Source organism: Flavobacterium resistens, assembly GCF_900182645.1.
Classification (GTDB): Bacteria; Bacteroidota; Bacteroidia; order Flavobacteriales; family Flavobacteriaceae; genus Flavobacterium; species Flavobacterium resistens.
In genome coordinates this window covers 115343-230685 of sequence record NZ_FXTA01000002.1, presented here as the reverse complement: position 1 = coordinate 230685, position 115343 = coordinate 115343, and the positions used below count along the sequence as shown (strand labels likewise).

Genomic DNA, 115343 nt, shown 5'->3' with positions numbered 1-115343 from the left:
GTATATCCAACCAATGCCACACGAACCATTGCTCCGCGATTGCTTCGCTGAATACTCATTTGTTTATCTATCGTTTTGATTTTATCTTTCAAAAGCGAAATTCGGTCACGAACGATACGTCTATCTGTTTCAATCTCCGTTTCACCAGGTCCACGCATACCAATACCTCCTTTTTGACGCTCAAGGTGAGTCCATAAACCAGAAAGTCTTGGTAACAAATAGATACATTGTGCGAGCTCAACCTGAGTTCTTGCATAAGACGTTTCAGCTCTTTGCGCAAAAATATCTAAGATTAAGTTTGTTCTGTCTAAGATTTTTGCATCAATAATTCTTGAGATATTTTTTTGCTGAGATGGAGTTAACTCATCATCAAAAATAACCGTCGATATTCCGTTTTCTTTTACAAAAAGATTGATTTCGTCTATTTTTCCCGTACCCACAAAAGTCTTCGGATTCGGGCGTTCCATTTTTTGCGAAAAGCGTTTTATAACTTCACCTCCTGCGGTAAAAGTCAAAAACTCTAATTCGTCTAAATATTCGTTAAGTTTTTCCTCACTTTGATTTTGAGTAATAATACCAACAATGGCTGTTCTCTCAAAATTTATAACTTCTTTCTCTAACATATCTTAAAATAAGCTACAAATTTAATCATTTGTACACTACTTACAATTATAGAATTTCAATTTTAAATTCTAATTAAAAAAATAAACCATTTATAAATCAGGCAATAAAACCTAATTTATAAATGGTATCCAAATTTTATCTAAAACTGTTTATTCGTAAATAAACGTTTTTTCTGTTTTTACAATTCCGTTTTCTTCAATCTGAGAACATGAAATTGGAAAATTCAGTTTGTTGTATTTATACTTTCTGCTTACCGCAATTAAAGCCGTTGATGATGGACTGAAATTCATTTCATTATTGTATGAAATCGATTCAAATGCAAATTCTTCTTCATGATACGAAATCATTGGTACAATTATCCTGTAATTATCCCCGAAAAGGCTTTGAACAATTATTTGATCGACCGATTTTTTATCATCATAAGTAAATGATTTCGAGATTTTATCTCCAACCAATCCTTTGTGTTTTGATACATTATCATTTACATATACATATTCGATTTTGCCAATAATCTGTTTGTTTCTATCACGTGAAGTACGTCGTACAATAATTCCGTTTTCTACAATGTATTCAATATCTTCCACTAAATTCTGATGATTGGTACTTTTTTTAGTCGTTACTTTTACTCGTGCTCCTTCGTAAAAGAAAGTCACAACTTTTGTAATATAATCAGGTCCTTCCTGATATTTTTTTACAAATTTGATAATGTTGTTGTCTGCATCATAAGTATAATTTACGACCTCTTTCCAGTCGCTTCCAACTTTATCTTTTACAGTCATATCCAACAAGCCATTTTTATTGTAAGAGAAGTGCTGAACAACATCTGAAGTTGTGATTGTCTGAATTTTTCCGTCTTTAAAAACAACCGTTTTGTTTACAATTTCACCATCTTTTGAGTTTTGGTAATTTGTCTTTACAATGTTGATCTGCTTTAATTTAACGGCATCGGCCTGATCCTGGCTGTGCATCAAACATGGGAATACCATCATCAAGATGGCGATAAAGTAGGTTTTCATTTTGTTCTTGTATTAATTTGGGATGACCAAAATACAAAATTCTGACAAATTCTAATAGTTTAAATCTCAAAAACAACTACCATTATTTTTTTTCCTCGAAATCAAAAAAATAATTACCTACTTTTCGCCAAAAATCTTCACGTCATCAACCATAAAGGCGCCATTGAGAGTCTTGTCTTTTCCAGATCCAACATATCGAAATGCAATATTGATATTTCCTGAATAAGCTGACAAATCAATTCCGCCTGAACTTATAAATTGTCGGGCAGGTGTGGCAAGCGAAGGGATTTTTGCTTCTAATCTTGTCCATTTTGCTTTCGTGATATTAGAACCGTCAAAATTTGACGAAACATAAACTTCTAGTGTATTCAACGCCGAATCTGCCTTTAGATCATGCTGTGCGCTTCTAAAAGACAATACAGGATTTTTATAACCTGTTAAATTAATTTTTGGAGAAATCAGCCAGGCAATATTTTCAGCAGCAGTTGTACTTGTGGTGTTAAACTCGGCATATCCGTTTCCTGAATACACCATACTTTTCCATAGTTTTGTCGCTTTTTCAACGATGTTACTCCAACCCGGAAGCACGAAATTTACATTGTTTTTAACCGACTGAAAATCTTCTGCAAAAACCGGAGTATTTCTTTTTCCGTCCATTTTAATATCACTTTCAAACCGAACCATAAATTGATAATCTGATCCAAACTTGGTCAAAATTCCGCGAACTTTACCGCTTCCTTGCGGAACAAAATGATCCGCAAATTTTGCATAACCGCTGGTTCTGAAAATAATCTGATTTCCTGTATTATCTCTTAAATTCCAATTCGTTGAACCTCCTACATTATTGGTTTCTTCAAAGTAATGACGTCCTAAAGCTTCTTCTGTAAATTCAACATTGTTAAGTTCAATCAAAGTATTTAATTTCGAATCGTTCAAAGCTTCTTCAATAGAAATCGATTCTATTAATTGATTTTCATCGATCGTTGTGCATGACGCATTCAAAACATTTTTAAATTCATTTTGTGAAATTCTTCCAATCGTAGGATCGCCTGAACCACTTACATACAAGCTTCCAACTCTTAACCCGCCATAATACAAATCTGTAAACTGATTTTTAAGTTTTACGTAAACCTTATTCCCTACTCTATAATTTATGTACGAATTTGAAGCATCGAGAGGAGCACTAAATCCGATTGCCTTATTTTTTCCAATAGGTTTTGTTTGAAACGAAATAGTTTTAAAAAAATTACCTTCTTCATCACTTGAAACGACATAGGCTTCTATAATGTCATCATATGTATATTGTCTGGCCGTTGGACTCGAGAGCTCATACACTTTTTCGACTGTTTTGTTTACCGTAAAATCAGGTTGTGTACATTCTAATTTTGGAATTTCAATTTCAGTATTGCAGCTAATAAAGACCAATAATAAAGTTGAAAATAGAGCTGTTTTTTTCATAAGAAATAAATTTTCAGTTTATAATCCGATAGTTAGATTTAAGAAATAAGTTCGGCCGTAGCCGTAATAATATTTTGATCCAAATGAAGGTGTCCCGCTCGAAATATCTTGATTCAATGATCTGAAATTAGCATTTCGAGCCTGTTCAAAACCGCCTGTTTTGTACATTAAATTCAATACATTATTAACGCTGGCAAAAAGGCCGATATATTTTTTTTGAATGCGCCAAGACTTGCCCCCACTGATATTGAACAACATAAATGGATTAAATTTTTCTTGTTTTAGCAATTGTTCACCTCGTTCAGAAGTAGCTTCGGGATAAGGAAATCCGCTCACTGGATTAATATAAAATTGAGATGTCCTAGAGATTGGTGAAACATCAATATAATTGTCCGCCAAGTAATTTATATTAGCACTGAGCCACCAAAACTTAGGATCGCGATATTCTAATCCAAAGGAATATGCCTGTTGAGGCGTTCCCGCCTGTTTGTAATTTTTAAGATAAGCTGACTCAAAATCAAAAATAGTCTGCGCACCGTTTTTTTCAGCATTAGCATCATTTGTTATGACAACATTTGGGTTGCTGCTATAAATAAAATTACCGTAGGAAGCTGCAAAAATTGCTTTTAAAGTTGAAGACATTTGGTATTCAAAACTTAGTTCAGTCCCTGTATTTTTCTTGTCTAATTTTGTTAAAGTCTGGCTGACAAATCCATCTGTTGCATCATGACCTGAACCATTATCAAAAATTCCTTCCGCATAAAAAAAAGAAGTTTTTGAAGTGTTTTTTATTGCTGCATAGTAAACAGTAAAACGCATTTTAAGTTTTGGCGAACGATATACATAATTTGCTTCGGCACTGCTTATATTTTCACTTTCAATTCCATCTACAATCGAATTATTTAAGCGTGAATTTGAAAATGTATTTCTTAAAGATGGCGCTCTGGTAAGATGTTCACCATTGAAAAAAAGCCATTGTTTACCTGAAATTTTATACGTAAAACCAGCTTTAAAACCAAAATTCTCAAAATTTACTTTATCACTTTTTCCTAAAGAATTTTTAGAATAAATACCATTTTGATATAATCCTTCCCGCTGATAATTGGACACCGAATAAGATTGACCCAGATAAAATTCCTTTTTATTATAAGAAAATTTAAACTGCGTAAAAGCATCTAAACTATTGGCCAAAAGATTATAATTGTAACCATAAACATCTCCTTCTTTGACCAAGCGATCTGGATGTTGCAAATCAGATTGCGACAAATTCCCTTTATAAAAAGGATCAATATCTAAAAAGTATTCACCGCCAAGAAGATCCGATAAATATTGAAAATTATGTGATTTTAAATTTCGATAAACAAAGCCTCCGTCAAAATAAAGGTTTGAGTTTATCTGAGTATTTACGGTTGAATTTACCGCAAAAGTTTTATCATCTGTCCGGTCTTCATAAAGCACATAATGACTTTGAGCAGGTTCGTGACCATTTTCAGTTGATTTCTGATTTGCCAAGTACATTGCGTTCCAATCAATTTGAGGATTTGCCAGAAATACCATTCTGCTTTTTTCAGCATTTTCATAATCGGGAGTAAACTCTCCTGAAAATTCACCATGATCTTTCGCATAAAGCGAACTAAAATAACTTGGCATTTTTCGGTAATAAACTGGATCTGGACTATTCGCATTTTGATAATCAATATTACTGTTTCCCACTTTTCCAAACTGATACATAATACCTGAATTCAGATTCGTTTTTTCATCAATTTTAAAATAATGGTTCAACATGAACAGCGGTTCTTCGATGTTTTTTACCCTTGCATTCCGTTTTTTTCCATTTTGAAATCCCCAATACGAATTGTATTTTTCGCCCATTAAGCTTGTTGTCTCATTCGTATTTGGCGAATTTTTCCCTCGAGAATTCGGCGTATAAAATCCCGTAAAATTGAGCGAATGTTTATTATTTAACTTTTTCTCAACACTAATAAAAAAGGAATCTGCGTTAAAATTCGTTCCGTCAAAATAACCTTCTTCAGCCCATCTTTTTCCTGCCGACACTACATAAGCCCATCCAGAAATATCCATTCCTGAAGCGTAAGTTCCTATGGCGCGCCACAAATAGGTTGTATTGCTACCAGAAAAAGTGAGTTGCGTTCCTTTTCGATACAAAGAAGCTCGTGTCGCAATTTGTTGCGTTCCTAAAACGCCTCCAAAAGTATAACTTGAAACTGCGGCACCAACTGAAAATTCCTGATTTCGGAGTACATTATTCAAACCTCCCCAATTGTTCCATTGTGGTCTTCCATCGTAAATTTTATTCATTGTCATGCCGTTGAGCATCATGGTTCCGTTTTCACTGTCTAAACCGCGAACCTTGAATCGGGCCTGCCCCCAATTAAAAGCTGAAGCTTGCATAAAAGCATCTTTTGAAGACTGCAAAAGTCCAGACGTCATATCTGAAGAACTACTATCATCAGACAAATCAGTATCTAATAATGTGATTAATGCCGCTGGAGTTTCATCAGAATACAAATCTTCCAATTGAAGCGTGCCGAGATATACAATTTGTCCAAATTTTGAGTGAATTTTCAGAAGCAAATCTTTGCATCCTTGACTGCGCACCAAAAGCAATTGTTCTCCTTGTATAGTTGAATGCAATTCAAATTGGCCAGTCTTTGAAGTAAGTTTTGTAATTGCGGTATTTTGAATACTTACAACAACATTTGCAAGCGGATTTTGCGTTTTAGCATCGACAACAATTCCTCTAAAAACTGTTTCTTGCGCAAAAGCAAAATTAAAAACCAATAAAATAAATAACGCGAAGTATTTTTTAACCATTAAAATTTCAATTTATTTTTGAAAATAATTTCAGGATCGCAATCCTTATTCAAAAGATAAAATTGGTTTTTGGAAAAGAGAATTTAGTCCTGGTAGCGCAGGATTTAAAAATCAAAAGTAAAATAAAATTCTTACATTTTTTAAATAAAGAATAGAAAATCTGCAAAAAAATTCTTCACTCCTCAATTTTTTTAGAAAACTTAAGCTGAAGTTCTAATTTTAGAAACCATAAAAGCAATCAGCACACCAAAAATACCGATAAAGGCAAAAGAGAATTGAAGCCCAAAATTCTGAGCAATGTGACCAATAACAGGAGGTCCCATCAAAAAGCCAAGAAAACTTACACTTGAAACAATAGTTAAAGCTTCACCCGGAGGAACAGTCGGGTTTTTTCCTGCCATACTATAAACCGTAGGAACAATAGTCGCAACGCCCAAACCAACTGCCATAAAAGCAATTGTACAAGGAATTAAATAAGGTAAAAAAACCGCAGTAAAAAGTCCACCCGAAATCATGACACCACTAATTTGCATGACACGTTCGCGTCCAAATTTATTGATTAGGCCGTCACCTAAAAATCTTCCGCTTGCCATCATAATCATGAATGAAGTATATCCTAAAATCACCAAAGGTCCTGGAGCTTTTACAATATCTTTAAAATAAACGCCACTCCAGTCGAACATTACGCCTTCACTGGCCATACTGCAAAATCCAATGACACCAAGCCAAATTAAAGCGCTGTCTGGTTTTGTAAATAATTTTTTCTTTTCGCCTTTATGTTTGATTTTTTCTTTGGCTTTGACCAAAAATTTAAAATTAAAAACAATCATCAGCAATACAATTCCCGCTACAATTAAAAAATGATGTAATGGAGATAAATTTAAAGCCAACATCCCTAAACCAACCAAAGCTCCTGTAAAACCGGCGAAACTCCACATTCCGTGAAACGATGACATGATTGTTTTTCTGAAAAGCACTTCGGTATAAACGCCTTGAGTGTTTACGGCGATATTTGCTAAATTTCCAAATAAACCAAACAAAAATAATCCTAATGATAATTGTAGTGCTGTTGTAGCCAAACCTAAATTAACCAAACACAGCACATACATTATTAAAGAGAAAATTAAGATGCGATGACTTCCAAATTTGGTAACCATTTTTCCTGAAAAAGGCATAATGATCAATTGTCCCATTGGCAGGGCAAAAAGTATAGAACCCAAATCGCCTTCGGTTAAATGTAAAGCAGTTTTTATATCTGGAATTCGGCTTGCCCAAGTTGCAAAACTTAATCCCATTCCGAAATAAAACATTCCAACTGCAAAACGAATTCGGTTCAAATAAGAAGCTTTTGCTTCTCTAAAAACTTTCTTGATTTTTCCTTTTGTCTGAAAAAGTTCTAGTGGATTGAAATTTATCAAAATCGATGCATTTTGGGATTATACTATAAAAGTACAAAAAAGCTGCGTATTTCTTTTATGATGAAAAATGTTCCTTTATTTACAACGTTATTGTTTATAAATTGGCAAACCAAATTAATTTTAACACATAGAAACATAGATTCTTTTGATGCGTAAAAGGCGTTTCACTTTGAATAAAAACACATAGCTATGTGAATTTTAACAAGTGAAACGCCTTCTATTAAATTAGATAAGCTATGTCTCTATGTGTTTAAAAAAATTACAAATTAATTACGGTTCGCTGTGCGTTGCTCGCAATTGCAGCTTCGATAATCTGCATTACTTTTACGCCATCTTGACCTGTAACTGGTTCTGTCGTATCGTTTATAATTGAATTGTAAACGCCGTCAAAAAATGAAAAATAATTTCCTTGTAATGTTGGGACTTTTTCACGAATTATTTTCCCATCAATTTCGGTATGCAAAAGGCCTTGCAGATTTTCAGGTTCCGTTCCCCAAGATTCTAAATTTGGTTTTTTACCAATTTTCAATTCGTCTTCCTGAACGTCGCCTCTTGGTTTTAAAAACGAACCTTTTTTGCCATGAATTGTATAAGCAGGATTGGCTTCTCTCACAAAAAAACCTGCTTTCAAACGCACTCTGACATTCTCATAAATCAATAACAAATCAAACCAATCATCAACTAAAGAATTTTGTCTGGTGTAACGAATATCCGCAAAAACCGATTTTGGAGAACCAAACAAGCAAACCGCCTGATCTATTATATGTGGGCCTAAATCTTTTAAAACTCCGGCTCCATCATTAGCTGTTTCCTTATGCGCTTTTGGACTCAGCAATGGGTTATATCTGTCAAAATGGAATTCGGCTTCGACTAATTCTCCTAAAACTTGTTCGTTGATTATTTTCTGAATCGTTTTAAAATCGCTGTCCCATCTTCTGTTTTGAAAAACAGCTAATTTTAATCCTTTTTCTTTTGCTATTTGAGTCAGCTCTTCGGCTTCTGCAACAGTTGTTGTGAAAGCTTTTTCGACAACAGCATGTTTTCCAGCCAAAAGTACTTTTTTCGCATATTCGTAATGCGTTCCAACTGGCGTGTTTACGATTACCAGATCGACATCATCTGCCAATAAATCATCAATTGAGGGATAACTTTTCACCTCTGGATAATCTTCCTGAATAAGTTTTTTGCTTCGTTCCCAAGATCCTAATAATTCAAATCCGGGATGAATATCTAAAAACGGAGCGTGAAAAACTTTCCCCGACATTCCGTATGATAATAGTGCTGTTTTTATTTTTTGCATGTTGTTATGTTTTTTTTTCGCCACGAATTCACGAATTTATTTTTTTAATGAAACTTATTATTCAATGAATTATTTCACCAATTCGCTATTGCTTGGATCGTGGCTGATAAATTTAAAGTTTAGCTCTTTCGTATTGTTTTGGCCATTGAATATCATCCTTTAATGCTGTCGCAAAATCCAAAGGCAAATTCGGATTTCTTAATGATTCTCTGGCAAACAAAATTAAATCGGCTTGACCATTATTCAAAATTTCTTCTGCTTGTTTTGCTTCTGTAATTAAACCAACGGCTCCTGTCAAAATATGGGCTTCATTTTTCACTTTTTCTGCAAAAGGAACCTGATAACCTGGTCCAATGTTAATTTTTTGATGCGAAACCAATCCGCCAGATGAAACATCGATTAAATCTACTCCTTTTTCTTTTAATATTTTCGAAAGCTGTACAGATTCTTCAGGACTCCATCCGTTTTCTGCCCAATCCGTTGCTGAAATTCGAACAAACAAAGGCAAATCTGAAGGCCATTCTGTTTGAACTGCTTCAACAACTTCTAGTGTAAAACGGATTCGGTTTTCAAAACTTCCTCCATATTCATCGGTTCTGATATTTGTCAAAGGCGACAAAAACTGATGCAACAAATAGCCGTGCGCCGCATGAATTTCTACAACCTGATATCCTGCTTCAACTACTCTTTTTGTAGCCGATTTAAAATCAGAAATCACTTTCTGGATTCCGTTTTTATCTAAAGCTTCCGGAAGAAAAGGTTCGCCCTCATGATACGGAATCGCACTTGGCGCAACAGTTTGCCATCCGCCTTGAGCGAAATCTAATTTTTTATTGCCAAGCCAAGGAGCCGAAACACTTGCTTTTCGTCCGGCATGCGCTAGTTGAATTCCCGGGATCGAATTTTGAGAAACAATAAAAGCATTGATTTGCTTCAGTTTTTCGATATGTTCGTCTTTCCAAATTCCAAGATCAGCAGGAGAAATTCTGGCTTCAGGAGAAACTGCAGTTGCTTCCTGAATAATCAATCCGGCGCCTCCGCTTGCACGGCTTCCTAAGTGAACCAAATGCCAGTCGTTTGCAAATCCGTCTTCAGCCGAATATTGACACATCGGCGAAATGACAATTCTATTTTTTAAAGTGGTGTTTTTTATTGTTAAAGGAGAAAATAATTGTGAAGCCATAATTGTAACTTTTAATGGATTTAGGCTACCAATTGAAGACAATAGCCGTTTAAAAAGTAAAGTTACGGTATCCTTATAAAAGAGGAAATCTAAATGTTTATTAATTAACAAACATTTAAAGCAAATTCTGTTTATTCCACAGATTATAATATTCTGATTTTTGTTCCAATAAATTCAAATGATTTCCAGATTCAACAATATTTCCTTCTTTCATTACCAAAATTGTATCAGCATTTGCAATTGTACTTAATCGATGTGCAATAACAATTATCGTTTTTCCTTGTGATTTAAAATTATCTATTACTTGTTTTACAATTTTTTCTGAATTACTATCCAATGATGAAGTCGCTTCGTCCATTAATAAAATTTCAGGATTTTTATACAGTGCTCTTGCGATAGCAATTCTTTGCTTTTGTCCTCCAGAAAACATTGCTCCGTTTTCTCCAATTTGAGTTTCAAAACCATTTGGCAGTTTTTCTACAAATTCATTAATACCTAATTGTTTTGATAAGTCTAAAATTCTTTGAATATTTGGAAAAGAATCTCCCAAAGCAATGTTGTCTATAATATTTCCGGAAAATAAATTTAATTGTTGCGGAATAACTCCTACCATTTTCCGCAAACTTTGATAATGAATAAATTTCGTGTCATATTTACCAATTAAAATTTTTCCTTCTTTTATTGGGTACAAGTTTTGAAGAAGTGAAATTAATGTTGTTTTCCCGCTACCGCTTTCTCCAACTATTGCTGTCATTTCATTCTTTTTGAATACTGCACTAAAACTTTTAAAAACCTCTACACGAGAACCGTAACGAAAGGAAACATTCTCGAATTTTATTTCTCCTAAATTCTCTTTTTGCAATTCGACCTTATTTTCTGTTTCCTCTCTTTCCAAGTCCATTATTTCAAATAACCTGTCAGCTGCAATTAGTGCATTTTGCGCTGTTTTATTCATATTTATTAAAGAAGCGACTGGTGAAGTAAAATATCCTATTAAAGCATAAAACGAAAATAATTCTCCTGGAGTTATAGCTCTGTCAATCACATAACCAGAACCAATCCACATCAAAAGCACAGTAAATGCAGAAGCCAAACATTGTGTAGAAGTATTTGCAAAAACTCCATTTAGACCTGATTTATAAGTCGAAAATAATAGTTTTACAAATTTATTTTCGGTTTTTAAATTTGAAAATTCTTCAATTCCAAATTCTTTTACAGTTCTAACATGCGTAATGCTTTCAACTAATTGTGTTTGCAATTCGGCAGCATTTTCCATTATGTTTCTTTCAACTTTTTTATTGAATTTGTTTAGCAGAAAATAAATTAAAACATAAAAAGGAATGACTAAAACAATAACCAGAGCCAATTTCCAATAATAAGTGAACATTAATGAAAATGAAAAAATGACAATAAAAACATTTACAATCATTTCTATTGCAACTTCATTTATAAACGAACGTATTTTTACAGCATCATTAATTCGAGACGTAATTTCTCCTATTTGCATGGTATCAAAAAAGCGCTGAGGCAGATGGAGCAAATGTTTATAATAGCCTAAAATTAATTTAGCATCAATTAATTGACCCGTTTTCATAACAAAAATACTTTTCTGCGAGCCAATAAAAGCTTGCAGAAAAATTACTGCAATCATAGAAACACTCAATAAATTGAGCAGATTTCTATTTCCATCAACCAAAACATAATCAGTTATTTTTTGTATGTAGATTGACATTGCCAGTCCTAAAACTGTAAACAATATTGCCCCAACTAAAGCCTGAATTAAAATAGTTTTGTGTGGCTGAATTAAATTCCAAAATCTTTTTATGGGTGAAGTTTTCTCATTAAGAGTTTTAAAATCATTATTTGGCGCAAAAAGAATTAATACTCCTGACCATATTTTTTGAAAATCTTCAAAAGTATATGTTTGCATTTTACCAAAACCAGGATCCATGACCGTGATTTTAGATTTCTCGATTTTATAAATTACCACATAATGATGAAGCTGTTCTCGTGTAATAATATGAGCAATAGCAGGTAACGGGATTTTATCTAAAGAATCTAAACCGCCTTTTACACCTTTTGCCGTAAAGCCCATTTTATCAGCTGCTTCAATTATCCCCAAGACATTTGTGCCGCGTTTATCTGTATTTGCATATTGACGTATTCTGGCAATAGGCAAATTAACTTTGAAATGATTTCCAATAGATGCCAAACAAGCAGCACCACAATCTTTAATATCATGTTGTTTTATTTTTACTGAAGCCATTGGTTTTTTATCTGTTATTTTGTTTTGGGTTTAACCAATTATCCATTTTATCAAATAACAAATCGAATAAACTCCTACGCGTAATTATATATCTTGTCGTTAAGGTCATACCTTTTGAAACATCAGTTTTATAACCCGATTTCAGTTTTAAAGTTTTAGAATCTAGTGAACATCGAACTTTAAAAAAAGTCTGTTCAGCTTGAATTGTAATATTTCGGTCAATATCAATTACTTTTCCTTCCAAAAAACCCCATTGATTATAATTAAAAGCATCAAGCTGAAATTTTACTTTTTGATTTTTCTTGATCAAACCAATATCACTTGGTGAAACAATATTTTCTACAATAAGATTATCAGCTGAAGAAATAATTGCAATAGATTGTGAGGCATTTACATAAGATCCTTTTTGAATTCCCAAAAAGTTTTCTATAGTTCCAGAAATAGGCGCTACAACAAAATAATTATTCGCTTCAACCTTTATTTTAGCAATTGTTCCATTAAGATTTTTCAAACGCTCTTCTAAATCTCTTTTCTGATTTTCCCAAGTTGACTTTTGCTGACTTACAAAACTTTGTAGTGCTTGTTTGTTTAAGCGTAATTCGTATTCATATTTTTCAAAATCTGCTTGTGCAATTATATCTTTATCATAAAGAATTTTGTTTCGTTCATAATTTATTTGCGTTTGCGAAATTTTACTTTGTAGTTCGTTTTTTCCTGATTGAAATTTAAATAAATCTTCACGTGCTACAGAAGTGACTAAATCTGTCGTTTGATTTTGTAACAGATTTGAAATATCTTCTAATAACAAAGAAGTGGAACTCGATAACATATCCTGAGTTGTTTTATCGCTTTCAAGATTTTCTTTGGAAATTTTTAAAAGCGTATCTCCTTTTTTTACAAAAGCATTATTTTTTACCGTTATCCAATCAACCTTTCCACTTACGATAGTTGCAATAGGGACATTATCCGTTTTACTGCGAATTATGCCACGGCTCTGACTGCTAATATCGACTTTGATTATGGGCATTAAACCAAAAAAAATAATAACCCCTAAAAGAATAATTAGATAAATGGAAAAGCTTTTAACTTTATTTTTTGCGACAAGATTTTCTAATGTATTTATTGGATCTGAGGTGAAATTCATAAATATTTATTCTAATATTTTCCCTTTTAAAAAGAAACACTACAATCGCGTTTTAAACTTATTGTAACGATTAATGAATTATTCAACAACAATCTAATTAAAAACATAATGACTTATTTTGCCAATTATATATATTGCAAATGCTATATAAATAATACATTGAATTGCGTAAGTTTTTCTTTTTTCCATTGTATAATTTTACTATTTTGTTGCAGGTGACAAACCAAAAAGACCTCTTTCAAAATCATCCCAAAACTTTATCGAATTCGGATTCGAAAAAATATACCATAGACAAATGAAAAAAATAATTTTCAACATAAGACTTTGAAATTTTACTCCATCAACAGGGTTATTTTTCATCGAAATTTTTTTTATTTTTTTTATCTTATCTAAATCTAAACTTCAAATTTAAATGACTTCAAATTTTTCAATCAAGAAAAGTACATTCTCATTATAAAAACAAAGCCATTATAGATAGCATGTGTAATAAATGTATATAATAATACATTTATATTATTCTTGTCTCTGATGTACAAAATGCAAACATCAAACCTGATACAAACGCATAAAAAATAAAAGACATTGTAAAGGTGAAATAAGGCAAAACAAAAGCAGACAAAATACAACAGTATTTTATTGAAATTTTAATACTTTTAAAAATCTCAATAATGCCATATTGAAACAATGAGGTTTCAATAACAGGACTTGCAATAACAAATAAAACTTTTTTTTAGTAAAAACTATAATTTTCATTAAATCCTTTACATAAAGAAAATCTAAAAAGTCTGCAATACATAATTATTTTAAAATTTAAGAGAAGTACAAGCAATATAAGTTGATATTGTCGAATCTCTGTACAATGCTTTTTATTTTTGAAATAAAACGTCTTAACTTCAATAGACCATTTTTGATATATTGTTATTCTCAAATTCATTATACAACTTATGTATCAACAAAAGCATTATTAGTATTATAGGAAAAACAAAAATTATAAAGTCAAAAAAATAATATTTATTTAATGACAAATAATATTTGATTGCTGTCTGATTATTTTCTTTATACAAACTTACCCAATAGTTATTCAATGAAAACAAAATACTTGTTGTTACTATATAAATCGGCACACAAGAACCAAATAAAACAAGTGTTTTTTTTAAGTTAACATAAGTAAGCCAATCTTTTATTTCAGTAGTCGTTTTATTAAAAAAATACATGTTTATGTATTGCTTTAAATTGAAAGCCTTTATTGCAAATAAATTCCTGTTTTTTAAATATAACAAATAGCATCCTATTACTAAACCTGCTAAAATTATTTCCATAATAAAAAATGTTTTCATACTCATTGAAGTTATTTTTACAATTAAATTTTGTTCTTCATTATGAAAATTTTTCATAGAAAATTGTGCTGCCAACAGTGTTGTATACAAGTCAACTACTCTAGAAATAAAAATCAAAATACAAATTAATATTGTTTTCGCATTCATAATAGAATTATATAATTGAGGGATGTTTAAATCCCTCAAAATTACTAACGATCTTGTGCTGGATCAACCGTTGGTTTATAAGCAGCGCAACCACCTAAAAGTAAGCATGCTCCAACAACAAGAAGGGGCAAAAATCCACCTTCAATTTCTTCTACCTCTGAAGAATTAAGCTCCACAACATTTAAATTTTCTAAATTCATTTTATTATTTTTTACGATTATTAATTTATTTATCTGCCGGACAAGGAACACAACTTGTTAATAACAATAGTGCTCCTACCGCTAAAAGGGGTAAAAATCCACCTTCAACCTCCTGTTGTTCCTGTGAATTAAGCTCAACTAAATTCAATTCTTCTAAATTCATAATTTTAAAATTTAAATTGTTAATTAATAAATTTCAACAAAATCATTTTCTCGAGAACGTTTTCGTTATAACAAACTTATCATAGTTCCGTCTAATAAAATTGGACAGAAGTTTGAGCCTCCAAAAATTTCTTTAGATTCATCATCTTTAATCGTTTTAAACGAATAATTTAATATTAACTCAAAAGAAGTTTCATAGAAAAAGGTTTCTCTTTTTTTGCAATATTTTATAGGAGCATCCAATTCCTTAATAACTTCCAGTTCATTATAAAGTTGGCTTCGACTCAAACTTAATTTTCTTGCAAAAACACTTGGAGCTCCTGTGTTTTCAGAAACAATTAATTTATGTATTCTTTTCATCCTTTCAATTTGTTTAACAAAATTCATAGTTTCATCATAAAGGTTAATGGGATGTGATAGTTTTAAAGGATTTGCAACAACTTATATTAATTCCTAATAAAAACATCGTTTTACAACAAACATGAAATTAAAAAGAAAGCATCAAGATTGAAGAGATAAAAAAGTTTTAAAAATATCAGGATAAGACAATTGTAACGATTTATACAAATGATTTACTAATAAGTAGAACTAAGCACAATTATTAACAAACATTTAAAACCTTAAGTATTATATTGCGGGCTTAAATTAAATTTTAAAACGTTACTTTTGTGCGTTAAATACGAACTAAAATTATAAAATGGATATAGTTATCAAACTCTCTCAATTTCTATTGAGTTTATCTTTACTTATTATTCTTCACGAATTGGGGCATTTTATCCCTGCTAAATTATTCAAAACCAGAGTCGAAAAATTTTACTTATTTTTTGATGTTAAATATTCTCTATTAAAAAAGAAAATCGGCGAAACAGAATACGGAATTGGATGGCTTCCGCTGGGAGGTTATGTGAAAATCTCGGGAATGATCGACGAAAGTATGGACAAAGAACAAATGGCTTTGCCACCTCAACCATGGGAATTTCGTTCTAAACCAGCTTGGCAGCGTTTGATTATTATGCTTGGTGGTGTTACGGTAAACTTTATCCTGGCTTTTATTATATATATAGGAATGGCTTTTGTTTATGGCGATACTTATATTGCAAATTCTGATTTGAAAGATGGTGTATGGATAACCAATCCTGTAATGGAAAAAATTGGAATAAAAACAGGAGATAAAATTATCTCTATTGATGGTCAAAAAATTGAAAACTTTGATGATGACACCAACATGAAGGTCATCATGGCAAAAGAAATTTTAATTGAGAGCAACGGACAACAGAAAACCATCAAAATGCCAACTGATTTTGTTGATCAGTTATCTAAACATGAAAAAGGTTTTTTAATTGATACTCGAATGCCTTTTGTTATTGGAAGCATACAAGATGATTCGCAAAATACTTCGCTTAAACCAAAAGATCTACTTGTTACATTAAATGGACAAGAAGCAAAATATTATGATCAGGTTAAAGCAATTTTAAGCGCAAATAAAGGAAAAACAATTCAAGCTGTTGTTTTACGTGATTTAAAACAAACTCCAATTACGGTTAAGGTTTCTGCAAAAGGAACTTTAGGTGTCGTTGCTGGTGGTTTAGACATCAAATCATTAGAAAAATTAGGATACTACAAAGTTAGTACGAAAGAATATACTTTTCTGGAATCTATTCCTGTTGGACTTGCGAAAGGTAAAGATCGTTTAATAGGTTACGGAAAACAATTAAAAATGATTTTTAATCCAGAAACTAAAGCTTATAAACAAGTTGGTGGTTTTGCTGCGATTTATAACATTTTTCCGAGTTCTTGGAGCTGGGAAGCTTTCTGGAATATTACCGCTATTTTATCAATTATGCTTGGAGTTATGAATTTATTGCCAATTCCGGCTCTTGATGGAGGTCATGTGATGTTTTTATTATATGAAATTGTTAGTGGCAAAAAACCAAGCGATAAATTCCTTGAAAACGCCCAAATGGTTGGCTTCGTACTACTTATAGCGCTGCTTTTGTTCGCAAACGGAAACGATATTTATAAGGCAATTATGAAGTAGAAAAAAAAATGAATAAAAAGAGTTAAAATATTTTTGAGAAACTAAAAATTCGATTATATTTGCACTCGCTAAAAAGAGCAACACTTTCCTCCTTAGCTCAGTTGGTTAGAGCATCTGACTGTTAATCAGAGGGTCCTTGGTTCGAGCCCAAGAGGGGGAGCAACTTTTTTTAGCAAACATATTTACCTTTAAGGTGATTCCTCCTTAGCTCAGTTGGTTAGAGCATCTGACTGTTAATCAGAGGGTCCTTGGTTCGAGCCCAAGAGGGGGAGCTTAAAAAAAAAGACGATCAAATTGATCGTCTTTTTTTTGTTTTATATCAAAGTAAAGTTCACTCCTTCATTCTCTCTGCATTTTTATTGTTTCGCTACTTTATTCGCTAGATTTTTACTTTCAAATAAAACCATCATTTCATTTGCTTTTTCTGGCTTGTTAATGGCTTTTAATGATTCAGCGCAGCGATAGTAATAAATTGGATCTAGATTTTTACCTACTTCTATCAATTCACCATAATATTTAGCTGCCGATTCCATGTCGCCTTCAAAATAGGATTTGTCGGCTACTTTTTTAAGCATATCGGTGTTTTTATAACCTTTATCAACCACTTTTGTGTAGGTTTTTGAAATATCAATATCTATATATTTTGGCGCTTCAGTAGGGCGTGCTACTGCCACTTTTACTGGCTCTACCTTTTCATCAGGAATATCAATGACTACTTTTGCCATTAGAGGTACTTCAGTTTGTTTCAATTTGGGTTTTCTGTAAATTGGAGTTACAGTTCTAGTGTTATTTGGACCAAGATCATAAGTATTTACCATATCTAGTTTTGAAACTTCGTATTTTGTAACTCTTCTTCCAAAGGTCATATTTATTGTTTCTTCAACATAGTAAGCTTCTATAACAAGATCATTATCTGATTTCTTGTCTGATTGTAAATGTGTACTTCCAGCCGATGCAATAACAGGGGCTTTTGAAACTGCTTTTTGCGCAAAACAGCTAAAAGGAACAACACACACAATTGCCACAAAAATTTCTGCATAATTTTTCATGATAATTTTGATTAAGTTGTTTATTTCAAAAAACTATAGTAAAGGTAATCATACTTCTTTTTTTATGTTTATTTAACCCGTAAACAACCTTAAAAGACGTTTAAGTACGGTTTTTAAGCACTTAACGAAGCAAAACATCATAAAAAAAAGCGCCACAATTTCTTGCAGCGCTTTTTCTATTTTTAAATCGGAATAAAATTAAACCCCTAATTTCTTAGCAATCTCAGCAGGAATTCCGCCTTTGTTTACTAACAATGCAGTAGTTTTATATTTCACGAAATTTTTAGTTACAAACAAGAAACCTTTGTAGTCGTTTGTTTCTCCCCAAGAATTTTTTACGATATAATATTCTTTTCCAGTTTGATCTTTTGCAAGACCAATAATATGCATTCCGTGGTCGTCTGTTGTTGTGTAATTATCAAACGCAGCCTGACGCATTTCTGGAGTAATTTCTGGTTCTGCTTTTGGTCCGTTGAACATGTCTGCTTTTTCTTCAGCTGTCATGTCATCAAATTTCTTTGTTGGTACATACGCCACACCATTTTTCCAGCTAAAGCTTTTCTCACTTACGTCAGTTGCCCAAGCTACAGTATATCCTTTTTTCAATGCATTGTCAATAACATCCGTCATATCATTAACTTTTACATTGTAAACCTGATCTAATGACCAGTTGTCTGGCACCATCATTGTTGTTTTTTGGTAATAAGGAGAAGTTGTAAATGAAGACATTTCAATATATTCATCTGGATTAATTCCTACTACTTCTTTAGCAAAAGACTGCGGTGTATAGTTTTTCCCTTTGTAAGTAAAGTTATCCGGCGCTTTTCCTAAATAAGAATCAATAACTGCTGCGTATGCTTTTTGCCAGTTTGGAGTCAATTCTCCATTTGGATTTTTAACAACCGCTACAAGAACTCCTTCAATAAGAGCTGCCATTTCAGCAAATTTATTTTTGTCTGTTCCGTAGTTTAATCCTGTGTAAACTTCTCTCGGAACAGTTCCGTATTTTTTATACATATTAATTACATCGTGCAAAGCTCCTCCATCACCTAAAGTGATTGCTCCGTGCATACGAACATAATTTACGCCTTTGTCAACATACACATTTCTTGCAGAAAAAACCTGAGACAATTCTACTGGCTGTTTTCCTAAACGAATCATTTCTGATTCTAAAAATGAGTTAGTTGAATAACTCCAGCAAGTTCCAGAAGATCCCTGAGATTTTACTGATGTTGTTCCTAAGTTAACTACTTCAGTGAATTTAAAGTTCTCTTTACTTTTATCACTTGCATTCAACTTTAATGAGTTTACCAAAATGTCTTGCGCAAAACAGCCGCCTACAGCAACAAAAAATGCAGATGCAGCAAAAACTGATTTCATTGTATTTTTATACATAATCAAAGGATTTAAATAGTTGACTAATTAGTAGCCCGTATTATATTTTTGTTACAAAAAAATTAAATAATTGGTAAAAAAACTATTATTTAACAGTTAATGTTTATACAATATTTTTATTATGCGTTTAAATCTTACAAATTATACAATCAGATTTTTTTTTAAATTAGAAAATTTGGCAATTAGAAAATTAGAAAATTTTTGTCCAAAATAGACTTTCAAAATACTCGCTATTATTTACAAATAAATAGTATTTTAGTTCTTGAAAATGCCATATCAAAACCGGACATGTACGAACTGGAAAAAGAAACTTATTTAGGCAATACCAAAAACATCTTCAATACTCAAGAGGGAATTGCAGTTGTTGAAACGGAGTATCAAAATAAAGTTTATGAAGGCTGGCATTCGCACAATAACGCTCATATAACGCTTTTTTTAAAAGGAGGCACGACGGAGAAAAGGAAAAATTTCAGCGAAACGGTCGGTCCAGGATCGCTATTATTTTATCACAGCGACGAATTGCATTTAAACCAAAATACACTTTTTCCTTCCCGAAACATCAATATCGAAATTGAAGAAAATCTGCTCAAAGAACTTCAAATTTCTGAAGCTGTTATAGAAAAATCAATTCAAAATGAAGCTTTTACCAAGTTTTTAATTTTAAAGATTTTTAAGGAAACACTTACTGCCGATACTTTTTCTGCCGATACAATTAAGATGCTGTTTTCTCAATTAACTGTTGCTAATACTCATTTGGATCGATTTGAAAAAAGTCCGTTTTGGGTAAAAAGTTTAAATGAATTATTAAACGATTGTTGGAATGAAAATCCAAATCTGCAGGATTTAGCATTGGTTTTAAACCTCAACCCTATTACAATTTCAAAACATTTTCCTAAATATTTTGGATGCACTTTGGGCGAATATATGCGTCGTATTAAAATCAATCGTTCGCTTTCGCTGATACAATCCAATGAAATCAATTTGACTGAAATCGCTTTAGAATGCGGATTTGCAGATCAAAGCCATTTTATACGGACTTTTAAAACACAAACCGGATTTCTGCCTAAACAGTTTCAAAAATTATAAAGAGGCAAATTTCATTCTATTTTTTGGTTTTGATTCGGGATATTTTTGTCTCATCATAAATCATTAAATACAATCAAATGGAAACGCTTACTTTAAAACAAAAAACGTTTAATTCTCCAATAACAAAAATCATTCTTGCCTTACTTACTTTTATGGCAGTTGTTATTATTAGTCAACAAATTGCTGTAAAATTACTGGCCTTAACAGCACTTGAAAAAGATTACCGAAACCTTTTAAAAGGGCTTTTTGTTTCTGCTTTATGCATTTTCAGTTACATTCTTTTCTTTAAAAAATATGACAAGAGAGCAATCGAAGAATTTTCTACAAAAAGACTTGCAAAAAATCTTATTCTTGGCACTCTCATTGGTTTTACTTTGCAATCTCTCACTATCTTAGTGATATACCTAAACGGAAGCTACAATGTTGTGAGCATTAACCCAATTTCATTCATTTTGATTCCTTTTACCATTATGTTTACTGTAGCTATTATTGAAGAAATATTAGTACGTGGAATTATCTTAAGAATTGTAGAAGAAAAACTGGGAAGTTATATTTCTCTTATCATATCTTCAGTACTGTTTGGCATTTTTCATTTAGCAAATCCTCATGGGACTTTGATTTCGGCAATATGCATAACTATGGCAGGTTTTATGCTTGGAGCCGCCTTTATTTACAGCCGTAATTTATGGTTTCCAATAGCCTTGCATTTTGCTTGGAATTTTACTCAATCTGGAATTTATGGTGCGATAACATCTGGAAACGAAAAAACAAATAGTTTATTAAATGCTAAAATACAAGGCCCAGAATTCATTACCGGAGGAGAATTTGGTCCCGAAGGATCTATTCAGGCTATTTTATTCTGTGCAGTAGGAGCATTTGTACTATTAGCTTTAAGTCGAAAAGAAAACAAAATCATTAGACCTTATTGGAAGAAATAAAAAAAACAAACTCCCGACAGTTATTGTCGGGAGTTTCACTATTTACTTTTTATAATTTACTATTCACTTTTTACTATTCACTTTTTACTATTCACTTTTCACTTTTCACTTTTCACTTTTCACTTTTCACTTTTCACTTTTCACTAAAAAAACTACCTCATCCAATTGCTTCCAAAAACAATATAATAAGCCCAATCTTCATTTCCTTTTGCAACATCAATTCCCATTCGAAGTTTAAATTTTCGGGCGATTAAATATCTAAAACCTGTTCCGTAACTATAAACGACAGGTTTTTGAAATGCTTTATCCCAATTATCAAATGCACTTGCAAGGCCACCAAATCCCATCAAACTCCATCTTCGATACAGATCCCAGCGAAACTCAAGTTCGTTTACAATACTGGTGTTTCCCATATATCTGGCTGCCGGAATTCCTCTTAAATTAATTCCCGGTTTAAGATAAAAAGGCGGACTTCCCAACGCCTGCTCCCCTTCAATCCTAAGTCCGCCAATTAATTTATCCGTTATTGGATAATAGCCTATTGCAGACAAATTAATACGCCAGAAATTATAATCACTTCCTAGTCCTTTATCTGACCAGAAAAAATCTGACTGAATTCGTATTCCTTTATCTGGTGTAAATATATTGTCACGTCCGTCAAATTGAAGCGCTGCTCCTAACTGACTTACCGTACTTTTAATATCGCCCGGTTTAACAAACGGAGGCGGAAGATTTAAGTCGGGCAGATTTATTTTTGAATTTAAAAACAAATATTGCGGTCCGGCGCTCCATTTTTCATTGTTAAATTGCTTTAGCCATTGTGTATAAAAAACCGTTGATCTAAAATTCAATTTAAATTCCTGGTCATTTCCGGGAAGATTATTGGCATAAAAGGACAGATTTATATCTCCGTACGCTGCTCCAACACGATATAATATTTTTGGTTTTATTAAAGTTGCAGAACGAAATGCTCCTCCCATCCAGCTGTTATTTGCTGTGTACATTCCGAATCCTCCGGTTATATCCGGATTTATAAAACGTTTTTTACCGTCTTCATCGATTACTGGGTTGTGTTTTTTAAGAAAAATTGGAGCCAAAGCACCTCCAAATCCTCCTAAAGCCGGTTCAGATATAATGGCTGGAATTACTAGAAAACCATTTGCATAAATTAAAAAATTGCTTAAATCGATAGCTCCATCAAGAGAATCTCTATAGCGCATATTTTTAGGTTCCGATGTTGTTGTTTGTGAAGTCATTCCTGTGTAAGACAAGAGAAACAAGACAATAATTAATCTGGTCTTCCAAATACATTTTCGATCAAAAGGACGCTTTTTTTTCATTGCAGAATATGTTTCTTCCTGTAAATAGGAAATTGATTATTTAGGTTGTTCTTTTTGAAAACTGAATACATGTGCCAGTGTTAAGAAAAATGTATTTCCCTGAAACCTGTTTACAGCTCCAATTTCAGAAACCCATCGCAGTCCAGCTGTAGTTTTGCATCCAATATGAAAATAATTCACCTCAGCACCTAAAGCTCCAACTCTGTCTTTGTGTGGCTCCAGAAGCAGTGTACCAACCGGTATTTCATCATTTGATACTTTATATTGTAGATAATAGATTAATCCTGCATTCAAAATTCCAGTTGGAGCAGTTTTCTCGGCATTCATCATATAAAAAGTTTTGCCCAAACCTCCTTCGATACTTAAAATGTCACCTGTTTTTATATCGGTATCTTTCTTTCTGCCGTTGAGTTCATAAGCGGCCAAAATCGAGAAATGAGTTGTTTTTTTGTCATTAAAAAACAAAGTCGTTCCTCCCGAAAATTCATTCATAAACATTCCTAATCCGCTGTTGTTACTTCCACCCAACTCATATTTTCCTGTAGGAAGATACAATTGATAACTAAAAACAAAATCTGCTCTTTTATGATGCCACCCTAATTGAATGGGCTGTACGAGCATATCAGTAAAAGCAAAAGAACTTTTTGAATCCACATAACTTCCCTGAATGGCATTTGATGCAAAAGCAACCAAAAGAGTTGCGCCATAATTTGCGCCAAGAATTTTAAAATCGCTCACATAATTTGCGCCTACACCAGTTAAAAACATATTAATATCTGGATTTGCAATGGATTTGTCTCCATCGGCATTTCTTAGAGAACCTGCTTCGTAAAAATATCCAGGCACATATACTGTAAGCATGTTTTCTGGAGCCTGAGTTCCCGATTGTAGTCCGGAAGATCCAAGAATATGACCTCCTTTAAGCTGTGCATAACCTGAAAAATGCATCAATATTATTAAAGATAAAACAACTGATTTTTTGATTTGATTATGTCGATTTAATTCCGTTTTCATTGTTCTTGCATTTAAAATTAATGAGACTTGATAATCATGTTTATCAACGACTTGTCATCAGTTTGAATATTATTTTAGATAATATGTATGCGCTTTTCCGGATTCATTCTGACAACTTTAAAATATTCTGACGGCGATTTTCCGGTGTGTTTAAGAAAAGCTCTAAAACAGGTTGTTCTTGATTTAAAACCAGAACCCCAAGCCATTCCTTCGAGAGAAAGATCTTTCCATTCTGGGTCATTAATTTTTTCTTTGAAATATTCTATTCTTTTCAAGTTTACATAATCTTGAAAATGCAGATTAAATTCAGAATTAATTAAATTGGAAAGATGATGTACAGATATTCCTGTTTCATCAGCAATATCCCTTATTACCAAATCCTTTTTCAGAAAAAGTTCTCGTGAGGCAAAAATTTCCTCCAATTGCATCAAATATTGCTGTTTCTTTTCAACCGTAAGATCTTTAACAATTGGCAATGTGTTTTTTGATTCGTTTTCTTGTATCACGAGCAGTTTCTCTTCAACGATTTGAAAATCATCATTGACTTCATTTGTATTTATATCATAGAATATTTGTGGCTTAAAATAAAGCCAACCTACTGTAAAAACAAGTACAAATGAAATCAGTATATAACAAGACAAATCGACAGTATAAACGCTACTGACTAAAAAATAATGCACAAAAAGTGCCGAAAACATAAACAAAATCACCAAATTATAAACTCGTATCCAGCTTAAAACTTTTATTCTGTTAAAATGATTTTTTTTGAATTTTTCTAAATCATAATTCAAAACCATCATCGTTTGGCAAAATGCATAAAGCAGCCAAATAGACAAACTCAACATTGAAAATGGGCTTTGAATTTTAGGGGAAAAACTTTGTGCCAACGGGAAATTAACCAAATTACCAATCCAAACACAAAACGTTAAACTAAAATAAACCAGAAAAGGCAAGAAATGAAGCCAGTCATATTTTTGGAATATACGATCTGTAAACAATAGATTTCGGACATACAAAAAAGCACTGGGCGCTACTAAAAACATAAAAGATTTCGTGATCATAAACAGATCAGGAAAAAAATTAAGGACATTTGCCGACAAGTAAAAATTATATATACTGACAACAGCAAGGCTAAATAAGAACAGTCCTAAAAAAAAGCTCTTTGAGTAATTTCTTTTAGAAAACAGCACCATAAATGATGTTGCAAAACCGACCATTGTAGCCATAAAAAAGAAAAGAGAAAGTACTATATCCAGCATATATTAGTTTTTTATAATTAATAATTGCTCTTTCTTAAAAATGAATTTTAAAAGAAAGTTGTGTACCATAACTCATAAAGACTAACACTTATCTGTTTCCAGATAAGTATAATTGTCTTTATAAAATAAATTTAAAAGCTTATTTTTTAGCGAGACCTGGGGGAAAGCCTTCTAGTATTTTTTTAATTGCACCTGCAATAAATTCTTCCGGATTATCTGGTTTGCTGTCGATTTGGGCATTACCGATTCCTTGCCAAAGCAGTTTTTGTGTTTTTGAAGATACAATATCAATTACAAGCGAACCATCAACATAATCATATGAATTAAATGTTGTTGTACCGCCACCCATCATAGCACCACCGCCCCAATATCCGTATGGACGATACATTCCTCCATAACCATAAAAATTAGTATCGGCAGTAACCTGGGTTTTGTTTTTTAATATAGAAACCGCATTGACTTTTAAATCTGGATTATCATTTGATTCTACAAATCCTTTAGCGGTCATTTCGGCACGAATTGCTTTTGCAACACGATCTGCATTAAGCTGATTTACTTGACCTTCCTGAGCTTTTAAGTCATAAACCGTAAAAGTTTTGTATTGGCTGAAATTAGCAGAATGATCGTAATCTGTGGTAACTTTTACAGTAGGTGAACAACTGTAAAACAATCCCAATAATATTAACGGAATTAGGCGAAGATTTGTTCTTTTAATATTCATTGTTCTGATATTTAAATTAATAATTAAATTAGTTTAACTCGAATGCTTTATTAAAATCATGTAAAATCTTTGGGGCGTTAATATAATGTAAAATGGTTGTTAAATTAACTCAAACAACTATTAAACAACATCTTAACATAGCCTAAAGATATGTTATTTTCTTTAATTAACATACTTTATTGCAAAAAATCTTACTTATTATATTTGATGATTTCATCTAAAATCTAAGTTTTGATTCTTACAAATCTTTTTTAAATCTGAGCGACAACATGCGTGCGAATTACATTTCTGCTGAAATGGGCAATCTTCCTTCTTTTATGGCTTCGACCATTTTATTATAATCCAATTCATTTTGATGTGCATATGACATTGAAAACTTAGAAATAGCATTCGCAAATTCATTATTATTTCCCATATATCCAGACAAAAGCGACGGATCACCAGATCTTGCATGTGCTCTTGCAAGTGCCCATCCGCAGGCTTTGGCGTAATCTTCCATGTTTTCGGATTTCATTATTTCTATAACTGGCTTTATCTTGGCATCACGAAGCTGACGGATATAAAAATATTTGCCTTTATCATCATTTGTCCATCCTAAAAACATATCTGGCGCTGACTGCATTAATTTTTGTCCCATTACAATTCGTTCTCCCTGATGAGGATATTTCCCTTTGTTTTTTACATTTGCTTCTAATACACTTTTTCTGGCTTCTTTAAACTGCAAAAAAATTGGCTCTCCGGTAGCCGACATTAATAAACTTATGCCACAGAGTGTTCCAACACTTCCCACGCCTACTACTTTTATGGCAAAATCATGTATAGTGTATCTACTCAACAAAACTTGTTTGTCTTCCGGAAGCGATTCTATGTATCGTTTATGCACCTGCTTCGCTTCTCTGAATGTGTAACTTGCTTCAGTTCCCGAAGTATGATAAATCAATGGAGGATCATCTTTTATTCTGGCCCGAACTCCATCTAAATAGGTCATTTTTGCAAACTCTTTTTCGTGAGCAATAGATTCCGCCGCTTTTTTTATTCGTTTCTGCTGAAATTCTTTTAATTCTTCATCTTTCCCCAAATCAATAAGTTCTGCCAGATCAATATCAGCATACCAAATTTGAAGTGCCGATAATTTACTGTAATCGAGCATATGTCTTTTATAACTGTCGGCAACATGCCAGGCAAATGCTTTACAATCTTTAGCAGAAAATTTTCGCCACTTTCCCGCAATTGCAAAACTTGTTGCGAGTCTTTTTACATCCCATTCCCATGGACCGGGAAATGTTTCATCAAAATCGTTAATATCAAAAACCAATTTGCGTTCAGGAGTTGCGAAACCGCCAAAATTCATTAAATGACAATCTCCGCAAAGCTGCAACTGTATTCCTGTGTTTGGTGTATTTGCTAAATCGGCTGCCATAATTGCTGCAGCTCCTCTGTAAAAAGCAAAAGGCGATTCAATCATTCTTCGATATCGAATGGGCAATAAACTTTCAAGTCTGCCAATACTTGTTTCAATCAAAATATCCACAGGATCTTGACGATCTTCAGATGGATTCCATTCTTGATGAGAAGAACGAGGCACTTCTTTTCTGATCGCTGCGCCATTATCATAACGTTCAGCTTTTGACGCTAATCGATCAAAAAAACTTTCGCCACTATCTGTTGATTTTTCTGTCATGAGAATGATTTATCTAAACTCAATTCTGATTTTTTCTTTTGAAGTTTCAGCTTGTTGAAAGAAACTTAGAAATATTATTTACCTGGAAATATAAATGCAACAACGGCTCTTAATCCCCAATCTGGTCTTATGCTTGAATGACCGACAACTGGAATTAAAGGCATAACAGCAAATTGCATAGTCTGACCTCCTAATTTTGTAATTGCTCCAACATTTGGACTAACGGTAATAAGAGTTGTATTTCCTTGCCAGTTTTGCGTAATTTCTGAAGTGATACCCAAACTTGCACCACTTTTATAACTATGTGTCAGAAATAATTGTGTGTAAAATTGATTAAAATCTGCTCTGTCAGCGTTTCCTGCAACAGACCAAATTTGATTGGCTAAAAAACCTATAGAAAGTCCTTTTCCTTGATGCATTACTAAAACGCTTGGTCCAATTCCGAATTTTTCTGTCCCTAAAAATTTTTCTGTGGCAGTTGGCACTAAAAAAGCTGGACCAACTCCTAAAATAATTCCTTTAGTTTTAGGAGCAAAAAAGGCTGTTACTGTTGCATCACTTAAACCAAACTCATGTGTGTTTTCTCCAGTAACATCCTGCTGATCTACAACGGGAAGAATATAACGAGTAATTAAATTTAAATTTTCACTTAATTTAAAAGGAACAACGGGCTGTATATTGATCTGATATTTTGATCCATTATAAGGACCAATTCCATAAGTAAGATTATTTTGTAGCGGGACACTAATTAAACTTGCAACCGGATTTGCCATTTTATCGGCGAGTTCCTGAGCGCTTGCTCCTGCTTTTTCTTCTTGCGCGAATGCTGAAAAATTTAAAAGAATTAAAAACATACTGAACAAAAATTTTGCAGTGGCATATATTCTAAATTGGTTCATAATAATTCTTTTTAAGATTTATAACAATTTTCGACTTCTGATGGAACCCATATATTATTTATCTGCGAAAACCTTTTTCCAATCGTCTTTAATACTCACAACATGATATTTGTATTTTGCTGCGGTGTTTAGCGAAAGATTATCTTTTTCCTGATAATTGTATTCTCTAATCGAATCATTGTGGTTTACAATCAATTGAAAAGATGGATATTTACTTCCTGAAGAATACCGTAACATGGCAAGGTCTCCAGCTCCACCTTCGTTTCCACAGGCAAAAACTGGTCGTTGACCAATGTGTAATTGTATTCCAACAGGTTTTCCTTCTTTATCATTAAAATGGTCTAAAGCAGGTTGTCTTTTTACACTGTTTGCCGCATCATCGAATACATATTTAAAAGAAGTACCAACAACCTGATCTTTCGGAATTCCGTAAAACTCTTGAGAAATTCCTCTTACAACTTCAACTGTACCGCCGGTTACAATAAAAGTTTTAAATCCGTTGGCACGGAGATAATCTAATAACTCTAATTGTGGCTGATAACGAATTTGTTTTACAGGAACATTTTTTCCAGGATATTTTGCGTCTTTATAAAAATCGGCTACTGAGGCTTCGAACTCATCTTCGGTCATTCCGGTATGCGTTGCAGCAACAAGTTCTATAAGTGCTTTATCACCTCCTTTTTCAAAATAGGTTTTGTCTTTTTCGACAACTGCTTTAAATGGTTGTTTTTGAGCTAAAGCCGGATTAGCTTCTACCATTTTTTTAACTCTGTAAAAAGCAAATAATTCCTGAACATAAGGTTTTTCAGCCCATAAAGTTCCGTCATTATCAAAGGTTGCGATTCTATTTTCTAACGGAATAAAATCTGGACTTCCTTCTTTTGTTACTTTTTCAACGTAAGCAATAATATCTTTTTTTAAAGTTCCGTCATTCCAGCTTGGCAAAGGATCGCCGTTTGTAACTGCTGTAGCTGTACTGTCTTTTGAATTAACAACCGTGCTTTTTTCTGATTTTTTACAAGAAATAAATAAAAAAAGAAGCATGGTTATTAGTACTAATTTTTTCTGCATAACAAATAGTATTAAGTGAAAGAAACAGGACTTCTTACGTCCTGTTTCTTTTAATTATCTAGAATTTATTTTTTCTTTTTTGAAGTATCTTCTGTGTCTTCTTTTAACTTAGGCATTACATTTTTTTCTATATATTGTTTTGCCTTAATATCTTTCATCGCTTCTTCCATAATAGTATAAGCAGAGAAACTTGGCGGAATTGATCTTGGTGGATATTCTTTAAATGTTTGGGCAAATACACCAACATCATATATTGCACCATAGACCATCTGAACGTGGTTCATAACCCAATCCCAGTATGTATTTGAAGTAAAATCGGCTCTTTCAAAAGGATCTTGATATAAATTGAATATTTTTTGTAAACGAAGTTTGGTAAATGGTTCTGCCCAAACTCCTAATGTACCAGCCAAACGCTGTTCTGCAAAAACATATTTGTAATCCCCTTCTCTTAAACCTACTAAAAGACCATCATCATCGGTATAAAAGAATTTATCTCTGGCACTTTTTGGTGTTTTGCCTTCTAAAAACTTGCTTTGATCAAAACCATCTAAATGCACTTTGTATGTTTTTCCATTTGCGTTATAGCCTTTTAAAAGTTTATTAACGATATCTGGCTCTCCTGCAATAGAAGCAAGCGTAGGAATCCAGTCGTTATGACTCATTAATTCAGTAGTTACAGTTCCTGGTTTAATATGTCCTGGCCAGCGTACAATGCAAGGTACACGGAAAGCCCCTTCCCAGTTGGTGTTTTTTTCTGAACGGAATGGTGTCATTGCCCCATCAGGCCAAGTATTCATGTGAGGGCCATTATCTGTTGAATAGATAACAATTGTATTGTCAGCAATTCCTAAATCATCAAGTGCCTTTAAAATACTTCCAATTGTTTCGTCATGTTCGATCATCCCATCAACATACTCACTATCTCCATGTGTATATCTTCCTCGATGTTCTGCTCTCACGTGTGTACGAAGGTGCATACGTGTAGCATTAAACCAGCAGAAAAATGGCTTTCCTGCGGCATTTTGTCTTTTGATATAATCGATAGCTGCCGCAGATGTTTCATCATCTATCGTTTCCATTCTTTTTTTAGTAAGTGCTCCAGTATCTTCTATTTTTTGTTTTCCAACTCTTCCGAAGCGAGGATCGGTTGTTGCATCATCAACATTTGTTGCTGTACATTTTAGAACTCCTCTTGGTCCAAATTTTTTCAAGTATTCCGGATCTTTTGGATAATCAGGTAATTCCGGTTCTTCTTCTGCATTTAAGTGATACAGATTTCCAAAGAATTCATCAAAACCATTCACTGTTGGCAAATTTTCATTGCGGTCTCCAACGTGGTTTTTACCAAACTGACCCGTGGCATAACCAAGGCTTTTCATAATTCCTCCAATAGAAGGATCTAACTGACTCATTCCCATTGGCGCTCCTGGATAACCTACTTTTGTAAGTCCAGTTCTTAGACCATGCTGTCCAGTTAAAAAAGCGGCACGTCCTGCAGTACAGCTCTGTTCTCCATAATAATGAAGAAAGCGTAATCCTTCATTAGCCAAACGATCAATATTGGGTGTTGTATATCCCATAAGTCCATCACTATAAGCACTAATATTAGTAGTTCCAATATCATCGCCCCAAAGCACAAGGATGTTAGGCTTTTTGTTTTGGGCCGAAAGTGACAGGCTTGAACATATTAATGCAAATAGTATCATCGCATTATTAAATCTGCAGTAAAACTTAATTTGTTTCATGGTAATAAAATTTGTTAATAATTAGCGTTATAAAGAGATGTGCTTATCAAAGCAAAAATTTCAGGGCTTTTTCTTTAAATAAAATCATTCTGAAAAATTGCTGTTTCAAAATTTTATTGACAGTAAAAACTGATAAAAATGAAATCAAGAATTTTCTTAATTTTTTTTTAAAGAACTCAAAATTAGCTAATAAAAAACCTGACTACAGTATTTTTGAGCCATGACATGGTTTCATTTTATAAAATGAAACGTTAAAAAAGGAACTTTAGGACAAATTGTTAAAGCATTTTGTAAAATTTATTAAACAAAAAAGGCGATTTTGACTATCTTAAATTATTACTCTTAAAGAAGAAATTTTTGTTTCAATTCTATGACTAGAATTAAGTTTTCATAAAAGGACAAAAAAAAGCCATTCTTTCGAATGGCTTTTAGTATATCTTTAAAAAGAAAACTATTCTATTTCAGAAACTCTCATGGTATTCACCATTCCTTTATCTTTAATAGGCATAGCTGCTAGGTTAATTAAATAGTCACCTTTAGTCGCATATCCTTTTTCAACTGCAATTTTATTTACATCTGTTACAGTATCATCTGTACTTTCCTCATTATCATAGAAGAAAGATTTAACTCCCCATAATAAATTCAATTGTGTTAAAATTCTTCTGTTTGAAGTAAACACTAAAATATGAGCAGAAGATGGTCTCCAAGCTGAAATCTGGAAAGCAGTATAACCGCTGTTTGTTAACGTACAAATTGCTTTTGCACTGATTTCATTAGCTAATAAAGCCGCTTGGTGACAAACTGTTTTAGTAACAAAACGTTTTGTTTTGATTTGTGGAGTATTTTGAGGGACTTGAATAAGTGGAGAATCTTCCACAGCTTCACATATTTGTGCCATTCTTTGAATTACTTGTACAGGATAGTTTCCTGTTGCAGTTTCTCCAGATAACATTACCGCATCTGCACCATCCATTACTGAATTTGCAACGTCGTTTACTTCAGCTCTTGTTGGAGTTAAACTTGTAATCATTGTTTCCATCATTTGGGTAGCAACGATAACAGGAATTCTAGCCGTTTTAGCTCTACGGATCAAATCTTTTTGTACCAATGGAACTTCGTGAGCAGGAAGCTCAACACCTAGATCTCCACGAGCCACCATTAATCCATCACAATATGCTACAATTTTATCCATGTTCTCTAGAGCTTCTGGCATTTCAATTTTAGCAATAATTGGAATTTTAACTTCTGAATGCTTAGCGATAAGTTCTTGTAAATCTTGTAAATCGCGAGGAGTTTTCACAAATGAAAGTGCGATCCAATCTACTTTTTGCTCAATTGCAAAAATCGCATCTGCAATATCTTTTTCTGTTAAAGCTGGTAAAGATATTTTAGTGTTTGGAAGATTAACTCCTTTTTTAGATTTTAACTCTCCACCTTGAATAACTTTAGCAACAACTTCTGTCTTTTTATCTGTAGAAACAATTTCAAAAATAAGTTTACCATCATCAAGCAAAATACGCTCTCCAACATTTACATCATTTGGAAAATTTTGATATTTCATAAATGCTTTTTTTGCATTTCCGATAATATCTTCTGCTGTTGTGAAAGTAATTTCATCACCATCATGTACAACAGTTCCTTCTTCCATTACACCAACTCTAAGTTTTGGTCCTTGCAAATCTCCTAAAATTGCCGTAGTGTAACCAAACTCTTCATTTAGACCTCTAATGATATCGATTTTTTCTTTTACTCCTTCGTAATCTGCATGCGAAAAATTGATTCTAAACACATTAACCCCTGCCTCGATCATATCCTTGATAATCTCTCTTGTACTACATGCGGGACCAAGTGTAGCAACAATTTTGGTTTTCTTGTTTGTTAACATTTTTTTTAAAAAATTAGATTGTTTTTTGATTTTATTTTATTTGTATCGACGGCATAAATAGCCGCAACACTCTCTATGGTATTTAATTGTTGTTGAATTTCTGAAAAATTTAGAGCTTCCTCGCTATTCTCTATTTTCAGGAAAAAATCTACTTTTTTGAATTCAGGAAGTAAATGAATTGTTGTTGAAACCTCACTTGTTTCATTAGAAAACAAATTCTGGAAATCATTTGTACTCACTGAAATGATTTCATTTTTATTCTGAATTAAATTCCATGAAACTGCTTTTTCGGAATCATAATAATAAAATCTAGAAAAATTTGCCTCTCCTTCTTTAGTCTGAGCATGGATCTCGTTTTTGCTCTTACTTAAGTTTATCGGAAGGATCTTATTGATAAAATAGGCCAGTCTATAATCTTCTAATGAAGTATGAATTGCCATTAAATAATAATCAATTTCGTCAAATTCGTCTAAATCCAATCTATGAATAGCCATGTCATGAAAAATCAAGTTGTAAATATACTATTTCTAACGGAGCATCAATAGTTATGACGTGGTTGTTTTTGTTAATTTATAAACGAAAACGTTATAGCTTTAAGATAGTTACAGCATTTTTGTAGCTATTTCTTGTCTATTTTCTCCTGAAATGCAAAATAAGCTCTTTGTGATGCTTTTTCTTCTGCCTTCTTTTTTGAAGTTGCTCGCGCTCTTGCGATTACTTTATTGTCTATGCTCAATTTTACGCCAAATAAGCGCTGACCGTCGATACCGTTATCCTCAAAAATGTCATAATGAAAGATTCTCTTTTCTTTCTGACACCATTCGATAACCAAACTTTTATAACTGATAACTTTTCCTTCAAGTCGGGCGATATCAACATAAGGCGTAATTACTCTCTTTTGAATAAAACGCTCACAGAAAGGATAGCCTTTATCCAAATAAATTGCTCCAACTAAAGATTCAAAAATATTGCCATGTATGTTTTCGCCAAAATGCTGAATTGGCACTTTGCTCTCCACAAAGCGAACCAAATTTAAATCTTTACCTAGTTCGTTTAAATGTTCACGGCTTACAATTTTTGATCGCATTTTAGTCAAATAACCTTCGTCTCCGTTTGGTGCTTTATTAAACAAATGTGCAGCAATTACAGCACTTAACATCGCATCGCCTAAAAATTCCAACCTTTCATAATTGATTGGTTGTCCATTTTCATCTAACTTATTTGATGATCTATGTGTAAAGGCTTTCCTGTAAAATTCTACATTTACTGGCGGAAAACCAAGAATTTTCTGAATAGTGTCAAAAAAAATCCCGTCTTCTAGAGAACGGGATTTAGAAAATATTTTTTTGATAATATTCATATACGAAAATTAGTCAACCAATTTTTTAAACAATACACAAGCATTGTGTCCACCAAAACCAAAAGTATTACTCATTGCAACATTAACCTCTCTTTTTTGAGGTTTGTTTAAGGTAAGATTTAACGATGGATCAATTTTTTCATCCACAACACTATGATTAATCGTTGGAGGAACAATTCCGTGCTGCATAGCCAAAATAGAAGCAATTGCCTCAATAGCTCCAGCCGCACCAAGTAAATGCCCTGTCATTGATTTTGTTGAATTGATATTGATATTTTTAGCATGACTACCAAAAACAGCACTAATTGCTTTTAATTCAGCAACATCTCCAAGTGGTGTAGAAGTACCATGAGTATTGATATGATCAACATCTTCAGGTTTCATTCCAGCATCTCTCAAAGTGTTTTCCATTACGGCAATAACCCCAATTCCTTCCGGATGTGGTGCAGTTAAATGGTAAGCATCAGATGACATTCCACCACCGCCAATTTCGCAGTAAATTTTTGCACCTCTAGCTTTTGCATGTTCGTAATCTTCAAGAACTAAAGCTCCTGCTCCTTCTCCTAAAACGAAACCATCTCTGGTTGCATCAAAAGGTCTAGAAGCTGTCTCTGGACTTTCATTTCTTGTTGATAAAGCGTGCATTGAACTAAAACCTCCCATACCAGCAATTGTAACCGCAGCTTCAGATCCGCCTGATACAATAACGTCGCACATTCCTAAACGAATGTAATTGAAAGCATCAATTAATGCATTTGCAGAAGATGCGCATGCAGAAACTGTTGTATAGTTTGGTCCCATATAACCATTACGCATAGAAATATGTGCAGGAGCAATATCAGCGATCATTTTTGGAATAAAAAACGGATTGAACTTTGGAGTTCCATCGCCTTTCGCATAATACATTACTTCTTCTTGAAAAGTCTCTAAACCTCCAATACCTGCTCCCCAGATAACACCAACTCTTTGTTTGTTTATATTATCATTAGTAATTCCAGCATCTTTGATAGCTTCATCACTGGCAGCAATTGCGTATTGAGCAAATTTATCTAGTCTACGAGATTCCTTGCGATCCATGTAATCTTCAATATTGAAGTTTTTTACTTCGCAGGCAAATTTCGTTTTATGCTTCTCTGTATCATAGTATGTGATAGGAGCGGCTCCGCTTACTCCATTCACAAGTGCATTCCAATAATCCTGGATATTATTCCCGATAGGAGTAAGTGCACCTAATCCTGTTACAACAACTCGCCTTAATGCCATAAATATGTATTTTGTACTTTAAACAAATAAAACCCACGCTTTCTTAACAGTAATGTTACTTAAGAGCCATGGGCATTACAATATAAATATATCTTTTTGATTGAAAATCAATCGAAATTTAAATTTTAAAAAAAATAATAACACCCGATGTCTAAAAATAAATCTAGAAATCGGGTGTGGTATTATTATTTTTTAGCTTCCTCGATATAAGAAATAGCTTGACCTACAGTAGCAATGTTTTCTGCTTGATCGTCTGGAATTTGAATATCAAATTCTTTTTCGAATTCCATAATAAGCTCAACAGTGTCTAATGAGTCAGCTCCTAAATCATTAGTGAAGCTTGCTTCTGTTACAACTTCGTTTTCGTCAACACCTAATTTGTCTACGATAATCGCTTTTACTCTTGATGCAATGTCTGACATAATCTTTAATTTTAGAATTTAATTTGTTGGCAAAAATAAAAAACTTTATTTTAAAACCACGATTTAGTTAATAAATGTAACACTAATTTATAAAATTAATTTCAAGAAAGCCGTTTTAAAGCTATTTATTTTCGATTTTTATTCCGTTTTTTGCATTCTCAAAATTAATGAAATCATGAAAAAAATTATCGTTTTTGCCTCAGGATCAGGAACTAATGCAGAAAACATTATAAAATATTTTTTGAATACTGAAATTGCAAAAGTTGTTTCTGTTTTTACAAATAATGCTTCGGCAAAAGTGATTGAAAGAGCCAAAAATTATCAAATTCCAGTCGAAATTTTCTCAAAAAGCGAACTTTTAGAACGAAATGTCTTACAAAAAATACAAGAAATCGACCCGGATCTAATAATTTTGGCAGGGTTTTTACTTAAATTTCCGGAAAACATAATCGAGAAATATCCAAATAAGATAATCAACATACATCCAGCACTTTTGCCTAATTATGGAGGCAAAGGAATGTACGGAATGCACATTCACAGGGCTATAGTAAATAACAAGGAAAAAGAAACCGGAATCTCTATTCATTATGTGAATGAAAACTATGATGAAGGCGGTATCATTTTTCAGGCAAATGTAGCATTAACTGAAGAAGATACTCCTGAAACGGTTGCAGAAAAGATTCATGAATTGGAACAAAAGCATTTTCCTGAGATTATTCACAGAATATTAGAAGAATAAAATTCAAAAATCAATTGCAACTACAAAAATCATCCCGATAGCTATCGGGACTGAAATCTAAAATTAAATGAATCACGAAGTACATATATATACAGATGGCGCCGCAAAAGGAAATCCAGGAAATGGCGGATATGGCGTTGTGATGGAATTGGTAGGAACTCCGCATAAAAAAGAATTCTACGAAGGTTTTCGTTTGACAACTAATAACAGAATGGAACTTTTGGCGGTAATTGTTGGTTTAGAGAAATTAAAAAACCCAAATATGAAGGTTTTAGTTATTTCAGATTCTAAATACGTTGTCGATTCTGTTGAAAAAAAATGGGTCTTAGGCTGGGAAAAAAAGAAATTTGCAGGCAGAAAAAATCCAGATTTATGGAAACGCTTTTTAGTTTCATATCGAAAACATCAGGTAGATTTCAAGTGGATAAAAGGCCACAACAATCATCCACAAAACGAACGTTGTGATCAATTGGCTGTTATGGCATCTATGCAACCTAAACTTTCGGTTGACGAATATTACGAAACCATCGGTTCTAAAGAATAAAAAAACGCATCAACTATTTGATGCGTTTTTTGTACTAACTTAAATTCCTACTTACAATTTATTCTTTGTCTAAATCTTTTGCTCTATGAAATCCTACTAACAATCCAACTCCAGACATTGTAATAATTGTCGCCGGATAAATGACATCAGAATTCATATCTGTGTACGTTGAAAGCAGTAAGGCAATAAAAAAGCCAAGTCCTATTCCAATTAAAAGAAAAGCTGAATTCAAAATAAAGATTTTCCATGCTGGAACTCCATTTGTTTTGCCTTTTAAAAATATGCTGGCATCTGCACCTTTTTCTATAAGAGCCAAACGCTCTCTATTTCTTGTTGAGTAAAAAAGATAGACAATCCCAAAGATCATCGCAAAAAGACTAAGTGGTACTAAAACTTGTGGTCCCATAATTTTTATGTTTTTATAATTGATTGATATTCCATATGACGATGCCTTTTAAATTGAGGTTACAACTTTCGGTATTTTTTTTAAAAAAATAAATTCCAAATTCCAAAACTTGCTGATTATGAACTAATTTTGAGTTTTATTAAAAGTATTTAGCAACAAATACGAGTCGAAATAACAATACTATTATTAAGCTTTGGCAAAGTTTAATCCTTTATATATATAGAATTTCAAAATTAAAAGTTGGAATATGGAATTTTTAAAAATTAAAAATTATTTCAAATTCTTGTAACCTACAATAATAAACCGTCGTCCTATATAATATGAGTACAATTCCAGATCAACATTATATCGATAAAATTCTGCAGGGCGAGACGAATGCGTTTGCCGTGCTGGTAGATCGTTATAAAGATATGATCTTTACTTTGTCACTCAAAATGGTCAAAAACAGAGAAGAAGCTGAAGAAGCCGCACAAGATACTTTTATTAAAGTATTTAATTCTTTGAGCAAATTTAAAGGCGATTCTAAATTCTCAACATGGATTTATAAAATCTCTTATAATAATTGTTTAGACCGTTTAAAGAAAAACAAAAAAGAAGAAAATAATATTTCAATAGATGAGTTTTCTTCTCATTTAGTAAAAACAATGGACAATGCTTTGAGCGCTTTAGTTGACACAGAGCGAAAGCAGGCCATTCAGAATTGTTTAAATTTGTTACCAAGTGACGACAATTTCCTTTTGACGCTATTCTATTTTGAAGATCAAAATTTAGAAGAAATTGGAAAAATTATGAACATAAACGCTAATAATGTCAAAGTAAAATTATTTAGAAGCCGACAAAAATTAGCCACCATTTTAAAAAAGCAGTTAGAACCCGAAATAGTTGAGTATTATGAAAGAGGAAGATAAAAATTTAGAAAATCTTATTGAAAGAATGATGGCCGAAAACACTTTACAATCGCCATCTGCCGACTTTACTTCGAACTTAATGTCGCAAATTCTTGTTGCCGAAAAAGCGAAAATCAAACCTTATAAACCTTTAATTTCCATCTCAACATGGATTTTTATTGGAATTGCTTTGATCCTTTTGGTTATTTACAATATGTTTTTTGCTGGAGCAGAAAATAATTTAGAAATCGGAAAATCATACACAGATAAAATTTCAGCAATTGTTTCCGGAATTCATATTTCAAAAACTTTATTGTATTCTATTTTAATTGTTCCTTTTATGGTTTTAATCCAGGTTGGGGTTTTGAAAAATTATTTTGATAAGAAGTATCAGTTGTAATCCTGTTTAAAAGAAATGAAAAGTAGTAAAATCAAAAATAATTTATCTCTAAAGAAAATTAAAATACAGACCTATTTCTTCTCAATGTTATTGCTTTTTGTCATTAGTTATGCATCTGCTCTTCCTTCAAACTTTACTACTAAAGAAATAAAATTTACTAGCGAAGGAGTTACACTCGCCGGAACTATTTTTACGCCCAACAAGGCACAGGCAGCCGTTGTAATTATTCACGGATCTGGACAAGAAAAAAGAATGACAGACTTTGCTATAATCCTTGCCAATAATGGAATTGCAGTTTTAACGTATGATAAACGCGGAGTTGGAGAATCTGCTGGTGTGTATGCCGGACCTGAAGTAGGAACTAACAATGTTGATTTCTCAAATCTAAATCTTTTGTCTTTAGATGCAAGTGCTGCCGTAAATACTTTATCTAAATCCTTGTCAAATAACAAAATATCTATCGGTTTAATAGGCGGTAGCCAAGCCGGATGGATAATTCCATTAGCTGCGGAGAAAAATAAGAAAGTCAAATTTATAACCATCTTTAGCGGAGCTCTAATAACTGTTAAAGAACAATTGAGATTCCAATTTTATACCAATGGAGATAAAAATTTTTGGGATACGCACTCCGAAGAAGAGGCAAGAAAACATGTATTCAATGATCCAGACAGATATGAGTTTATTGACACAAATCCCAAAGATATCCTCGCAAAATTATCAATTCCAGGATTCTGGATTTATGGAAGTAAAGATATTCAAGTTCCTGCGAATCTATCAATCGAATATCTTGATACGTTAAAATCTAAAGGAAAACATTTTGAATATAAATTGTTCCCAAACTTGGGCCACAACACTGCATTTTCAGACAATGAAGAGCCTATGAACGATGCAATCAATTGGATTAAAAATATCGATAAATCAAAGAATCATAAGCAAAAAAACTAGAAACACTTTGAACAACTGAGTTTCTATTTGGGCATTGTTTTGTAAAGAAAAGAAAAGCTTCATCTTTTAGAAAACTTAAATAAAATCTTGAAGCGTTTTTTCCAAAATAAATATTGTAATTTAATTCTGAAAATGATATTTTGAGCACTCAAAAGAATCTCAGATAATTTACTCATTTACAATAGTTTTAACCCCGAAATCGATATTCTTTTTTTAAGAAAATTTTGAGAACCTAAACCGTTGCAATATTGTAACTTATAGAGTATCTTTGCACCCTAATTCGAAATTCATAAAATGAATAAACTATTGATTGTTGGAACAGTTGCTTTCGACGCGATTGAAACTCCTTTCGGAAAAACAGATAAAATTTTAGGTGGTGCTGCAACCTACATCGGATTATCAGCGTCATTTTTTAACTTGCAATCAGCTATTGTTTCTGTAGTTGGTGATGATTTTCCTCAAGAACATTTAGATTTATTGACTTCAAAAAATATTGATATCTCAGGTATCGAAATTGTAAAAGGCGGAAAAACCTTTTTTTGGAGCGGTTTATACCACAACGATCTAAATTCTAGAGACACTCTTGTTACTGAATTAAACGTTTTGGCAGATTTTCAGCCAAAAGTTCCTCAAAACTATAAAGATGCTGATGTTGTGATGTTAGGAAACTTACATCCATTAGTTCAAAGCAGTGTTTTAGATCAAATGGAGAAAAAACCAAAATTAGTTGTTTTAGACACAATGAACTTTTGGATGGACTGCGCTCTTCCAGAACTTTTAGACGTTATCAAACGTGTAGATGTTATTACAATCAATGACGAAGAAGCAAGACAACTTTCTGGTGAATATTCATTAGTAAAAGCAGCTGCGAAAATCCAGGACATGGGGCCAAAATATGTGGTGATCAAAAAAGGAGAGCACGGAGCACTTTTATTCCACAACAGAGAAGTATTCTTTGCACCAGCTTTACCATTAGAAGAAGTTTTCGATCCAACAGGAGCCGGAGACACTTTTGCAGGTGGATTCTCTGGATTTATTGCGCAAAGCGAAAACATTTCTTTTGGAAACATGAAGAATGCAATTATTTACGGTTCAAATTTAGCTTCGTTCTGCGTAGAGAAATTTGGAACTGAAAGGATGGAAACATTAAGCAAAGCAGAAGTAGCGATTCGATTACAACAATTTAAGTCGTTAACTCAGTTTGACATAGAAATATAATGCCTAAGAGCCTCGGTAAAACGGGGCTTTTTTATTACGTTAATACACACAACTTACAACACACAAAAAAACAAAAAAAATGAGCGACGCTTTAAAACACGAATGTGGTATAGCTTTAGTTAGACTTCTTAAACCGCTTGAATATTATAAAGAAAAATACGGAACTGCTTTTTACGGGATTCAGAAAATGTATTTAATGATGGAAAAACAGCACAACCGCGGACAAGACGGAGCTGGTTTTGCAAGCATTAAATTGGATGTTGATCCTGGACAACGCTACATCAGCAGAGTTCGTTCGAATCATGCACAACCAATTCAAGATGTTTTTAAACAAATCAATGAACGAATCAGCGAAGAATTAAAAGCGAATCCAGAAATTGGTGATGACATCAATAAAATAAAATCACAAATTCCGTATGTAGGCGAATTGTTTTTAGGACACGTTCGTTACGGAACTTTTGGAAAAAACAGTATTGAGAGTGTTCATCCATTTTTACGTCAAAGCAACTGGATGCACCGCAACTTGATTTTGGCAGGAAACTTTAATATGACAAATGTTAAAGAGCTTTTTGAAAATCTGGTTGAACTTGGACAGCATCCTAAAGAAATGGCAGATACTGTTACGGTAATGGAAAAAATTGGTCACTTTTTAGATAAAGAAGTAATGCAGTTGTACCAAGACTGTAAAGCTGAAGGTTATTCTAAAAGAGAAGCTTCTCCAGTAATTGCTGAGCGTTTGGATATTGCAAAAATATTAGCTCGTTCTGCTAAAAACTTAGACGGAGGTTACGCAATGGCCGGATTATTAGGTCATGGTGATGCATTTGTTTTTAGAGATCCAGCCGGAATTCGTCCAGCTTACTTCTATCAAGATGATGAAGTAGTTGTCGTAGCTTCTGAAAGACCTGTTATTCAAACTGTATTCAACGTTCCTTTTGAAAGTGTTCAGGAAATTGATCCCGGAAATGCTTTGATTATCAAGAAAAATGGAAAAGTTACCATGAATCAAATCTTGGAACCAACCGTTAAAAAAGCTTGTTCTTTTGAAAGAATTTATTTTTCAAGAGGAAGTGACGCTGAAATTTATCAAGAACGTAAAGATTTAGGTAAATTGATTTTGCCTGCAGTTCTTAAAGCTATTGACAGCGATACAGATAATACAGTTTTCTCTTATATTCCAAATACAGCAGAAACCTCATTTTATGGTTTAGTAGAAGCTGCTCAGGATTTCTTGAATCAAAGAAAAAACAATTATATTTTAGAAAACAGAAATACATTAACTGCCGAAACGCTTCAGGAACTTTTAGCAGTAAAAATACGTACTGAGAAAGTTGCTATCAAAGATGCTAAACTTAGAACCTTTATTACTGAAGACAGCAGTCGTGATGATTTAGTAGCTCACGTTTACGACGTTACTTATGGCGTAATCAAACCAGAAGATAATTTGGTTATTATTGACGACAGTATTGTTCGTGGTACAACTTTAAAAATGAGCATCATTAAAATGATGGATCGTTTAAATCCAAAACGTATTGTTATTGTTTCATCGGCACCGCAAATTCGTTACCCGGATTGCTACGGAATTGACATGGCAAAACTAGAAGGGCTTGTTGCTTTTAGAGCTGCTTTGACTTTATTAAAAGAAAGAAACTTATATCATATTGTTGACGAAGTGTATGCGAAATGTAAAGCACAGGAAAACTTCGCTGATAAAGATGTTGTAAATTATGTTACGGCAATCTACGATCAATTTACTCCAGAAGAAATTTCAGATAAAATTGCAGAAATGTTAAGTTCTCCGGAAATCAATGCTGAAGTAAAAATCATTTTCCAAAAAGTGGAAGATTTACATATTGCATGTCCTAAAAATTTAGGTGACTGGTATTTTACAGGAGACTATCCTACTCCGGGAGGAAATCGTGTTGTAAATCGTGCATTTATGAATTTTTACGAAGGAAAAGATGCTCGAGCATACTAAGAAAACGCTAACAAAAAGTTAATTTGTGCATTTCATCGGTTTTTTTTGCCGTTCATCCTGTTTGTTTGGTAAAAATGAAAAGCTATAATACTTTTGGGAAACCATAACATTAGTAGGTTAAGTTTATGGTAGATTTGGGGCAAAAAGGGTGGAAGAAATTCCACCTTTTTTATTTTATTCAGATAAGTATTTACAAAACAGACTCCTACAATCACTTCGTCGAAAATATCGACCATTCATCTAAAAAGTTTTTTTTTCAAATATAGTCGCCATACATTTACTGAACCATAACATTAGTAGGTTAAGTTTATGGTAGATTTGGGGCAAAAAAGGCGGAAGAGATTCCGCCTTTTTTATTTTCTTTATCTAGAACAAAGAAGCAAGAGCAAAGAAAAAAGATTATAGACGAAATGTATAGATAATAAAAAAGACGAGTACCATAAGCTGCTTGTCTTTTCTCTTTATTCTTTTCCCTTTATTCTTTTCTCTTTATTCTTTTCTCTTTATTCTTTTCTCTTTATTCTTTTCTCTTTATTCTTTTCTCTTTGCTCTTGCTTCTTTATTCTTTTTTCTTTTTTCAGTTTACTTAATCGGATATATTTGCCATTCGTCTAAAAAAATTTTTTTTAAAATATACTCGTTATACATTTACCGAACCATAACATTAGTAGGTTAAGTTTATGGTAGATTTGGGGCAAAAAAGGCGGAAGAGATTCCGCCTTTTTTATTTTCTTTATTTTAGAGAAAAGAAGAAAGATTATAGAAAAAAGATTATAGACGAAATATATACATAAAAAAAAGACGAGTAACCTTTCGGTACTCGTCTTTTCTCTTTATTCTTTGCTCTATTGTCTTATTTATCTAAAGCAAATCTTCTTGCAACTTCTGTCCAATTAATTACACTGAAGAAAGCTTCAATATAATCTGGTCTTCTGTTTTGGTAGTTTAAATAATAAGCGTGTTCCCAAACGTCCATTCCTAAGATTGGAGTTCCACCGTTACCAGCAACTTCTGGCATTAATGGATTATCTTGATTTGGAGTACCTACAACTTCTAATTTTCCTCCTTTTTGAACTGTTAACCAAGCCCATCCAGAACCAAACTGAGTTGCACCAGCTTTAGCAAATTTTGCTTTAAACTCTTCGAAAGTTCCAAAAGAAGCCTCGATTGCAGCTAATAAATCACCTGTTGGTAATCCGCCTCCATTTGGAGACATTACAGTCCAGAATAAGTTGTGGTTGTAGAAACCTCCACCATTGTTACGAACTGCAGCGTTAGATTTATCTAAGTTAATTAAGATGTTTTCGATTGTTTTTCCTTCTAAATCTGTTCCTGCAATTGCTGCGTTTAGATTTGTTGTATATGCATTGTGGTGCTTTGTATGGTGGATTTCCATTGTACGAGCATCAATATGTGGTTCTAATGCATCATATGCATAAGGTAATTGTGGTAATTCAAAAGCCATGATATTTCTAATTTTTATGGTTTATAATAATTTATCCCAAATTTAGACATTTAACTTTGGAATTGAAAATACTATTTCGTTATAATTCAATTAAATTAATCGATAAATCGATTTTTAAAAAGTTAAACATCTAAAAATCTTTACTTTCCATTGAAAGTTGTCATCGTATTTTCCAATCCGGCAGTTCCAAAAGATTTTATAATTTCAGCTGAAATTTCAAGACGTTCTGTCAATTTTGCGTTTTCTTCATCATTCCATTCTCCTAAAACATAATCAACTTGTTGTCCTTTTTTGAACTGATCGCTGATTCCGAATCTAAAACGAGTGTAGTTTTGTGTATTTAGGACAAGATTGATGTTTTTAAGTCCGTTGTGGCCTCCATCGCTGCCTTTTGGCTTAATGCGGATGGTTCCGAATGACAAATTCAAATCATCTGTTATCACAAAAATATTTTCTAGCGGAATATTTTCTTTGTCCATCCAGTATTTTACTGCTTTTCCGCTCAAGTTCATATAAGTGTTTGGCTTTAAAAGAAAAAAAGTTCTTCCTTTAAATTTATACTCTGCAAGTGCGCCTAATTTTACTGTTTCAAATGAAAGGCTTTCTTTTTTGACTAAAAAATCAAGCACTTTAAATCCGATATTATGTCTGGTGTTTACATATTCAGCTCCGATATTTCCTAAACCTACGATTAAGTATTTTTTCATAATGTCTTCTGCGTTCTCTTCTTTTGGTATTGATGAAAACAGTTTTGTTATCCATTTTATCATGATTGCAAAAGTAAGATTAATTAGAGAATGTAACAATTAGATAATTTGAAAATGTGAAAATTAGATAATTGCCTATTGGTCGTGATTTAACTGCAAAGATCGCAAGGGTTTTGCGCAAAGGTCGCGATGGATGGCACACGGATGGTGCTGATTAAACTGATGTACACCGATTTTGTTTTACCTGACCTGGTTGCAAGACAAAAAACTAAACACCTCAGCATCTTAGCGACTTAGAATCTTATGAAAAAGATACTTTCTCTCTAGCCCTTACATCACATCTTGTGAAAACGAAAACTTTCTGCTTCTAAAAAATAACCGCAAAAAAAGGCTTCAACTTCGATCTACCTAACAGCAATGAAAAAACTTAGCATCTCAGCACCTTAGTCCCGATAGCTATCGGGATAGCATCTAAAAAAAAAGCCCCAATCGTAAGATTGAGGCTTTTTTGTATAGTTTGAAAAAAATTATTTTTTCTTTCCTTTTGCAGGAGCTTTTGCAGCTTTTGCAGCCTCTTGAGCAGCTTTCATAGCAGCACGAGAGATTCTTACTTGACAAACAACTGTGTTGTCTGGGTGCATAATTTTGTACTCTGGTTTTCCAACTTTAGTAACGTATAATTTGTTACCCATTTCAAGTGGAGTAATGTCAGCTTCAACAAAATCAGGAAGATTTGATGGTAAAGCTTTAACTTTTAATTTACGTTGGTTTAAACGTAAAACACCTCCCGCAAGAACACCTTTAGATGTACCAACGATTTTCACAGGAACTTCCATTGTGATTTCTTTATCATCAAATAATTGGAAGAAGTCAATGTGTAAAATTTTGTCAGAAACTGGGTGAACTTGAATATCTTGCAAAATTGCATTGAATGATTTTCCTTTTCCAAGCTCAATCACAACTGTGTGTGCATTTGGAGTGTAAACCAAGTTTTTGAACGCTGCAGCGTCTGCCGAGAAGTGTACTGCTTGATTTCCTCCGTATAACACGCAAGGAACCGCTCCAGCATTACGTAAGGCTTTAGTTGACACTTTGCCCACGCTTTCTCTTTCTGATCCTTTAATTGTAATCGATTTCATTGTAAAAAAATATAGTTATTAAATAAATATTCTTATTTGCTATGGCTTTAGGCAATACGCTTTAAGCTTTAGGCTTTTAAAATGCGAAACAAAGCTTACGGCTTAAAGCCTACAGCCTACTGCTTCTACATAATGAATTTTCCGCTAATTGAATTGTTGTGGTGCACCATGTGCATAACTTCAGCAAAAAGAGGTGCACAACTCACTACTCTAATTTTATTTGATTCTCTTTTTAACGGAATCGAATCGGTTACGATTAATTCTGTTAGTTTCGAGTTTTCAATTTTTTCATACGCCCCGCCAGATAATATAGCGTGTGTACAGATTGCTCTTACACTTAGTGCTCCTTTTTCGATCATTAGGTCTGCCGCTTTCGCTAAAGTTCCTCCTGTATCGATCATATCGTCTACTAAGATTACGTTACGTCCTTTTACTTCACCAATTAGTTCCATAGTGTCAATAACGTTGGCTGCTTTTCTTTGTTTGTAACAGATTACTACATCTGATTCTAAAAACTTAGAGTAAGCATATGCTCTTTTTGAACCTCCCATATCTGGAGATGCAATTGTTAGATTTTCTAACTTTAAACTTTGCACGTAAGGCAAAAAAATTGTAGATGCAAATAAATGATCCACTGGTTTTTCAAAGAATCCCTGAATTTGATCTGCGTGCAAATCCATTGTCATGATTCTTGTTGCTCCTGCAGCTGTCAATAGGTTTGCTACTAACTTTGCTCCAATTGGAACTCTTGGTTTATCTTTTCTATCCTGTCTAGCCCAACCAAAATAAGGCATTACAGCTGTAATATGTCTTGCTGATGCACGTTTTGCTGCATCAATCATTAATAACAATTCCATCAAATTATCTGCCGATGGGAAAGTTGAACATACGATAAATACTCGTAAACCTCTTATTGATTCTTCGTAAGATGGCTGAAATTCTCCATCACTATACGTTGACATCGTTACTTTTCCTAACGGAATTCCGTACTGCTCTGCAATTTTTTCTGCAAGATAAACACTTTGTGAACAAGCAAAAATTTTAGCTTCTGGTTCTAGGTGCGACATTATAATTTGTTGTTTTTGCTCCGCTACGCTTAGTATAATTCGGCTTTATCATTTTCGATAAAGCAAAACATTCGTAAATGTCTCGGGTGTAGTTAGTTGTGTGTGCGTCGTTTTAACGAGGTGCAAATTTATAAAATTTATTGAACACTGAAAGCAAAAATTTAAGTATTTTTATTAGAATGTTTAATTTTATTTTTTACATTTGCACCGTGTTAAAGGAATGACGCCATTTATGACATCATTCTATTGCGTTAAAATGATCAATTTTTGATTGTTTTTTCGTCTGCTAAGCCCGGATGGCGGAATTGGTAGACGCGCTGGTCTCAAACACCTGTGGGAAACCGTGCCGGTTCGACTCCGGCTCCGGGTACGTAAAACCTCTTCTTAACGGAAGAGGTTTTTTCATTTATTCACTTCTTCAACAAAACACTTCTAACTTAATCTGCTGTATATCTGTTTTTTGCAAATAAATTTGGTTTGCTTATATTTTAATCGTAATATTGCAATATTAAATTAAATAAAAATGGGAGCTACAAAAACTGAACATTTTACAGATGCACAAAATCAAATAGCAACGATCGCAAAAGCATTAGGACATCCTGCAAGAATCGCGATAATTGAATATTTACTAAAAGTTAATGAATGCATTTGTGGCGATATTGTCAACGAACTCCCTCTTGCTCAACCTACAGTTTCCCAACATTTGAAAGAATTAAAAAATGCTGGCATTATCAAAGGAAACATTTCAGGAAACGCAATCTGTTATTGTCTTGACGAAAAAACAATCAATATTTTAAGTGGTTATATTTTAAATATCTCAGCCACTATTTCGAAATCTAAATGCTGTTAGGCATTTTTTTATCATTTATTATCGCAATATTGCATTAAAACAATAAACTATACAAAAATGAAATTATCAGAAATAAAAAAGATTTTACCAACATTAGATAATGTTGAATTTCAACTGGAAAACGGAGCTTTTGTACCTGAACATTTTCATGTAACTGAAGTTGGAAGCATCACAAAACACTTCATCGATTGTGGTGGTGTTATTAGAAATGAAAAAGTTGTCAATTTTCAGCTTTGGAATGCAAACGATTTTGAACATCGTTTAAAACCAACTAAATTATTGCACATCATTCAACTTTCAGAAGAGAAGCTAAATATTGAAGATCTTGAAATCGAAGTAGAATACCAAAGTGAAACCATTGGAAAATATGATTTGGCTTTCGACGGAAAAACTTTTATTCTTCAAAACAAATCAACGGCTTGTTTAGCACAAGATTCGTGCGGAATTCCTGCTGAAAAACAAAAAATCAATTTAATTGAACTAAATAATGAAGCTTCTTCATGCTGTACTCCAAATTCTGGATGTTGCTAATATGAAAGAAAAATTTATTAAATATAAAAAACCAATTATTATCACAACATCTGTTGTTATTCTGCAGCTTATTTTTGGCTTTGACCCAAAATTCTGCATCATAAACATCATTTGGCTGTTTGTTTAAAATTATGGAAAAGAAAATATTAATACTTTGTACGGGAAATAGCTGCAGAAGTCAAATTGCAGAAGGATATATGAGACATTTTGCAGGCAATAAAGCTGTCGTTTACAGTGCCGGAGTAGAAACTCATGGAGTCAATCCGAAGGCCATTTCGATCATGAAAGAAGATGGCATAGATATTTCAAATCACACATCCAACAATATTGATGAGTACACCAATATTGACTTTGATTATGTAATAACGGTGTGTGATAATGCTAAAGAACGATGTCCGTTTTTTCCAACAAAAGCACTTAAGTTTCACTATAATTTTCCTGATCCTGCAAAAGCATCCGGAACAGATTTAGAAATAACGGAGCAATTTAGGAATGTAAGACAATTGATAAAGGAATATTGTAAAAACTTTGTTGACGAAAATTTAGTTTAATTACTATATAAAAAACTTCTTCTTAAAAGGAAGAGGTTTTTTATTTTATATTATTTCACAACTCGCATTATGCAAAACTGGAAAATTACAGGAATTAGCTATAAAACACAATTGATTTGCCTTAAAATGTAAATCTAAAGCTAATTCAATTTGGTCAGGATTTGAGATTTTTACTTTCGGATTTAATATAACTTCGGTGAATCTCCCGCTCCCATCTGGATTTACTTCTAATGTTGCTTCGGCATTGTCTGAATATTCGAGAACTTCTATTCCGTTTTGAGAACATACATACAAGTATGACATCATGTGGCAGGAAACCAAACTGCTTAACAATAAATCTTCGGGATTATATAATGATGGATCGCCTTTGAAAGCTTTGGCTGCTGAAACTTCTAAAGTTGGTTTTCCCTCAATTTTAATTTGATGAGTTTTGCTGTAAAGCCTTTTTGATGATTCCTCAGTTTTTGAAATCCAATTTAATTGTGCCTTAAATAAATGTTTAATCGACATACTTGTTTTATTTTATGATAATAGTTCTTCCATTAAACAATTACAGCGTATTTACAGATTCTATTTTATCAATAAACCACTTCTCGTTTACTTTTTCCAAAGAATATTTATAAGTAATCCCACATATAGGAAGATAAAACTTAACTTCAGAATTAAATTTCCCCTTTTGATCAACAACATACTTACTTTTCTCAATATTTGGAAGATCTTCTTCAAAAGTTTCTTGGGTAAAAAAGAAACGGTCATAATCAAATCCATAGGGTGGTCCATCATTCTCTGGATTTTCTTTAAAATATTTTTCGCCTTCTATAAATATTTGTTTTTCATTTTTAAGAAAGTTCTCTGTCAAAAAACCACTTTTTTTTAACTCAACAATATATTTTTCAACCTCACTGAAATTTACAAAATAATTTTGTGGTTCTTCGTTTTCAGCCACACTCGATCCTCCTCCAATAGTATTAAACTTATATAATGTATTTAGATTTTTAATATACCATTTCATGAAATTTTTAACCAATTCTATCTGTTCTTTCGCATCGACACCAGAATTAATTTCTTCTTTATTTATCGAATCACTTTTAACAATAGAATTATTTTTTAATTGACTGTTATCCTTATTTTGACAGCTTTGACTAAAGAATGTTAAAATAGATATGCAAATAATTATTCTTTTCATGATTATATTTTTAAATCTTCTGTAGTATCATTCAAATATAAAGCAGAATGATCGAAATAAAAAAACCTCGAAAGCTTAATACTTTCGAGGTTTTTCAGAGAATTAGAACTAACTAAACAAATTCTAAAGATTATTTTTGAACAGAAAACTTAAATGTAGTTTTCGTTTTATAGTTTTCTCCCGGGTTTAAAACCGTTGATGGGAAGTTTTTCTGATTTGGTGAATCTGGATAATGTTCTGTTTCTAAGCAAAGTCCGGTTCTGTGTGCATATGTTTTTCCGTCGCGAGTTGGCAAAGTTCCGTCAAGGAAATTTCCAGAGTAAAACTGAATTCCAGGTTCGTCTGTTGTCATTTCCATAACTCTTCCGCTTGCTGCGTGGTATACTTTTGCAATGATTGTTTTTCCTTTTTCAGGATTGTTCAATACCCAACAATGATCGTAACCTTTTCCTCTTTCTAATTGCTCGTTTTTAGCATTAATGTCTTTTCCAATTAATTTTGGAGTTCTGAAATCAAAAGGAGTATTGGCAACATCTTCTAATTTTCCTGTTGGAATTAAAGTCGCGTCAACCGGAACTAATTTATCTGCATTTAAAGTCAATTCGTGATCTAAGATTGTTTTTGTAAAATCTCCAGATAAATTGAAATACGAATGCTGCGTCAAGTTAACAACTGTTTTCTTGTCTGTTGTTGCTTCGTATAAAACTTCCAACTGATTGTCATTCGTCAAAATATAAGTCACAAAAACTTTTAAAGTTCCTGGATAACCTTCTTCCATATCTTTACTTACATAAGATAATTTTAAAGAAGCTGTTTCACCAGATTTAACCTCATCGGCTTTCCAAACAACATTAAAATATCCTTGCGGACCGCCATGCAAAGCATTTGGCGCGTTGTTAATTGCTAGTTGATATTCTTTTCCATCTAAAGTAAATTTCCCTTTTGCAATTCGGTTTCCATATCTTCCGATTAAAGCGCCGAAGAACGGATTTTCTTTTTCGTATTGAGCCAAAGAACTGAATCCGATTACTACATTTTCAGAAACACCTTCTTTATTTGGCACTTTCAAATCTGTAATTCTTCCACCAAAAGTGATGATATCAACTTCCATCCCATTTTGGTTTTTCAGTTTATAACTTTCAACTTTTTCTCCTTTTGCAGTTGTCCCGTATTCTGATTTTTCAATTGAAACTAATTCTTTTTCATCAGTTGCAACTTTTTCTGTATCTGCTTTTTTATCGCTTTTACATTGAACTGAAACTGCAGCCAAACTCAAAAGGCTTAATCCGAAAACACAACGTTTTAATACATTCATAAATGGTTATTTTTTTGATTTGTAAAATGTTAAATGTTAGATGTAAAATGTTAGATGTGAAATTTAATCATTTTAAAAATGTAAAAATTACCTTTTTAAGTTTTTTCACATTTTACATCTTACAAATTACATTTTACTGCCTTACAGGCCGTGTTGAAACAAATGATAATAAGCTTCGTTAGCGTTGATTTTATCTTTGAAATCTCTTACTGTAGTTTTCTCATCGATTACCAATAACTCAATTCCAGCGATATCAGCAAAATCTTCCATGTATTCTGTTGTCAATGATTGGCTGTAAACCGTGTGATGCGCTCCTCCGGCAAGAATCCAAGCTGTTGCTGCAATATCAAGATTTGGTTTACAATCCCAAAGAACTCTTGCAACTGGAAGTTTTGGTAATTCTGCCATTGGTTTAACGGCTTCAACTTCGTTTACAATTAAACGGAAACGCGTTCCCATATCAACTAAAGAAACATTGATTGCATCTCCAGCAGGCGAATTAAATACCAAACGAGCTGGATCTTCTTTTCCGCCAATTCCTAAAGGATGCACTTCACAAGAAGGTTTTCCATCAGCAATTGATGGACAAATTTCTAACATGTGAGAACCTAAAACATAAGATTTTTGCGGTGTGAAATGATACGTGTAATCTTCCATGAAAGAAGTTCCGCCTTCCAAACCAATATTCATCACTTTTAATGCTCTTACCATTGCAGCAGTTTTCCAATCTCCTTCTCCACCAAAACCATAACCATCAGCCATTAATCTTTGTGTTGCGATTCCTGGTAATTGTTTCCAAACTCCAAGGTTTTCAAATGTATCTGTAAAAGCGCCGAAACCTCCTTCTTCAAGGAAAGCTCTTAAACCTAATTCGATTTTTGCAGCTTCCGCTAAAGAACTTCTTTGCGCGCCACCTTCTTTTAAAGAATCAGTTAATGTATAAGAAGCTTCGTAAACCGCTAATAAATCAGCTAATTGTTTGTCAGTTACTTTTTCGATATGTTTGGTAACATCCGAAGAATCGAATCCGTTTACTGAAACGCCAAAACGAATTTGAGCTTCTACTTTATCGCCTTCTGTAACGGCAACTTCACGCATATTGTCTCCAATACGAGCTACTTTTAAGTTTTGAAGTTCATCCCATCCTAAAACGACTCTTGACCAAATTCCTAATTTTTTCTGAACTCTTTCGTCTTCCCAATGTCCTACAACAACTTTACGTTTTTTGCGCATTCTTGACATGATAAAACCAAATTCACGATCTCCGTGAGCGGATTGATTCAAGTTCATGAAATCCATGTCGATAGATCCCCACGGAATTTCAGCATTGTATTGTGTATGTAAATGACATAATGGTTTTTTCAAAATACTCAAACCACCAATCCACATTTTTGCCGGAGAAAAAGTATGCATCCAGGCAATAATTCCAATACAGTTTTTCTCTGAATTCGCAGCCAAACAAACATCTAAAATCTGCGAAGGCGATTTTACCACATCTTTGTAAACCACTTTTACTGGAATTGAAGATGAAGCGTCTAATCCTTTTGCAATAATCTGCGAATGTTCTGCTACTTTTCTAAGGGTTTCTTCACCGTATAATTCCTGGCTTCCTACTACAAACCATACTTCTTTTTGAGATATATCAATCATGTCTTTTGTTTATTTTGTTTCAAGTTTCAGGTTTCAAGTTGTTAGAATCTGAAAACTCGATTTGTTATTTTATTGTTTTTGTTTTGTTTGTTCCAGATTCCAAGTTCAACGTTCCAACAACTTGAAACTTGAAACAAAGAAAACCTGAAACAAAATCATTATTGTCCGTAATACGAATCTTTTCCGTGTTTGCGGTTGTAATGTTTCTTTATTAATGAATCTTTTAATCTTGGTGCATTTGGGTTGATTTGCAAAGTCAGGTACGCCATTTCTGCTACTACTTCTAAAACTTTACTGTTGTAAACCGCTTTTGCTGCGTTTTTTCCCCAAGCAAACGGACCGTGATTTCCTATCAAAATCATTTCTACTTCTTCGTACGAAAGATTTTTTTCTTTGAAACAATCCAAAATCTGAATTCCTGTATTGTGTTCGTAGTTTCCTTCAATAAGAGAGTCAGCCATTGGCGGAGCGCATGGAATATCTGCCGTTAAATGATCTGCGTGTGTAGTTCCGAAAATTGGAATATCTCTTTGCGATTGCGCCCAAGCAACAGAATAGGTTGCGTGTGTATGCGCAACGCCTCCAATATTTGGCCAGTTTTTGTATAAATAAGCATGCGTTTTTGTGTCAGATGACGGACGCATCGTTCCTTCAATTACGTTATTATCAAAATCGACAATAACAATATCTTCAGGTTTTAAATCTTCGTACGGAACGCCGCTTGGTTTAATGGCAAAAACACCATTTTTTCTGTCCACGGCACTTACGTTTCCAAAAGTGTAGACAACCAAATTCAATGCATTTAACTGCATATTGGCTTCGTAACATTCTTGTTTTAAATCTTTATACTGAGAACTCATTTTGAGATATTTTAATGGTTGGATCTGCAAAAACACTTAATTGTTCGTAAGCAATAAGCAGTTTGTTATACGCTGCAACTTTATCTAATTGAGGGAAATATTCTCCGTCAAAATCACTTCCGATTTTTTGGCTTGCTTCGATTACATTTGGATAAATTCCAGCTGCAACAGCTGCATAAATTGCCGCTCCTAAAGCTGGTGTCTGATCTGAAGCTGCAATTTTAATTGGCTTGTTTAAAACATTCGCCAAAGTTTGCATGATAAAAGGAGATTTTCTCGCCACGCCACCAATTCCGATAACGCTGTCGATTTTTACTCCTTCTTCTTCAAAACGATCTACAATTTTCTTCGCTCCAAAACAAATTGCGTTTACTAAAGCTTTGAAAATATGAGGTGCTTTTGTTCCTAATGAAAGATTCGAAATTGCACTTTTTACTTCCTGATTCGCATCTGGAGTTCGTCGCCCGTTGATCCAGTCTAAAGCAATTGGAAGACTTTCTGAAACTGGAATTTTCTCTGCTTCTTTCGTTAATTCAACAATTAATTTATCACTGAATTCTTCTCTTAATTGTTCTTTTTGAGTGTCATTTAAAAGAGATGATGAACCTAATAAATGTTCTGTTGGCCACATCAATAATTCTTTGTACCAAGCCAATAAATCGCCAAAAGCAGATTGTCCTGCTTCTAAACCAATAAATCCTGGAATTACAGAACCATCAACTTGTCCGCAGATACCGCGCACAGTTTTTGTTCCCACTTCATCATAAGAACCAACCAGAATATCACAAGTCGAAGTTCCCATAACACGAACCAAAGTGTTTTCTTCAATTTTAGCTCCAACTGCTCCAGAGTGTGCGTCGAAAGTTCCAACAGCAATAATAGTTTCTGTCGAAAGCCCTAAACGATCTGCCCATTCTTTGCTTAAATTTCCGGCAACTAAATCTGATGTATAGGTTTCATCATATAAATTACCACGAAGCTGTGCTAAATATGGATGTAATTTTTCTAAGAATTCAACTGGCGGTAATCCGTTCCAGTCTGTGTGCCACATTGCTTTGTGTCCTGCTGCGCAACGGCTTCTTTTGAAAGTTTTTAAGTCTTTGTCTTCAATCAACAAATACGTCATTAAATCGCAGTGTTCCATCCAAGTATGTGCTGCATTTTTAACCTCTTCATCTTGTCTTGCAATGTGAAGGATTTTTGCCCAAAACCATTCTGAAGAATAAATTCCTCCAACGTATTTTGTTACGTCTTCTCCGCCCCAACTTACAGCTAGTTCGTTGATTTCGTTTGCTTCATTAATTGAAGTATGATCTTTCCATAAAACCATCATCGCATTTGGATTTTCTTCAAACCCTTTTGTCAATGCTAGTGGTGTTCCGTCTTTTGTAACTGGAACTGGAGAAGATCCCGTTGTGTCAATACAAATTCCTTTTACTAATGAAGGATCAACTTTACTTTCTTTTATAACATTTTGAATCGTGATTTCCAATCCTTCAATATGATCCAAAGGATGCTGACGAAACTGATTTATAGATGCGTCACAATATTGTTTGTTTTTCCATCTTTTGTAATGAGAAACATTCGATGCTAATTCCTGCCCATTTTCAGTATCGATAAGCACCGCTCGAACAGAATCTGTTCCGTAGTCCAATCCTATAACGTAATTTTTCATTCGAAATTCATTTTTAATAATGACAAATATAATTATAATTCATTTATAAGTGTACAATAAACACTTAATAAAAATTGAGCTTTGAATTTTTACAAATAATGCATCAAAACAAGCAATTATGACAAAAACAGAAAATAAATGTTGGTTTAACATTTATTCTATTGCGATTATTTCATCTTAATTTTTAAAACGGTTACCGAATATGCTGGAAAATCATACTGAACTTTGTTTCCGCTTACTTTAAATTCGCTTTCTTTCGGACTGATTTTCGTTGGTGCGTCAAAAGAGTTTTCATCATTTATTCCGTCTCCTTTTAAAATTACAGCAATCCCTTTTGACTCTAATTTTGCTCCTTTTAAGTCAATTGAAACATTCTGAGAAGCAGCATTTGCGTTCACAATTTTCAAAATCACTTCTTTCGAATTCACATCTTTTACTGCCGATGCAAACAAATCATTTTGACCTGTAACCGCTTTTCCATCTTTTGTAATGTTGATTAAATCGGTTCCTTTATTATTAGAGAATAATTTCTGAACATAATAATTTGGCGTTCCGTATGACTGTAAATTGTTGAACCAAATCATGTCTGGTGTCCACTGCCAACCCTCAACGTGAGCTAATAAAGGTGCATAAGAAGTCAATTGAACTACCTCAGCATTACGCTCCATTCCGGTCATGAAAGCCGCTTCAGAGAAAGCACATTCCCAGTTATTTTTGTTTTCCGGACTTGCAATTGCAACACTTTGCGCTGCATATTCTCCAGCGAAAATCTTTGGTCCTTTACGATCGTAATTGTCGTAACGCGTTACATTTTTACGGAACCAAGCTGGATCCTTATAATAATGTTCGTCAACAATTTCAGCATTCAGTTTTTTAAGTTCTTTCATGCCATAGTCGTAAAAATCGCCGTCAGGGAAAGGTCCTGTTCCAGATACGATTGTGATGTTTGGATATTTTGCTTTGATGGCTTTTTGAAACACTTTGAAACGCTCAATATAATCGGGTCCCCATTGCTCATTTCCAACTCCAATAAATTTTAAATTGAATGGTTTTGGATGTCCCATATCAGCTCTTACTTTTCCCCAAGCTGTCGTAGCATCTCCATTTGCAAATTCGATCAAATCTAAAGCATCCTGAACATAAGGATCGATTTGATCCATTGGAACTAATTGTCCTGTGTTAAATTGGCAAGCCATTCCGCAGCTTAAAATTGGAAGCGGTGAAGCGCCAATATCTTCTGAAAGTTGGAAATATTCAAAGAATCCTAAACCAAAACTCTGGAAATAATCTGGTGCCGGACGGTGTGAAAATTCCATATTCCAACGGTTAACTGCTGTTTCTCTGTCTTCAACATTTCCTACTGATTTTTTCCATTGGTAACGTTCTGCCAAAGTTCTTCCTTCAACAATACATCCGCCAGGAAAACGCAAAAATCCTGGTTTCAAATCGTATAATAATTGTACTAAATCTTTACGAAGTCCGTTTTTTCTTCCGACCCAAGTATCTTCTGGAAATAATGAAATATTGTCTAAATCAATTACACCATTTCCTTCAAAAGTGATTTTTAGTTTTGCTTTGGCTTCTGTTGCTGAAGAGGTTAATTGAGCCGAATAATTTGACCAATCATTTGATGTTGGTACAACCGAAGTTTCGCCTAAAACTTTATTGTTTTTATCAATAAACTGGAATTTGATTTTAGAAATATTTCCTGAAATTTTTGAAGCTTTTAAAGTCAGATTGTACTTTAAATCCTTCTTAATTCCCATTCCCCTGAAACCTTCGTTTATCAATTCATAACCTGAAGCATCGTTAATTGTAACTCGGCAATAATTATGGTTTGTTCCTTTTTGAGAATACTGAATTACATTTGCAATTCCTGATTTTTCGTTCAATTTATGTCGGTCGCTGTTTGGTTCTTGCCAGCCCATCATTGGAAACAAAAATTCAAACGATCTGTTTTTAATCATTTCAGCATATAATCCTCCATCAGCAGCAAAATTGATGTCTTCAAAAAACACTCCATACATTGTTGGCTGAATTTTTGTTACTGTTTTTGCAACATCAACTTGAAGATTATTTTTTTGTGCCGATGCATAAACACCGCTCAGCATTAAACCACAAAGGGTCATTTTTGTAATTAAATTGGACTTCATTTTTTTATATTTAAATGTGTTTTATGGTACGCAGATTACACTGATTCACTATCGTGAAGGCGCGGATAAAAACGGATTTTACTTTTTTTGTTCCTCACAGATTAGACAGATTTATTTTTAATCTTTTTAATCCTTTAATCTGTGGCTATATTTGTCTTGCTTCTTGCTTCTTTTATCTATTTTCTCAATTCTTATAATCTAACCAAACCTTCATTTTTCCTACGCCACGATTTGACCAAGAATAATATGGAATTGCTTTGAATTTTGAATTCTCAATTACATTAACGCCATTCAATAAATTCGCTTCTTTTTTTACTTTGAAGGTATCTCCAGAAGCCACATTTATTTGATCAAAATTGTTTTTGTTGTCAATTTCTTCAACTGCATAAACGATCGGGCCGTACTCTAAAGAAACTTTGCTTTTGTTGGTTTCTACTTTTGAATTGGTTTCAACTTCCTGAACTTCCATTGGAAAATTAAGCGCAATTTTGTCTCCTTTTTTCCAAGTTCTTGTTACATTGTAATAACCATTTTCTGGCTGTATTGCTACAGTTTCTCCATTTACAGTAATAGTAGTTTTTTGAGTTGAAGCTTTTTTATAAGTGTATAAATCCCCCGGCAGAACCTCATTTCTAGCCCAGCCCGGAACGCGAAGTTTAATCGTAAATTGGCTTTCTTTTTTTGGATTAACAGCAATTGCTACTTTTCCATTCCAAGGATAACCTGTTTGCTGTGAAATCTGTAAATCGGTTTTTCCTAATTTGAAAGAAGCGCTGTTTGAGGCATATAAATTTACAAATAATTCATTATTTGTTTTGGAATAAATCAATCCCGGAATTGAGGGAATAAAACGAATCAAATTCGTAGGACAGCAAGAACAGTCAAACCAAGCCTGACGCGTGCAAGAACCTCTGTTAGATTTATAAACGCCATCAGCTTCAAGCGCATTTGGGTAGAAAAACTCTTTTCCGGTCAATGAAATTCCCGAAATTAATCCGTTGTACATCGTTCTTTCGATGACATCAAAATATTCTGATTTTCCATATAAATTATGCAATCTATGATTCCAATATACATCGCCAATTGCGGCGCAGGTTTCGTTGTAAGCGGTTAGATTTGGCAATTCATAATTGGCTCCAAAAGCTTCGCCATCATGTCTTGAACCAATTCCGCCCGTGATGTACATTTTTTTGTTCACAATATTATTCCATAAATTATTTACAGCATTTTCATATGATTTGTCTTTTGTCATGGCGGCAATATCGGTCATTCCAGCATACATATAAACTGCTCTTACGGCATGACCAACCACTTCATTTTGCTGAATTACTGGCATATGATCCTGAGCATATTCGCCATATAATTTATGATTATTTGGATTTCCGCGATTGTCTAAAAAGTATTTGGCCAGTTTCAAATAATCTTCCTTTCCGGTAATTTGATATAATTTGATCAATCCCGTTTCTATAATTTGATGTCCCGGAACTCCTTTTACCTGACCCGGACCGTCACCAAAAGTTTTTACAAACAAATCGGCATTTTTGATCGCGATGTCCAGAAAATTTGTTTTTCCTGTTGCTTCATAATGGACTACAGCCGCTTCAATTAAATGTCCGGCATTATAACATTCGTGGCTAATTTGCAAAGATTCCCAACGTTTTCCTTCAATAACCGGAACCCAAGGCGCTGGCGGTTTTGCAGGATTAATTGTTCTCCAAGTTGTCAAATAACCATCGGCTTCCTGACCAATTTTTACAATGGCAATCAGCGAATCTAAAACTCTTTCTAATTTCGGATTTGGAGCAGAAATTAAAGTATTCGAAGCCCCTTCAATAATTTTGTAAACATCAGTATCATCAAAAGGCATTTCGCCTCTAACTGTCCCTGTTTTTTGTTTTCCTGCAATTAAGAAATTCTCAAAACGACCTTCTTCATTACATTTTTGAATGGCGTAAGCAATTGTAACTTCCTGAACTCTTTTGATAATTGGCAACCAAAAAGAATCATTCAGTTTTACATTTTGAATATTAACGGGTTCGATTTGATAACCCGCTTTTAAAACCGACGTTTTATCACTTGCCTGCACCGCATTGTTTTTAGTTTCTTTACAGGAAACAAAAACTAGAAGCGAGAGAAAAATTGTAATGATTGGAAAGGTGAATTTTTTCATTTTATTTGTTTATTCTATTTTAAAACGGGCCATAAATTGGCATCCCATTGTATTTCTTTAACGACTAATCTTGGTGTTCCGTTCGATTTTTTTTCATAAGCGTGATAGAAAATATAATCTTTGCCATCAAACGTATAAGCGCTGTTATGGCCTACGCCAAAGTAATTTTCATCGCCCTGAACTACGATGCTTCCACCACCTTCGGTTAATAATTTTCCGTCTTTATCAACATAAGGTCCTGTAACATTTTTTGATCTTCCAACGACAACTTTATACGTGCTTTTTTCTCCGCGACAGCATAAATCCCAAGAAAGAAATTGATAATAATAACCATTTTTCTTAAAGATAAAAGGAGCTTCAAGTGCCCCGTCTCCGGGATCAGAATCGGCTAATTCGAAAGTTCTTTTTCTTTTTGAAATCGTATGCCATTCTTGTGGTTGTGCAATCGATTTTAAATCTGGATTTAATTTTACCATTTTTAATCCTTCCCAAAAAGAACCAAATGAAAGCCAAGGTGTATTGTTTTCATCGAAGATTAAATTCGGGTCAATGGCATTCCACATATCACGATTTGGTTGTGACTGAATCACAATTCCCTGATCAACCCATTTGTAGTTTTTATCTTTTGGATCTAAAGTAGTATTTGTCGCAACGCCAATCGCCGAAGTATTTTTGGCGAAAGCCGAAACCGAATAATACAAATAATAAATGTTGTTATGATATGAAATATCCGGCGCCCAAATATGATTTTTAAAATCGGCCGCAACGCCATCTGCCCAAACGGGTTTTTCTGCGAAAACCTGAGGCTGTTTGTCCCATTTTTTTAAATCTTTTGAACTGAAAACACTGATTCCATTTCCGGTGCAATACAAATAATAAGTATCTTTTTGTTTGATGACAACTGGATCGTGAACTACGATTTCCTGTGCTGTCACAACTGATGCGGTTAACATCAAGAAAGCTGAAATTGTTTGTTTTATATTTTTGTAAACCATATAAGTTATGTAAGTAAATTTAAATTTGGTTACTGAAAACTGCGACTGTCTTCGACTTCGCTCAGACTGACAATCTATTGTATTCCTTCAGAAGTCATTACAACTCTTTTCATTGTTCCGTCTTTGTTATAAAATAATTTATCAACGCAAACCGATCTTCTGAAACTTCCTCCGTGCGGAATTGACGCTCCATTGTGATAAATAAAATACGACTGCCCTTTAAAATCAATTATTGATTGATGATTTGTATTGCTGTTTCCGGCCAATTCATTTAAAATTCCTTTGAATTCCCACGGGCCGTTGATTGATTTGCTCATGGCGTAGGCGATTTTCTCTGGAAATTCGTAAGCGTATGACAAATAATACCAATCTTTATGTTTGTGAATCCATGGTGCTTCTGTGTAATGTGGCAAATCGATATGATGAATTTCTCCATCTATTTCGGTCATATTTTCTTTTAATTTTGCGTAATGACACGCTGTATTTCCCCAAAACAAATACGCTTGTCCATCAGTATCGATATAAACCGTCGGATCGATGTCGTCCCAGCTTATATCGGTATATTTGGTCATGTCATTTGTAATTAAAGCTTTTCCTAAAGCATCTTTAAAAGGACCGATTGGACTATCTGAAACCGCAACTCCAATTGCTTTTCCAGGAATTGTTCCGTGTTCAACAGTTACAAACCAATAAAATTTTCCGTTTCTTTCAATTACTTGCGAAGCCCACGCATCACTTTTTGCCCATTTAAAATCGGTTACTTTTAACGGGACTGGATGCGATTCCCATTTTTTCATATCTGATGAAGAATAAACAACCCATTCGTTCATCTTATAAAAATTAAAATCATTTGGCGCTTCATCGTGGCCAGCGTATAAATACACTTTGTCTTTATAAACCAATGCTGCAGGATCACCTGTGTATTGATCCTTGATAATTGGATTATTAAATTTTACCGATTGCGCAGTTCCCTCAATCGATAAGAGCAAAATGAAAAGGCTTGCAAATAAATTCTTCATTATCGTTATATTTTTTTGCCACAGATTACAGGATTAAATTGATTTTTTTTTCAATCCTTTAAATCTGTGTAATCTGTGGCTCAATTTTTCTCACGCAGATTAGGCAGATTGAACAGATTTTTAATTTTTGGAATTTAAAAATTGGAATTTTCTAATTAATCTTTTTACCCCAAACAGGCAATCCTGCTCCTGTATATCCAGAATAACTCAAGGTTACTTTTCTGGTTGCTAATTCCCAATCCCAAGCATCAGAGACATTACATTTTACTCCGTTTACCGTTAAGATTTTTTTAGTACTGTCGTATGACCAAGTTCCTGTAGCATCTCCGCTTACTTTTTTGTCTGCAGTTAAATAAATTGTTCCTGCTTTCTGCATGGTTTTGTATTGGTAATTCATTGTGATTTGTTCCCAAGTTCCAATGAAATTTGCCTCTGTAATTGTCGTTGCTGGAACTCCTGCATAACGTTCAGCTTCGACAACCGGCCAGCCATCTTCTGTCCATTGAATGGCGCGAACGTGTCCCATCATTACCGCATTTGAAACTGCAATTCCCGGAACACCTTCAGGCAAACGCGCCTGAGAAGCATAATACCATTGTTTTGTATCTGGATTCTGAAAAACCGCACAATGCGAGAATCCGACCCAACCTGTATGATTTTTAAATTGGTACGGATGCGTTACCATTGGATAACACTCGGCTCCAGTTGTAATACTGCTTCCGCTGATAGTTAAATACGGGCCTAAAATGTTTTTTGAACGAGCTACGCGTGTATTATACGCCACAGATAATTCGTCATAAGCCAAAAACAGATAATAATATTGTGTGTCTGGATTATAGATAATTTCCGGCCCTTCAAGTGCTTGCCAGCGATTTGTGCTCACGTTTCCGCGTCCTGCAATTCGGACTCCGTAATCGTCAATTGTTTTTAATTTAGCTGGTTTTCCAGTTGCTGGATCCAGTTTTAAAGCTGCGATTCCTGAATGCCAGGAACCATAAATCAAATACTGATCTCCTTCTGGAGTCTGAATAAAACTCGGATCGATGGCATTGAATTTAAAATAGGCATCCCAATCGTTTCCTCCGTTTCGAACGTAACTTTTTACGCCATCTGGTTCAGAACAAACCACCATTCCTTTATCAACCCAATTGTTTGAAGCCAAATCATCAGTTTCAGCTAAACCAATAAAAGCACGTTCTGACCAAGATGTATTGGTATCTGTTCCTGTAATTGGATTGGTTACGACAATGCTGTAATACATTCTGAATTTGTTTCCGACTTTTCGAACACAAGGCGCCCAATATCCATAACTCGGATTTGTGATTGGAGGAAGTGCCGGATTCATTCTGGCTCTTTTATTGTTTAAAGAATCTTTTACCCAAGCCGGAGCCTGTGTCATCGAAGATCCCATGAATTCCCAATTAATTAAATCTTTTGATCTTCTGTAGAAAAAATGTCCGTTGCCTTCGTGAGCATTTCCATAAGAAGCATCAGTTTGATACATATAATAATATTCTCCAGATTTCTCTACCGATGGATCATGCACGTTGGCCAAATTCCATTGCGATCTGCTTCCCCAACTTGAAATTGAAGTATAATTATCTGCATAAGTTGGTCCGGGAAAAGCCGGCGTAACCACAGGCGGATCAACCACCACCGGCGGATCTGGAGTTACAGGTGTATCTGGACTGTCGCTTGAACAGCCAAACACCAATAACGCACCTAAAAACAATCCGATATACGGCGCTATTTTTAGAATGGAATTTGATTTTTTCATGTTTTTATGTTTTTATTTTCCTTCTAAAACAACAACTGAGAAAGGAGGAATTGTGATTTCAAGTTTTCCTTTTTTGTTTTCGAAACCTTTAAAAACTGTTGGAACAATTTTATTTGGCGTATCGAATGAATTGTAATCTTGTAATTTTGCTGATGTTAAAACTGTTCCTGTAAAAGTTTTAACACCAAGTTCATTTACATCAATTTCTATTTTGTTTTTGTTTTTTGCATCCACATTTACTAAAGAAATATGAACTGCTCCATTTTTATCTTTTGATGCTGCTGCCGATACTGCAGGAAGTGTTTCTCCATTAAATGTATAATTTGGAGAAGTAAAACTTACCGGCAATAATTTTGCATCTTGATGTACGCTGTACATTTTCATTACATGATACGTTGGCGTAGTAATCATTTTTGCTTTATCAGTTAAGATTACTGCTTGCAAAACGTTTACGCATTGCGCTAAGTTTGCCATACGAACACGATCAGCGTGGTTGTTGAAAATATTCAGTGTCGCACCAGCTAAAACTGCATCACGCATTGTATTTTGCTGATATAAGAAACCTGGATTTGTTCCTTTTTCAACTTCGTACCAACCTCCCCATTCGTCTACAATCATGGCAACTTTTTTCTGTGGATCGTATTTATCCATGATAGCGGCATGTTTGGTAACCAATTCTTCCATTTTTAAAGCTGATTTCATTGTTTTGAAATAACCTTCTTCTGTAAAATCTCTATCATCACCTTTTTTAGCCCATTCGATTACAGCATAATGATGTACTCCAAGTCCGCCTAACATATTTGTTGGAATGTTTTTCATTAAAACTTCTGTCCAATTATAATCGGCACTGTTTGAACCTGATGCGATTCGCGTCAATCCTCCGGTGTTTTCCCAATCCGACATGAATGTTGCAAATTTTCTATATTCTCCAGCATAATATTCTGCTGTCATATTTCCTCCACATCCCCAAGCTTCATTTCCAATTCCCCAAAATTTAACTTTCCAAGGTTCTTTTCTTCCATTTTTTACACGTAAATCACTCATCGGACTTTTGCCTCCAAAATTGGTATACTGAACCCAATCCGCTAATTCTTGAACGGTTCCGCTTCCAACATTTCCTGACAAATAAGGTTCAGCTCCAAGAAGTTCGCACATATTCAGGAAATCGTGAGTTCCAAAACTGTTGTCTTCTGTTACACCGCCCCACCATTTGTTTACGATTGTTGGTCTTTGTTCTTGTGGGCCAATTCCGTCTTTCCAATGGTAAGTATCGGCAAAACATCCGCCGGGCCATCTTAAATTCGGAATTTTTAAATCTTTTAAAGCAGCGATAATGTCATTTCTAACTCCTTTTGTATTTGGTATTTTTGAAGTATCTCCAACAAAAAATCCGCCGTAAATACAGCGTCCTAAATGTTCGGCAAAATGTCCGTAAATGTTTTTGTTGATTACCGGAGCATCAGCATTATTTTTTATGGTTACAACTGTGGTTTGATTTTGGGCAAAACTAACCTGATTACAAAGGGTAATAAGAAATGTGATTAAAAGTGCTTTTTTCATAATGGTTTTATAAAGTTTATAAAGAGGAAAGCTTTTGAGACTTTCCTCTAAATATTAAAATTAATAAGAAAGTGTAGGCCATCCTGATGACCATGTAAAATATACAATTTCTAGTTTTGGATTTCCGCTGTCGGCTCCGTCATAATAATGAACAGCTCCTTTTTGGGTTCCGGTAATTCTTGATAAATGTCCAGGACCAATATAGTTTCCTTGCGTTGCTAAAACAGTTGTGCCTCCGCCATTTGTTAAAGCTACTCCGTTTTTATCCAGATAAGGTCCATATACATTTGTTGAGCGTCCAACTACAATGTAATAAGTACTATTAACACCGTTACAGCAAGTTCCTCTGTTTACAAACATATAATAGTAACTGCCTTCTTTAATCAAACAAGGAGCTTCCCAAGATGCGCTGTTTCCGCCAGCAACTATTGTTCTTGTTGCACTAGGTTTTCCTGTTGAAACGTTTATTGGAACAACTCCAATTCCGGCATGCCAAGAACCATAAGCCATGTAAACATTGCTTCCATCAACTAAAATTGAAGGGTCGATTGCATTTACATCTGAAGCTGTTGAAGAAGAAACTACCACGCCTCTGTCTGTCCAAGTTGTTCCTGCGCTTTGCGAAATTGCCGGAGTAGTCACTAATCCAATTGCAGAGGTAGCTGATCCAAAAGTGGAACAAGAGTAATACATGTTCCATCGATTGTTAAACCACGCTACATCTGGCGCCCAAAATGTTTTGGTAAAACCCGGTACATATCCTGCAATCCAACTTGGCGTTGACGAGAAGACTGATGTCCCCCAAGTCCAGCTTGTTAAGTTTGTTGAATATGTCATTGGAATATTATCTCCTGTTGTGAAAACATAATAATTCACACCGCTTTTTACTATTGTGCTTGGATCATGCGAAGGAACATTTCCGCTGACCGTTTTTGCTGTTAAATTTTTTACCTGAGAATTTTGAGTTTCTACCGTTGCAGACGCCTCATCATTCGAAGGGATTATAGTATCTTCATTTTGACAACTTCCTAATAATAATGCTAATAAAACCAAACTTGCAATTGTTTTCATTTGTTATAATTTTAGTAAATGTTAATAAATTAAACTCTCTATAATCTCATGCTCTTTTAAAGATAATATCACATGGCAAACTTTATAAATCTGCCATATGATATTAGGTATTCTAACTAATTCAAATAAATATTAATAACTATCATTTTGTTTTGTTCCTGGATTGTTATCCATTTCTAACTGCGGAATTGGGAAATATTCTCTTCCTGGCGCATATGAGTTAAACTCAACATCTCTTGTTTTTAACCAAGCTAGTTTTGTAGCATCCTGCAACCATCCCCAACGACGGATATCGTCAAAACGGTGTCCTTCAAGAGGGAATTCCAAGAATCTTTCGTGTCCAATTTGATCTCTCATTTGAGCCTGATTCATTCCTGGTTTTGCTGTTGCTAAATCTGGCAAGTTCACTCTGTTTCTTACCATTTGAATATAAGTGTAAGCTCCTGGAGTATCTCCCGTTTCGTTTAACGTTTCAGCATACATTAATAAGATATCTGCATATCTTAACAAACGTTCGTTAATTCCTGATCTCCAATCGTATTCATCAGCAAATTGACCGTCAGAGTTTTGGTATTTTCTGCAGAAAATATCATTTAAATCGGCTGGACTTGTTGCATAAAAAGTAGCAAAATCTTTTCCGTACAATTGCATTCCGCCTGGTTTATTATAAAATATTGTCGCGTCTAAACGAGGATCTACAGCATTTGTTTTTGTTTTTTCCTGCTGATATTCATTAAATAATGTCCATGAAGGCTGAACGTCTGTCCATCCAAAAGCTCTTGGTGCATATGTAATTGCACGAGCAGAAGTTTTTCCCCAACCTGAAGCAGGTGCACCGCCCCAGCCTAAATCAACTCCACCTGCATCTCTGCTGAATTGCACTTCAAAAAGAGATTCAGAATTGTTTTCATTTGTAGTAGTAAAGTTGTCTCTGTAGTTTGAAACTAATGAGTAAACTCCTAAATCAATTACTTGTTTGAAAGTTGTTTTTGCGTTTGCAAAATCTTTAGTAAACAAATATGCTTTTCCTAAATATCCTAGGGCAGCTCCTTTTGTTGCGCGTCCTTTTTGACCTTTATCTATTCCTGTAATGGCATCATAAGATGTTGGAAGCAATTCTGCAGCAGCCTTAAAATCGGCAATAACCTGAGCCCAACCTTCAGCTTCTGTTTTTTGTGGAGTGTAAAGTTTTATTTCTGTCGGCAACGGAACATTTTTAAACATGTTTACTGCATGGAAGAAATATAAACCTCTTAAAAAATAAGCTTGTCCTAAAATTCTGTTTTTAAGAGCTGCATCTTCAAATTGTATTTCCGGAACATTTGTCAAAACTTGATTGGCACGGTAAATTCCTTGATAATACGTTTCAAAAGCCCATCCATAAATTGCAGGATCTGTTGGGTTTGAGTTGAAACGACCTACATTGTACATCGCTCCCCAAGGGCTATTACTGCGCGTATCATCACCTTTTAAATCTAAAAGCAATGGCGTGCTTCTCATGTAAGTTCCATCTGTAAGCAAACTTCCGTAAGCGGCATTTACTCCTTCGATTGCATCTTGATCTGTTTTCCAAAATGAACCTGCAGTTTCAACGTTAGGATCCACTTGGTTCAAGTCTTCATTATCAACGCAGCTTGTGGTTACAAGTGCCAATGAAAAGAAAACTGTTATATAATTAAATACTTTATATTTCATTTTAATTCGTTTTTAATGGTTAGGATAGATTAAAAAGTTACTTCAACACCCAAAGAAATTGTTCTTGGATTTGGGAATGATCCAGCATCATATCCTCTAGAAAATAATCCGTCATTGTAATTAAAATCTGGATCGTAACCTTTGTATTTGCTAATGATCCATAAGTTTTGACCATTTACATATACTTTCGCTCTTTGAATAAACAAATCTTTTGGCATTGGAATTGAATATCCTATTTCCAATGTCTGCAATTTGATATAATCACCACTTTCAATAAATCTGTCAGAATCTCTTGCATTTCCGTTTGGATCTCCAATAATTGGACGAGGAACATTTGTATTTGTATTTGTTGGCGTCCAGTAGTTCAATGCATCCACACTATGATTTCCATATTGCTCTGTCATTAAATTACGATACAATCCGTTGAATACTTTGTTTCCTCCTGAACCTTGCCAGAACATAGAGAAATCCCAATTTTTATAATTTGCACCAAAATTGATTCCGTAGCTGTATTTCGGAATTGTAACTCCCATAAACTTTCTATCAGCATCTGTAATCTGGCCGTCACCATTTAAATCAGCGAATTTAAGATCTCCAACACCTGCATTAGTCTGAGTTGGTGAAGAAGCTAAGTCCGCAGCATTTTGGAAAATCCCAGCAACTTGATACGTATAAAGTTCTCCGATAGATCTTCCAACCTCTGTTTTTGAAGCTGCTCCATAAATTGGATTCCCATCAAGACCAATTTGTAAAACCTCATTTTTCAAGGTTCCTAAGTTTGCCGAAATATTGTATTTAAATTCGTGGTGATTGTTGTTATACGTTGCTGTAAACTCAAAACCACTATTCTTAACTGCTCCAGCATTTGTTGTAATACTTGCTGGAAATGCTCCAGTTGAATATGGTAACGGAACTCCAATCAATAAATCTGTTGATTTTTTCTGATAATATTCAGCTGTAATCTGTAAATCGTTATCTAAGAATCCAAGCTCAACAGCAACGTTTGAAGTAGCTGTTTTTTCCCAGTGAACATTTGGGTCAATAGCACTTACAACCGTAGTTCCAGGCGCTAAAGTATTATTGAAATCATATCCTGCGAAAGCATTGATTGTTGGCGAATACGCATAAACTCCAAGTGTATTGTTTCCTAATTCCCCGTAACCTCCTCTTAATTTGATTGTGTTAAACCAATCTGGCAAATGGATGAATTTTTCGTTGCTTAATTTCCACGCTCCTGAGAAAGAGTAGAAATTTGCTGTATTATTGTCTTCACTGAAAAGTGACGTTTTATCTTGTCTGAAGTTTCCTGTAATGAAATAACGATCATCATAAGAATAATTCAAACGGCTTAAGTAAGAGATGTTTGTAAGTGTGTTTTTGTATTCACCAGCACTTGTAGCATCAGCATATTGAATTTGACTGATTTCTCCTGGAGTATATCCAACACCTCTTGACCAGTGTCTGTAGTAATCATTTCTTTCTTGAATCCATCCGCCTAAAGCATCGATTTTATGTTTGTCTAAAGTAATTTCGTAAGTCAATAAGTTGTTTACGAAAGTTCTTTGTTGGTTTCCATTATCAACATCTAAAGAAGCTTCATCATTTGTTGTGATATAATACCATCCTAAATCACTTGGCGGAATGAATTTTCTATTTTGAAAATCCAATCTGTCATAACTTAAATCTAATTTATATTTTAAGCCTTTAATGATTTCCAATTCTCCCCAAATATCTCCAATAAAACGGCTTCTTTGCCCATTATTAGTAATCAGATTATTGTAGCCAATAACGTTCATAGAAATTGCTCTCTGCGTCAAGTTATCTGTTCCACCATAACCACCAAGTCTTTTTGAATCGTAAACTGGCATTGTTGGAACCGCTCCTAATAAATCAACAATTGCAGATTCTCCTCCATTATACTCATTAAAGTTTTCTTTACCGGATTTTGTATATCCAATTTTTGAACCGTATTTGAATTTTCCTTTTTTACCATATAAATTCAAATTCATAGAATATCTCTCGTAATCCTGAGGCGAATTCAAATAACTTGTGTTTTTGAAGTAATCTGTATTCAAATTGTAGCCTAACGTTTCAGCTCCTCCGCTAAAAGTAAGCGAGTGATTTTGAACAAGACCTGTCTTAAAAGCTTCTTTTTGCCAATTTGTATCTACATTTTTAATGTACGAAGGGCTGTTTGGATCATTTCCTGGTGCAATTCCTAATCCAGCATTTTGTTCAGCCGCCGAAGTAATTTTTTGATACCCTACACGATCCGTTACATCCCATGTTTTAGCTACATTCTGAAAACCTACAAGCGATTTGTATTTAATGTCCAGTTTGCCGCTTTTCCCTTTTTTAGTCGTAATAATTACAACCCCATTTGCTCCTTGAACACCATAAATAGCCGCCGCCGACGCATCTTTTAAAACCTGCATCGATTCAATATCTCCCGGCGCAAAGTCATTTGGGTTTGATACAATCATTCCGTCAATAACAAAAAGAGGATTGTTGTTTGTGAATGAATTAATACCTCTAATTTTAACATTCACAAATCCTCCAGGTTCTCCTGATGATTGTACTGTTACACCCGCAACCTGTCCCTGAAGCATTTTTGCAGGATCATACGTTACTGTTTTCTTAGCAGCTTCCATGTCAACTACACCAATTGAACCGGTAAGATCCGCTTTCTTCTGTGTACCGTAACCTACTACTACTACTTCGTTAAGTTTATTTGTATCTTCTCCTAATGCAAGATCAATTTTTGATTGATTTCCTACTGTGATTTCTTGGTTTTGAAATCCTATAAATGAAAAAACTAAAACATCACCTTGAGATGCTTTAATCGAATACTCTCCATCAAAACCTGTTGTTGTAACGGTTTTGGTTCCTTTTATCATAATATTCACACCCGGCAATGGTAATTTGTCCTGAGCCGAGGTAACAACTCCGCTAATCGCTTTGCCTTGAGCCGACATTTGATTAGCAGAGAATAATAGCATCATTAATGCTAAAAGCCATTCTTTTTTTGGCAACAAAAAGTTGCAATAAAAAAATAATCGTTGGTTTGTTATCATAAGGTTTAATTAAGTTGGTTAGTGTATAATTATAAGTGTTAATTTTACATTTGTAAATTTAACTAAAAAAAAACCTCATAAACAAATTAATATGGCAAAAAAAACGCTGAAAAAAAATACATATCATAAATTAAGTGTGAAATACACATTAATAAATTGATGTTTTTTTCAAAAAAAAGACCTTTTTTAGGAGTTATTTGTGTAAAATCTACACTTTTTATCAAAAAGCCACTTTTTAATCAAAAAAACGAGTTCTGAAAAAAAATTATAAATAGACTGTTTTAGAATAATTTGCGGTTTAAAAAATATTTTATTTGTAAAAAAAATCTTGTTTATGAAGTTTAATTTTCTGCACGAATTACTTCGAATATTAAAAAAACGGCTTATTTTTGTTCCGAAAACGTTTGAAAATGATAAAATAAGCTTCTATTTGCTGTTTTATTATGATTTGTTTTAACTTCTTTTTTTGATAATTTTTGGTTTTAAGTGTAAAATCTACATTAATAAATTATGAAACGTATTAGGAAGTTTATATATTTACCACAAAATATAGATTTATGCTAAACAGTTATAGCTCTGCTGATAAAGCGTTATTAGCGGTAGATTGTATCATTTTTGGTTTCGACAATCAGGGTTTAAAAATACTTTTGATCAAAAGAGACTTTGAGCCAGAAAAGGGCAAATGGTCTTTGATTGGGGGGTTTTTAAAGCGTGATGAAGTACTGGATAATGCCGCGACAAGAATTTTAAATACATACACAGGTTTAAACGATATTTATATGGAGCAGCTTTATGCCTACTCCGAAATTGATCGTGATCCTGTTGAAAGAACCATTTCGGTTTCGTATTATGCTTTGATTAATATCGAAAATCATAATGCTGAACTGATTAAAAATTATCACGCGCAATGGTTTAGTATTACCGATGCGCCAAATCTGATTTTTGACCATAACGAAATGGTGGAACATGCTATTAGAAGACTTCGATACAGAACTTCAATAAAACCAATCGGATTCGAATTGCTTCCTGAAAAATTCACAATGCGTCAGTTATTAGAATTGTATGAAGCTATTTTGAGCAAAGAATTAGACAAACGAAACTTTATTAGCAAAATCAATTCTTTAGAAATCCTGAATAAACTGGATGAAAAAGATATGGGATCTTCACGTAAAGGTTCTTATCTCTATACTTTCAATAAAGAAAAATATGAAGAAAAATTACTCAACGACTTTGTTCTGAATTTATAATTTTTTCAATCTGATAAAAAAACAAAACCCTGAGAGCCACAAACTTTCAGGGTTTTTACTTCAATAAAACTACTATTAAAAAACTAAACAAATTTTCTTTTTGAAAAATAATCTCTCGCAGATCTTGGAGATTTAGGGGATTTTTTTAACCTTGGAATCAGCTAAATCTGCTAGAAAAAAAACTTTTAACTATTCCCTTTTTGGTAATCTGCTAAAAATTGTGCTAAACCAATATCTGTCAACGGATGTTTCAACAGGCCTTCAATTGCACTTAATGGTCCGGTAATAACATCAGATCCGATTTTTGCACAATTGATAATGTGCATTACGTTACGAACTGAAGCCGCAAGAATTTGAGTTTCATATCCAAAATTGTCATAAATCAGTCTGATTTCTTCAATTAAATTCATTCCGTCAGTCGAAACATCATCCAAACGACCGATAAACGGAGAAACATAAGTTGCTCCCGCTTTGGCCGCTAATAAAGCTTGACCAGATGAAAATACCAAAGTACAATTGGTTCTGATTCCTTTATTCGAAAAATATTTGATAGCTTTTACGCCATCTTTTATCATCGGAATTTTTACGACAATCTGCGGATGCAAAGCCGCTAATTTTTCGCCTTCGGCAATCATTCCTTCAAAATCAGTCGAAATTACTTCGGCACTTACATCGCCTTCTACCAATTCGCAAATTTTTATATAATGATCTAAAATATTCTGCGCTCCTGTAATTCCTTCTTTTGCCATTAATGACGGATTTGTGGTTACACCATCTAAAACCCCTAAATCATTGGCTTCTTTAATATCTTTTAAATTTGCTGTATCTATAAAAAATTTCATTTGTCTTTTTTTTGATTGGTTATCACTGTTTTTCAGACAGTTATTTTTACTAGAAAATCCGGAATTTCAAATAAAAAAATTGCCTTAAAATGTTCCTTGTTTATAAAATTTCGAAAGAAAATCATTCTGTCGAAATGAAACAAATAATAAGTGTAAAATTTACATTTACAAATGTATGCAAAATAATTCCACAAAAACAAAAAAATTGTTTCCTTATTTTTTTAATTAAAAAAATGCTGATTTTTCAAACAAAAAGAGATTTGTATGAGATATAATTCACAAGAAGAAGAAAATAATATTTTAAAAATATTACAGCGAATTACGCATAATCAAAGACGATTTGTTCTCGATTTGTTCTTTTTTTCCTTTCAAAACCATTTCTGCCAAAATTTTTCCCATCGTTTCAAAATGAGTCGAAATTGTCGTGATTCCGTTTGCCACGATTTTTTTTAATCGTGTTTCGTTATAAGAAATTATTCCGAAATCAATTCCTAGTTTCAAATTCTGATTTCTTGCATTCTCAATTACATGAACCAATTCACGATCAGTTGGAATAATATAAACATCGCCAATATTGATTTTTCGATCTGTAAATTCGTTTATAATTTCATATTCAAAATTGTATTCGGAACAAAAAGCCTCAAAACCCAATTTCATACCAAGTGGCTCTCTAAATCCGGGGAAAATTAAAATAAGTTTTTTGTAGTTTTTCAATCTTCCTTTTGCGTTATACAAACCTTCAAAAATATCTTTTTCGTGATTTTGATAAATGGCTGGATACACTTTCAAATCGGGATTGGTCTGATCCAGTATAATAACATCACCTACTGGTAGGGTTTTTATTGAAGCCGTCGTATCAAGCAAATTTGTTGGCATAATAATATATTTTGTGTAATTGCCATTGCTGTCGTTAATGAGCTTTTGAAAAACCTGAATATTGAAATGATGGAAGAAAATATCGACCTGAACATTTTTTCCGATACTTTTTAAAAACGAATTATAAATGTCCTCCTTGAAAATATTCAATTCATCAAAAAGCAAAAAAACCTTCTGTTTTATAGTGGTTTCAACGCTTTTAACATAATAACCTTTGCCCGGAATTGCATAAATAATTCCTCTTTTTTTTAAGTCATCATAAGCCAATAAAACCGTATCACGTGACAATGAAAAAGCCAAGCAAACTTTATTGACCGATGGAAGACGATCGCCTTTCACCAATTTTTCTTCGTCAATAGCCTTTTCAATTGAAAGAATTATCTGCTTATATTTTGGCAAGCCAATGTTATTCTGGATAGAAATAATATTCATGGAAATTGAAATTTTGGCGCAATATACGAAAAACTGGTAGGTACTGGTATGCAAAAGTAGAAAATGTTTCTAATTTTGAATTTCACTTTTGTTAAAAATACCATGGAAATAAAACATATATCGCATTTTCAAGATTCATCTGCTTTCAAATCGTTTGGTTTAACCCTTGATAACGAAGAAATTCTCTCTTTTGAATTATCAAATAAAAACGGAATGAAAGTACAGTTGATCAATTATGGAGCGACTGTTACTTCTCTACAAATTCCTGTTGAAGGAAAACTGGTTGATGTGGTTTTGGGTTTTGATACATTAGAATCTTATATCGCTTCATACAATTTGCCGAGCGCGCCTTATTTCGGAACGACTGTGGGGCGTTATGCAGGAAGAATCAATAAAGGTGTTTTTTCTTTAAATGGAAAAACATTTCAATTGGCAGGAAATAATAACGGAAATGCTTTGCATGGCGGAAATGTTGGTTTTGGAAAAAAAGCATGGAACGTAACTGATATAACTTCTGGTGAAAATCCGTCGATTACTTTTAGTCTTTTAAGTGAAAATTTGGACCAAAATTATCCGGGCGCTTTACACGTTGCTTTAAAATATACTTTGACAGAAGCAAACGAATTGCAACTAGAATATAAAGCGACAACAACTGAAGACACAATTATTAATTTGACCCATCACAGTTATTTTAATTTGAATGGTCACAATTCGACTGTTTTGGATCAGGAAATGACAATTGTTTCAGAGAAATTTTTAGAAACAGATTCAGAGAATATTCCAACCGGAAAATTCACAGCCGTTTCTGGTCATGATTTCGATTTTAGAACAGCAAAAAACTGTCCGGCATCAATTGATAATTCATTTGTAATTGAACCTTCAAATGAGGTTGTAGCAACATTATACAGTCCGAAAACGAAATTGAAAATGAGTGTTTACACCGATCAGCCAAGCGTACATATATATGTAGGTGGAAATTGTTTTGACACTTTGAAAGGAAAAGAAAATGCAAATTATCATCCGTCAAGCGGAATTTGTTTTGAAACACAAAATTTTCCCGATGCACCAAATCAAGAACATTTTCCAAATTCAGTTTTGAAAAAAGGAGAAGAATATCATCAAAAAACAATTTACAAATTTGAACATGTAATTTAAGATTTATGAAGAAGATCAAATTATTATTAAGCCTTTTTGCTGTTGCTGTTTTCGCTTCATGCACGACAACAAAAGACAGTAAAGAAGTAAAGACTGAAGATAAAAGTTTTGCAAAAGGAGCCGATGTTGGCTGGTTGCCTCAAATGGAAGCCACAGGTTATAAATTTTATGATATAGACGGAAAAGAAAAAGACTGTCTGCAATTATTAAAAGACAGAGGAATCAACACGATCCGTTTGCGTGTTTGGGTAAATCCGAATAACGACAAAGCAAGCGGACACTGCAGTCCGGAAGAAACGGTTGTGATGGCAGTTCGTGCCCAAAAAATGGGAATGCGCATTATGATCGATTTTCATTACAGCGATTCGTGGGCAGATCCTGGCAAACAAAATAAACCTGCCGCTTGGGCAAAACATTCATTTGCTGAACTTTTGAATGATGTTTACAATCATACATTCGATGTTTTGACTTTGTTGAAAAAAGCCGGCGTAACTCCGGAATGGGTTCAGGTTGGAAATGAAATTCCGGGTGGAATGCTTTGGCCGGAAGGAAGTTCAGACAATTTTGCTCAATTGGCACAATTACTTAATAAAGGATACGATGCGACAAAAGCAATCGATTCAAAAATAAAAGTAGTCGTGCATCTAGACGAAGGAAATAAAAGCGAAAAATTCAGATGGTTTTTTGACAAAGCAACTGCAAACAATGTAAAATACGATGTAATTGGAATGTCCTATTATCCATACTGGATTAAAACCGATTACAAAAGCACCATTTTAGATTTGGAAAATAATTTAAAAGACATGGCTTCAAGATACAATAAAGAAGTTATGGTGGTTGAAGTTGGCGGTGATTATACCGAGGTGCAAAACACAAAAGAAATGCTTGAGGCCACTATAAAAGCAGTAAAAAGTGTTCCAAACAATAAAGGCTTAGGCGTGATTTATTGGGAACCGGAAGGTGAAAAAAGTTGGAGCGGTTATCAATTAAGTGCTTGGCTTTCTGACGGAAAACCTTCGCCCGCTTTAGATGCTTTTAAAAATTAAATTTTACAAAATGAATATCTTTTCAAAAAACATATTTTTTCTTTTATCATTCCTGCTGACTTTTTCTTTCGGAAAAGCTCAGGCGCAGTCACGCACAAAAGTAAATTTTGGTGCCGACTGGGAATTTAAAAGAGAAGAAACTCCAGCTCAGGATTGGGAAAAAGTAACGATTCCGCATACTGCAAGATTAGAGAAATTAGTTGTAATTAAACAATTTCAGGGAACTTCTTGGTATCAAAAAAAATTCAAAACTGCAATTTCAAAAGATCAAAAAGCCTTTATCTATTTTGAAGGTGTGATGCAGGAAGCTGACGTTTGGATCAACGACAAAAAAGTAACCAATCACAAAGGCGGTTATTTGCCTTTTACGGTTGATGTTACGCCATATTTGAATGCCAATAACGAAAACACAATTAAAGTAAAAGTCAACAACGAAGACAATCCGGACTTTTTGCCTGGGAAACCAATTAAAGATTTGGACTTTAATTATTATGGTGGCATTTACAGAAATGTTTATTTCATTACAACTTCAAAATTACACATTACAGATGCTGTAAATGCTAATAAAGTGGCAAGTGGCGGTCTTTATGTCAATTTTAGAAACATCAATAAAACTGAAGCTTCGGGAACTGTTCAAGTGCATTTGCAAAATGATTTTGACGCAGAACAAAAAGCATCTTTGAAATTTATTTTAACGGATAATAAAGGCAAAAAAACAGAAATCAAATCGGATAATTTTTCGGTTAAGCCGAATACTGATTTTGTCTTGACTCAAAATATTTCGGTTGCAAACCCAAAATTATGGTCGATTCACAATCCGAATTTGTACAAATTAGAAGTTCAGATTATTTCAAATAATAAAGTTGTGGATTCTTATTCTGAAAAAATCGGAATCAGAAAATCAGAAATAAAAGCCGATGGTTATTATTTGAATGACGAAAAAATATACATCACAGGAACAAACGAGCATCAGGAATATCCGTATTTAGGATATGCTATTTCTGATGAAGCGCAATATCGTGATGCGGTGAAAATTAAAAATGCTGGTTTTGATTTTGTGCGTATGTCGCATTATCCGCACGCCGAAGCTTTCTTGAATGCCTGCGACGAATTGGGAATTTTGGTTATGAACAGCTTAACGGGCTGGCAGTTTTTTGGTGGAGAACAATTTCAAAAAAGTGCATATCAGGACATTCGCGATATGGCGAGAAGAGATAGAAATCATCCGAGTATTGTTTTTTGGGAAGCTTCATTAAACGAAACTAATATGTCGCCAGAATTTATGAAAGAAGCGACAAAAACCTTAAAAGAAGAATTGCCTTTTGATCATAATTACAGTGCAAGTTGGATTGACAACGACAATTACGACATCTTTATTCCGGCGCGCCAACACGCAAAAGCACCAGATTATTGGACAAAATACAATAAAGGAAATCGCAAAATTTTCATTGCAGAATATGGCGATTGGGAATATTATGCACAAAACGCAGGTTTCAACCAAACGGAATTTGCGAATCTAAAAGAAGAAGAAAGAACTTCTCGTCAATTAAGAAGCGCTGGTGAAAAACGTTTGTTACAACAAGCGTACAATTTTCAAGAAGCTTCAAATTCAAACCGAAAAGGAGCGTCAACAATTGGAGAAGCAAACTGGGTTATGTTTGATTACAACCGCGGTTACAGCCCAGATTTAGAAAGTTCTGGAATCAGCGATATTTTCAGAATTCCGAAATTCGCTTATTATTTTTATCAAAGTCAGCGCGATGCAAAAGTGGTTTTGGATAAAAAATTATTCTCTGGACCAATGGTCAATATTGCCAATTTCTGGACTCCAGAATCTCCATTAAATGTTACTGTTTACAGCAATTGCGATGAAGTTGCTTTGTATGTAAATGATATTTTAATTTCTAAGCAAAAACCAACTGTAAACAACAACAGCGACAAACTGGAACATGCGCCGTTTATTTTTAAAGTAACAGCATTTCAAGCAGGAACTTTGCGTGCTGAAGGATTTATCAAAGGAAAAAAAGTGGCATCAAATACAGTAAAAACTCCGGAAAAAGCTTCGAAAATTGAATTGAGTTATGATCTTTCTTCGGTAAAAATCAATCTGGAATTTCCTGATATGGTTTTCGTTTACGCTAAAATTACTGACGCAAACGGAACAGTAATTCCAACAGCTACAAATGAAGTAACTTTTGCTTTAAGCGAAGGAAATTCGGAAATCATTGGTCAAAATCCGGTTCAGGCCGAAGCCGGAATTGCAACGATTATTCTGAAAACAAAAGACCTGAAAAAGAAAATTGTGCTAAAAGCAACATCAAATAATTTACAAGAAAATACTATTACAATTACTAAATAATGAATGAGATTTTAATTCAAAACACCACAGCATTTTTTGAGAAAACTTTCGGGTCTGCTCCTCAAAAAATTGTACTTTCTCCAGGAAGAATCAACATCATTGGAGAACATATTGATTATAACGACGGTTACGTTTTGCCAGCCGCAATTGACAAAGTAATTTGTTTTGCTTTTGAGAAAAGCAATACCAAAAAAGCGAAAGTAATCGCCATCGATTTAAATGAAGAATTTGAAATCGATTTGACTGAAAAAGTTGAATTGAATGATGCCGTTTGGACCAATTACATTCGTGGCGTTATCAAACAACTTCAAGATAATGGTTTTGCTTTTGAAGGTTTCAACTGTGTTTTCAGCAGTAATATTCCGGTTGGTTCTGGATTGTCTTCTTCGGCAGCTTTAGAATGTGGAATGATTTTCGGAATTGCGGCACTTTTCGACTTAAAAATTGAAAAGAAAGACATAGCATTATTAGGACAAAAAGCAGAACACTGGGTTGGAATCAACTGTGGAATTATGGATCAGTTTTCAAGCGTTCACGGACTTGACAACAAAGTAATTAAATTAGATTGCAACACGCTTGATTTTGAATATCACAATGCCGATTTCAAAGATTATTCTTTGATTTTAATGGACAGTAATGTTAAACATTCTCTTTTCACATCAGAATATAATACAAGAAGAATCGAGTGTGAACAAGGTCTTGCTATTATAAAACAACATTTTCCAGAAATAAAAACTTTCAGAGACTGTAAAGAAGAACAACTTTTGAGCATTCAGGATAAATTTGATCCGACTGTTTTTAAAAGAGTTCATTTTGTTGTAAAAGAAATCAACCGAGTAATAAAAGCATGTGAGGCGCTTGACAAAGGAAATATAGAACTTTTAGGACAATTGCTTTTTGAAACACATTACGGTTTATCACAAGAATATGCTGTAAGCTGCGAGGAACTTGACATGCTTGTAGATACTGCAAAAGCTGATGATGCGATAATTGGTTCTCGTTTAATGGGTGGCGGTTTTGGTGGCTGTACGATAAATTTAATTAAAAAAGGACATGAAAATGAGGTAAAACGTAAGTTTTCAAATCTTTATTTAGATACATTTGGAATTGAATTAAAATTCTATGATGTAAAAATATCAAACGGAACACAACTACTTTAATACCACAACAACACTACATGAAAAATTTTGACATTAACGAAGATCCTCACAGACGTTTTAACCCTTTAATTAACGAGTGGGTTTTAGTTTCACCGCATCGCGCAAAACGTCCTTGGCAAGGGCAAAACGAAACCATCGCCACTGAAGCTTTGCCAAAATACGACCCAACTTGTTACTTATGCCCAGGAAATGTTCGTGCCAATGGAATGAACAATCCGAAATATGAAAGCAGTTTTGTTTTCGAAAATGATTTTGCTGCCATGAAACAAGACGAAATTATTTTTGAAGAAGATATCAAACACACTTTCTTTAAAGCAAAACCAGAACAAGGAATTTCAAGAGTAGTTTGTTTTTCGCCAAGACATGATTTGACTTTGCCAGAAATGGAAGTTGATGGAATTGAAAATATCATCAGAACATGGCAAAAAGAATATACTGATTTAGGAAATATTAAATATATCAACCACGTTCAGATTTTTGAAAATAAAGGAAGCGTTATGGGTTGCTCTAACCCGCATCCGCACGGACAAATTTGGGCGCAATCTTCTTTGCCAACGCAAGTTGAAAAAACGCAAAACAGCTTAAAATCTTATTTCGATAAAAACAACAGAACACTTCTTGAAGATTATCTTCAGGCTGAATTAAAATCAGGAGAACGTATCGTAATCGAGAACGATCATTTTGTGGCATTAGTTCCGTTTTGGGCAATCTGGCCTTATGAAACCATGATTTTAAGTAAAAGAGCTTTCGGAAAAATCACTGATTTTACTTCAGAAGAAACAACTGCTTTTGCTAAAATCTTAAAACAGCTTACAATTAAATACGATAATTTATTTAGTACTTCTTTTCCATATTCATCAGGAATTCATCAAGCACCAACAGATGGGCTAAAACATCCTGAATGGCATTTCCATATGCATTTTTATCCACCATTATTGAGATCGGCAACGGTTAAAAAATTCATGGTTGGTTATGAAATGATGGGCGAATCACAAAGAGACATAACTCCTGAAAAAAGTGCCGAAATTTTAAGACAGCAGTCTGATGTACATTATAAAAGTCTTTAAAAACAGACTTGAAAATGTGCTAAAATCAAAGCTGTTTTAAAATTTAACATAATAAATCGATTATAAATGTAAAAAACACATTTGTAAATGGTGTAGATATGGAATTTTATTATACTTTTGGCTTTCGTTCTTATTTTCATAAAAAAATAACAGAATAAAAACAGATATCTTAGTTTTAACAAGATAAAACAACAAAATAATAGGTTTCAGAAATTATATTAAAAAATGAATTCATAAAACCACTTTACAAACAATCACCTATACTAATTTTTTAAAATACTATTAACAATGAACCAGAACCTCGCTTTCGCCGATTATGCGGTTTTTATTATTTATTTCATCGTAGTTTCTGCCTACGGTTACAGTGTTTACCGCAAGCGTAAACAAGACGAACATGATGCTAAAGCTTATTTCTTGGCTGAAGGAAACCTAACTTGGTGGGCTATTGGAGCATCATTAATTGCTTCAAATATCTCGGCTGAACAATTCATCGGAATGAGCGGTGAAGGTTTCTTTTTAGGAATCGCTGTTGCTGCTTACGAATGGCTTGCTGCTGTTGCCTTAATTATAGTAGCAGTTTGGTTTATCCCTGTTTATCTTAAAAACAAGATTTACACGATGCCACAATTCTTAAAAACACGTTACAACGAATCGACTGCTTTGATTATGGCAGTTTTCTGGTTGTTTTTGTATGTTTTTGTAAACTTAACTTCTATTCTTTATTTAGGAGCTGTTGCTATTAACGGACTTGCCGGCGGAGAATATCTTCATGTTATCATGATTGGATTGGCTGTTTTTGCTTTATTCATCTCTTTAGGAGGTATGAAAGTTGTGGCATATACAGACGTTATTCAGGTTGCGGTTTTAATTATTGGAGGTTTGGTAACTTCTTATATTGCTTTGACAACTGTTGGACAATATTTTGGAGTAGGTCAAAATGCAATTGAAGGTTTCAAAGTTTTAATGAGAGAAGCTCCTGAGCATTTCAAAATGATTATCCCAAAACCAACAGCAAATTCATCTCAATTGGAGATTGACAAATACTTAACTTTCCCAGGTTTGATGTCTTACCTTGCTGGTATCTGGATCATCAACTTAAACTATTGGGGATGTAATCAATACATTACACAAAGAGCTTTAGGTGCTGATTTACAAACGGCTCGTACAGGTATTTTATTTGCTGGTATGTTAAAATTATTAATGCCTTTAATCGTAATGTTACCTGGTATCGCTGCTTATGTTTTATACCAAAACGGACATTTACCACAATTAGTTGGAGGAAAAGATGGAGCTTACTCAGCTGTATTGACTTTCTTGCCAACAGGTTTAAAAGGACTTTCTGTTGCCGCTTTGACTGCTGCAATTGTAGCTTCGTTAGCTGGAAAAGTAAACAGTATCTCGACTATTTATACATTAGACGTTCATAAAAAATACATCCAAAAAGAAGCGGGTGAAAAACAACAAGTAAACATTGGTAGAATTGCGGTTTTTGCTGCAATGCTTTTAGCTGTATTATTTACTTGGAATGACCTTTTAGGAATTGGCGGAGTTGGTGGATTTACTTACATCCAAAAATACACTGGATTCATCAGCCCTGGAGTTTTTGCAATGTTCTTCCTTGGTATGTTCTGGAAAAGAACAACTGGAACTGCAGCAATCGTGGGTGTAATTTTAGGATTTGTTTTATCTGTTTTATTCAACGAATATGCACCTGCTCTATTCGGAAACGAAACTTTACTTTATACTGCTTATCCTAACGGAAAAGGAGCTTTTGAAATTCCTTTCCACATTTGTATGGGATTATCATTCTTCTTTACAATGTTAGCGATGATCGGAATCAGTTTTGCTGGTCCAAAAGTAAATCCAAAAGCGTTTGAAATTGACTCTGAAATGTTTAAAGTAAAACCACAAACTACAGTTTTAATCGTAATTACATTATTGATTATCGTAGCACTGTACGTTAAATTCTGGTAGTATAATTTTTACTATATTATTTTTTGAAGATTAAAAGGCTGTTTGATGATTAGACAGCCTTTTTTTATTTGATAAAATTTTAAAAGAAAAAACCATAATCTGACCGATTTGGTTATTTTTGGCCAAAAAAATAAACTAACAAACCTAACAAATGAAAAAACTAATTATTGCCTGCTTCTTTATTTCAGCAACTGCCTTCTGCCAGGACATGGAAGTTTTAAATGGAAGCTTTGACTTTTTAAAAGATCAAAAAGAAATCAACGTAGAATTTGATTATAGTAATTTTACTATGATGAAAGAAAACAAACCGGAAGCACAATATGTTGAAGAACACAAAGCCGATTTAGATAAAAAAGCAAAAGGAAACGGAAATCTTTGGCACAAAAGATGGGTTGTTGCTAAAGACCAAATCTGGACTCCAAAATTTTTAGAAATCGGAAATGTTGTATTAGCCAAAGCAGGTAAAGAAGTAAATTTTCAGGAAGGATTAAACACTCCTTATACTTTAATAGTAAAAACCGTTTGGATTTACCCAGGATGGGATGCCGGAATTATGAAACAACCAGCAAAGGTTACTACTGTTTTATCTTTTGTAGAAACAGCCAACAAGTCTAATGTTTTATTAGAAATTTCAAGTATGGAAGCTCCGGGAGATCAATGGGGAAATAATTTTAATAACGAGACCAGAATTGGAGAAGGATATGCCAAAACAGCAAAATCGTTATCTAAGCTTTTATTGAAAAAAGCATTCAAATAAAACCAAAAAAAAGCCCTGATTATTCAGGGCTTTGTTCTTTTTGCATATTTAGTAAATAGGCCATGTTTGCAATAACATGATCATGTTTCTTCACAAACGGATTTTCTTCATTCCAGACATATCCTGCTAAAACCGAACATATTTTCTCTTTTACTTCAGGGTTTTCAGGTTGATGGAAAAACAATGTTTGAAGATTTCCTGTGTACCATTCCTGAACATACGTTGTGAAAACTGCTATTCCGCGTTTCATATATTGAGTAAATTCAACTTCCCAATCTACTTCAATCCCTTGTGATTCTTTCAGATATAATTTCGCTGCCAACATTCCGGATTCAGTAGCAAAAGCAACTCCTGATGAAAAAACGGGATCAAGAAATTCTGAACTATTTCCTGTCAAAGCAAAACCGTCGCCGTACATTCTTTTTACGGCTCTTGAATAATTTTCCAGTTTTACCGGTTCAAATAAAAATTCGGTTCCTTTGAATCTTTTAATATAATAATCTGATTTCTGAATCGCATTTCGCAAAGCTTCAGCATTATCTTTATTTTCAGAAAGCGAATTAATAAAATCCGTCGGACCAACAACACCCAAACTTGTATTTCCATTTGAAAACGGAATTACCCAAAGCCAAACTTCAGTTTCTAAAATATCAAAAGAAATCTGAGTTCCCTCCTCGCCTTCTTCTCTGTTTATATCTTTAACATGCGTAAATATCGAAGAATGTGGATCTAGTTTTGATGGTGTGTCTAAATCTAAAAGTCTTGGCAAAACGCGACCATATCCGCTGGAATCAACAATAAATTTGGCGTGGATTTCTTTTAAATTTCCGTCTTTATCTTTTACAATAGTTTTCGAATTTTTTCCTTCAAAAGAAACTTCTAAAACTTCAGTTTCAAATTCTAAATCAATTCCTTTTCGAACTACTTCCTGCGCCATTGTATTATCAAAATCGGCACGCGGCACTTGCCAGGTCCAATCCCAGCCTTCTCCAAATTTCTGACTGAAATCAAAAACACAAATTTCTTCGCCCCTGATAAAACGGGCTCCCAATTTTTTTTCAAAGTTCATTGCATTCAGCGCATCATACAGCTCTGCCTCTGCAAAATGGTCCATCACTCGCGGAATAAGGCTTTCGCCGACCACAAGTCTCGGGAATTTTGTTTTTTCTACAACTTTGACCTTGACATTATTTTTATGAAGATACGATGCCGAAACGCATCCTGAAGGTCCTGCACCAATCACTAAAACATCAACAAACTCCTTTGTCATAATAAAAATGTTATGAATTATTAACTTACATTTGCGTTCATCAAAATAACTACAATTATTTTGATAATTAAAATTAAATTAGCACAATCAAATACGGTTTAATGAACACAATTAATGAATATTTAAGTTTAGCAGAATTCGAGTCAATCATTTTTGGAAATAACAAAGTTGCAATCAGTGATGTAGTTTTAAATCGAGTAAATGAAAGCTTTAATTTCCTGAAAGAATTTTCGGGAAATAAAATAATATATGGTGTAAACACTGGTTTTGGACCAATGGCTCAATATAGAATTAAAGAGTCAGACCAAATTCAGCTACAATATAATTTAATCAGAAGCCACTCTTCAGGAACAGGAAAACCATTAAGTCCTGTTTGTGCAAAAGCGGCAATTCTGGCACGTTTGAACACACTTTCTTTAGGAAATTCTGGAGTTCATCCGTCGGTTATCCACTTGATGGCAGAACTTATTAATAGAGATATCACACCGTTAATTTTTGAACACGGTGGCGTTGGTGCAAGTGGCGATTTAGTTCAATTGTCACATTTGGCTTTAGTTTTAATCGGCGAAGGTGAAGTTTTTTATAAAGGTGGGAGAAGACCAACCAAAGATGTTTTTGCAATTGAAGATTTAAAACCAATTCAAGTTGAAATTAGAGAAGGTTTGGCGTTAATCAACGGAACTTCTGTTATGACAGGAATTGGCGTTGTGAATGTTCATCATGCTAAAAAATTATTAGACTGGTCATTAAAATCTTCTTGTGCGATTAACGAATTGGTTCAGGCGTATGACGATCATTTTTCGGCAGAATTAAACCAAACAAAACGCCATAAAGGACAACAGGAAATTGCAGAAAGAATGAGACAAAATCTTTCTGACAGTACTTTAATCCGTAAAAGAGAAGACCATTTATATTCTGGAGAAAACACAGAAGAAATCTTCAAAGAAAAAGTTCAGGAATATTATTCGTTAAGATGCGTTCCGCAAATTTTGGGACCTGTTTTAGAAACTATTAATAATGTAGCCTCTATTTTAGAAGACGAATTCAACTCGGCAAACGACAATCCGATTATCGATGTAAAAAACCAACACGTTTATCACGGAGGAAATTTCCACGGCGATTATATTTCGCTTGAAATGGATAAACTGAAAATCGTTATTACAAAATTAACGATGTTGGCAGAACGTCAATTGAATTATTTGCTGAATTCAAAAATCAACGAAATTTTGCCTCCATTCGTAAATTTAGGAACTTTAGGATTTAATTTCGGAATGCAGGGAGTTCAGTTTACGGCAACCTCAACAACTGCGGAAAGTCAAATGTTATCAAACCCAATGTATGTGCATTCGATTCCAAACAACAACGACAATCAGGATATTGTAAGTATGGGAACAAATGCGGCAGTAATTACCTCAAAAGTGATCGAAAATGCTTTTGAAGTTTTGGCTATCGAAATGATTACCATCGTTCAGGCAATTGATTATTTAGGTCAGAAAGATAAAATTTCATCGGTTACTAAAAAATGGTACGATGATGTTCGTCATATTATTCCGGAATTTAAGGAAGATCCGGTTATGTATCCTTTTGTTCAAAAAGTAAAAGATTATCTGATCAACAGTTAATTTAAGACCTTAATACAGCTTTAAACAACCATGAAAAAAATATTTTTTTTATTCTTAATATCTATTCAATTAATCAATGCTCAAGAACTTGCCTTAATAAAAAAAGAAGGCAAATTTGGACTTATCAAAAACGACGGAACTTTTGCTATTGCTCCAACATTTGACAGTGCAAGAGATTTTTCAGATGGTTTAGCAGCTGTTAAAGAAAATGGAAAATGGGGATTTGTAGACAATACAGGAGCCTTTGTAATTCCGCCAACTTTTGACAATGCCAAAGATTTTGACAGCGGAATATGCGTAATAGAGAAAGATGCTGTTTGGCATTACATCAATAAAAAAGGTGAAATATTAGAAGGTAATCCGAAATCTGATAAATTATTTGATTTTCATTATGGTGTCGCATTTTTTAGACAAAATGACAAAGTTGGATTAATCAATAATAAATTTGAAATTGTTCTTGCTCCAAAATATGATGTCATCAGAGCTTTTTACAAAGGCTATGCTAGAGCGGCACTAAATGACAAGTGGGGAATTATTGATACATCAGGAAAAGAAGTTGCAGAAGTTGTTTACGATGAAGTTGGTGATTATTTTAATAATACAACATGGGCTAAAAAAGGAAAAGCATATGGACTAGTACACAATGGCGTTTTTATTGAAATACCAGATGTTACAGAATTCGGACCTTTTGGCACTCAAGATTTTATAGCGGCTAAAAAAGGCGGAAAATTTGGATTTGTAGATTTCGAAGGACAATGGGTTCTTAAACCAATGTTTCAAAAAGCAAAAGGGTTTTCTCAAGATTTAGCACCAGTTTTGTTGAGAGAAAAATGGGGTTATACAAATTTAAAAGGAGAATGTATTGTTCAACCAATATATAATGATGCAGACCCTTTCAGCGAAAATGGTCTGGCAGCTGTTAAAATTCTTAGTGACTGGGGATTTATAGACAAAACAGGAAATTTAGTTATTCCGGCAGATTATGAAATTTCTGCAGCTTTTGGAAGCTATACACGTAACGAAAAAGGGTTTATCAACGGATTAGCAAGAGTTAAACGTAAAGGAAAATGGAGCTTTCTTAAACCAAATGGAGATCTTTTGATTGAATGGTCTCAGAATGCCGAGCTCTTTCAGAAATAGTAAGAATAAAATTTTACATATTAATTATTGAATCTTAAAATCATGAAAAAACCGCTTATTTTTTTGTTGCTAGTTTTCATTCAATTTGTTAATAGTCAAGAACTGGCATTAGTTAAAAAGAATTCAAAAATCGGATATATTTCCAAAGACGGATCTTTTAAAATCGAACCTCAATACAAATCTGCCAGAAGTTTTTCTGAAGGATTAGCTGCAGTAGAAAATGGTGGAAAATGGGGATTTATTGATGCAAAAGGAACCTGGGTAATTCCAGCCGATTTTAGTAATGCCAAAGATTTTAACAGCGGAATTGCAATCGTACAAAAAGATAAAGAGTGGGTTTACATTAATACAAAAGGCGAAGTTCAGAAAGCTCCGGCTTCAGAAAAATTATTTGATTTTGACAACGGCGTTGCTTTTATCAGACAAAACAACAAAGTTGGATTAATCAATAATAAAATGACTGTTGTTTTAGAGCCAAAATACGATCAAATCAAACCTTTTGAAAATGGTTTTGCCAGAGTTGAACTGAACAAAAACTGGGGAATCATAAATACAACCGGAAAAGAACTTGTTGAACCAGCTTATGCTGAAATTGGAAATTATTTCAAAAACACAACCTGGGCCAGAAAAGACAAAACTTTCGGTCTTGTAAGCGCAGGGAAATTTATTCCTGTTGATGGTGCTGAAAAAATCTGGGATTTCGAAACTCAGGATTTGACATTTGCTAAAAAGAACGGAAAAATCGGTTATATTGATTTAAAAGGAAACTGGGCAATTCTACCTATATATGATAAAGGAAAAGCATTCTCAAAAAACCTGGCTCCGGTTTTAGTTGGAAAAAAGTGGGGATTTATAAATCCTGAAGGAAAATTTGTAATTGAACCAACTTACAACGATGCCGAAGTTTTCAGTTCAAACGGATTGGCTCCAGTGAAAGAAAGCAATTGGGGATTCATAAATGAAACAGGAAAAATAGTAATTCCAACACAATACGGAATTACAACAAATGCCATTATCGCTATGTTTACGCAACAAGACAAAGGATTTATCGATGGCGTTGCGAGAGTAAAAAACGAAGGAAAATGGGGTTTTCTTAAACCAGATGGAACAGTTTTAAGCAATCAATGGTTTGAAAATGCTGAATTATTTTCAAAATCAGAAAAAAATCAAGCAATTGAAGCTGTAGCAGAAAAACCTAAAGAAGAAACCAAGCCAGCAAAAACTGCTGCAAAACCGGTTAAAAAACCAGTCAGCAAGAAAAAATAATACTATTTAGCCCCAATAAAATATAAAATCTTACATAATGAAATTGCCCATAATAAATATTGCTTTAGCAAAACCATTATAAAAGGCAATACCATTTATGACCTATTAAAAATAAAATCAACATAAATGAAATGTGTATTAGTAACAGGCGGTTCAAGAGGAATTGGAAGTGCAATTTGTAAAAAATTAGCCGTTGAATCTGATTATCATATTCTGATTAATTATCATTCCAACCAAACCGCTGCTGAAGAAACACTTCAGGAAATACAAAAATTAGGCGCAACTGGAGAAATTCTAGGTTTTGACGTTTCTAATTTTGAACAAGTACAAGATGTTTTAACAAAATGGCAGGAAACAAATCCTGAAGCATTAGTTGAAGCTATTGTAAACAATGCAGGAATTACAAAAGATGGTCTTTTTATGTGGATGACTCCCGAAGACTGGAACGGCGTTGTGAACACAAGTGTAAACGGATTTTTTAATGTAACGCAGTTTTTCATTCAAAAAATGCTGCGTAATAAATACGGTCGAATTGTAAATATGGTTTCAGTTTCGGGAGTTAAAGGAACCGCCGGACAAACCAATTATTCAGCTGCAAAAGGCGCTATTGTTGCAGCTACAAAAGCTTTGGCTCAGGAAGTGGCAAAACGAAACATTACAGTAAATGCTGTTGCACCAGGTTTTATCAGAACTGATATGACAAGCCAACTCGACGAAAAAGAATTATTAAAACTAATTCCTGTAAATCGTTTTGGAGAAGCGGAAGAAGTTGCCGATTTGGTAAGCTTTTTGATTTCTAAAAAATCAAGTTATATTACCGGCGAAATTATTAATATAAACGGAGGAATATATTCTTAAGAATACTATGTTTGCATAATATTTTAAGTTTTTTTAAACATAGAAAATTACACTTTAAGGATAAAAAATTACTTTGAAAGACAATGAATAAGAGAGTTGTAATTACTGGAATGGGAATTTATTCTTGTATCGGAACTTCTTTAAATGAAGTAAAGGAATCTTTATATGAAGGAAAATCCGGGATTAAATTTGATCCAGAAAGAAAAGAATTTGGTTTCCAGTCGGCTTTGACCGGAATGGTTCCAAAAGCTGATTTAAAAAATTTATTGACACGCAGACAGCGTATGAGCATTGGTGAAGAAACCGAGTACGCTTATATGGCTACTATCGAAGCATTGAAAAATGCCAATATAGACGATGCTTTTTTTGAAGAAAGAGAAGTTGGAATTATGTACGGAAACGACAGCGTTTCTAAAGCCATTATTGATGCTACAGATATTGTTCGCGAGAAAAAAGATACTGCTTTAATCGGTTCTGGAGCGATTTTCAAATCGATGAATTCTACGGTAACGATGAATCTTTCAACGATTTTTAAACTTCGCGGAATCAATTTAACTGTAAGCGCGGCCTGCGCAAGTGGATCTCATTCTATCGGATTGGCTTATTTTTTAATAAAAAGTGGTTTTCAGGATATTATAATTACTGGCGGAGCTCAGGAAATCAACAAATATGCGATGAGCAGTTTTGATGGTTTAGGTGTTTTTTCGAATAGAGAAAACGATCCTGAAAAAGCCTCAAGACCTTTTGACTCCGGACGCGACGGATTGATTCCGAGTGGCGGTGGCGCGACTTTAATTTTAGAAAGCTACGAATCGGCAATTGCAAGAGGTGCTACTATTATCGCCGAAGTTTCCGGTTACGGATTTTCATCAAATGGCGGGCATATTTCAACTCCAAATGTCGAAGGACCAGCCACAGCAATGCAGCGCGCACTCGAAGATGCAAAATTAAATGCATCAGATATTGAATATATAAATGCCCACGCAACTTCAACTCCGGTTGGTGATGCAAACGAGGCAAAAGCAATCTTTGAAGTTTTTGGTGAGAAAAATCCTCCTGTAAGTTCTACAAAATCAATGACAGGCCACGAATGTTGGATGGCCGGAGCAAGTGAAATCATTTATTCTATCATAATGATGCAGAACGATTTCATTGCACCAAACATCAATTTGGAGAATCCAGATGAAGATGCGATGAAATTAAATTTAGTTAAAACTACGTTAAACAAAAAATTTGACATATTTTTGTCCAATTCTTTCGGTTTCGGAGGAACCAACTCTGCGTTGGTGGTTAAAAAGTTTAAATTGGACAATGAATAAAGAAGAGATTATAGCGAGAATTAATGGTTTTTTGGTTGATGAGTTTGAAGTAGATAATGATGAAATTGAACCAGATGCTAATTTAAAAGATACACTTGGGTTAGACAGCTTAGATTATGTTGATTTAGTAGTTTCTATTGAAGCTAACTTTGGTGTAAAATTGGTTGAAGCTGATTTCGTTGGAATTGCGACTTTTCAAAACTTCTATGATTTGATCGAAGCCAAACTAAAAGCTAAAGCTGCTTAATGAGTCAATGGGATGGCAAATCAAAAGGTACTGTTTTAGGTTATAGAATATTCGTTTTTTTGATACAAAAAGCGGGTGTCAAGTCTGCTTATGTCTTACTTTATTTTGTTGCTTCCTATTACTTTTTGTTTCTAAAGAAAAGCAATCGGGCGATTTTTTACTATTTCAAAGAAAGACTTCAGTATTCTTATTTTCAGTCAAAAAAAATGGTTTTCAAAAGTTATTACACTTTTGGGCAAACTATCATTGACAAAGTTTCGATTTCGGCCGGAATGCGAAACAAATTCACTTATGAATTTGACGGAATCGAAATCCTGAAAAAGCTTTTGGCCGAGAAAAAAGGTGGTGTCTTAATAAGTGCACACGTCGGGAATTTTGAAATTGCCGAACATTTTTTTGGCGATATCGATCTTGATTTCCAAATCAATCTCGTAACGACAGATTTGGAACATTCGGCAATCAAGCATTATCTGGAAAGCGTTACGCAAAAATCTGCAGTAAAATTTATTATCATCAAAGACGATTTATCTCATATTTTTGAGATCAATGCGGCTTTGGCCAATAACGAATTGGTTTGTTTTACCGGCGACCGCTATTTTGAAGGAACCAAATCACTTTCAGAAGAAATTTTGGGCAAAGAAGCCAATTTTCCAGCTGGCCCTTTCTTAATCGCTTCCCGATTAAAAGTTCCTGTTGTTTTTGTATATGTAATGAAAGAACCAAATCTTCATTATCATTTATACGCCAGAGAAGCAACAGTAAAACACCGCGACGAAAAAGGTTTATTGAAAGAATACGTAAAAAGCGTTGAAAGTATTCTACAAAAATATCCTTTGCAGTGGTTCAATTATTTCGATTTTTGGAATCAGCTTAAATAGATGGCACACAGATTTGACGGATTAAACGGGTTTACACCGAATTAAATTCATTTCAAATTAACTCTGTGCGAATTAGTTCAATCCGTAATCCCGATAGCTATCGGGAGTCGCCAAAAAAACGAAACATTAAACAAGAAAATTCGTTTAAAATAATTTACTTATTTTTGTTTGCAACCAAAGACAGCAAACCCAAATGAAAAATGTTCTCGTTATTTTTTATTCTCAATCCGGACAACTAGAATCCATTGCACGTAATATTGCCAAACCCTTTTTAAATTCAGATGAAATAAAAGTAACTTTTCATGAAATTCAATTAGAAAAACCGTTTCCATTTCCTTGGAATAAAACCACTTTTTTTGATGCTTTTCCAGAATCATTTCTACAAATTCCAACGACTTTAAAACCAGTTCCTAGCGAAATTCTGAACACAAAATTTGATCTTGTTTTACTGCATTATCAGGTTTGGTATTTGACTCCTTCAATTCCGATGAACTCTTTTTTAAAAAGCACTGAAGCCAAAACTATTTTAAACAACACTCCCGTTATTACTATAAATGGATCCCGAAATATGTGGATAATGGCACAGGAAAAAGTAAAAGTTTTATTAAAAGAAGCCAATGCAAAATTGGTTGGGAATGTTGCGTTAGTTGATCGTGTTGGGAATTTAATCAGTGTGATTACGATTGTAAACTGGATGTTTTCGGGAGTTAAAAAACGCTACTTAGGCTTTTTTCCGTTACCAGGTGTTTCTGATAAAGACATTCAGGAATCAGATAAATTCGGCGAAATCATGCTTTCAGAATTTAAGCAAAATAAATTAGAAGATTTACAGCCAAAATTAGCCGAAATTGGAGCCGTAAAAATCAGTCCGTATTTAGTGACTGTAGACAAAACCGCTAACAAAATCTTTAATAAATGGTCTAATTTCATTCATAAGAACCAAAAAAACAGAAAACTGCTTCTTAAATTATTTTATGTTTATTTATTCCTTGCAATATGGGTAATCTCGCCAATAGTATATATATTGCATGTTATTAGCTACCCGTTTAAGATTAAAACTATAAAAAAAGAAACTCAATACTATCAAGGAGTTTAGAAGAGGAGAAAATTATATTATGTTTGACGTATATATTACCAAAGCCGCAAAATACCTGCCTAATGAAGCTGTTTCAAACGATGAAATGGAGAATTATTTAGGGCTCATAAACGATACTGCATCTAAAGCAAGACGTATTATTTTGCGCAATAATAAAATTACAAACCGATATTATGCCGTTGACAAAAATGGCAAAAGCACACACAGCAATGCTGAACTGGCAAAAAATGCGATTTCGCAGTTGTTTGATGAAAATTTCACCGATCAGGATTTAGAAGTTCTTTCCTGCGGTACTTCTTCGCCAGATGTTTTTGCACCTTCACACGCTGCAATGGTTCACGGATTATTGAAAAATAAATCGGTTGAGCTAAACTCTTCTTCTGGAATTTGCTGTTCTGGAATGAATGCGTTAAAATATGGTTTTCTTTCTGTAAAATCTGGAAATTCAAAAAACGCTATTTGCACAGGTTCTGAAAAAGTTTCAACCTGGCTTTCGGCACAACAATATAATCAGGAAATCATCAACTTAAAAAATCTGGAAGAACAGCCTATTATTGCGTTCAAAAAAGATTTTTTACGATGGATGTTATCGGACGGAGCTGGTGCTTTTTTATTGCAAAATAAACCAACCGGAGAGGTTTCATTAAAAATCGAATGGATGGAAGCCTATTCGTATGCATTCGAATTAGAAACCTGCATGTACGCCGGCGGAGATAAATTGGAAAACGGAGAAATAAAACCATGGAGTGAGTACAAACCTGAACAATTGCTAAACGAATCTATTCTGGCAGTAAAACAGGATGTAAAACTCCTTGACGAATTTATTTTACCAAAAGGTGTCGAAAGTATGAGCGATGCCATGGAAAAACACAATGTTACAGCAGACGATATTGACTATTTTTTACCACACGTTTCTTCTCACTTTTTTGTTGACGGACTTAAAAATGGACTTCTTGAAAAAGGAATTGACATTGCCGATGAAAAATGGTTTATGAATCTTTTGAGAGTTGGAAATGTTGGATCAGCTTCGATTTATATCGCTGTTGAAGAATTAATAAATTCTGGAAAATTGAAAAAAGGAGACAAAATTTTCCTTTCAGTTCCAGAAAGCGGAAGATTCTCATTTGCTTACGCGTATTTAACTGTCTGCTAAATGAATGCTTCTATACTTTTAGAAAAAGAAGCTGTAGAAAATCTGCTTCCGCAAAAGTTTCCTTTTGTAATGGTAGACCGCATGTTTTCATATTCTGAAACCGAATTGACTTCTGGATTAAACATTCAAAATGATAATATTTTTTTAGAAGAAAATACTTTTTTAGAAGCCGGATTAATCGAACATATGGCGCAGTCTGTTGCCTTGCATACAGGTTATCAGTTTTTTTTGAAAAACGAAATTGCCCCAACTGGATACATTGGTTCTATTAAAGATATTCAGATTAAAAAATTGCCTAAAACCAACGATACCATTCAGTCGAATGTTACCATTTTACAGGAATTTGGGGGAGTTACTTTAGTTGATATTGTGACTTTTTTAAATGATGAAGAAATTGCAAGCGGACAAATGAAAACCGTTTTAGCCAAATAATAAGATGATGAAAGTTGGGATCGACATACAAAATTATTTACCGCACCGCGCACCAATGCTGATGGTCGACTTGATTTTGGAAATTGATGCCACTTCTGTTGAAACCGAATTTTTAATCAAAGAAGACAATATTTTTGTTGATAAAGGCATTTTAATCGAAGCCGGTTTAATCGAAAATACAGCGCAAACTTGTTCGTCAATTGTTGGAAAAAAATATTTTTTCGAAGAAGACGGAACTGAAAATGAAAACGTAAATGTTATTGGTTTTATCAGCGCTTTAAAGAATTTAAAAATACATGCATTGCCAAAAGTTGGCGACGTTATTACGACCAAAGCAATTTTGGTTTCAAAATTTGTGGGCGACGATTATACTTTATGTACGATGAGTTGCGAGAGTTTATTTGAAGATAAAAAACTGTTAGAATGCGAAATTAATTTGTTTATTCAAAAGACGATTTCGGTCTCAGAATAATTTATTAGATAAAAATGAAAAAAACAATTTCTTTGTTACTGATTTTTATATCAGTGCTTGCATACTCTCAAGAAAATGATGATTTTTCACAACGTTTAAAGGCAATTAACACTCAAAGTGTAACTTATTATAATGTTGATGGTGTTGATTTTTCAAGCCAAACTTACAATTATGATTTTTCAGAAAAATCACTAAAAAAAATTTATAAAAAATTCAACATAAAAGATACTGATTTAAAAACTAAAGACGAATCACTACCTTTTAACAATTTACATGTCGTTAAAAAACAAAATATTACAGACAATCTAACACAAAACAATTCGTATTATTTTATTGAAGACAATAGTAAAACCATTACTATTATTTGGTTTGGTTATTATCATAAACCATCTGAAGATTTTGAAAAAGAATATATAACCCGAATTATAAATAACACTATACCAAAAAATGTTTTTGAATCGATGAAAATTGACTCAATAGATTTTGCAGGAAGAAAGATTAAGTTAGGAAATAATTGTTATTGGACAAACGTTAATACTGTTCAGTGTCCTTACAATGGCGAAATGAATTGGTCTGTTCATAAAAATATTGAAAGTGCCAAAACTGCTATTGAAAATCAATTCATTATTACAAAAAACAGAGGAGGCATTAAAGTTATTTCTGAAGAGCAAACTGCGGTTATATTTGAAGGAACCGAAACTACTGCAAAAAAAGTAGTTTTTGATTTTACAGGAATGAAATCATTATTGGCCGGAATGTCTGGCGGAAAAACTTTAACTGTTTATTATGTTGCAGAAAAAGTAAGAGATAATTATGTAAGCTGTGTGATGAGTTTTTGGAATAATGATAATATAACCAAAGACGGATTAGCACCGTTATTAGAAGAAGTAATGCAATTGAAAATTTAACCGTCATGGAAAAAGAAAATGTACCTCAGCACGATGGAAATTTAAGCAAAAAAAATCTCAAGGAATTGGTTTATGCAACCGATGAAAACGGGAATTATACTACCGCTTTGAGCACAGGTTGGGAACCAAAAGCCATTGCACTTTCCAACGCAATCGACGATATAAAAGAACGTGCCGAAGAAGCAAAACTAAAAGTTCAAAGCGGAGAATTAAGTCCGATTTGTTATTTTATGGAACTCAATAAAATGGATTTAACCATTCTTGCCGGTTATGTGGAAATGTGGAAATGGCGCGTAAAAAGACATTTTAAACCAGCCGTTTTTGCCAAACTAAACGACAAAAATTTACAAAAATATGCCGACGCTTTTGACATTTCAATTGCCGATTTAAAAAACTTTAAAACAGATTAATGCAAGTTACTTTTACACATCATCAATCTGCTCATTGTGAAAACGGAGTAGCTTCAAACCTCTTAAAAAACAGCGGACTCAATATCAGCGAACCGATGGTTTTCGGAATTGGTTCGGGACTTTTTTTTGTGTATTTGCCTTTTTTAAAAGTAAATCACGCACCAGCAATTAGCTATAGAACTTTGCCTGGACATATTTTTAATAAAGTCGCCAATCGTTTAAATCTTAAAATAAAAAGACAAAAATTTTCTTCGGTTGCCAATGCTAATAAAGCTTTGGAGGAAAATTTAAAAAATAATATTCCGACTGGATTGCAAGTTGGTGTTTATCATTTAAGTTATTTTCCTGATGAATACCGTTTTCATTTCAACGCGCACAATTTAGTTGTTTACGGCAAAACCGAAACTGATTATTTGATCAGCGATCCGGTTATGGAAACTGTTACAACTTTGACACACGATGAAATGGATAAAGTGCGTTTTGCCAAAGGTGCTTTTGCGCCACGCGGACAAATGTATTATCCAATTCAAATTCCAAATGAGGTTGATTTAAAAAGTGCGATCATAAAAGGAATCAAAAATACCTGTCGCGATATGTTGGCGCCAATGCCAATTGTTGGCGTTCGCGGGATCAAAATGGTTTCGCGTCAAATTCGAAAATGGCCTAAAAAACACGGTGTCAGAAAAGCAAATCATTATCTGGCACAAATGGTTAGAATGCAGGAGGAAATTGGAACCGGAGGCGGTGGTTTTCGTTTTATTTATGCAGCATTTTTACAGGAAGCTTCCGTTGTTTTAGGCAATGAAGAACTGAAAACACTTTCAAAAGAAATGACACAAATTGGAGATTCATGGCGCGATTTTGCCGTTGAAGCTTCCAGAATTTATAAAAACAGAAGCGCTAAAGAAGACGCTTACAACGCCATTGCCGATGAACTTCTGGACATTGCGAATCGCGAAGAAATCTTTTTCAAAAAACTAAAAAAAGCAATCAGCTAATTATTTTGAATTCCATTATAAAAATAGAATCCCTTTCGAAAAAGTACAAAGATGCCGATCAGTTTTCTTTGAACGATGTTTCGCTGGAAATAAATGAAGGACAGATTTTCGGATTATTAGGTCCGAATGGCGCTGGAAAAACCACTTTAATTTCAATGCTCTGCGGATTAATCAAACCTACTTCTGGACATTTTTCGATTGATGATTTAGATTATCACCATCATGCTGCGAAAATCAAAAAAATCATTGGCGTTGTTCCTCAGGAATATGCTTTGTATCCAACTTTAACGGCGAGAGAGAATCTACATTATTTTGGAAGCATGTACGGTTTGAAAGGTGCTGATTTGAAAGATAAAGTAATCGAAACTTTAGATCTTTTAGGTTTATTGAAATTCGCCGATAAACAAATTCATACTTTTTCGGGCGGAATGAAACGCCGTGTGAATTTGATTGCCGGAATTCTGCACAATCCGAAAGTTTTGTTTTTGGATGAACCAACCGTTGGTGTTGATGTTCAGTCAAAAAATGCCATTTTGGATTATTTAAAAGTTTTAAATCAAAACGGAACTACGATTATATATACGTCGCATCATTTGGCTGAAGCCGAAGATTTCTGCACGAATATTGCCATTTTGGATCGAGGCAAAATTTATGCAAAAGGAACACCTACAACCTTAATTGAGACAACAGAAAATGCCAGAAATCTCGAAGATGTTTTTATTTCATTAACCGGTAAAGATCTTAGAGATGCTATATAAAATTTGGATGTCGATAGTAAAAGAATTTCTTTTATTAAAAAGAGATTTAGGCGGTTTGATTATTTTATTTATCATGCCGTTGGTTTTGGTGATCACGGTAACTGTAATTCAGGACAGCAGTTTTAAAACCGTAAGCAATACTAAAATTCCGATTTTATTGGTTGATTATGATAACGGTTCTGTTTCGAAAACGGTTTTTGATAATTTAGAAAAAAACCAATTATTCACTGTAATAACTCAAATTGACAACAAACCGATTACGGAAGAAGTTGCCAGGGAAAATGTCTACAAAGGAAAATTCCAATTGGCGATTGTAATTCCAAAAAATCTAAGCGTTGATTTACAAGCTAAAGTCGATCAAAATGTTGAAAACATTGTGAGCAAAATGGGTTTTACGGACAGCGTTGCAAAACCTGAAAAGCAGAAAATAATTCAGCAAAAAGAAGTAAAATTATATTTTGATCCGGCGGTTCAGCTGAGCTTCAAAAATTCGGTCATGAATGCGATTGACAAAATGATTTCGCAAATCGAAACCAAATCGATTTACACGACTTTTCAAAATCAGTTAGGCGAGGAAAATACCAAATTCGATCAAACGAGTTTTATCACTTTCAAAGAAATAATTCCGAAAATCAACAATAAAGAAGTCTTGCCCAATTCAGTTCAGCACAACGTTCCGGCCTGGACGCTTTTTGCGATATTTTTTATCGTGATTCCGCTTTCGATTAATATTGTAAAAGAAAAATCACAAGGAACTTTTGTTCGATTGTTGACTAATCCAACTTCTAATTTAATTGTCATTATTGGTAAAACGATTACGTATTCTGTCATTTGTATGATTCAGTTTTATATGATGGTTGCTGTTGCTATTTTCCTATTTCCGCACATTGGTCTGCCTCCTTTAAATATCGAAGGACATTTATTTTTGATGAGTGTTGTCGCATTATTTTCAGGTTTCGCCGCCATCGGATTCGGAATTTTATTAGGAACTGTTGCGAATACTCAGGAACAATCCGCTCCGTTTGGCGCGACAAGTGTTATTATTTTAGCTGCAATTGGAGGCGTTTGGGTTCCTGTTTTTGTGATGCCAAAAATGATGCAGATCATTGCCAAATCTTCTCCTATGAATTGGGGATTAGAAGCATTTTATGATGTTTTATTGCGCAACGTTTCTTTCGTAGAAATCATTCCAAAAATAAGTTTGTTATTTTTGTTCTTTATAATCACAACTTCCATTGCCTTATTTTATGACAAAAAGAAAAGAACAGTATAACGAAGCCTCAGACTTAAACGTTTCACACGAAATCAGAATTCGTTTTAACGAAACTGATCCGCTTGGAATTGTTTGGCACGGCCATTATATTACCTATTTTGAAGATGGACGTGAGGCCTTTGGACGCCAACACGGACTTACCTATTTGGATATTGCAAAAACGGGTTACACTACTCCAATTGTAAAATCAAAATGCGAGCATAAATTATCTTTGCGTTACGGCGATGTTGTCACCATCGAAACCACAGTTGTCGATACTCCGGCCGCAAAAATAATTTACCGTTTTAAAATTATTGACGCTCAAGGCGAAGTGGCTTGCACGGGCGAAACTGTTCAGGTTTTTTTAGATAAAGAAGGAAATTTGATGCTAACGAATCCTCCTTTTTATGAGGAATGGAAAAGGAAAGTTGGGTTATTGAAATAAAGTTTTTTGGCCACGACCCGAGCGATAGCGAACAGGCGGAGCAATTCACGAATTAGCAAAAATTAAAATCTGCTCAATCTGCCAGATCTGCGGGCTAAAAATTTCACGAAATTAAATTGAAAATGATTAAAGAAATATACATCTCACAAACGAATTGTATCACACCTTTAGGTTTTGATGTTGAATCAAACATTGAAGCAATTCTTCGTGGTGATTCCGGAATTCAGCTTCATAGTGATGTTTCTTTGATGCCAAATTCATTTTATGCTTCGATTATTTCTGATGAAAAAATAAATAGCGCTTTTGAAAAAATCAGCGCTGAAACAAAATATTCCCGTTTAGAGAAAATGATGATTTTGGCTTTAGAGCCGATTATCAAAAATTCGAGAGTTGAATTGAATTCGAAAACTGCTTTTATACTTTCTACTACAAAAGGAAATGTGACAGCTTTAAAAGAGAATTCGGAAGAAAATTTTAATAATGCACATTTAGATGTTTTAGCAAAAAATGTTGCCAATTTCTTCGGATTTAAAACACAACCAATTGTAGTTTCGAATGCTTGTGTTTCCGGAATTTTAGCTGTTTCTGTTGCCAAAAGAATGATTCAGTCTGAACTTTATGACAATGTTTTTGTTGTTGCCGGCGACGAAGTTTCAGAATTTGTTTTGTCTGGATTTAATGCTTTTCAGGCGATGAGCGAATTGCCTTGTAAACCCTATTCTAAAAACAGAACCGGAGTAAGTTTGGGCGAAGCAACTTCTGCAGTTTTGGTTTCGGCGGAAGCCAAAAATTCAAAAATAAAAGTAATTGGAGATAGTTCAATAAACGATGCAAATCATATTTCCGGACCTTCAAGAACAGGCGAAGGTTTGTTCAGAAGTATTCAGAATGCTTTGAAAGAAGCAAAAATTGAAGCCAACAAATTAAATTATATTTCAGCACACGGAACCGCAACTCCATTCAACGACGAAATGGAAGCGATTGCTTTAAATCGATTAGGTTTACAAAATGTTCCAGTCAATAGTTTAAAAGGATTTTACGGTCATACGTTAGGCGCTTCGGGATTATTGGAAACGGTAATTGCAATTGAATCAGCGAATAAAAATATGCTTTTTGAATCGAAAGGTTTTGATGAAATCGGAGTTAGCGAAGCTGTAAATGTTATTGAGAAAAATAAAGAAGCGAACATTGAATATTTTTTGAAAACGGCTTCTGGATTTGGAGGTTGTAATACGGCGGTTATTTTTGAGAAAGTGAAATAAAAAAGAAATGATAACGACTTATCTTAAAAGAGAATTTCATTATTCTAAAGACTTATTTTTAATTAAGAATAAGCTAGAAACTTGGGAGTTAGAGCCTGTAGAAGGTAAATCTGTCGTTAGCTCTAATTCCGAGCACTATGCTCATATAGAACTCAAAATTTACAAAAATCAAGAAGATCGGAATTTTATAGATTGGAAAATAACAAATGAACAAATTCCTCATGAAATTGGATATAAAGAGGTTGTAGAAAAAGTTTTAAAATTTTTTATAGCATATTTAGAAGCATTACGAGGTGAAAATTTGGGGCTCATATTTGAAATTAATAATGGTAGTTTTAAAAAATACGAAGATACGAAACGTGATGATTTCAATAGAGCAACCTTTTTAGCACTAATAAATTGCTTTGACAAAACCAATGAAGATTTTCGTAAAGAAATTTTTCCGAAAAAATCAGGAAATGAATATACTAAAGAATATCTATCAAAATCATTTAAGGAAAAAATAGAGCAATCTTTAATGGATGAAAACGTAATTAACGAAATTCAGAAAATTCTAATTAATATCGAAAAATCTTCAATCATTGATTTATTAAATATACAAGGTCGGGATCAATTAGCAGAAATAATAACCTCAAAATTGAATCGTCCAAAAATTTATGATCTATTTGAAAAAGGAATTTTGACAAAATATGGTGACTTAACTTTAGTTGGTCTTTCTCATATTCTAAAGTATTATGGTGAATTCGATTTAAAAAAAATCATGCCTTTATAAATTCGATTTAATAGAATTCTTATTAGATAATAATGACTCAAAATAAAACCTACATACAATCCTACATCACCATCCAAAACAACGAAATTGTTTTGAATGGAACTTCTGTATTTAAAATTGAATCAACCGATTTTGCAGATTTCTCGAAACAAGCATTGCGTAATTTTGAAATCCAATATCCAAAATTTTTCAAAATGGATGCTTTGAGCAAATTGGCTTTTTTAGGATCAGAATTGCTTTTGAGTCCGATAATTTCTGCGGAAGAGGAAAATAATATTGCTTTGGTTTTGGCCAATAAATCGTCGAGTTTAGATACTGATGTAAAATATCAGGAATCGATTTCAGACAAAGAAAATTATTATCCAAGTCCTGCGGTTTTTGTTTATACGCTGCCAAATATTTGTCTGGGCGAAATAAGTATTCGTCATCAGTTAAAAAGTGAGAATTCTTTCTTTATATTTGATGCTTTCAACGCCGAATTTCTGTCTAATTATTCAGATATTCTCTTAAACACAAATAAAGCAGATTCGGTTTTATGTGGTTGGGTCGAATATTTTGACGAAAATTATAAAGCTTTTCTTTGTGTAATCAGCAAAGAAGAAAATGAAAAATATACAAACGAAAATATCAATACATTATATAATAAATAATCATGGAAGCATTAAAAGAAGAATTAAAAAATAAAATTATAACGACTCTTAACTTAGAAGATATCGCTGTTGAAGACATTGCAGACAACGATCCTTTGTTTGGAGACGGTTTAGGTTTAGACTCGATTGATGCACTTGAATTAATCGTGATTTTAGATAAAGATTACGGAATTAAACTGGTTGACCCGAAAGAAGGAAAATCAATTTTCCAGTCAATCGAAACTATGGCGGCGTACATTAGCGCTAACAGAACTAAATAGACTTGCTTAGACTTCTTAGATTTTTAGACTTGCTTAGACAAGAATAAAACTCAAAAAATCTAGGAAGTCTAATGTCTAAAAATCTAAGAAGTCTAAAATAAAGTCTAAAAAATGAAAGGTGTCGCAATAACGGGAATGGGGATTATCTCTTCGATTGGAAATTCAGTCGAAGAAAATTATATTTCTTTAATCGAAAATAAAATCGGTATTTCCAGAATTGAAAATATTCCGACTGTTCATGCTGATGTAATCAAAGTTGGTGAAATCAAAAAAACCAATGAAGAATTAATTTCCGAATTACAGCTTTCAGAAAATAATAATTTTTCGAGAACAGCTATGATTGGTGCTTTGGCAGCAAAACAGGCTGTTGAAAATGCTGGAATTACATCAATCAACGAATTCAGAACGGGACTTATTTCGGCTACAAGCGTTGGCGGAATGGACATGACGGAAAAACATTATTTTGATTATTTCGAAAAACCTGAATTGGTCAAATACATAACTTGTCACGACGGTGGCGATGTGGCTGAAAAAATTGCTTCGGAACTTGGTTTAAAAGGAATGGTTACGACAATTAGTACCGCTTGTTCATCGGCGGCAAACTCAATTATGTTGGGCGCGCGTTTGATTAAAACCGGAAAATTGGATCGCGTTATTGTGGGCGGAACTGATGCTTTGGCAAAATTCACCATCAACGGATTCAAGACTTTAATGATTTTATCTGACGATTATAATAAACCTTTTGACAATAATAGAAAAGGATTAAATCTTGGCGAAGCAGCCGCTTTTTTGGTTTTAGAATCGGATGAAATTGTTGAAAAGCAAAATAAAAAAGTCCTGGCAAGAGTTTCGGGTTATGGAAATGCAAATGATGCTTTTCACCAAACTGCTTCTTCAGAAAATGGCGACGGTGCTTATTTGGCTATGAAAAAAGCCTTTGAAGTTTCGGGTTTAAAACCTTCTGAAATTGATTATATCAACGTTCACGGAACCGCAACGCCAAACAATGATTTATCTGAAGGAAGAGCTTTACTCCGAATTTATGAAGATGAAAAAGTGCCGGATTTTAGTTCTACAAAACCGTTTACGGGCCACACTTTAGCGGCAGCGGCGGCAATTGAAGCTGTTTATTCCGTTTTGGCCATTCAAAATAGTGTGGTTTATCCGAATTTGAATTTTGAAAATCAAATGGAAGAATTTGATTTGAAACCGCAGAAAACTTTAAAAATGAAAAATATCGAACACGTTTTATCCAATTCTTTCGGTTTTGGCGGAAATTGTTCAACCCTTATATTTTCTAAAAGCTAATGACAAAAAAGACATATATAAATGGAGTAGGCTGTATTTCGACTCAAAAAACATTTGATACTGTTTTTTTAGAAGAAGCTGTTTACAATCAAAATGAAACGGTTCTTTCGATCGTTCCTCCGGTTTACAAAGATTATATTTCTCCTGCGATGATCAGAAGAATGGCAAAAGGAGTGAAAAACGGAATCGTAGCTTCGGCTTTGGCAATGAAAGATGCTAATGTCGAAAATGTTGATGCCATCATTACCGGAACGGGTTTAGGTTGTATTGAAGATTCTGAAAAATTCCTGAAAAACATTCTTGATAATAATGAAGAGTTTTTAACTCCCACTTCGTTTATTCAATCAACTCATAATACAGTTGGTGCACAAATCGCACTTTCTTTGCAATGTAAAGGTTATAATTTTACGTATGTAAATGGAGCGGTTTCTTTTGAATCGGCACTTTTGGATGCTAAAATGCAAATTGAAGAAAACGAAGCCAATTCCATTTTAGTTGGAGGTGTTGACGAAAATGGCGAATATACTTTATCACTTTTTAAATTGGCTGGAAGAATTAAAAAAGAAAATGATCTTCCTTCTGAAGTTTTAAATGCTAATTCCAGCGGTGTTATTTATGGCGAAGGCGCAAGTTTTTTTGTTTTAGAAAATGAAAGAAACGCGAATACTTATGCCGAAATTCTTGATGTTGAAATCGTAAATACTTTAGAAGAAAATGAAGTTGAATCTGCTTTAATTTCATTTCTAAAAACTAATAATTTAAAAATTTCAGATCTTGATGCTGTCGTTTTTGGTTTTGATGGAAACTCAGATTCTGATTCTTATTATCGAAATTTAAGTGAAAATGCTTTCGCAAAAACACCTCAATTGTATTACAAACATTTGAGTGGTGCTTTCGACACGGCTTCAGCTTTTGCTTTGTGGATGGCATCAAAAGTTATAAAAACGCAGGAAATTCCGGAAATTATAAAAGTGAATTCAGTTGAAAAACCTGCTTACAATACCATTTTATTGTACAACCAGGTAAATGGAAAAAATCATAGTTTTACGTTGCTTTCAAAATGATAACGCATAAAAACATATCTGTTTTTTTTATCTTTTTACTGCTTTTATTGTTTCTTCTGAATCTTTATACGGCAATAAATTTTTGGTGGTTTGTTTTTATTGTTTTGATTTGGTTGGGAATAAATGCTTTTGGATCTGCCCGAATTTCTTCGAATTATCATGTAAAAGCTTTCTGCAATAATCCATCGGAAACAGAAAAAAAAATTGCCTTAACTTTTGATGACGGGCCAAGTGAATTTACTTTGGAAGTTTTGGAACTTCTGAAAAAATATAATGCCAAAGCAACTTTCTTCTGCATTGGAAAAAACATTGAAGCACATCCGGAAATTTTAAAACAAATTATTGACGAAGGTCATTTGGTTGGAAATCACTCTTATTCGCATTCGAAGTTTTTCGATTTTTATCACGAAGACAAAATAACGGATGAACTTCGCAAAACAGATAAATTGCTAGAGAAATTCACATCAAAAAAAATAAACTTTTTCCGTCCGCCTTACGGAGTGACAACGCCATCAATTCGAAGAGCTTTAAAAGTTACCGGACACAAAGTTATTGGCTGGAATATTCGTTCGCTTGACGGAGGAACAAAAAATCAGGAATTGATTTTAAGACGAATTAAAAAACGAGTTTCTCCCGGCGGAATCGTACTTTTGCACGATACTGCTCCGCACTCTGTTTTGGTATTGGAACAGTTTTTGCAATTTTTACAGCAAAATAATTATGAAGTGGTTTCTGTAGCGGAACTTTTGAATCTTAAACCTTATGAAGACTAAATTATATATTTTCCTTTTTCTAAATGTTTTCAGCATTTCCATTTTTGCCCAAGAACAAAAAATGAACGATGCCGAAATCGCAGCTTTTAAACAAGACGTAAATGTAGTTTCGAAAAAAATCAAAACTTTAAGTACCGATTTTGTGCAGTACAAACATTTGGATTTTTTATCGAAAGACATCGAAACTTCGGGAAAAATGGTTTTTAAAGAACCTGCGTTATTATCATGGCAATACAAAAAACCATACAATTACAGCATTGTTTTCAAGAACGGAAAAATCCTAATTAATGATGAAGGAAAGAAAAGCGCGGTTGATATTGGCAACAGCAAAATCTTCGCGCGAATCAACAAATTGATTATTGGAAGCGTAAGTGGAAACATGTTTGACGACAAAGAATTTACGATTTCGTATTTTAAATTGAAAGGTCAAAACTTAGCGAAATTTGTTCCGAAAGATGCTACTTTGAAAAAATACATCAAACAAATCGAACTGACTTTCGACAAAGAAGAAGCAACAGTTGTTCAGGTAAAATTGCTGGAATCATCTGAAGATTATACCCGAATTGTACTTAAAAATAAAGTGATCAATGCAAAAATCGACGATTCAGTTTTTACTAATTAATTGTTTTCTGGCAATTGTTTTAGTTTCCTGTGGCTCGGTCACAAAAAATTATACGCCTAAAAAATTAGACAAAACGGCTATTGAAGTTCCGTATTTCGCTGACGCAAATGCTGATTATGTTTATAAAACAAACATCACAGTTTATGGTCATGAAATGTCAGGCGTTTTCATCGCCAAAAAAATAAATGATACAACACATCGAGTAGTTTTTACCACTGAGTTTGGAAACAAATTATTGGATTTCGAAATTGCCGAAAAGACTTTTAAAGTCAATTCGATAGTTTCTGAATTGGATCGAAAAATCCTGATTAATACTTTAACCGAAGATTTCAGAATTCTTCTTAAAAAAGATTTTCTGATTCAGGAACAGTTTGAAAATGTAGATTTTAACATTTATAAATCGGCAGACGATAGTCGTGACAATTATCTTTTCTTCTCAAAAAAAGACCAAAAATTAGAAAAAGTCGTACGTTCTTCTAAAACAAAAGATAAAATAACAATTACTTTTACTTTAGAAAACGATAATTTTGCTAAAAAAGTCGTCATTTTACATCAGAATATCAAATTGAAAATTGAACTGAATTATTTTAAATCAGAGTAAAAATATAAACCAAACCAACTATGAAAAAAATAACCTTATTTGCATTTCTACTATTTATTGGTCTTACTTCAATGCAAGCACAAGTGTCAGTAAATCCAGGTATTAGAGGCGGTTTAAACCTTACAAGTTTAACGAATATTGATAACAACAGTATGAAAGCTGATTATTATATTGGTGGATTAGTTGCAATAAAATTCAATAGGTATTTTACACTTCAGCCTGAAATAACTTATTCAAGACAAGGTGCTGAAGGAAGAGAATATTATAACGGATCAAATGCTTTTCAGGATGCAAAATATGAGTTAAATTATGTAACGCTTGGAGCTGTTGCAAAATTTAACTTTGGTGGAAAAGGTTTTCATGTATTGGCAGGACCATCACTTGATTTGAAGACAAGTGACAATTTTGGGCGTTACGGATATGATCCAATTGGTACAGATTTTTCATTTGTTGGCGGTATTGGCTATACGTTACCAAACGGTTTAACTTTTGAAGCAAGATTTAAACAAGGTTTAATCGATATTTACGGTTATGACGGTATTGATTATGATGACTATTATTATGACCAAATTATTTTAAATCAGGTATTGCAGTTTGGTATTAGTTATACTTTTAAAGTAAAATAAAAAATGGTTTTAAAAGATTTTTACAAAATACTTTCGGAAGAAAAAATATCAGATTCTAAATATAATATCACGATTTTGGTCAATGAAAAACATGAAGTCTTCAAAGGTCATTTTCCGGGAAACCCAATTATGCCGGGTGTTTGCATGATTCAGATTATTAAAGAATTGACTGAGAAAATTACTGAGGAAACTTTAATGATTCAAACGCTTGCCAATGTAAAATTCATGGCGCTTATTAATCCGGAAGTTAACCCTGAATTACGTTTAGAACTGGACATTACAACAACCGAAGATAATTTGGTTAAAGTAAAAAACACCACTTATTTTAATGACACTGTTGCCTTGAAATTAAGCAATGTGTACAAAAAAATGTAATTATGAAACTGCTATTGACATTGCTTTTATGGATAAATTTTGTGGGCACTCCAGATTTGGCGTCCATCAGAAAAATGTACACAACTGTTACAAAATCGGAGAGCAATGCAAAAGAATTTTCAGAAAAACTAGCTGGTATTTCTGATGATGCAAATAAAACTTTAGTCGCTTATAAAGCCGCTTCAATTTTATTGGATTCTAATTTCAAGAAAAAATTAAAAGATAAAATTGACCGTTTTAAAGAAGGTGCAAAACTCCTTGAATCGACTATAAAAAGTGAACCCGACAATATCGAAATCAGAATGATCCGATTGAGCATTCAGGAAAATGTTCCTGGAGTAACCGGTTATAAAAAAAATATTAAAGAAGATAAAAAATATCTAACCGAGCACTATGCTGATCAAAGCGGTGCTTTAAAAGAATATCTAAAAGACTTTATTTTACAATCAAAAAGTTTTTCTGAAAAGGAGAAACAATTTGTCAAGTAAGCGAAAGCATCATTTTCCATGGAACCTAATTTACATCAGCACAATTTATTAAATACCACCTCTTTTTGTGTTATTGTCCCAACATACAATAATCAGAAAACGCTAAAAAAAGTGCTGGATTCTATTTTAGATTTCACTACAAATATTATTATTGTCAACGACGGTTCTACAGATTCTACTTCTGAGATTTTAAAAGAATATACTCAGCTTACGCAAATTCATCATCCTAAAAATATAGGAAAAGGTCGTGCGCTCAGAAATGGTTTTAGAAAAGCAATCGAAATGAAGTTTGAATACGCCATCACGATTGATTCTGACGGACAGCATTTTGCTTCTGACATTCCTAGTTTCCTAGAAGAAATTCAAAAAGAACCAAATGCGCTTTTGATCGGAAGCCGAAATATGACACAAGAAAATGTTCCGAAGAAAAGCAGTTTCGGAAACAAATTTTCAAATTTTTGGTTCAAATTCGAAACCGGAATCAAACTTGATGATACACAATCTGGTTTCAGATTATATCCGCTGCAATTACTTCCGAAACAGTTTTATACCAATAAATTTGAGTTTGAAATTGAAGTGATTGTTCGTGCGGCGTGGAAAGGAATTGTAGTAAAAAACATTCCGATTCAGGTTTTGTACGATCCGGCAGAACGCGTTTCACATTTTCGTCCGTTTCGTGATTTTACCAGAATCAGTATTTTAAATACGGTTTTGGTTACGAATGCTTTGCTCTACATCAAACCAAGAGATTTTTTTAGAAGAGCAAAAAAAAAAGGTTTTAAAAAATTCTTTCTCGAAGATATTCTAGAAAGTAACGATTCTAATTTCAAAAAATCTGCCGCAATCGCGTTGGGTATTTTTATTGGGTTTTCGCCTTTTTGGGGTTTTCAAACTATTTTGCTTTTCACTTTTGCTGCCATTTTCAGGCTCAACAAAGTCATTGCTTATTTGACTTCAAATGTGAGTTTTCCTCCATTTATTCCCTTTATTATTTATGCTTCTCTTCAAGTCGGAAGCATTTTTGTGTCGAGTGATGCGCCTTTAGTTTTAGACAGTTCGATTACGCTCGACGATATTCAAAAAAATGCTACACAATATATCGTAGGAAGTCTTATTTTAGCATCCGTTTCCGCGCTAACAGTTGGTTTTATAAGTTATTTGCTTTTAACTGCTTTTAGTTCTAAGAATAAAACGAATATTTAAGTCAAGTTTGCCACAGATTAAAATGATTTTAACATCCAGTTTGTCAGGCTGAGCGAAGTCGAAGCCCACGTCCAATTGGAACGCCCTTCGACTTCGCTCAGGGTGACAAACTAAAGCTAATCTTTTAATCTGTGGCAAAAAAATTTTAAACCAAAATCATGCATCAATACTTTTACGCCATTCACTTATTTGTAAATAAAAGAAAATCGCTTTCGGTTTTTTTGGCGTTGCTGATGCTTTTTATTTTTGGATTTTTTGCTTCTCAAATCAAATTTGAAGAAGATATTACCAAATTGATTCCTGCCAATGACAAAGCCGACGTCACTGCAAAAGTCTTAAAACAATTAAATTTTGCCGATAAAATAACCGTCATTTTCAAACTCGAAAAAAACGGTTCTGCAGAAGATTTAAAAGAAATGGCAAGCACTTTTTCAGACAGTGTTTCAAAATCCTGCAAACCTTATGTTACCGGAATTCAAGGAAAAATTGACGAAGAAAATATTCAGGAAACTATTGATTTTGTTTACAATAATCTGCCGCTTTTTCTTGAAAATAAAGATTATGCAGCGATTCAGAATAAATTGCAAAAAGACAGTATTGCAGCGACCGTTCAGGGAAATTACAAATCAATTATTTCTCCTTCGGGATTTGTGACAAAAGATTTTATTCTTCAAGATCCGCTTGGGATTTCGTTTATCGCCTTAAAAAAATTACAGCAATTAAACATTGGTGACGATTTTACGCTCGACAATGGTTTTGTAATGACGAAAGACAAAAAGAAACTTTTGCTTTTTATAACTTCAAATCTTCCGTCAAGCGAAACCGAAAAAAATACCGTTTTTGCCGCAAAGCTAAAATCAATTCAGAAAAATTTAAATCAGAAATACAAAGGCAAAACTTCGATCAGTTATTTTGGTTCGGCTTTAATTGCGGTTGCCAATGCCAATCAAATCAAAAGCGATATTATCCTGACAACATCAATTGCTATGTTCACGCTAATGCTGATTCTAATTTTATTCTACCGAAAAATATTGATTCCGCTGATTATTTTTCTTCCAACGGTTTTCGGGGCTTTATTCGCCGTTGCGTTTTTATATTTTGTAAAAGAACAAATTTCAGCAATTTCACTCGGAATTGGTTCCATTTTACTCGGAATTACGATTGATTATTCCATTCATATTCTCACGCATTACAAACACAACAGCGATGTAAAAACGTTGTACAAAGACATTACAATGCCCGTAATTATGAGCAGTTCGACTACGGCGGTTGCTTTTTTATGTCTGCTTTTTGTAAAATCGGATGCACTAAATGATCTTGGAATTTTCGCAGCAGTTATTGTGATGGCGTCTGCATTTTTCTCGCTTTTGATTGTTCCGCATTTGTATAAACCAAAAGAAAATCCGGCGGAACACAAGAAAAACGTCATTGATAAAATGGCGCATTTTTCGTTTCACAACAATAAATTCCTGATGGGATTTTGCGTTTTAATTACGATTATTTGCTGTTTTACTTATAATAATGTTGGTTTCAATAACGATTTATCGCAATTAAATTTTGTTCCAAAGGAAATTAAAGCTGCCGAAAAACAACTCGAAGAAAGCACGAGCTTAACTTCAAAAACCATTTATGTGGCTTCATACGGAAAAAGCATGGACGAAGTTTTGCAAACCAACAGCAAACTTTTTACTGATTTATCAAAAGAAAAAACACAAAACAAAATATTAAATTTCAGTTCTGTCGGAGGAATAATGCTTTCGCAGAAGGAACAACTTCAGAAAATTGAAAAATGGAATTCGTTTTGGGATGCCAATAAAAAACAGCTTTTACAATCAGAGTTAATTTCCGAAGGCTCAAAACTCGGCTTTAAGCCAACGACTTATTCAGCCTTTTTTGATCATTTGAATTTTGATTTCAAACCAATTTCTTCCAATGATTATTTAAAAATTCAGGCGCTTCAATTAAAAGAATTTGTAACCGAAAAAAATGGTTTTTACACGATTTCGACTTTAGTAAAAGTTTCGCCAGAACAACGCGATGCATTTGTAAAATCGGCTTCAGTCAAAAATAATTTAATTGCCATCGACCGCCAGCAAATGAACGAAACCTTTTTCAGCACTTTGAAAACCGATTTTAATTCGCTTGTCAATTATTCATTTGTGGCTGTGATTTTAATTCTGTTTTTCTTTTTCCGAAGAATCGAATTGGTCATTGTAAGTTGTATTCCAATTGCATTGACCGGAATTGTAACAGCCGGAATTATGGGAATTTTTGGCATTCAAATGAATATTTTCAGCATGATTGTCTGCACGTTGATTTTTGGTCATGGTGTCGATTTTAGTATTTTCATGACAAGCGCGCTTCAAAAAGAATATACAACCGGAAAGAATGAAATTGCCATTTATCGAACTTCAATAATTCTGGCAGTAATCACAACCATTTTAGGAATTGGCGCTATGATTTTTGCCAAACATCCAGCACTAACTTCGATTTCATCGGTTTCTTTGATTGGGGTTTTTGCAGCGCTGATTATCACGTTTATCTTCTACCCGATTCTCTTTAAACTTTTTATATCGAATCGTTCAAAAAATGGAAATCCGCCATTTCATTTACGAACTTTTATCCACGGAATTCTTTCGTTTAGCTATTATGGTTTGGGCGGAATTGTAATGTCGATTTTCAGTTTTACGCTAATGCCAATTTTGCCATTGAGTGCAAAAACAAAAATGAAAGGTTTTCGATATGTGGTTTCAAAATTCATGAAATCGGTATTGTATTCAAATCCGTTTATTCGAAAAAGAGTCGTTAATGATTTCAATGAAAATTTCGAAAAACCAGCCATAATAATTGCCAATCATTCTTCATTTTTAGACATTTTATCGGTCGGAATGCTGAGTCCAAAGATTATTTTTCTGGTAAGCGACTGGGTTTACAACTCGCCTATTTTTGGCGGCGTGGTTAGAAAAGCCGGATTTTATCCTGTTTCAGAAGGTTTAGATAGTGGTGTTGAACATTTACGCAAAAAAGTTGAAGAAGGTTATTCTTTAATGGTTTTTCCGGAAGGAACACGCTCAGAAAGTAATGTTGTAAAACGATTCCATAAAGGTGCATTTTTTCTTGCAGAACAATTCAATCTCGATATCATTCCGGTCGTTATTCATGGCGCTTCTGAATTAATTCCGAAAGGCGATTTTGTCATTCATAATGGAAAATTAACGGTTACAATTTTAGAAAGAATCAAACCTGAAAATCTTGCATTCGGAAAAAATTATGCCGAAAGAACGAAACAAATAAGTACTTTCTTTAAAGCAGAATATCGTAAAATTCGCCAGGAATTAGAAGGCGCAGATTATTTTAAACCAATGCTGCTTCACAGTTATGATTATAAAGAAATTGAAGTTGTAAACAGCGTCAAAAAAGATTTGAAAAATCATCTTGAAACTTATTTCCTTCTTGGAAAACAACTATCAACGAAAGCCAAAATTTTACATTTAGCCAATGATTACGGGCAATTAGATGTTTTATTGACATTGCAGGAACCGCAGCGAAAAATTCATTCATATATTGTTGATGAAGAAAAACGTGATGTTGCCAAAATCAATTATATCGTAAATAAGAGAAAAATATCATATCTCGAAAATTTAGAAATTCTGCCTGAAAACAATTATGATACGCTTTTAATTTCGGATGAAAATTCAGAAAATGAAATTCAGAAATTAATAGTTCTCACTTCGTGCGTAATTTTAATAGATTGCCCGAGTTTAAAAAACTCTGTGCTTAAATGTGGTTTTGATTGTATTTTAGAAGAAAACGAACTTATTATTTTTAAGAAAAAATAAAATGAAAGAGCATTACGATGTAGTAATTGTCGGCAGCGGTTTGGGTGGCTTAGTTGCTTCCATAATTCTGGCTAAAGAAGGCTACAGCGTTTGTGTGCTCGAAAAAAACAATCAGTACGGCGGCAATCTTCAAACTTTTGTTCGCGATAAAACTATTTTTGATACCGGAATTCATTAT

General features: G+C 33.7%; 104 protein-coding genes and 3 tRNA genes (2 of these 107 running past the window's edge). 56 read left to right on the top strand and 51 right to left on the bottom strand.

What is annotated here, in order from left to right:
- The 13 genes from hflX to FN795_RS07080 form a co-directional block, all read right to left on the bottom strand.
- Positions 1-623, bottom strand: the 5' portion of a protein-coding gene (gene hflX, locus FN795_RS07140) for a GTPase HflX (RefSeq protein WP_035646341.1). The gene continues 607 nt to the left of window position 1, outside the view; the window shows 623 of its 1230 coding nt (coding positions 1-623); it begins with the start codon at positions 621-623; its stop codon lies off the left edge, out of view.
- Positions 624-773: 150 nt separating this feature from the next.
- On the bottom strand, positions 774-1640 hold the full coding sequence (locus FN795_RS07135; protein WP_142450003.1) for a hypothetical protein: 867 nt from the start codon (positions 1638-1640) through the stop codon (positions 774-776).
- Between the two features lie 117 nt (positions 1641-1757).
- Positions 1758-3098 (bottom strand): DUF5689 domain-containing protein, encoded by a 1341-nt coding sequence (locus FN795_RS07130; RefSeq protein WP_142450002.1) that lies wholly within the window; start codon positions 3096-3098, stop codon positions 1758-1760.
- An 18-nt stretch (positions 3099-3116) separates the two neighbouring features.
- On the bottom strand, positions 3117-5933 hold the full coding sequence (locus tag FN795_RS07125; protein ID WP_142450001.1) for a peptidase associated domain and porin domain-containing protein: 2817 nt from the start codon (positions 5931-5933) through the stop codon (positions 3117-3119).
- Positions 5934-6133: 200 nt separating this feature from the next.
- Positions 6134-7351: an MFS transporter gene (locus FN795_RS07120; protein ID WP_142450000.1), complete on the bottom strand. Its 1218-nt coding sequence runs from the start codon at positions 7349-7351 to the stop codon at positions 6134-6136.
- Between the two features lie 259 nt (positions 7352-7610).
- Complete coding sequence (locus tag FN795_RS07115) at positions 7611-8651, bottom strand: Gfo/Idh/MocA family oxidoreductase (protein ID WP_142449999.1); 1041 nt, start codon at positions 8649-8651, stop codon at positions 7611-7613.
- Between the two features lie 112 nt (positions 8652-8763).
- Positions 8764-9834 carry an NADH:flavin oxidoreductase/NADH oxidase gene (locus FN795_RS07110; protein ID WP_142449998.1) on the bottom strand — a complete coding sequence of 357 codons (1071 nt, stop codon included), beginning with the start codon at positions 9832-9834 and terminating at the stop codon, positions 8764-8766.
- A gap of 115 nt (positions 9835-9949) precedes the next feature.
- Positions 9950-12100 carry a peptidase domain-containing ABC transporter gene (locus tag FN795_RS07105; protein ID WP_142449997.1) on the bottom strand — a complete coding sequence of 717 codons (2151 nt, stop codon included), beginning with the start codon at positions 12098-12100 and terminating at the stop codon, positions 9950-9952.
- Between the two features lie 7 nt (positions 12101-12107).
- Positions 12108-13244 carry an HlyD family secretion protein gene (locus tag FN795_RS07100; RefSeq protein WP_142449996.1) on the bottom strand — a complete coding sequence of 379 codons (1137 nt, stop codon included), beginning with the start codon at positions 13242-13244 and terminating at the stop codon, positions 12108-12110.
- Positions 13245-14137: 893 nt separating this feature from the next.
- Complete coding sequence (locus FN795_RS07095) at positions 14138-14728, bottom strand: hypothetical protein (protein WP_142449995.1); 591 nt, start codon at positions 14726-14728, stop codon at positions 14138-14140.
- A gap of 44 nt (positions 14729-14772) precedes the next feature.
- On the bottom strand, positions 14773-14928 hold the full coding sequence (locus FN795_RS07090) for a class IIb bacteriocin, lactobin A/cerein 7B family (RefSeq protein ID WP_142449994.1): 156 nt from the start codon (positions 14926-14928) through the stop codon (positions 14773-14775).
- A gap of 25 nt (positions 14929-14953) precedes the next feature.
- Positions 14954-15091, bottom strand: a complete 138-nt coding sequence (locus FN795_RS07085) for a class IIb bacteriocin, lactobin A/cerein 7B family (protein WP_142449993.1) — start codon at positions 15089-15091, stop codon at positions 14954-14956.
- 65 nt (positions 15092-15156) lie between these two features.
- Entirely contained in the window at positions 15157-15450 is a 294-nt protein-coding gene (locus tag FN795_RS07080; RefSeq protein WP_244289953.1) for a hypothetical protein, read from the bottom strand.
- Positions 15451-15787: 337 nt separating this feature from the next.
- On the opposite strand from FN795_RS07080, the gene rseP reads away from it, so the two are divergent.
- From rseP to FN795_RS07065, 3 genes are all read left to right on the top strand, one after another.
- Positions 15788-17128, top strand: coding sequence for an RIP metalloprotease RseP (rseP, locus tag FN795_RS07075; RefSeq protein ID WP_142449992.1), 1341 nt, complete (start codon positions 15788-15790; stop codon positions 17126-17128).
- 86 nt (positions 17129-17214) lie between these two features.
- A tRNA-Asn gene (locus tag FN795_RS07070) sits at positions 17215-17288 on the top strand.
- Positions 17289-17326: 38 nt separating this feature from the next.
- Positions 17327-17400: transfer RNA gene (locus FN795_RS07065), tRNA-Asn, on the top strand.
- Positions 17401-17484: 84 nt separating this feature from the next.
- Here FN795_RS07065 and FN795_RS07060 read toward each other — a convergent pair.
- Both FN795_RS07060 and FN795_RS07055 read right to left on the bottom strand, forming a co-directional pair.
- A complete protein-coding gene (locus FN795_RS07060) occupies positions 17485-18177 on the bottom strand; it encodes a hypothetical protein (protein ID WP_142449991.1) in 693 nt (230 codons plus the stop codon).
- A 198-nt stretch (positions 18178-18375) separates the two neighbouring features.
- Positions 18376-19572, bottom strand: a complete 1197-nt coding sequence (locus tag FN795_RS07055) for a C1 family peptidase (RefSeq protein WP_142449990.1) — start codon at positions 19570-19572, stop codon at positions 18376-18378.
- Between the two features lie 201 nt (positions 19573-19773).
- On the opposite strand from FN795_RS07055, the gene FN795_RS07050 reads away from it, so the two are divergent.
- Both FN795_RS07050 and FN795_RS07045 read left to right on the top strand, forming a co-directional pair.
- Positions 19774-20658 (top strand): AraC family transcriptional regulator, encoded by an 885-nt coding sequence (locus tag FN795_RS07050; RefSeq protein WP_142449989.1) that lies wholly within the window; start codon positions 19774-19776, stop codon positions 20656-20658.
- 77 nt (positions 20659-20735) lie between these two features.
- A complete protein-coding gene (locus FN795_RS07045) occupies positions 20736-21596 on the top strand; it encodes a CPBP family intramembrane glutamic endopeptidase (protein ID WP_142449988.1) in 861 nt (286 codons plus the stop codon).
- A 152-nt stretch (positions 21597-21748) separates the two neighbouring features.
- Here the strand turns inward: FN795_RS07045 and FN795_RS07040 are convergent, their stop codons facing one another.
- From FN795_RS07040 to FN795_RS06980, 13 genes are all read right to left on the bottom strand, one after another.
- Positions 21749-22936: a BamA/TamA family outer membrane protein gene (locus FN795_RS07040; protein WP_244289952.1), complete on the bottom strand. Its 1188-nt coding sequence runs from the start codon at positions 22934-22936 to the stop codon at positions 21749-21751.
- 36 nt (positions 22937-22972) lie between these two features.
- Complete coding sequence (locus FN795_RS07035) at positions 22973-23950, bottom strand: SphA family protein (RefSeq protein WP_142449987.1); 978 nt, start codon at positions 23948-23950, stop codon at positions 22973-22975.
- Between the two features lie 74 nt (positions 23951-24024).
- Positions 24025-24795: a helix-turn-helix domain-containing protein gene (locus FN795_RS21535; RefSeq protein WP_244289951.1), complete on the bottom strand. Its 771-nt coding sequence runs from the start codon at positions 24793-24795 to the stop codon at positions 24025-24027.
- Between the two features lie 553 nt (positions 24796-25348).
- Complete coding sequence (locus FN795_RS07025; protein WP_142449986.1) at positions 25349-25930, bottom strand: DUF4136 domain-containing protein; 582 nt, start codon at positions 25928-25930, stop codon at positions 25349-25351.
- A 280-nt stretch (positions 25931-26210) separates the two neighbouring features.
- Positions 26211-27611 carry a DUF2252 domain-containing protein gene (locus FN795_RS07020; protein ID WP_142449985.1) on the bottom strand — a complete coding sequence of 467 codons (1401 nt, stop codon included), beginning with the start codon at positions 27609-27611 and terminating at the stop codon, positions 26211-26213.
- 74 nt (positions 27612-27685) lie between these two features.
- Positions 27686-28510, bottom strand: coding sequence for a hypothetical protein (locus tag FN795_RS07015; RefSeq protein WP_142449984.1), 825 nt, complete (start codon positions 28508-28510; stop codon positions 27686-27688).
- A gap of 54 nt (positions 28511-28564) precedes the next feature.
- On the bottom strand, positions 28565-29581 hold the full coding sequence (locus tag FN795_RS07010) for an HAD family hydrolase (RefSeq protein WP_142449983.1): 1017 nt from the start codon (positions 29579-29581) through the stop codon (positions 28565-28567).
- Between the two features lie 65 nt (positions 29582-29646).
- On the bottom strand, positions 29647-31326 hold the full coding sequence (locus FN795_RS07005) for an arylsulfatase (protein WP_142449982.1): 1680 nt from the start codon (positions 31324-31326) through the stop codon (positions 29647-29649).
- 451 nt (positions 31327-31777) lie between these two features.
- On the bottom strand, positions 31778-33211 hold the full coding sequence (gene pyk / locus FN795_RS07000) for a pyruvate kinase (RefSeq protein WP_035646408.1): 1434 nt from the start codon (positions 33209-33211) through the stop codon (positions 31778-31780).
- Between the two features lie 5 nt (positions 33212-33216).
- A complete protein-coding gene (locus FN795_RS06995) occupies positions 33217-33705 on the bottom strand; it encodes an IPExxxVDY family protein (RefSeq protein WP_142449981.1) in 489 nt (162 codons plus the stop codon).
- A 125-nt stretch (positions 33706-33830) separates the two neighbouring features.
- Complete coding sequence (gene rnc / locus FN795_RS06990; RefSeq protein ID WP_035646411.1) at positions 33831-34571, bottom strand: ribonuclease III; 741 nt, start codon at positions 34569-34571, stop codon at positions 33831-33833.
- Positions 34572-34580: 9 nt separating this feature from the next.
- A complete protein-coding gene (gene fabF / locus FN795_RS06985; protein ID WP_142449980.1) occupies positions 34581-35834 on the bottom strand; it encodes a beta-ketoacyl-ACP synthase II in 1254 nt (417 codons plus the stop codon).
- Positions 35835-36019: 185 nt separating this feature from the next.
- Positions 36020-36256 (bottom strand): acyl carrier protein, encoded by a 237-nt coding sequence (locus tag FN795_RS06980; RefSeq protein WP_007137004.1) that lies wholly within the window; start codon positions 36254-36256, stop codon positions 36020-36022.
- Between the two features lie 175 nt (positions 36257-36431).
- Here FN795_RS06980 and purN point away from each other — a divergent pair, with 175 nt between their 5' ends.
- Together purN and rnhA are read left to right on the top strand one after the other, a co-directional pair.
- Positions 36432-36995: a phosphoribosylglycinamide formyltransferase gene (gene purN, locus FN795_RS06975; protein ID WP_142449979.1), complete on the top strand. Its 564-nt coding sequence runs from the start codon at positions 36432-36434 to the stop codon at positions 36993-36995.
- 67 nt (positions 36996-37062) lie between these two features.
- On the top strand, positions 37063-37539 hold the full coding sequence (rnhA, locus tag FN795_RS06970; protein WP_142449978.1) for a ribonuclease HI: 477 nt from the start codon (positions 37063-37065) through the stop codon (positions 37537-37539).
- A 58-nt stretch (positions 37540-37597) separates the two neighbouring features.
- Here the strand turns inward: rnhA and FN795_RS06965 are convergent, their stop codons facing one another.
- Entirely contained in the window at positions 37598-37945 is a 348-nt protein-coding gene (locus FN795_RS06965) for a DUF6249 domain-containing protein (RefSeq protein ID WP_035646420.1), read from the bottom strand.
- A 320-nt stretch (positions 37946-38265) separates the two neighbouring features.
- Between FN795_RS06965 and FN795_RS06960 the strand changes: the two genes are divergently transcribed.
- From FN795_RS06960 to FN795_RS06940, 5 genes are all read left to right on the top strand, one after another.
- The gene (locus FN795_RS06960; RefSeq protein WP_142449977.1) at positions 38266-38853 is read left to right on the top strand and encodes an RNA polymerase sigma factor; all 588 of its coding nucleotides are present in this window, start codon (positions 38266-38268) and stop codon (positions 38851-38853) included.
- Positions 38837-39232 carry a hypothetical protein gene (locus FN795_RS06955; RefSeq protein WP_142449976.1) on the top strand — a complete coding sequence of 132 codons (396 nt, stop codon included), beginning with the start codon at positions 38837-38839 and terminating at the stop codon, positions 39230-39232. The genes FN795_RS06960 and FN795_RS06955 overlap by 17 nt, the downstream gene beginning before the upstream one ends.
- Positions 39233-39247: 15 nt before the next feature.
- Complete coding sequence (locus FN795_RS06950; protein ID WP_244289950.1) at positions 39248-40177, top strand: alpha/beta hydrolase family protein; 930 nt, start codon at positions 39248-39250, stop codon at positions 40175-40177.
- Positions 40178-40471: 294 nt separating this feature from the next.
- Entirely contained in the window at positions 40472-41395 is a 924-nt protein-coding gene (locus FN795_RS06945) for a PfkB family carbohydrate kinase (RefSeq protein ID WP_035646428.1), read from the top strand.
- 79 nt (positions 41396-41474) lie between these two features.
- Positions 41475-43373 carry an amidophosphoribosyltransferase gene (locus tag FN795_RS06940; RefSeq protein WP_142449975.1) on the top strand — a complete coding sequence of 633 codons (1899 nt, stop codon included), beginning with the start codon at positions 41475-41477 and terminating at the stop codon, positions 43371-43373.
- Positions 43374-44226: 853 nt separating this feature from the next.
- Here the strand turns inward: FN795_RS06940 and FN795_RS06930 are convergent.
- The 4 genes from FN795_RS06930 to FN795_RS06915 all read right to left on the bottom strand — a co-directional run bounded on the left by FN795_RS06930 (position 44227) and on the right by FN795_RS06915 (position 47751).
- The gene (locus tag FN795_RS06930; RefSeq protein WP_035646435.1) at positions 44227-44838 is read right to left on the bottom strand and encodes a superoxide dismutase; all 612 of its coding nucleotides are present in this window, start codon (positions 44836-44838) and stop codon (positions 44227-44229) included.
- A gap of 140 nt (positions 44839-44978) precedes the next feature.
- On the bottom strand, positions 44979-45608 hold the full coding sequence (gene pth / locus FN795_RS06925) for an aminoacyl-tRNA hydrolase (protein WP_142449974.1): 630 nt from the start codon (positions 45606-45608) through the stop codon (positions 44979-44981).
- A 464-nt stretch (positions 45609-46072) separates the two neighbouring features.
- Entirely contained in the window at positions 46073-46684 is a 612-nt protein-coding gene (locus tag FN795_RS06920) for a 50S ribosomal protein L25/general stress protein Ctc (RefSeq protein WP_142449973.1), read from the bottom strand.
- 125 nt (positions 46685-46809) lie between these two features.
- Entirely contained in the window at positions 46810-47751 is a 942-nt protein-coding gene (locus FN795_RS06915) for a ribose-phosphate pyrophosphokinase (protein WP_142449972.1), read from the bottom strand.
- Between the two features lie 290 nt (positions 47752-48041).
- Between FN795_RS06915 and FN795_RS06910 the strand changes: the two genes are divergently transcribed.
- From FN795_RS06910 to FN795_RS06895, 4 genes are all read left to right on the top strand, one after another.
- Positions 48042-48121: transfer RNA gene (locus FN795_RS06910), tRNA-Leu, on the top strand.
- Positions 48122-48274: 153 nt separating this feature from the next.
- Positions 48275-48601, top strand: coding sequence for an ArsR/SmtB family transcription factor (locus tag FN795_RS06905; RefSeq protein ID WP_142449971.1), 327 nt, complete (start codon positions 48275-48277; stop codon positions 48599-48601).
- Positions 48602-48658: 57 nt separating this feature from the next.
- Positions 48659-49132, top strand: a complete 474-nt coding sequence (locus FN795_RS06900; protein ID WP_142449970.1) for a DUF6428 family protein — start codon at positions 48659-48661, stop codon at positions 49130-49132.
- Between the two features lie 131 nt (positions 49133-49263).
- Complete coding sequence (locus FN795_RS06895) at positions 49264-49683, top strand: arsenate reductase ArsC (RefSeq protein WP_142449969.1); 420 nt, start codon at positions 49264-49266, stop codon at positions 49681-49683.
- A gap of 45 nt (positions 49684-49728) precedes the next feature.
- Here FN795_RS06895 and FN795_RS06890 read toward each other — a convergent pair whose 3' ends face one another.
- From FN795_RS06890 to FN795_RS06820, 15 genes are all read right to left on the bottom strand, one after another.
- Positions 49729-50193: an OsmC family protein gene (locus FN795_RS06890; protein ID WP_142449968.1), complete on the bottom strand. Its 465-nt coding sequence runs from the start codon at positions 50191-50193 to the stop codon at positions 49729-49731.
- Between the two features lie 40 nt (positions 50194-50233).
- A complete protein-coding gene (locus tag FN795_RS06885) occupies positions 50234-50869 on the bottom strand; it encodes a hypothetical protein (protein WP_142449967.1) in 636 nt (211 codons plus the stop codon).
- A gap of 130 nt (positions 50870-50999) precedes the next feature.
- A complete protein-coding gene (locus FN795_RS06880) occupies positions 51000-52184 on the bottom strand; it encodes an aldose epimerase family protein (protein ID WP_142449966.1) in 1185 nt (394 codons plus the stop codon).
- A 141-nt stretch (positions 52185-52325) separates the two neighbouring features.
- Positions 52326-53834 (bottom strand): L-arabinose isomerase, encoded by a 1509-nt coding sequence (gene araA, locus FN795_RS06875; RefSeq protein ID WP_142449965.1) that lies wholly within the window; start codon positions 53832-53834, stop codon positions 52326-52328.
- 158 nt (positions 53835-53992) lie between these two features.
- A complete protein-coding gene (locus FN795_RS06870; RefSeq protein ID WP_142449964.1) occupies positions 53993-54694 on the bottom strand; it encodes an L-ribulose-5-phosphate 4-epimerase in 702 nt (233 codons plus the stop codon).
- On the bottom strand, positions 54678-56369 hold the full coding sequence (locus FN795_RS06865) for a ribulokinase (RefSeq protein ID WP_142449963.1): 1692 nt from the start codon (positions 56367-56369) through the stop codon (positions 54678-54680). Before FN795_RS06865 ends, FN795_RS06870 begins: the two co-directional genes overlap by 17 nt.
- Before the next feature lie 167 nt (positions 56370-56536).
- Entirely contained in the window at positions 56537-58522 is a 1986-nt protein-coding gene (locus FN795_RS06860) for an alpha-L-arabinofuranosidase C-terminal domain-containing protein (RefSeq protein ID WP_142449962.1), read from the bottom strand.
- A 184-nt stretch (positions 58523-58706) separates the two neighbouring features.
- Positions 58707-60692, bottom strand: a complete 1986-nt coding sequence (locus FN795_RS06855; RefSeq protein WP_142449961.1) for a glycoside hydrolase family 127 protein — start codon at positions 60690-60692, stop codon at positions 58707-58709.
- A 14-nt stretch (positions 60693-60706) separates the two neighbouring features.
- On the bottom strand, positions 60707-61687 hold the full coding sequence (locus tag FN795_RS06850; protein WP_244289949.1) for an arabinan endo-1,5-alpha-L-arabinosidase: 981 nt from the start codon (positions 61685-61687) through the stop codon (positions 60707-60709).
- Between the two features lie 74 nt (positions 61688-61761).
- Entirely contained in the window at positions 61762-62706 is a 945-nt protein-coding gene (locus FN795_RS06845; RefSeq protein WP_142449960.1) for a glycoside hydrolase family 43 protein, read from the bottom strand.
- 151 nt (positions 62707-62857) lie between these two features.
- Positions 62858-64483, bottom strand: a complete 1626-nt coding sequence (locus FN795_RS06840; RefSeq protein WP_142449959.1) for an arabinan endo-1,5-alpha-L-arabinosidase — start codon at positions 64481-64483, stop codon at positions 62858-62860.
- A gap of 12 nt (positions 64484-64495) precedes the next feature.
- Positions 64496-66043 (bottom strand): alpha-N-arabinofuranosidase, encoded by a 1548-nt coding sequence (locus tag FN795_RS06835; protein WP_142449958.1) that lies wholly within the window; start codon positions 66041-66043, stop codon positions 64496-64498.
- A 60-nt stretch (positions 66044-66103) separates the two neighbouring features.
- Complete coding sequence (locus FN795_RS06830) at positions 66104-67114, bottom strand: arabinan endo-1,5-alpha-L-arabinosidase (protein ID WP_142449957.1); 1011 nt, start codon at positions 67112-67114, stop codon at positions 66104-66106.
- Positions 67115-67246: 132 nt separating this feature from the next.
- Positions 67247-68809 (bottom strand): RagB/SusD family nutrient uptake outer membrane protein, encoded by a 1563-nt coding sequence (locus tag FN795_RS06825; protein ID WP_142449956.1) that lies wholly within the window; start codon positions 68807-68809, stop codon positions 67247-67249.
- Positions 68810-68838: 29 nt separating this feature from the next.
- Positions 68839-71883 carry a SusC/RagA family TonB-linked outer membrane protein gene (locus FN795_RS06820; RefSeq protein WP_142449955.1) on the bottom strand — a complete coding sequence of 1015 codons (3045 nt, stop codon included), beginning with the start codon at positions 71881-71883 and terminating at the stop codon, positions 68839-68841.
- Between the two features lie 557 nt (positions 71884-72440).
- On the opposite strand from FN795_RS06820, the gene FN795_RS06815 reads away from it, so the two are divergent.
- Positions 72441-73130, top strand: coding sequence for an NUDIX hydrolase (locus FN795_RS06815; protein ID WP_035646480.1), 690 nt, complete (start codon positions 72441-72443; stop codon positions 73128-73130).
- A gap of 185 nt (positions 73131-73315) precedes the next feature.
- Here FN795_RS06815 and fsa read toward each other — a convergent pair whose 3' ends face one another.
- Together fsa and FN795_RS06805 are read right to left on the bottom strand one after the other, a co-directional pair.
- Positions 73316-73972 carry a fructose-6-phosphate aldolase gene (fsa, locus tag FN795_RS06810; RefSeq protein WP_142449954.1) on the bottom strand — a complete coding sequence of 219 codons (657 nt, stop codon included), beginning with the start codon at positions 73970-73972 and terminating at the stop codon, positions 73316-73318.
- A 309-nt stretch (positions 73973-74281) separates the two neighbouring features.
- Positions 74282-75280 (bottom strand): GntR family transcriptional regulator, encoded by a 999-nt coding sequence (locus FN795_RS06805; protein WP_142449953.1) that lies wholly within the window; start codon positions 75278-75280, stop codon positions 74282-74284.
- A 102-nt stretch (positions 75281-75382) separates the two neighbouring features.
- On the opposite strand from FN795_RS06805, the gene FN795_RS06800 reads away from it, so the two are divergent.
- The 7 genes from FN795_RS06800 to FN795_RS06770 all read left to right on the top strand — a co-directional run bounded on the left by FN795_RS06800 (position 75383) and on the right by FN795_RS06770 (position 84798).
- Positions 75383-76435, top strand: coding sequence for an aldose epimerase family protein (locus FN795_RS06800; protein WP_142449952.1), 1053 nt, complete (start codon positions 75383-75385; stop codon positions 76433-76435).
- Positions 76436-76440: 5 nt separating this feature from the next.
- Positions 76441-77481: a glycoside hydrolase family 53 protein gene (locus FN795_RS06795; protein ID WP_142449951.1), complete on the top strand. Its 1041-nt coding sequence runs from the start codon at positions 76441-76443 to the stop codon at positions 77479-77481.
- A gap of 10 nt (positions 77482-77491) precedes the next feature.
- Entirely contained in the window at positions 77492-79840 is a 2349-nt protein-coding gene (locus FN795_RS06790) for a glycoside hydrolase family 2 TIM barrel-domain containing protein (protein ID WP_154275382.1), read from the top strand.
- Complete coding sequence (gene galK / locus FN795_RS06785) at positions 79840-81000, top strand: galactokinase (protein WP_142449950.1); 1161 nt, start codon at positions 79840-79842, stop codon at positions 80998-81000. The genes FN795_RS06790 and galK overlap by 1 nt, the downstream gene beginning before the upstream one ends.
- Positions 81001-81017: 17 nt before the next feature.
- On the top strand, positions 81018-82067 hold the full coding sequence (locus FN795_RS06780) for a UDP-glucose--hexose-1-phosphate uridylyltransferase (RefSeq protein ID WP_035646500.1): 1050 nt from the start codon (positions 81018-81020) through the stop codon (positions 82065-82067).
- 288 nt (positions 82068-82355) lie between these two features.
- The gene (locus FN795_RS06775; RefSeq protein WP_142449949.1) at positions 82356-84041 is read left to right on the top strand and encodes a sodium/sugar symporter; all 1686 of its coding nucleotides are present in this window, start codon (positions 82356-82358) and stop codon (positions 84039-84041) included.
- A gap of 151 nt (positions 84042-84192) precedes the next feature.
- Positions 84193-84798 (top strand): hypothetical protein, encoded by a 606-nt coding sequence (locus tag FN795_RS06770; protein ID WP_142449948.1) that lies wholly within the window; start codon positions 84193-84195, stop codon positions 84796-84798.
- A 19-nt stretch (positions 84799-84817) separates the two neighbouring features.
- Here FN795_RS06770 and FN795_RS06765 read toward each other — a convergent pair whose 3' ends face one another.
- Complete coding sequence (locus tag FN795_RS06765) at positions 84818-86068, bottom strand: NAD(P)/FAD-dependent oxidoreductase (protein WP_035646507.1); 1251 nt, start codon at positions 86066-86068, stop codon at positions 84818-84820.
- Between the two features lie 101 nt (positions 86069-86169).
- Here FN795_RS06765 and FN795_RS06760 point away from each other — a divergent pair, with 101 nt between their 5' ends.
- From FN795_RS06760 to FN795_RS06605, 32 genes are all read left to right on the top strand, one after another.
- Positions 86170-87690: an HAL/PAL/TAL family ammonia-lyase gene (locus FN795_RS06760; RefSeq protein WP_142449947.1), complete on the top strand. Its 1521-nt coding sequence runs from the start codon at positions 86170-86172 to the stop codon at positions 87688-87690.
- Positions 87691-87720: 30 nt separating this feature from the next.
- Positions 87721-88830 carry a WG repeat-containing protein gene (locus FN795_RS06755; protein ID WP_142449946.1) on the top strand — a complete coding sequence of 370 codons (1110 nt, stop codon included), beginning with the start codon at positions 87721-87723 and terminating at the stop codon, positions 88828-88830.
- 42 nt (positions 88831-88872) lie between these two features.
- On the top strand, positions 88873-90096 hold the full coding sequence (locus FN795_RS06750) for a WG repeat-containing protein (RefSeq protein WP_142449945.1): 1224 nt from the start codon (positions 88873-88875) through the stop codon (positions 90094-90096).
- Positions 90097-90222: 126 nt separating this feature from the next.
- Positions 90223-90954 carry a 3-oxoacyl-ACP reductase FabG gene (fabG, locus tag FN795_RS06745; protein WP_142449944.1) on the top strand — a complete coding sequence of 244 codons (732 nt, stop codon included), beginning with the start codon at positions 90223-90225 and terminating at the stop codon, positions 90952-90954.
- Positions 90955-91037: 83 nt separating this feature from the next.
- Positions 91038-92273, top strand: coding sequence for a beta-ketoacyl-[acyl-carrier-protein] synthase family protein (locus FN795_RS06740; protein WP_142449943.1), 1236 nt, complete (start codon positions 91038-91040; stop codon positions 92271-92273).
- Complete coding sequence (locus FN795_RS06735; RefSeq protein WP_035646520.1) at positions 92266-92520, top strand: acyl carrier protein; 255 nt, start codon at positions 92266-92268, stop codon at positions 92518-92520. The genes FN795_RS06740 and FN795_RS06735 overlap by 8 nt, the downstream gene beginning before the upstream one ends.
- The gene (locus FN795_RS06730; protein ID WP_142449942.1) at positions 92520-93398 is read left to right on the top strand and encodes an LpxL/LpxP family acyltransferase; all 879 of its coding nucleotides are present in this window, start codon (positions 92520-92522) and stop codon (positions 93396-93398) included. The genes FN795_RS06735 and FN795_RS06730 overlap by 1 nt, the downstream gene beginning before the upstream one ends.
- A gap of 193 nt (positions 93399-93591) precedes the next feature.
- Positions 93592-94494 carry a dialkylrecorsinol condensing enzyme DarA gene (locus tag FN795_RS06725; protein ID WP_142449941.1) on the top strand — a complete coding sequence of 301 codons (903 nt, stop codon included), beginning with the start codon at positions 93592-93594 and terminating at the stop codon, positions 94492-94494.
- Between the two features lie 19 nt (positions 94495-94513).
- A complete protein-coding gene (locus tag FN795_RS06720) occupies positions 94514-95647 on the top strand; it encodes a beta-ketoacyl-ACP synthase III (protein WP_142449940.1) in 1134 nt (377 codons plus the stop codon).
- Entirely contained in the window at positions 95648-96079 is a 432-nt protein-coding gene (locus tag FN795_RS06715; RefSeq protein WP_142449939.1) for a hypothetical protein, read from the top strand. It abuts the gene before it with no gap.
- Between the two features lie 7 nt (positions 96080-96086).
- Positions 96087-96551, top strand: a complete 465-nt coding sequence (locus tag FN795_RS06710) for an ABC transporter permease (RefSeq protein ID WP_142450704.1) — start codon at positions 96087-96089, stop codon at positions 96549-96551.
- 14 nt (positions 96552-96565) lie between these two features.
- Positions 96566-97459, top strand: a complete 894-nt coding sequence (locus FN795_RS06705; protein WP_142449938.1) for a hypothetical protein — start codon at positions 96566-96568, stop codon at positions 97457-97459.
- 5 nt (positions 97460-97464) lie between these two features.
- A complete protein-coding gene (locus FN795_RS06700) occupies positions 97465-97869 on the top strand; it encodes a hypothetical protein (RefSeq protein ID WP_142449937.1) in 405 nt (134 codons plus the stop codon).
- Entirely contained in the window at positions 97869-98867 is a 999-nt protein-coding gene (locus tag FN795_RS06695) for a BtrH N-terminal domain-containing protein (RefSeq protein WP_142449936.1), read from the top strand. Before FN795_RS06700 ends, FN795_RS06695 begins: the two co-directional genes overlap by 1 nt.
- 5 nt (positions 98868-98872) lie before the next feature.
- Entirely contained in the window at positions 98873-99625 is a 753-nt protein-coding gene (locus FN795_RS06690) for an ABC transporter ATP-binding protein (protein ID WP_142449935.1), read from the top strand.
- Positions 99615-100898 carry an ABC transporter permease gene (locus FN795_RS06685; protein ID WP_167498063.1) on the top strand — a complete coding sequence of 428 codons (1284 nt, stop codon included), beginning with the start codon at positions 99615-99617 and terminating at the stop codon, positions 100896-100898. Before FN795_RS06690 ends, FN795_RS06685 begins: the two co-directional genes overlap by 11 nt.
- Positions 100873-101322 (top strand): acyl-CoA thioesterase, encoded by a 450-nt coding sequence (locus FN795_RS06680; protein ID WP_142449934.1) that lies wholly within the window; start codon positions 100873-100875, stop codon positions 101320-101322. Before FN795_RS06685 ends, FN795_RS06680 begins: the two co-directional genes overlap by 26 nt.
- A 122-nt stretch (positions 101323-101444) precedes the next feature.
- On the top strand, positions 101445-102584 hold the full coding sequence (locus FN795_RS06675) for a beta-ketoacyl synthase N-terminal-like domain-containing protein (protein WP_142449933.1): 1140 nt from the start codon (positions 101445-101447) through the stop codon (positions 102582-102584).
- Between the two features lie 7 nt (positions 102585-102591).
- Positions 102592-103356: a hypothetical protein gene (locus tag FN795_RS06670; protein WP_142449932.1), complete on the top strand. Its 765-nt coding sequence runs from the start codon at positions 102592-102594 to the stop codon at positions 103354-103356.
- Positions 103357-103388: 32 nt separating this feature from the next.
- The gene (locus FN795_RS06665; protein ID WP_142449931.1) at positions 103389-104006 is read left to right on the top strand and encodes a 3-oxoacyl-ACP synthase; all 618 of its coding nucleotides are present in this window, start codon (positions 103389-103391) and stop codon (positions 104004-104006) included.
- 2 nt (positions 104007-104008) lie between these two features.
- Complete coding sequence (locus FN795_RS06660; protein ID WP_111378796.1) at positions 104009-104266, top strand: phosphopantetheine-binding protein; 258 nt, start codon at positions 104009-104011, stop codon at positions 104264-104266.
- 111 nt (positions 104267-104377) lie between these two features.
- Complete coding sequence (locus FN795_RS06655) at positions 104378-105574, top strand: beta-ketoacyl-[acyl-carrier-protein] synthase family protein (RefSeq protein WP_142449930.1); 1197 nt, start codon at positions 104378-104380, stop codon at positions 105572-105574.
- Complete coding sequence (locus FN795_RS06650; protein WP_142449929.1) at positions 105574-106638, top strand: beta-ketoacyl synthase N-terminal-like domain-containing protein; 1065 nt, start codon at positions 105574-105576, stop codon at positions 106636-106638. The genes FN795_RS06655 and FN795_RS06650 overlap by 1 nt, the downstream gene beginning before the upstream one ends.
- Positions 106635-107411, top strand: coding sequence for a polysaccharide deacetylase family protein (locus FN795_RS06645; RefSeq protein WP_142449928.1), 777 nt, complete (start codon positions 106635-106637; stop codon positions 107409-107411). Before FN795_RS06650 ends, FN795_RS06645 begins: the two co-directional genes overlap by 4 nt.
- Complete coding sequence (locus FN795_RS06640) at positions 107401-108033, top strand: outer membrane lipoprotein carrier protein LolA (RefSeq protein WP_142449927.1); 633 nt, start codon at positions 107401-107403, stop codon at positions 108031-108033. Before FN795_RS06645 ends, FN795_RS06640 begins: the two co-directional genes overlap by 11 nt.
- Complete coding sequence (locus tag FN795_RS06635; RefSeq protein ID WP_142449926.1) at positions 107999-108634, top strand: hypothetical protein; 636 nt, start codon at positions 107999-108001, stop codon at positions 108632-108634. Before FN795_RS06640 ends, FN795_RS06635 begins: the two co-directional genes overlap by 35 nt.
- Positions 108635-108654: 20 nt before the next feature.
- On the top strand, positions 108655-109260 hold the full coding sequence (locus tag FN795_RS06630) for a porin family protein (RefSeq protein WP_142449925.1): 606 nt from the start codon (positions 108655-108657) through the stop codon (positions 109258-109260).
- Positions 109261-109263: 3 nt separating this feature from the next.
- Entirely contained in the window at positions 109264-109635 is a 372-nt protein-coding gene (locus tag FN795_RS06625; protein WP_142449924.1) for a hotdog family protein, read from the top strand.
- Positions 109636-109637: 2 nt separating this feature from the next.
- On the top strand, positions 109638-110123 hold the full coding sequence (locus FN795_RS06620; protein WP_142449923.1) for a hypothetical protein: 486 nt from the start codon (positions 109638-109640) through the stop codon (positions 110121-110123).
- A gap of 18 nt (positions 110124-110141) precedes the next feature.
- Positions 110142-111326, top strand: a complete 1185-nt coding sequence (locus FN795_RS06615) for a DUF2062 domain-containing protein (protein ID WP_142449922.1) — start codon at positions 110142-110144, stop codon at positions 111324-111326.
- Between the two features lie 158 nt (positions 111327-111484).
- Positions 111485-115165 (top strand): 1-acyl-sn-glycerol-3-phosphate acyltransferase, encoded by a 3681-nt coding sequence (locus FN795_RS06610; RefSeq protein WP_142449921.1) that lies wholly within the window; start codon positions 111485-111487, stop codon positions 115163-115165.
- 1 nt (position 115166) lies between these two features.
- A protein-coding gene (locus FN795_RS06605; protein ID WP_142449920.1) for a phytoene desaturase family protein crosses the window boundary here: on the top strand, positions 115167-115343 show its 5' portion. It continues 1338 nt past the right edge of the window; the window shows 177 of its 1515 coding nt (coding positions 1-177); the start codon lies at positions 115167-115169; the stop codon falls past the right edge of the window.

Coding starts and splice junctions, on each gene's coding strand:
- FN795_RS07135 (WP_142450003.1), bottom strand. CDS start 1,640: ATGAAAACCTACTTTATCGCCATCTTGATGATGGTATTCCCATGTTTG.
- FN795_RS07130 (WP_142450002.1), bottom strand. CDS start 3,098: ATGAAAAAAACAGCTCTATTTTCAACTTTATTATTGGTCTTTATTAGC.
- FN795_RS07125 (WP_142450001.1), bottom strand. CDS start 5,933: ATGGTTAAAAAATACTTCGCGTTATTTATTTTATTGGTTTTTAATTTT.
- FN795_RS07115 (WP_142449999.1), bottom strand. CDS start 8,651: ATGCAAAAAATAAAAACAGCACTATTATCATACGGAATGTCGGGGAAA.
- FN795_RS07110 (WP_142449998.1), bottom strand. CDS start 9,834: ATGGCTTCACAATTATTTTCTCCTTTAACAATAAAAAACACCACTTTA.
- FN795_RS07105 (WP_142449997.1), bottom strand. CDS start 12,100: ATGGCTTCAGTAAAAATAAAACAACATGATATTAAAGATTGTGGTGCT.
- FN795_RS07100 (WP_142449996.1), bottom strand. CDS start 13,244: ATGAATTTCACCTCAGATCCAATAAATACATTAGAAAATCTTGTCGCA.
- FN795_RS07095 (WP_142449995.1), bottom strand. CDS start 14,728: ATGAATGCGAAAACAATATTAATTTGTATTTTGATTTTTATTTCTAGA.
- FN795_RS07090 (WP_142449994.1), bottom strand. CDS start 14,928: ATGAATTTAGAAAATTTAAATGTTGTGGAGCTTAATTCTTCAGAGGTA.
- FN795_RS07085 (WP_142449993.1), bottom strand. CDS start 15,091: ATGAATTTAGAAGAATTGAATTTAGTTGAGCTTAATTCACAGGAACAA.
- FN795_RS07080 (WP_244289953.1), bottom strand. CDS start 15,450: ATGAAAAGAATACATAAATTAATTGTTTCTGAAAACACAGGAGCTCCA.
- rseP (WP_142449992.1), top strand. CDS start 15,788: ATGGATATAGTTATCAAACTCTCTCAATTTCTATTGAGTTTATCTTTA.
- FN795_RS07060 (WP_142449991.1), bottom strand. CDS start 18,177: ATGAAAAATTATGCAGAAATTTTTGTGGCAATTGTGTGTGTTGTTCCT.
- FN795_RS07055 (WP_142449990.1), bottom strand. CDS start 19,572: ATGTATAAAAATACAATGAAATCAGTTTTTGCTGCATCTGCATTTTTT.
- FN795_RS07045 (WP_142449988.1), top strand. CDS start 20,736: ATGGAAACGCTTACTTTAAAACAAAAAACGTTTAATTCTCCAATAACA.
- FN795_RS07040 (WP_244289952.1), bottom strand. CDS start 22,936: ATGAAAAAAAAGCGTCCTTTTGATCGAAAATGTATTTGGAAGACCAGA.
- FN795_RS07035 (WP_142449987.1), bottom strand. CDS start 23,950: ATGAAAACGGAATTAAATCGACATAATCAAATCAAAAAATCAGTTGTT.
- FN795_RS21535 (WP_244289951.1), bottom strand. CDS start 24,795: ATGTTGAGTTTGTCTATTTGGCTGCTTTATGCATTTTGCCAAACGATG.
- FN795_RS07025 (WP_142449986.1), bottom strand. CDS start 25,930: ATGAATATTAAAAGAACAAATCTTCGCCTAATTCCGTTAATATTATTG.
- FN795_RS07020 (WP_142449985.1), bottom strand. CDS start 27,611: ATGACAGAAAAATCAACAGATAGTGGCGAAAGTTTTTTTGATCGATTA.
- FN795_RS07015 (WP_142449984.1), bottom strand. CDS start 28,510: ATGAACCAATTTAGAATATATGCCACTGCAAAATTTTTGTTCAGTATG.
- FN795_RS07010 (WP_142449983.1), bottom strand. CDS start 29,581: ATGCAGAAAAAATTAGTACTAATAACCATGCTTCTTTTTTTATTTATT.
- FN795_RS07005 (WP_142449982.1), bottom strand. CDS start 31,326: ATGAAACAAATTAAGTTTTACTGCAGATTTAATAATGCGATGATACTA.
- pyk (WP_035646408.1), bottom strand. CDS start 33,211: ATGTTAACAAACAAGAAAACCAAAATTGTTGCTACACTTGGTCCCGCA.
- FN795_RS06995 (WP_142449981.1), bottom strand. CDS start 33,705: ATGGCTATTCATAGATTGGATTTAGACGAATTTGACGAAATTGATTAT.
- rnc (WP_035646411.1), bottom strand. CDS start 34,571: ATGAATATTATCAAAAAAATATTTTCTAAATCCCGTTCTCTAGAAGAC.
- fabF (WP_142449980.1), bottom strand. CDS start 35,834: ATGGCATTAAGGCGAGTTGTTGTAACAGGATTAGGTGCACTTACTCCT.
- FN795_RS06980 (WP_007137004.1), bottom strand. CDS start 36,256: ATGTCAGACATTGCATCAAGAGTAAAAGCGATTATCGTAGACAAATTA.
- purN (WP_142449979.1), top strand. CDS start 36,432: ATGAAAAAAATTATCGTTTTTGCCTCAGGATCAGGAACTAATGCAGAA.
- rnhA (WP_142449978.1), top strand. CDS start 37,063: ATGAATCACGAAGTACATATATATACAGATGGCGCCGCAAAAGGAAAT.
- FN795_RS06965 (WP_035646420.1), bottom strand. CDS start 37,945: ATGGGACCACAAGTTTTAGTACCACTTAGTCTTTTTGCGATGATCTTT.
- FN795_RS06960 (WP_142449977.1), top strand. CDS start 38,266: ATGAGTACAATTCCAGATCAACATTATATCGATAAAATTCTGCAGGGC.
- FN795_RS06955 (WP_142449976.1), top strand. CDS start 38,837: ATGAAAGAGGAAGATAAAAATTTAGAAAATCTTATTGAAAGAATGATG.
- FN795_RS06950 (WP_244289950.1), top strand. CDS start 39,248: ATGAAAAGTAGTAAAATCAAAAATAATTTATCTCTAAAGAAAATTAAA.
- FN795_RS06945 (WP_035646428.1), top strand. CDS start 40,472: ATGAATAAACTATTGATTGTTGGAACAGTTGCTTTCGACGCGATTGAA.
- FN795_RS06940 (WP_142449975.1), top strand. CDS start 41,475: ATGAGCGACGCTTTAAAACACGAATGTGGTATAGCTTTAGTTAGACTT.
- FN795_RS06930 (WP_035646435.1), bottom strand. CDS start 44,838: ATGGCTTTTGAATTACCACAATTACCTTATGCATATGATGCATTAGAA.
- pth (WP_142449974.1), bottom strand. CDS start 45,608: ATGATAAAATGGATAACAAAACTGTTTTCATCAATACCAAAAGAAGAG.
- FN795_RS06920 (WP_142449973.1), bottom strand. CDS start 46,684: ATGAAATCGATTACAATTAAAGGATCAGAAAGAGAAAGCGTGGGCAAA.
- FN795_RS06915 (WP_142449972.1), bottom strand. CDS start 47,751: ATGTCGCACCTAGAACCAGAAGCTAAAATTTTTGCTTGTTCACAAAGT.
- FN795_RS06905 (WP_142449971.1), top strand. CDS start 48,275: ATGGGAGCTACAAAAACTGAACATTTTACAGATGCACAAAATCAAATA.
- FN795_RS06900 (WP_142449970.1), top strand. CDS start 48,659: ATGAAATTATCAGAAATAAAAAAGATTTTACCAACATTAGATAATGTT.
- FN795_RS06895 (WP_142449969.1), top strand. CDS start 49,264: ATGGAAAAGAAAATATTAATACTTTGTACGGGAAATAGCTGCAGAAGT.
- FN795_RS06890 (WP_142449968.1), bottom strand. CDS start 50,193: ATGTCGATTAAACATTTATTTAAGGCACAATTAAATTGGATTTCAAAA.
- FN795_RS06885 (WP_142449967.1), bottom strand. CDS start 50,869: ATGAAAAGAATAATTATTTGCATATCTATTTTAACATTCTTTAGTCAA.
- FN795_RS06880 (WP_142449966.1), bottom strand. CDS start 52,184: ATGAATGTATTAAAACGTTGTGTTTTCGGATTAAGCCTTTTGAGTTTG.
- araA (WP_142449965.1), bottom strand. CDS start 53,834: ATGATTGATATATCTCAAAAAGAAGTATGGTTTGTAGTAGGAAGCCAG.
- FN795_RS06870 (WP_142449964.1), bottom strand. CDS start 54,694: ATGAGTTCTCAGTATAAAGATTTAAAACAAGAATGTTACGAAGCCAAT.
- FN795_RS06865 (WP_142449963.1), bottom strand. CDS start 56,369: ATGAAAAATTACGTTATAGGATTGGACTACGGAACAGATTCTGTTCGA.
- FN795_RS06860 (WP_142449962.1), bottom strand. CDS start 58,522: ATGAAGTCCAATTTAATTACAAAAATGACCCTTTGTGGTTTAATGCTG.
- FN795_RS06855 (WP_142449961.1), bottom strand. CDS start 60,692: ATGAAAAAATTCACCTTTCCAATCATTACAATTTTTCTCTCGCTTCTA.
- FN795_RS06850 (WP_244289949.1), bottom strand. CDS start 61,687: ATGGTTTACAAAAATATAAAACAAACAATTTCAGCTTTCTTGATGTTA.
- FN795_RS06845 (WP_142449960.1), bottom strand. CDS start 62,706: ATGAAGAATTTATTTGCAAGCCTTTTCATTTTGCTCTTATCGATTGAG.
- FN795_RS06840 (WP_142449959.1), bottom strand. CDS start 64,483: ATGAAAAAATCAAATTCCATTCTAAAAATAGCGCCGTATATCGGATTG.
- FN795_RS06835 (WP_142449958.1), bottom strand. CDS start 66,043: ATGAAAAAAGCACTTTTAATCACATTTCTTATTACCCTTTGTAATCAG.
- FN795_RS06830 (WP_142449957.1), bottom strand. CDS start 67,114: ATGAAAACAATTGCAAGTTTGGTTTTATTAGCATTATTATTAGGAAGT.
- FN795_RS06825 (WP_142449956.1), bottom strand. CDS start 68,809: ATGAAATATAAAGTATTTAATTATATAACAGTTTTCTTTTCATTGGCA.
- FN795_RS06820 (WP_142449955.1), bottom strand. CDS start 71,883: ATGATAACAAACCAACGATTATTTTTTTATTGCAACTTTTTGTTGCCA.
- FN795_RS06815 (WP_035646480.1), top strand. CDS start 72,441: ATGCTAAACAGTTATAGCTCTGCTGATAAAGCGTTATTAGCGGTAGAT.
- fsa (WP_142449954.1), bottom strand. CDS start 73,972: ATGAAATTTTTTATAGATACAGCAAATTTAAAAGATATTAAAGAAGCC.
- FN795_RS06805 (WP_142449953.1), bottom strand. CDS start 75,280: ATGAATATTATTTCTATCCAGAATAACATTGGCTTGCCAAAATATAAG.
- FN795_RS06800 (WP_142449952.1), top strand. CDS start 75,383: ATGGAAATAAAACATATATCGCATTTTCAAGATTCATCTGCTTTCAAA.
- FN795_RS06795 (WP_142449951.1), top strand. CDS start 76,441: ATGAAGAAGATCAAATTATTATTAAGCCTTTTTGCTGTTGCTGTTTTC.
- FN795_RS06790 (WP_154275382.1), top strand. CDS start 77,492: ATGAATATCTTTTCAAAAAACATATTTTTTCTTTTATCATTCCTGCTG.
- galK (WP_142449950.1), top strand. CDS start 79,840: ATGAATGAGATTTTAATTCAAAACACCACAGCATTTTTTGAGAAAACT.
- FN795_RS06780 (WP_035646500.1), top strand. CDS start 81,018: ATGAAAAATTTTGACATTAACGAAGATCCTCACAGACGTTTTAACCCT.
- FN795_RS06775 (WP_142449949.1), top strand. CDS start 82,356: ATGAACCAGAACCTCGCTTTCGCCGATTATGCGGTTTTTATTATTTAT.
- FN795_RS06770 (WP_142449948.1), top strand. CDS start 84,193: ATGAAAAAACTAATTATTGCCTGCTTCTTTATTTCAGCAACTGCCTTC.
- FN795_RS06765 (WP_035646507.1), bottom strand. CDS start 86,068: ATGACAAAGGAGTTTGTTGATGTTTTAGTGATTGGTGCAGGACCTTCA.
- FN795_RS06760 (WP_142449947.1), top strand. CDS start 86,170: ATGAACACAATTAATGAATATTTAAGTTTAGCAGAATTCGAGTCAATC.
- FN795_RS06755 (WP_142449946.1), top strand. CDS start 87,721: ATGAAAAAAATATTTTTTTTATTCTTAATATCTATTCAATTAATCAAT.
- FN795_RS06750 (WP_142449945.1), top strand. CDS start 88,873: ATGAAAAAACCGCTTATTTTTTTGTTGCTAGTTTTCATTCAATTTGTT.
- fabG (WP_142449944.1), top strand. CDS start 90,223: ATGAAATGTGTATTAGTAACAGGCGGTTCAAGAGGAATTGGAAGTGCA.
- FN795_RS06740 (WP_142449943.1), top strand. CDS start 91,038: ATGAATAAGAGAGTTGTAATTACTGGAATGGGAATTTATTCTTGTATC.
- FN795_RS06735 (WP_035646520.1), top strand. CDS start 92,266: ATGAATAAAGAAGAGATTATAGCGAGAATTAATGGTTTTTTGGTTGAT.
- FN795_RS06730 (WP_142449942.1), top strand. CDS start 92,520: ATGAGTCAATGGGATGGCAAATCAAAAGGTACTGTTTTAGGTTATAGA.
- FN795_RS06725 (WP_142449941.1), top strand. CDS start 93,592: ATGAAAAATGTTCTCGTTATTTTTTATTCTCAATCCGGACAACTAGAA.
- FN795_RS06720 (WP_142449940.1), top strand. CDS start 94,514: ATGTTTGACGTATATATTACCAAAGCCGCAAAATACCTGCCTAATGAA.
- FN795_RS06715 (WP_142449939.1), top strand. CDS start 95,648: ATGAATGCTTCTATACTTTTAGAAAAAGAAGCTGTAGAAAATCTGCTT.
- FN795_RS06710 (WP_142450704.1), top strand. CDS start 96,087: ATGAAAGTTGGGATCGACATACAAAATTATTTACCGCACCGCGCACCA.
- FN795_RS06705 (WP_142449938.1), top strand. CDS start 96,566: ATGAAAAAAACAATTTCTTTGTTACTGATTTTTATATCAGTGCTTGCA.
- FN795_RS06700 (WP_142449937.1), top strand. CDS start 97,465: ATGGAAAAAGAAAATGTACCTCAGCACGATGGAAATTTAAGCAAAAAA.
- FN795_RS06695 (WP_142449936.1), top strand. CDS start 97,869: ATGCAAGTTACTTTTACACATCATCAATCTGCTCATTGTGAAAACGGA.
- FN795_RS06685 (WP_167498063.1), top strand. CDS start 99,615: ATGCTATATAAAATTTGGATGTCGATAGTAAAAGAATTTCTTTTATTA.
- FN795_RS06680 (WP_142449934.1), top strand. CDS start 100,873: ATGACAAAAAGAAAAGAACAGTATAACGAAGCCTCAGACTTAAACGTT.
- FN795_RS06675 (WP_142449933.1), top strand. CDS start 101,445: ATGATTAAAGAAATATACATCTCACAAACGAATTGTATCACACCTTTA.
- FN795_RS06670 (WP_142449932.1), top strand. CDS start 102,592: ATGATAACGACTTATCTTAAAAGAGAATTTCATTATTCTAAAGACTTA.
- FN795_RS06665 (WP_142449931.1), top strand. CDS start 103,389: ATGACTCAAAATAAAACCTACATACAATCCTACATCACCATCCAAAAC.
- FN795_RS06660 (WP_111378796.1), top strand. CDS start 104,009: ATGGAAGCATTAAAAGAAGAATTAAAAAATAAAATTATAACGACTCTT.
- FN795_RS06655 (WP_142449930.1), top strand. CDS start 104,378: ATGAAAGGTGTCGCAATAACGGGAATGGGGATTATCTCTTCGATTGGA.
- FN795_RS06650 (WP_142449929.1), top strand. CDS start 105,574: ATGACAAAAAAGACATATATAAATGGAGTAGGCTGTATTTCGACTCAA.
- FN795_RS06645 (WP_142449928.1), top strand. CDS start 106,635: ATGATAACGCATAAAAACATATCTGTTTTTTTTATCTTTTTACTGCTT.
- FN795_RS06640 (WP_142449927.1), top strand. CDS start 107,401: ATGAAGACTAAATTATATATTTTCCTTTTTCTAAATGTTTTCAGCATT.
- FN795_RS06635 (WP_142449926.1), top strand. CDS start 107,999: ATGCAAAAATCGACGATTCAGTTTTTACTAATTAATTGTTTTCTGGCA.
- FN795_RS06630 (WP_142449925.1), top strand. CDS start 108,655: ATGAAAAAAATAACCTTATTTGCATTTCTACTATTTATTGGTCTTACT.
- FN795_RS06625 (WP_142449924.1), top strand. CDS start 109,264: ATGGTTTTAAAAGATTTTTACAAAATACTTTCGGAAGAAAAAATATCA.
- FN795_RS06620 (WP_142449923.1), top strand. CDS start 109,638: ATGAAACTGCTATTGACATTGCTTTTATGGATAAATTTTGTGGGCACT.
- FN795_RS06615 (WP_142449922.1), top strand. CDS start 110,142: ATGGAACCTAATTTACATCAGCACAATTTATTAAATACCACCTCTTTT.
- FN795_RS06610 (WP_142449921.1), top strand. CDS start 111,485: ATGCATCAATACTTTTACGCCATTCACTTATTTGTAAATAAAAGAAAA.